The sequence below is a fragment of the Kineococcus gynurae genome (assembly GCF_042433995.1).
Classification (GTDB): Bacteria; Actinomycetota; Actinomycetes; order Actinomycetales; family Kineococcaceae; genus Kineococcus; species Kineococcus gynurae.
In genome coordinates this window covers 336,918-431,333 of the sequence record NZ_JBHLUI010000010.1, presented here as the reverse complement: position 1 = coordinate 431,333, position 94,416 = coordinate 336,918, and the positions used below count along the sequence as shown (strand labels likewise).

83 protein-coding genes and 1 riboswitch (1 of these 84 cut by a window edge) are annotated in these 94,416 nt (G+C 74.0%); of the genes, 25 read left to right on the top strand and 58 right to left on the bottom strand.

Translation table 11 applies throughout. The features are described from left to right. Nucleotides 1–168: 168 nt before the first annotated feature. The 9 genes from ACFFKU_RS15765 to ACFFKU_RS15725 form a co-directional block, all read right to left on the bottom strand. A complete protein-coding gene (locus ACFFKU_RS15765) occupies nt 169–402 on the bottom strand; it encodes an SCO4848 family membrane protein (protein ID WP_380139339.1) in 234 nt (77 codons plus the stop codon). A 7-nt stretch (nt 403–409) separates the two neighbouring features. Then, complete coding sequence (locus tag ACFFKU_RS15760; protein ID WP_380139337.1) at nt 410–1,564, bottom strand: YihY/virulence factor BrkB family protein; 1,155 nt, start codon at nt 1,562–1,564, stop codon at nt 410–412. An 11-nt stretch (nt 1,565–1,575) separates the two neighbouring features. Further along, nucleotides 1,576–2,160: a 2'-5' RNA ligase family protein gene (locus tag ACFFKU_RS15755; RefSeq protein ID WP_380139336.1), complete on the bottom strand. Its 585-nt coding sequence runs from the start codon at nt 2,158–2,160 to the stop codon at nt 1,576–1,578. Continuing rightward, on the bottom strand, nt 2,157–3,203 hold the full coding sequence (trpS, locus tag ACFFKU_RS15750) for a tryptophan--tRNA ligase (protein WP_380139334.1): 1,047 nt from the start codon (nt 3,201–3,203) through the stop codon (nt 2,157–2,159). The genes ACFFKU_RS15755 and trpS overlap by 4 nt, the downstream gene beginning before the upstream one ends. 61 nt (nt 3,204–3,264) lie before the next feature. Beyond that, entirely contained in the window at nt 3,265–6,225 is a 2,961-nt protein-coding gene (locus ACFFKU_RS15745) for a glycoside hydrolase family 2 TIM barrel-domain containing protein (RefSeq protein ID WP_380139333.1), read from the bottom strand. Continuing rightward, nucleotides 6,222–8,369: an alpha-galactosidase gene (locus tag ACFFKU_RS15740; RefSeq protein WP_380139331.1), complete on the bottom strand. Its 2,148-nt coding sequence runs from the start codon at nt 8,367–8,369 to the stop codon at nt 6,222–6,224. Before ACFFKU_RS15740 ends, ACFFKU_RS15745 begins: the two co-directional genes overlap by 4 nt. Beyond that, on the bottom strand, nt 8,366–9,274 hold the full coding sequence (locus ACFFKU_RS15735) for a carbohydrate ABC transporter permease (RefSeq protein WP_380139329.1): 909 nt from the start codon (nt 9,272–9,274) through the stop codon (nt 8,366–8,368). The genes ACFFKU_RS15740 and ACFFKU_RS15735 overlap by 4 nt, the downstream gene beginning before the upstream one ends. Then, nucleotides 9,271–10,239 (bottom strand): carbohydrate ABC transporter permease, encoded by a 969-nt coding sequence (locus tag ACFFKU_RS15730; RefSeq protein ID WP_380139327.1) that lies wholly within the window; start codon nt 10,237–10,239, stop codon nt 9,271–9,273. The genes ACFFKU_RS15735 and ACFFKU_RS15730 overlap by 4 nt, the downstream gene beginning before the upstream one ends. 36 nt (nt 10,240–10,275) lie before the next feature. Next, nucleotides 10,276–11,613, bottom strand: coding sequence for an ABC transporter substrate-binding protein (locus ACFFKU_RS15725; RefSeq protein WP_380139326.1), 1,338 nt, complete (start codon nt 11,611–11,613; stop codon nt 10,276–10,278). A gap of 210 nt (nt 11,614–11,823) precedes the next feature. Between ACFFKU_RS15725 and ACFFKU_RS15720 the strand changes: the two genes are divergently transcribed. From ACFFKU_RS15720 to ACFFKU_RS15705, 4 genes are all read left to right on the top strand, one after another. Beyond that, nucleotides 11,824–12,609 carry a DeoR/GlpR family DNA-binding transcription regulator gene (locus ACFFKU_RS15720; RefSeq protein ID WP_380139324.1) on the top strand — a complete coding sequence of 262 codons (786 nt, stop codon included), beginning with the start codon at nt 11,824–11,826 and terminating at the stop codon, nt 12,607–12,609. Between the two features lie 47 nt (nt 12,610–12,656). Further along, complete coding sequence (gene galT, locus ACFFKU_RS15715; protein WP_380139391.1) at nt 12,657–13,760, top strand: galactose-1-phosphate uridylyltransferase; 1,104 nt, start codon at nt 12,657–12,659, stop codon at nt 13,758–13,760. Then, on the top strand, nt 13,757–14,980 hold the full coding sequence (locus tag ACFFKU_RS15710; RefSeq protein WP_380139323.1) for a galactokinase: 1,224 nt from the start codon (nt 13,757–13,759) through the stop codon (nt 14,978–14,980). Before galT ends, ACFFKU_RS15710 begins: the two co-directional genes overlap by 4 nt. 80 nt (nt 14,981–15,060) lie before the next feature. Next, nucleotides 15,061–15,273, top strand: coding sequence for a hypothetical protein (locus ACFFKU_RS15705; RefSeq protein ID WP_380139321.1), 213 nt, complete (start codon nt 15,061–15,063; stop codon nt 15,271–15,273). Nucleotides 15,274–15,294: 21 nt separating this feature from the next. Here ACFFKU_RS15705 and ACFFKU_RS15700 read toward each other — a convergent pair whose 3' ends face one another. Genes ACFFKU_RS15700 through ACFFKU_RS15685 form a run of 4 tightly spaced genes read right to left on the bottom strand, consistent with a single transcriptional unit; the run spans nt 15,295 to nt 18,809 of the window. Beyond that, nucleotides 15,295–16,029, bottom strand: a complete 735-nt coding sequence (locus ACFFKU_RS15700; protein WP_380139319.1) for an ABC-2 transporter permease — start codon at nt 16,027–16,029, stop codon at nt 15,295–15,297. After that, nucleotides 16,026–16,970 (bottom strand): ABC transporter ATP-binding protein, encoded by a 945-nt coding sequence (locus ACFFKU_RS15695; RefSeq protein WP_380139318.1) that lies wholly within the window; start codon nt 16,968–16,970, stop codon nt 16,026–16,028. Before ACFFKU_RS15695 ends, ACFFKU_RS15700 begins: the two co-directional genes overlap by 4 nt. Then, a complete protein-coding gene (locus ACFFKU_RS15690; RefSeq protein WP_380139316.1) occupies nt 16,967–17,881 on the bottom strand; it encodes an ABC transporter permease in 915 nt (304 codons plus the stop codon). Before ACFFKU_RS15690 ends, ACFFKU_RS15695 begins: the two co-directional genes overlap by 4 nt. Beyond that, complete coding sequence (locus ACFFKU_RS15685; protein ID WP_380139314.1) at nt 17,874–18,809, bottom strand: ABC transporter ATP-binding protein; 936 nt, start codon at nt 18,807–18,809, stop codon at nt 17,874–17,876. The genes ACFFKU_RS15690 and ACFFKU_RS15685 overlap by 8 nt, the downstream gene beginning before the upstream one ends. Nucleotides 18,810–18,891: 82 nt before the next feature. Here ACFFKU_RS15685 and ACFFKU_RS15680 point away from each other — a divergent pair, with 82 nt between their 5' ends. After that, nucleotides 18,892–20,253, top strand: coding sequence for a dihydrolipoyl dehydrogenase family protein (locus ACFFKU_RS15680; RefSeq protein WP_380139313.1), 1,362 nt, complete (start codon nt 18,892–18,894; stop codon nt 20,251–20,253). Here the strand turns inward: ACFFKU_RS15680 and ACFFKU_RS15675 are convergent. The 4 genes from ACFFKU_RS15675 to ACFFKU_RS15660 all read right to left on the bottom strand — a co-directional run bounded on the left by ACFFKU_RS15675 (nt 20,241) and on the right by ACFFKU_RS15660 (nt 24,670). Beyond that, complete coding sequence (locus ACFFKU_RS15675; RefSeq protein ID WP_380139311.1) at nt 20,241–21,065, bottom strand: exodeoxyribonuclease III; 825 nt, start codon at nt 21,063–21,065, stop codon at nt 20,241–20,243. The genes ACFFKU_RS15680 and ACFFKU_RS15675 overlap by 13 nt on opposite strands. Nucleotides 21,066–21,151: 86 nt before the next feature. After that, nucleotides 21,152–22,063: a bifunctional methylenetetrahydrofolate dehydrogenase/methenyltetrahydrofolate cyclohydrolase gene (locus ACFFKU_RS15670; protein ID WP_380139309.1), complete on the bottom strand. Its 912-nt coding sequence runs from the start codon at nt 22,061–22,063 to the stop codon at nt 21,152–21,154. After that, complete coding sequence (gene glyA / locus ACFFKU_RS15665) at nt 22,060–23,346, bottom strand: serine hydroxymethyltransferase (protein ID WP_380139390.1); 1,287 nt, start codon at nt 23,344–23,346, stop codon at nt 22,060–22,062. The genes ACFFKU_RS15670 and glyA overlap by 4 nt, the downstream gene beginning before the upstream one ends. Before the next feature lie 271 nt (nt 23,347–23,617). After that, a complete protein-coding gene (locus ACFFKU_RS15660; protein ID WP_380139307.1) occupies nt 23,618–24,670 on the bottom strand; it encodes an isochorismate synthase in 1,053 nt (350 codons plus the stop codon). A gap of 117 nt (nt 24,671–24,787) precedes the next feature. On the opposite strand from ACFFKU_RS15660, the gene purU reads away from it, so the two are divergent. Then, nucleotides 24,788–25,645, top strand: coding sequence for a formyltetrahydrofolate deformylase (gene purU, locus ACFFKU_RS15655; protein WP_380139305.1), 858 nt, complete (start codon nt 24,788–24,790; stop codon nt 25,643–25,645). A gap of 182 nt (nt 25,646–25,827) precedes the next feature. Here purU and ACFFKU_RS15650 read toward each other — a convergent pair whose 3' ends face one another. From ACFFKU_RS15650 to ACFFKU_RS15630, 5 genes are all read right to left on the bottom strand, one after another. Continuing rightward, nucleotides 25,828–26,094: an HNH endonuclease signature motif containing protein gene (locus tag ACFFKU_RS15650; protein ID WP_380139303.1), complete on the bottom strand. Its 267-nt coding sequence runs from the start codon at nt 26,092–26,094 to the stop codon at nt 25,828–25,830. 985 nt (nt 26,095–27,079) lie between these two features. After that, complete coding sequence (trmB, locus tag ACFFKU_RS15645; RefSeq protein WP_380139301.1) at nt 27,080–27,787, bottom strand: tRNA (guanosine(46)-N7)-methyltransferase TrmB; 708 nt, start codon at nt 27,785–27,787, stop codon at nt 27,080–27,082. 119 nt (nt 27,788–27,906) lie between these two features. Continuing rightward, the gene (locus tag ACFFKU_RS15640) at nt 27,907–29,034 is read right to left on the bottom strand and encodes a magnesium and cobalt transport protein CorA (protein WP_380139299.1); all 1,128 of its coding nucleotides are present in this window, start codon (nt 29,032–29,034) and stop codon (nt 27,907–27,909) included. Further along, nucleotides 29,031–29,756 (bottom strand): tyrosine-protein phosphatase, encoded by a 726-nt coding sequence (locus ACFFKU_RS15635; RefSeq protein WP_380139297.1) that lies wholly within the window; start codon nt 29,754–29,756, stop codon nt 29,031–29,033. Before ACFFKU_RS15635 ends, ACFFKU_RS15640 begins: the two co-directional genes overlap by 4 nt. A 119-nt stretch (nt 29,757–29,875) precedes the next feature. After that, nucleotides 29,876–31,090 (bottom strand): NADP-dependent isocitrate dehydrogenase, encoded by a 1,215-nt coding sequence (locus ACFFKU_RS15630; RefSeq protein WP_380139295.1) that lies wholly within the window; start codon nt 31,088–31,090, stop codon nt 29,876–29,878. Between the two features lie 96 nt (nt 31,091–31,186). Here ACFFKU_RS15630 and ACFFKU_RS15625 point away from each other — a divergent pair, with 96 nt between their 5' ends. From ACFFKU_RS15625 to ACFFKU_RS15600, 6 genes are all read left to right on the top strand, one after another. Then, entirely contained in the window at nt 31,187–32,821 is a 1,635-nt protein-coding gene (locus tag ACFFKU_RS15625) for an acyl-CoA carboxylase subunit beta (protein WP_380139293.1), read from the top strand. Next, nucleotides 32,818–33,093: an acyl-CoA carboxylase subunit epsilon gene (locus tag ACFFKU_RS15620; protein WP_380139292.1), complete on the top strand. Its 276-nt coding sequence runs from the start codon at nt 32,818–32,820 to the stop codon at nt 33,091–33,093. Before ACFFKU_RS15625 ends, ACFFKU_RS15620 begins: the two co-directional genes overlap by 4 nt. Before the next feature lie 3 nt (nt 33,094–33,096). Next, nucleotides 33,097–33,699, top strand: coding sequence for a hypothetical protein (locus ACFFKU_RS15615; protein WP_380139290.1), 603 nt, complete (start codon nt 33,097–33,099; stop codon nt 33,697–33,699). A 67-nt stretch (nt 33,700–33,766) separates the two neighbouring features. Continuing rightward, the gene (locus tag ACFFKU_RS15610) at nt 33,767–35,134 is read left to right on the top strand and encodes a glycosyltransferase (RefSeq protein ID WP_380139288.1); all 1,368 of its coding nucleotides are present in this window, start codon (nt 33,767–33,769) and stop codon (nt 35,132–35,134) included. A 91-nt stretch (nt 35,135–35,225) separates the two neighbouring features. Further along, nucleotides 35,226–36,362: a metallophosphoesterase family protein gene (locus ACFFKU_RS15605; RefSeq protein WP_380139388.1), complete on the top strand. Its 1,137-nt coding sequence runs from the start codon at nt 35,226–35,228 to the stop codon at nt 36,360–36,362. Further along, on the top strand, nt 36,359–39,094 hold the full coding sequence (locus ACFFKU_RS15600) for an AAA family ATPase (RefSeq protein WP_380139286.1): 2,736 nt from the start codon (nt 36,359–36,361) through the stop codon (nt 39,092–39,094). Before ACFFKU_RS15605 ends, ACFFKU_RS15600 begins: the two co-directional genes overlap by 4 nt. Here ACFFKU_RS15600 and idi read toward each other — a convergent pair. The 3 genes from idi to ACFFKU_RS15585 are packed head-to-tail and all read right to left on the bottom strand — an operon-like array spanning nt 39,051 to nt 42,629. After that, complete coding sequence (gene idi, locus ACFFKU_RS15595; RefSeq protein WP_380139284.1) at nt 39,051–39,608, bottom strand: isopentenyl-diphosphate Delta-isomerase; 558 nt, start codon at nt 39,606–39,608, stop codon at nt 39,051–39,053. The genes ACFFKU_RS15600 and idi overlap by 44 nt on opposite strands. Before the next feature lie 47 nt (nt 39,609–39,655). After that, a complete protein-coding gene (locus tag ACFFKU_RS15590) occupies nt 39,656–40,711 on the bottom strand; it encodes a 2,3-butanediol dehydrogenase (protein ID WP_380139282.1) in 1,056 nt (351 codons plus the stop codon). 43 nt (nt 40,712–40,754) lie between these two features. Further along, nucleotides 40,755–42,629, bottom strand: coding sequence for a flavin-containing monooxygenase (locus ACFFKU_RS15585; protein WP_380139280.1), 1,875 nt, complete (start codon nt 42,627–42,629; stop codon nt 40,755–40,757). A 146-nt stretch (nt 42,630–42,775) separates the two neighbouring features. On the opposite strand from ACFFKU_RS15585, the gene ACFFKU_RS15580 reads away from it, so the two are divergent. Then, nucleotides 42,776–43,969, top strand: coding sequence for a helix-turn-helix domain-containing protein (locus tag ACFFKU_RS15580; RefSeq protein ID WP_380139278.1), 1,194 nt, complete (start codon nt 42,776–42,778; stop codon nt 43,967–43,969). A gap of 34 nt (nt 43,970–44,003) precedes the next feature. Here the strand turns inward: ACFFKU_RS15580 and sfnG are convergent, their stop codons facing one another. From sfnG to purN, 4 genes are all read right to left on the bottom strand, one after another. After that, nucleotides 44,004–45,182, bottom strand: a complete 1,179-nt coding sequence (gene sfnG / locus ACFFKU_RS15575; RefSeq protein ID WP_380139276.1) for a dimethylsulfone monooxygenase SfnG — start codon at nt 45,180–45,182, stop codon at nt 44,004–44,006. Nucleotides 45,183–45,188: 6 nt separating this feature from the next. Then, nucleotides 45,189–45,275, bottom strand: a riboswitch (SAM riboswitch). A 51-nt stretch (nt 45,276–45,326) separates the two neighbouring features. Continuing rightward, complete coding sequence (locus ACFFKU_RS15570; RefSeq protein WP_380139275.1) at nt 45,327–45,629, bottom strand: DUF3017 domain-containing protein; 303 nt, start codon at nt 45,627–45,629, stop codon at nt 45,327–45,329. Between the two features lie 37 nt (nt 45,630–45,666). After that, a complete protein-coding gene (purH, locus tag ACFFKU_RS15565; RefSeq protein WP_380139273.1) occupies nt 45,667–47,244 on the bottom strand; it encodes a bifunctional phosphoribosylaminoimidazolecarboxamide formyltransferase/IMP cyclohydrolase in 1,578 nt (525 codons plus the stop codon). Then, nucleotides 47,241–47,834, bottom strand: coding sequence for a phosphoribosylglycinamide formyltransferase (purN, locus tag ACFFKU_RS15560; RefSeq protein ID WP_380139386.1), 594 nt, complete (start codon nt 47,832–47,834; stop codon nt 47,241–47,243). Before purN ends, purH begins: the two co-directional genes overlap by 4 nt. Nucleotides 47,835–47,943: 109 nt before the next feature. Between purN and ACFFKU_RS15555 the strand changes: the two genes are divergently transcribed. Continuing rightward, nucleotides 47,944–48,726: a VOC family protein gene (locus tag ACFFKU_RS15555; protein ID WP_380139272.1), complete on the top strand. Its 783-nt coding sequence runs from the start codon at nt 47,944–47,946 to the stop codon at nt 48,724–48,726. Nucleotides 48,727–48,748: 22 nt separating this feature from the next. Here ACFFKU_RS15555 and ACFFKU_RS15550 read toward each other — a convergent pair whose 3' ends face one another. The 3 genes from ACFFKU_RS15550 to sucC form a co-directional block, all read right to left on the bottom strand. Beyond that, complete coding sequence (locus ACFFKU_RS15550) at nt 48,749–50,131, bottom strand: cell division protein PerM (RefSeq protein ID WP_380139270.1); 1,383 nt, start codon at nt 50,129–50,131, stop codon at nt 48,749–48,751. Between the two features lie 127 nt (nt 50,132–50,258). Continuing rightward, nucleotides 50,259–51,158 carry a succinate--CoA ligase subunit alpha gene (gene sucD, locus ACFFKU_RS15545; protein WP_380139268.1) on the bottom strand — a complete coding sequence of 300 codons (900 nt, stop codon included), beginning with the start codon at nt 51,156–51,158 and terminating at the stop codon, nt 50,259–50,261. Nucleotides 51,159–51,160: 2 nt separating this feature from the next. After that, complete coding sequence (gene sucC, locus ACFFKU_RS15540; RefSeq protein WP_380139267.1) at nt 51,161–52,336, bottom strand: ADP-forming succinate--CoA ligase subunit beta; 1,176 nt, start codon at nt 52,334–52,336, stop codon at nt 51,161–51,163. 328 nt (nt 52,337–52,664) lie between these two features. On the opposite strand from sucC, the gene ACFFKU_RS15535 reads away from it, so the two are divergent. Continuing rightward, nucleotides 52,665–52,862, top strand: coding sequence for a hypothetical protein (locus ACFFKU_RS15535; protein WP_380139266.1), 198 nt, complete (start codon nt 52,665–52,667; stop codon nt 52,860–52,862). Nucleotides 52,863–52,994: 132 nt separating this feature from the next. Next, a complete protein-coding gene (locus ACFFKU_RS15530) occupies nt 52,995–54,539 on the top strand; it encodes an alpha-L-fucosidase (RefSeq protein ID WP_380139264.1) in 1,545 nt (514 codons plus the stop codon). Between the two features lie 65 nt (nt 54,540–54,604). On the opposite strand, the gene ACFFKU_RS15525 is transcribed toward ACFFKU_RS15530, so the two are convergent. The 5 genes from ACFFKU_RS15525 to ACFFKU_RS15510 all read right to left on the bottom strand — a co-directional run bounded on the left by ACFFKU_RS15525 (nt 54,605) and on the right by ACFFKU_RS15510 (nt 60,794). Beyond that, complete coding sequence (locus ACFFKU_RS15525; RefSeq protein ID WP_380139262.1) at nt 54,605–55,966, bottom strand: NAD-dependent succinate-semialdehyde dehydrogenase; 1,362 nt, start codon at nt 55,964–55,966, stop codon at nt 54,605–54,607. Nucleotides 55,967–56,103: 137 nt separating this feature from the next. Continuing rightward, nucleotides 56,104–57,720: a thiamine pyrophosphate-binding protein gene (locus ACFFKU_RS15520; protein ID WP_380139261.1), complete on the bottom strand. Its 1,617-nt coding sequence runs from the start codon at nt 57,718–57,720 to the stop codon at nt 56,104–56,106. Nucleotides 57,721–57,921: 201 nt separating this feature from the next. Next, the gene (locus tag ACFFKU_RS18510; RefSeq protein WP_432499788.1) at nt 57,922–58,023 is read right to left on the bottom strand and encodes an MFS transporter small subunit; all 102 of its coding nucleotides are present in this window, start codon (nt 58,021–58,023) and stop codon (nt 57,922–57,924) included. Further along, entirely contained in the window at nt 58,020–59,414 is a 1,395-nt protein-coding gene (locus tag ACFFKU_RS15515) for an OFA family MFS transporter (RefSeq protein ID WP_380139259.1), read from the bottom strand. The genes ACFFKU_RS18510 and ACFFKU_RS15515 overlap by 4 nt, the downstream gene beginning before the upstream one ends. A gap of 111 nt (nt 59,415–59,525) precedes the next feature. Further along, on the bottom strand, nt 59,526–60,794 hold the full coding sequence (locus tag ACFFKU_RS15510) for a M14 family zinc carboxypeptidase (protein WP_380139257.1): 1,269 nt from the start codon (nt 60,792–60,794) through the stop codon (nt 59,526–59,528). Nucleotides 60,795–60,966: 172 nt separating this feature from the next. Between ACFFKU_RS15510 and ACFFKU_RS15505 the strand changes: the two genes are divergently transcribed. Together ACFFKU_RS15505 and nrdH are read left to right on the top strand one after the other, a co-directional pair. After that, nucleotides 60,967–61,692 (top strand): GNAT family N-acetyltransferase, encoded by a 726-nt coding sequence (locus ACFFKU_RS15505; protein WP_380139255.1) that lies wholly within the window; start codon nt 60,967–60,969, stop codon nt 61,690–61,692. Nucleotides 61,693–61,907: 215 nt separating this feature from the next. Further along, nucleotides 61,908–62,150 carry a glutaredoxin-like protein NrdH gene (gene nrdH / locus ACFFKU_RS15500; RefSeq protein WP_380139253.1) on the top strand — a complete coding sequence of 81 codons (243 nt, stop codon included), beginning with the start codon at nt 61,908–61,910 and terminating at the stop codon, nt 62,148–62,150. Nucleotides 62,151–62,239: 89 nt separating this feature from the next. Here nrdH and ACFFKU_RS15495 read toward each other — a convergent pair whose 3' ends face one another. The 3 genes from ACFFKU_RS15495 to pcrA are packed head-to-tail and all read right to left on the bottom strand — an operon-like array spanning nt 62,240 to nt 65,785. Beyond that, nucleotides 62,240–62,743, bottom strand: a complete 504-nt coding sequence (locus ACFFKU_RS15495; protein ID WP_380139252.1) for a heme-degrading domain-containing protein — start codon at nt 62,741–62,743, stop codon at nt 62,240–62,242. After that, nucleotides 62,743–63,330: a sugar O-acetyltransferase gene (locus ACFFKU_RS15490; RefSeq protein WP_380139384.1), complete on the bottom strand. Its 588-nt coding sequence runs from the start codon at nt 63,328–63,330 to the stop codon at nt 62,743–62,745. Before ACFFKU_RS15490 ends, ACFFKU_RS15495 begins: the two co-directional genes overlap by 1 nt. A 58-nt stretch (nt 63,331–63,388) precedes the next feature. Then, nucleotides 63,389–65,785 (bottom strand): DNA helicase PcrA, encoded by a 2,397-nt coding sequence (gene pcrA / locus ACFFKU_RS15485; RefSeq protein WP_380139251.1) that lies wholly within the window; start codon nt 65,783–65,785, stop codon nt 63,389–63,391. A 178-nt stretch (nt 65,786–65,963) separates the two neighbouring features. Here pcrA and ACFFKU_RS15480 point away from each other — a divergent pair, with 178 nt between their 5' ends. Next, nucleotides 65,964–66,536 carry a TetR/AcrR family transcriptional regulator gene (locus ACFFKU_RS15480; protein ID WP_380139250.1) on the top strand — a complete coding sequence of 191 codons (573 nt, stop codon included), beginning with the start codon at nt 65,964–65,966 and terminating at the stop codon, nt 66,534–66,536. A 10-nt stretch (nt 66,537–66,546) separates the two neighbouring features. Continuing rightward, nucleotides 66,547–68,754: an MMPL family transporter gene (locus ACFFKU_RS15475; protein ID WP_380139248.1), complete on the top strand. Its 2,208-nt coding sequence runs from the start codon at nt 66,547–66,549 to the stop codon at nt 68,752–68,754. Nucleotides 68,755–68,842: 88 nt separating this feature from the next. On the opposite strand, the gene ACFFKU_RS15470 is transcribed toward ACFFKU_RS15475, so the two are convergent. From ACFFKU_RS15470 to ACFFKU_RS15455, 4 genes are all read right to left on the bottom strand, one after another. Further along, entirely contained in the window at nt 68,843–70,822 is a 1,980-nt protein-coding gene (locus tag ACFFKU_RS15470; RefSeq protein WP_380139246.1) for a bifunctional metallophosphatase/5'-nucleotidase, read from the bottom strand. Between the two features lie 116 nt (nt 70,823–70,938). Further along, on the bottom strand, nt 70,939–71,751 hold the full coding sequence (locus ACFFKU_RS15465; RefSeq protein WP_380139244.1) for an NUDIX hydrolase: 813 nt from the start codon (nt 71,749–71,751) through the stop codon (nt 70,939–70,941). Further along, a complete protein-coding gene (locus ACFFKU_RS15460; protein ID WP_380139243.1) occupies nt 71,748–72,122 on the bottom strand; it encodes a DUF3817 domain-containing protein in 375 nt (124 codons plus the stop codon). The genes ACFFKU_RS15465 and ACFFKU_RS15460 overlap by 4 nt, the downstream gene beginning before the upstream one ends. Then, complete coding sequence (locus tag ACFFKU_RS15455; RefSeq protein ID WP_380139242.1) at nt 72,119–73,003, bottom strand: SURF1 family protein; 885 nt, start codon at nt 73,001–73,003, stop codon at nt 72,119–72,121. The genes ACFFKU_RS15460 and ACFFKU_RS15455 overlap by 4 nt, the downstream gene beginning before the upstream one ends. 256 nt (nt 73,004–73,259) lie before the next feature. Here ACFFKU_RS15455 and ACFFKU_RS15450 point away from each other — a divergent pair, with 256 nt between their 5' ends. Next, nucleotides 73,260–74,633: an aminotransferase-like domain-containing protein gene (locus ACFFKU_RS15450; protein ID WP_380139241.1), complete on the top strand. Its 1,374-nt coding sequence runs from the start codon at nt 73,260–73,262 to the stop codon at nt 74,631–74,633. Between the two features lie 22 nt (nt 74,634–74,655). On the opposite strand, the gene guaA is transcribed toward ACFFKU_RS15450, so the two are convergent. The 10 genes from guaA to ACFFKU_RS15400 all read right to left on the bottom strand — a co-directional run bounded on the left by guaA (nt 74,656) and on the right by ACFFKU_RS15400 (nt 86,758). Next, nucleotides 74,656–76,287, bottom strand: a complete 1,632-nt coding sequence (gene guaA, locus ACFFKU_RS15445) for a glutamine-hydrolyzing GMP synthase (protein WP_380139239.1) — start codon at nt 76,285–76,287, stop codon at nt 74,656–74,658. Between the two features lie 10 nt (nt 76,288–76,297). Further along, the gene (locus ACFFKU_RS15440) at nt 76,298–77,275 is read right to left on the bottom strand and encodes an oxidoreductase (RefSeq protein WP_380139238.1); all 978 of its coding nucleotides are present in this window, start codon (nt 77,273–77,275) and stop codon (nt 76,298–76,300) included. A 7-nt stretch (nt 77,276–77,282) separates the two neighbouring features. Next, nucleotides 77,283–78,407 carry a GuaB3 family IMP dehydrogenase-related protein gene (locus tag ACFFKU_RS15435; RefSeq protein ID WP_380139236.1) on the bottom strand — a complete coding sequence of 375 codons (1,125 nt, stop codon included), beginning with the start codon at nt 78,405–78,407 and terminating at the stop codon, nt 77,283–77,285. 9 nt (nt 78,408–78,416) lie between these two features. Then, nucleotides 78,417–79,739, bottom strand: a complete 1,323-nt coding sequence (locus ACFFKU_RS15430) for a hypothetical protein (protein ID WP_380139235.1) — start codon at nt 79,737–79,739, stop codon at nt 78,417–78,419. After that, entirely contained in the window at nt 79,736–80,734 is a 999-nt protein-coding gene (locus ACFFKU_RS15425; protein WP_380139234.1) for a glycosyltransferase, read from the bottom strand. Before ACFFKU_RS15425 ends, ACFFKU_RS15430 begins: the two co-directional genes overlap by 4 nt. A gap of 60 nt (nt 80,735–80,794) precedes the next feature. Further along, nucleotides 80,795–82,336: an IMP dehydrogenase gene (guaB, locus tag ACFFKU_RS15420; protein ID WP_380139233.1), complete on the bottom strand. Its 1,542-nt coding sequence runs from the start codon at nt 82,334–82,336 to the stop codon at nt 80,795–80,797. 75 nt (nt 82,337–82,411) lie between these two features. Next, nucleotides 82,412–83,911, bottom strand: a complete 1,500-nt coding sequence (locus ACFFKU_RS15415; protein ID WP_380139232.1) for a hypothetical protein — start codon at nt 83,909–83,911, stop codon at nt 82,412–82,414. Continuing rightward, nucleotides 83,908–84,492, bottom strand: a complete 585-nt coding sequence (gene shbA, locus ACFFKU_RS15410) for an RNA polymerase sigma factor ShbA (RefSeq protein ID WP_380139382.1) — start codon at nt 84,490–84,492, stop codon at nt 83,908–83,910. Before shbA ends, ACFFKU_RS15415 begins: the two co-directional genes overlap by 4 nt. A 315-nt stretch (nt 84,493–84,807) precedes the next feature. After that, nucleotides 84,808–85,419: a response regulator transcription factor gene (locus ACFFKU_RS15405; RefSeq protein ID WP_380139231.1), complete on the bottom strand. Its 612-nt coding sequence runs from the start codon at nt 85,417–85,419 to the stop codon at nt 84,808–84,810. Between the two features lie 148 nt (nt 85,420–85,567). Further along, the gene (locus ACFFKU_RS15400; RefSeq protein ID WP_380139229.1) at nt 85,568–86,758 is read right to left on the bottom strand and encodes a MerR family transcriptional regulator; all 1,191 of its coding nucleotides are present in this window, start codon (nt 86,756–86,758) and stop codon (nt 85,568–85,570) included. 315 nt (nt 86,759–87,073) lie between these two features. Here ACFFKU_RS15400 and ACFFKU_RS15395 point away from each other — a divergent pair, with 315 nt between their 5' ends. Next, nucleotides 87,074–87,376, top strand: coding sequence for a WhiB family transcriptional regulator (locus ACFFKU_RS15395; protein WP_380139227.1), 303 nt, complete (start codon nt 87,074–87,076; stop codon nt 87,374–87,376). 191 nt (nt 87,377–87,567) lie between these two features. Here ACFFKU_RS15395 and groL read toward each other — a convergent pair whose 3' ends face one another. Together groL and groES are read right to left on the bottom strand one after the other, a co-directional pair. Beyond that, entirely contained in the window at nt 87,568–89,187 is a 1,620-nt protein-coding gene (groL, locus tag ACFFKU_RS15390; protein ID WP_380139225.1) for a chaperonin GroEL, read from the bottom strand. 102 nt (nt 89,188–89,289) lie between these two features. Next, nucleotides 89,290–89,586: a co-chaperone GroES gene (groES, locus tag ACFFKU_RS15385; RefSeq protein ID WP_380139224.1), complete on the bottom strand. Its 297-nt coding sequence runs from the start codon at nt 89,584–89,586 to the stop codon at nt 89,290–89,292. A 212-nt stretch (nt 89,587–89,798) separates the two neighbouring features. Here groES and ACFFKU_RS15380 point away from each other — a divergent pair, with 212 nt between their 5' ends. Continuing rightward, nucleotides 89,799–91,004: a class I SAM-dependent methyltransferase gene (locus tag ACFFKU_RS15380; RefSeq protein ID WP_380139223.1), complete on the top strand. Its 1,206-nt coding sequence runs from the start codon at nt 89,799–89,801 to the stop codon at nt 91,002–91,004. Here ACFFKU_RS15380 and rimI read toward each other — a convergent pair. Together rimI and tsaB are read right to left on the bottom strand one after the other, a co-directional pair. Beyond that, nucleotides 90,988–91,479, bottom strand: coding sequence for a ribosomal protein S18-alanine N-acetyltransferase (gene rimI, locus ACFFKU_RS15375; protein ID WP_380139222.1), 492 nt, complete (start codon nt 91,477–91,479; stop codon nt 90,988–90,990). The two genes, ACFFKU_RS15380 and rimI, sit on opposite strands and share 17 nt — an antisense overlap. After that, entirely contained in the window at nt 91,476–92,144 is a 669-nt protein-coding gene (gene tsaB, locus ACFFKU_RS15370; RefSeq protein WP_380139221.1) for a tRNA (adenosine(37)-N6)-threonylcarbamoyltransferase complex dimerization subunit type 1 TsaB, read from the bottom strand. Before tsaB ends, rimI begins: the two co-directional genes overlap by 4 nt. 110 nt (nt 92,145–92,254) lie before the next feature. Between tsaB and ACFFKU_RS15365 the strand changes: the two genes are divergently transcribed. After that, on the top strand, nt 92,255–93,202 hold the full coding sequence (locus tag ACFFKU_RS15365) for a hypothetical protein (protein ID WP_380139219.1): 948 nt from the start codon (nt 92,255–92,257) through the stop codon (nt 93,200–93,202). Between the two features lie 62 nt (nt 93,203–93,264). Further along, nucleotides 93,265–94,416 carry the 5' portion of a hypothetical protein gene (locus tag ACFFKU_RS15360; protein ID WP_380139218.1) on the top strand. Its footprint extends 432 nt past the window's final position, so only the first 1,152 of its 1,584 coding nucleotides appear in the window; it begins with the start codon at nt 93,265–93,267; its stop codon lies beyond the right edge, outside the window.

The window sequence follows — 94,416 nt, the reverse complement described above, 5'->3', positions numbered from 1 at the left end:
GTACTCGATCGTCTGGACCTCGACCTTGCCCGGCCCCAGGTAGGCCACGGCCCGGTTCCCGTGGGAGCCGCTCCCGGACGTGGAGGTTGCGGGGGCTTCGGTGGTGGAGCTCATGGGCTGCCCTTCCCTCTCGGCGTCGACCTCGGTGTCGGCACGCGGAGCGTCAGTTCATCGTGCCCGGCGGCGCGACGCAACCAGGCCCCGGACCCCGAGGACGGCGATCGCCGTCCCGAGGACCAGCGACACCACCACGAGGACGAGGTGCACCAGGAAGAACGCGGTGGGGCCGTCCGCCCAGGACCTCTCGTCGGCCCAGATGTTGCGCAGGAAGTTCGGCCAGATGAACCAGGACCAGACGCCGAAGAGGGTCAGGAAGATGCTGCTCCGGCGGCTGAGGACCATGCCGACATCATCTCCGACGCCATGTCGTCGTCAGGTGCCGGGCCCCCCGGCGCAGCGCGAGCACGGCCCCCGTCCCCACGGCACCGACCACGACGCCCGCGGCGACGCTGACCCGGTCGGTGGCCCGCGCCGGTCGAGCGGGGTGGTCCGGACGGCCGGGCGGGACCGTCGGCACCGCGGTCGTGGGCCCGGCCTCGCGCTGGGCCGCCGGGACCACCCCGCCGGGCGGCAGGGCGGGCCCGTGCGGGGGCAGCAGGCCGTCGTCCTCGGCGGCGGTGGCCGCCCAGGCCGCGGCCAGCAGCACGACCCGGGCGATGAGGTACATGAGGACCAGCAGCACCACCACCCCGGCCGCGGCCGCCCCCAGCGCGTTGCCCTGCGCGCTGCGCGAGGCGATCTGGGTCCCGAACTGCTTGAGGATCCCGATGCCGAGCCCGCCGAGGATCGCCCCGTTGCGCAGGTTCCGCAGCGGGACGTCGGCGCCCGGCATCACCCGGAACACGACGAGGAAGGTGAGGGAGTCGATGACCAGCGCGACGGCGAAACCGGCGACCGCGACGAGGAACGCCCCGACCGCGGTGTCCTCCACCCCGACCAGGCCCAGCAGCCATCCCCCGGCGCCACCCGTCACCGTGACGGAGAGCACCGAGAGGACGACCCCGCCCCCGATGACGACGAGGACGACCAGGTCGCGGGCCTTGGCCGCGACGAACCCGGCCCCGCCCGCGTCCTCGCCGAAGATGGCCCGGATCCCCTGGCGCAGCGCGTCGATCCAGTTCAGGCCGGTGTAGAGGCCGGTGACCAGACCGACGATGAGACCGATGGTGAGGGCCCGACCGCCGAGGTAGTCGCCGACGTAGATCCCGGGTTCGGGATCGGTCGCCGGGGACGTGCCGTCGCGGACCAGGCCGGGCAGGTAGTCGTTCATCCCGGCGATCAGGCTGGAGCGCACGGCGTCGTTGTCCGCCAGCACGAACCCGAAGACGGTCAACCCCACGACGAGGGCGGGGAACACCGAGAAGAAGGCGAAGTAGGCGATCCCGCCGGCGAGGGCGTTGCCGCGGTTGGTGCTGTACCGGGTCCAGGCCCGCAGCACGTGCGAGCGCTTCACCGCGGCGACGACCTCGCCCGCGCGTTCCCCGGTCGATTCCCCCGTGCTCATGGCTCCCCGATTCAGCCGGTGCGGAACGCGAACCGCTCGTGCAGGCGCCACACCCCGTCGGCGCCGTGCTCGTGCAGGCTGAAACCTCCCACGGTGAAGCGTCCCTCCCAGTCGCGCAACGCCGTCTCGGCCCGGTCCAGCGCCGACGCGGCGACGTCGTGGGCGACCGTCACGTGCGGGTGGTAGGGGAAGTCGAGGTCCCGGCTCACCGGACCCGAGCGGACCGCGGCCTGCAACATCTCGCACTCGGAGATGCCGTGGGCCAGTTGCACGAAGACGACCGGGGAGACGGGTCGGAACGTGGCGGTGCCCCGGAGCAGCACCTCGAAGGGCTCACGGGCCGCGGCGACGGTCCGCAGGTGGGCCACCAAGGGGTCGAAGCCGTCCCGGGCCAGCCGCGTGGGCGGCAGCAGGGTGATGTGCGGCGGGACCGACCGGGCGAGGGGGTCGCCGAACTCCGCCCGCCACGCGGTCAGCTCGATGGCGTAGGGCTGGGGGATCTCGATGATGACGCCGACGAGCGGATCGTCGGCCTCCCCGGTGTCCCCGGAGTCCCCGGTGTCCCCGTCGTCGTCGACCGGGCCCGCGGACGTCACCTCGGTCTCACCAGGCCGATCTTGTCGTAGACCTTGGCCAGGGTCTCGCCCGCGATCGCGTTGGCCCGACGGGCCCCCTCGGCCAGGATCTCGTCGAGGGAGTCCGGGTCGGCCAGCAGCTCCCGGGTCCGCTCCCGGACCGGACCGAGCACCCCGGTGACCACCTCGGCGACCTCCTTCTTGAGGTCGCCGTAGCCGCGCCCCGCGAACGCGGACTCGAGGTCGGCGATCGCGGTGCCCGACAGGGCGGAGTGGATGGCCAGCAGGTTGGACACGCCGGGCTTCTCCGCACGGTCGAACCGCACGACGCCGTCGGTGTCGGTGACGGCCGAGCGGATCTTCTTGGCCGTCACCGACGACTCGTCCATGACGTCGACGATGCCCTTGGGCGAGGACGACGTCTTGCTCATCTTGGCCGTCGGGTCCTGCAGGTCGAAGACCTTGGCGGTCTCCTTCGGGATGTAGGCCTCGGGCACGACGAAGGTCGGGCCGAACCGGGCGTTGAAGCGCTGGGCCAGGTTGCGGGTCAGCTCCAGGTGCTGGCGCTGGTCCTCGCCGACCGGGACCTCGGCGGCGTCGTAGAGCAGGATGTCGGCGGCCATCAGGACGGGGTAGGTGAACAACCCGACGGTGGTCCCCTCGGCCCCCTGCTTGGCCGACTTGTCCTTGAACTGCGTCATCCGCCCGGCCTCGCCGTAGCCGGTGATGCAGCTCAGGACCCAGGCCAGCTCGACGTGGGCCGGGACGTGGCTCTGCAGGAACAGGGCCGAGCGGGACGGGTCCACCCCGGCGGCCAGGTACTGCGCGGCCGTCGCCCGGCTGCGCTCGCGCAGCGCGGCCGGGTCCGGGGACACCGTCAGCGCGTGGAGGTCGACGACGCAGTAGAGCGCGTCGTGCGTCTCCTGCAACGACACCCACTGGGTGAGCGCGCCCAGGTAGTTGCCGAGGTGCAGCGACCCCGAGGTCGGTTGCATCCCGGACAGCAACCGGGGTCGGGCCGGGGCCGACGTCGCTGCGGTGGGCGTGGACGTGGGGACACTCACACCCGTCATCCTGCCAGCCGGGCGCGACCGCCCCGTCCCGGGCCGCGCCCCGACCCGCGCCTCACCCCTGCGGCAGGGCGCGGAACCGGACGCTGACCGTGGCCGGTGCGGCCTCCAGGCGGTGCTGGGGCAGGGCCCCCGGACCGCAGGACCCCGTCCCGATGCCGTGCTGGGCCACGTCCAGGTGCAGGTGGACGGTGCCGGAGTCGGTGAGCTCGACGTCGTGGGCGGCCGCGTCGAGCTCCTCGGTGCTCCACCGCCGCACGGTGACGGCGATGGTCGGCTCCCCCTCGATCCGCAGCCCGGCCCCCGACCCGGTGAGTTCCGCCCAGCGGACGTCGGCCCGCCGGCCGTTCTCCTGCGGACGGACGTAGGGCGTCTGCAGCTCCTCGATCGTGCGCTCGAAGCGGCCGACGACGGTCGCGGCCCCGGTGTCGGCGTAGGCCTCGCCCGGGCCCCGGCCGAACCAGCGCAGCGACCGCAGCGAACGCGGGAGCTCCAGGCGGACCCCGAGGCGGGGCAGCGGGGCCGGCAGCGCCGGGCCGTCCGGCACGACGTCGAGGTCGAGGCGCAGCTCCTCCACGCCGTCCGCACCGCGGGATGCGCTCCACCGGGCCGAGGTGATGAACCCGGTGTCGGTGCCTGCGGCGGCCGTCCGGCCGCTGACCACGACCGCGTCGTCGAGCAGGGCGACCGCCGCGGTGCGGTGCCGCAACCGGTGCAGACCGTTCTCCCGCCAGAGTTTCGCGACCGGGTCGCCGTGCATGCCCTCGTCGTTGTCGGTGGGGGCCCGCCACAGGTCGGCCCGGACGGCCCCGACCGGCAGGTCCCCGATCGCCCGCAGCTCACCGGTGCGCGCGTCGAAACGGGCCGGGCCCAGCAGGACGTCGGCCCCCCGGCGCACGGGGGCGATCGGGGTGGCCTGCGTCTCGCGCGGGACCGCGGGGGTGAGCAGCAGCTGCCCCGTCGACAACCGGTGACCGGCCGGGGCCCAGGCGGCGTCCTCGGCCAGTTCCGCCGTGACCGTCAGCCATCGCTCGGCCGGTGACGGTGCGAGCGCGGCGACCTCGTCGGGGACGTCGAGGAGCACCGAGGCCCGCGCGGGCAGATCGGGGGTGGGCAGCAACCCGGCGGCGACGGAGAGGCCGTCGTCGGTGACCGACCAGCGGAACCGGACGTGGTCGAGACCGATCTGGTCGTAGTGGTTGGTCAGCCGCAGCCGGTCGCCGGCCGGGGTCTCCTCGACCGTGAACCGGACCTGCGCGACGACCGCCGCGTAGTCCAGCAGTCCCGGGGAGGGGGTGCGGTCGGGCAGGACCAGACCGTCGGCGACGAAGGCCCCGTCGTGCAGGACCTCGCCGAAGTCACCGCCGTAGGCGAACCGCTGCCGCCCCAGCTCGTCGCGCTGGCGCAGACCGTGGTCGATCCACTCCCAGACGAACCCGCCCATCATGCGATCGGAACTCTCGAAGAGGTCCTGGTACTCGACCAGACCCCCGGGCCCGTTGCCCATGGCGTGCGCGTACTCGCACTGCACGAACGGCATCGCCCGCCGCGCGGCGTCGAGCTCAGCGTCGGCCAGGGGCTCCTCGGTCCGGGTGGCGATCTGCGCGGTCTCGGCGTGGTCGGCGTACATCCGCGAGTACACGTCGACGTAGGGGCAGTTCCAGTCGTGCTCGTAGTGGATCTTGCGCGAGTCGTCCCGACCGCGGATCCACTCCGTCATCGCGGCGAGGTTCTGCCCGGTGTCGGACTCGTTGCCGAGCGACCACAGCACGATCGAGGGGTGGTTCTTGTCCCGCTCGACGGTGCGGCGCATGCGGTCGAGGTAGGCCGCGCGCCAGCGCGGGTCGTCGGAGGGGTTGTTGCGCCAGCCGACCTCGAAGAAGCCGTGGGTCTCCAGGTCGCACTCGTCGACGACCCAGAGCCCGTACTCGTCGCACAGGTCGAGGAACCGCGGGTGCGGCGGGTAGTGGCTGGTGCGGACGGCGTTCACGTTGTGCCGCTTCATGAGCAGCACGTCGGTCAGCATGTCGGCCTCGGTGACGGAGCGGCCCCGGTCGGGGTTCACCTCGTGCCGATTGACCCCGCGCAGCTTGACCGGACGCCCGTTGACCCGGAACACGCCGTCGGTGATGTCGACCGTGCGGAACCCGATGCGCAGCCGCACCTCCTCGGCGTCGGTCGCGACGACCGCGTCGTAGAGCCGCGGGGTCTCCGCCGACCACGGTTCGGCCGCGACCTCGACCCGCTCCCCCGCGGCGACGTCCACCCCGAGCTCGGGGACGCGCACGCGGGCCGGGGCGGTGGACTCCACGTCCACCTGCAGCGAGCCGGTGCCCCCGACCCAGCCGGCGTGGACGAAGACGTCCTCGACCCCGCCGACCGGGCGGGCGAGCAGCCGGACGGACCGGAAGATCCCCGACATCCACCACATGTCCTGGTCCTCGAGGTAGCTCGCCGAGGACCACTGGTGCACCCGGACGGCCACGACGTGCTCGCCGGAGGCGTTGTCGCGCAGCGCGTCGGTGACGTCGAACTCGACCGGCAACCGGGAGCCGACGGAACGACCGACCTCGGTGCCGTCGACCCACACCCGGAACGCGGAGTCCACGCCCTCGAAGCGCAGCACAGCCCGGGCGTCCGCGGTCAGGAAGCCCTCGGGCAGCACGAAGCGGCGCCGGTGGTCCCCGGTCGGGTTCTCCTCGGGCACGAAGGGCGGGTCCACCGGGAAGGGATACACCACGTTCGTGTAGGCCGGGGACCCGTGACCCTGCAGCTGCCAGTGCCCGGGGACCGCGATCTCGGCCCAGGAGCCGTCGTCGAGGTCGGGGTCGGCCAGCGCCTCCGGGGCGTCGGCCCGCCCGTGCAGCTGGAATCGCCACGGCCCGTCGAGGTCGAGCTCGGGGGCGTCGGTGGACGCCCGGGACACCCACGCCCGGGCGGGGAGGGCCTGGCGGACGGGGAAGAACTCCTCGAACCACCGATCGACGGGCCGGGCGGTGGACGGGGTCTCGGTCATGCGGAGGACACCTCGAGGAGCAGGGCGGAGTCGGGGGCGAGGTTCGGCATCGGCAGGCCGACACCGGAGAGCACGGAACCGGGCAGGACCACGCCCTCGTCGCCGTCGGCGATCCACGGCGGCGGGGCGATCTGCAGGGCCTGGGCGGCGCCGAGGTCGGCGCGGACCCGCACGCGGTAGCGGCGGGCCGGGTCGAGACCGGGCAGCCGGACCCGGCCGGGGTGGGTCTCGGGCGCGGTCAGCAGCCGGACGAAGGCGAAGAACCCCTTGTCCTGCTCGGCCGAGACGACCCCGTGGAGCAGGGCCCCGGCGTCGGGCAGGTCGGCGCGGACGACGTCACCGGAGTGCAGCAGGTCGCGCTGCTCGCGGTAGAGCGCGGTCCAGCGGGTGAGCACCGCCAGCTCCTCGGGGGAGCAGGTGGTGATGTCCCACTCGATCCCCGCGTGCCCGAACAACGCGGTCGCGCACCGGAAGGCGAGCGAGGCGGTGCGGTGGGTCGTGTGCGCGACCGGCGGACCGACGTGGGTGCCGACCAGCTCCGGCGGGACCAGCGCCGTCGTCCAGCGCTGGATCGCCTGCCGTTCGTGGGCGTCGTTGCAGTCCGAGGCCCACACCCGGTCGGTGTGCTCCAGGATCCCCAGGTCGACGCGGGAACCCCCGCTGGCGCAGCTCTCGATCTCCAGACCGGGGTTGCGTTCCCGCAGGGCGTCGAGCAGCGCGTAGATGCCGACGGTCTGGGCGTGGACCCCGGCGTGCGGCAGTCCGGCGCGGGGGTTCTCGGCGACGTGCAGGTCGCGGTTGTGGTCCCACTTCAGGTAGTCGACCGCGTTCTCCTTGACGATCGCGTCGAGGCGGTCGAGCAGGTGGGCGAACGCGTCGGGGTTGGCCAGGTTGATGACCTGCTGGTGCCGCCAGAGCGGCGCCCCCGGGGTCAGGACCCAGTCGGGGTGCGCACGGACCAGGTCGGAGTCCGGGTTGACCATCTCCGGTTCGACCCACAGGCCGAACTGCATGCCGGCCGCGTGCACGTGGTCGGACAGCGGGCGCAGACCACCGGGCCACACGGCGTCGGAGACGTACCAGTCGCCGAGGCCCTTCGTGTCGTCGCGCCGGCCGCCGAACCACCCGTCGTCGAGGACGAAACGCTCGACCCCGATCGAGGCGGCCACGTCGGCCAACCGGGAGAGGGTGGCGAGGTCGTGGTCGAAGTACACGGCCTCCCAGGTGTTCAGGACCAGGGGGCGCGCGGGCGCGACGTGGTGCGGGCGGGCCCGCAGCGTGCGGTGCACCCGGTGGGTGATCCCGTCGAGGCCGGCCTCGCTGTGCACGAACCACACGTCGGGGGCGGTGTAGGTCTCCCCCGGGGCCAGCACCAGCTCGCCGGGCAGCAGGTGCTCCCCGCCGCCGAGGATCCCCGCCGCCGCACCCGCCCGTTCGGGCAGCTTCTCGGCGAGCGTCGAGGAGTTGCCGCTCCAGGCGACGTGCGTCGCCCAGACCTCGCCGCTGCGGAAACCGAACCCGGGGGTCCCGGCTGCGAGCAGCAGGGTCATGTCCGGGCCGCTGCGCCCACGACGGGAGGTGCGCAGGTGGGTGCCGTGCTGGAACGCGCTGCGCTGCGGGGACCGCTCGCGGCACCAGCGACCGGTGAGGTCGAGGATCTCCTCGGCCGCGGCGGGCACCGGCAGCGTCGGGACGACCGCGGTGACCTCGTAGGGGCTCGACCCGGTGTTGCGCAGCTCGGTCGCGACGACGACGACGCCCCGGGCGTCGAGGGTGAGGCGCAGGCGGAGCGCCAGCTCGGCGGTGGCGTCGTGGGCCTCGACCGTGACCCCGCCCTCGGTGGCGACGACCCCGGCCCCGGTGAGCTCCCAGTCCGGGAACGGGTGCGCCCCGGTCCGGTGGCCCTCGACGCCCGGCGTCCCCGACCACCCGTCCCGCTCGCCGGCCAGCAGGGGCAGGGCGGGCGGGACGTCGAAGGCGCTGTGCGTGGTGGCGGGGACCGACGCTGCGACCAGGGTGGCGAGCTCGGTCTCGCCGAGCTCGCCCAGGTCGCTCCCCCAGTGCAGCACCCGCGGCAGGGCCGGGCCGCTGACGTCGAGGACGAGGGAGGTTCCGGCGGAACGGAGGTGCAGGTGGGGGCTCATCCCTTGGTGGCTCCTAGCGTCAGCCCCGACACGAACTGCTTCTGCAGGGCGAAGAAGACGATGAGGACCGGCAGCGCGACCAGGATCGACCCGGCCGAGAGCAGGTTGTAGTCGGTGAAGAACTGACCCTTGAGGTTGTTCAGCGAGCTGGTGATCGGGAACTTGTCCCCGGACTGCAGCAGGACCGTGGCCCAGAAGAACTCGTTGTAGATCCAGGTGATCTCCAGCACCGCCAGGGCGGCCAGCGCGGGCCGGCACAGCGGCAGGGTGATCTGCCACCACTGCCGGAAGACGGACAGGCCGTCGACCTGGGCCGCCTCGTACAGCTCGAACGGCAGCGTCTTCATGTAGTTGGAGAGCACGAAGGAGCAGAAGCCGGTCTGGAAGGCGGTGTTGACGATGATGAGCGACCAGTAGTTGTCCAGCAGGCTGCCGGAGTAGCTGATCGAGTAGGGCAGCTCGATCGCCTTGAAGAAGTTGAACAACGGGATGAGCAGGGCCTGCGGCGGCAGCAGGTTCGCGGCGGTGAAGACGCCGAGCAGCACCAGGTTGAACTTGAAGCTGAACCGGGCGGTGACGAACGCGACCATGCTGGCCAGCAACAGCGCGAAGATCACCGAAGGGACGGTGATGATGGCCGAGTTGAGGAAGTGCCGGCCGAAGTCGCCCTGCTGCCAGGCGCTGACGTAGTTGTCGAGGGTGAACCCGCCGAAGGACAGGTACCCGTTGGCCTGGGTGTAGCTGTAGTCGCGGAACGAGTTGAACAGCGCCCAGACCAGCGGGAAGAGCCAGAGGATCGAGGAGCCGATCAGGAACACGTAGAGGACGATCCGGCCCGCGCTCACGGGCTGACGGCGGGCGTCGACGTTCGTCGTCCCGGGTCGGGTCGGGGTGACGGTGCTCATCGTTGGTTGTCCTCCCGCATGACGACCCACAGGTAGATGGAGATGAAGACCAGCGAGATGAGCAGCATGATCGTCGCCAGCGCGGAGCCGAAACCGATGCGGCTGGCCTCCCCGACGATGTTCTGCGTCACCAGCGCCGAGAGCAGTTCCAGACCGTTGGTCCCGCGGTTGATGATCCAGACGAGGTCGAAGGCGCGCAGCGACTCGATGACGGTGATGACCAGGACGATGATGTTGATGGGGCGCATCACCGGGAAGACGACCCGGAAGAACGTCTGCACCTGGTTGGCGCCGTCCATCTGGGCGGCCTCCTTCAGCGAGGCGTCCACCCCCTTGAGGCCGGCCAAGTACAGGAGCATGACGTAGCCGACGTGCCGCCAGCTGGAGGCGACCAGGGCGGCCCAGATGTTCCAGTCCTGGTCACCGAAGAAGTCGATCTGGGTGCCCAGGACCCCGTTGATGAACCCCTGGTCCCGGGAGTACTGCAGCTGCCAGATGAAGCCGATGAGGGCGAGGCTCAGGACGACGGGGAGGTAGATCGCGGTCTGGTAGAACCGCGAGCCCTTCAGCTCCTTGTCGATGAGCACCGCGAAGAACATGCCCAGCGGGGTGGCCAGCAGGAAGGTGACCGCCAGCCAGAGGACGTTGTTCTCCAGCGCCGGCTTGAACGGCGGGTAGATCGTGAAGACGTCGGTGTAGTTCTGCAGCCCGATGATCTTGATGTCGGACAGCGAGCCGACGCCGTTCCAGTTGGTGAAGGACAGCAGCACCGAGGCGATCGCGGGCAACCAGATGAGGCCGACGACGACCAGGGTGGGGATGGCGACGAACAGGGCGACCGTGACACGGTCCCGCCCCGAGAGTCGGCGGACCTTGCGGTTGCGGGGCGTACCCGCGTGCGCGCCGTGCGCGGGCGACGGCTGCGCTCGCGAAGCAGGCACCAGGGGCGGCTGGGTCAGCGACACGTCGGATTCCTCCTTTCGGGGCGGGACCGGTGGGGGTCAGGAGTTGAAGATGCTCTTCTTCTGCTGCTCGATGGAGTTGCAGAGGCCGTCGATGTCGTTCGGGTTGCCGATGAACGTCTGGATGGCCGGGATCATGACGGTGGAGGCGAAGTCCGGACGGGTGTCGCGGTCCATGAACTGCGAGATGGACTTGGCCTCGCTGACGTACTGCGCGCACTTCTTCTGCAGGGTGCTGTACCCGTCGGTGGAGGACTGGGTGTTCGCGGCGATCTGGCCCGGGTCGATCTTGGTGTCGACGTCACCGGCGGCGGCGGAACCGAAGTACTCGAGCAGGGTCTTGGCGCCCTCCTCGTTGCGGGGCCGCTTCGACATCATGAAGCCGTCGATGGGGGCCTCGACCGCGTCGGCGCCGATGGCCGGGTCGGCCTCGGGGAAGTTGAAGAAGTCGAGGTCCTCGATGTCGGCCTCGTCGATCTGCTGGGAGATGAAGGCACCCATGACCATCATCCCGGCGGTCTTGTTGTTGACGCCCGCGGCGCCCTCCTGCCAGGTGCGCCCGAGGGAGTCGGCCTGGTGGTAGGGCAGCCACGCCTTCCACGCGTCGAAGACGTTCTTGACCTTCTGGTCGGTCCAGGACTCCTCGCCCGCCATGAGGGAGGTGTGGAAGTCGTAGCCGTTGAGGCGCATGTTGAGCTGGTCGAAGGTGCCCATGGCCGGCCAGCCCTCCTTGTCCGCGAAGGCCAGCGGGACCAGGCCGTCGGCCTGCATCTTCTGCAGCAGCGCGGTCATCTCGTCGAAGGTGGTCGGGGGCTGGTAGCCCTTCTCCTCGAACACCGACTTGCGGTAGAAGACCGCCCAGGGGCCGTAGGCGACCGGGACGAAGTACTGCTTGCCGTCGGCCGCGGTGGAGGCCTTCTTGAAGGCGTCGGTGTAGCCGGAACCGATCTTCTCCCAGACGTCGGAGATGTCGCCCGCCAGCCCCTGGTCGGCGAAGAACTGCATGCGGTAGCCGGCGAACCACGAGAAGACGTCGTCCGGGCTGCCCTGCAGGTAGTTGTTGATGTTGTTCTGGAACGTGGTGTGGTCGACCTTGTTGACGTCGACGGTGAGGTTGTTCTTGGTCTTGACGTCGGCGACCCAGGCGTCCATGACCTTGGCCGGCGTCTCGTCGGAGTAGTTCGACCCGAGGGTGACCGGCTGGGACGAGTCGCCCGAGCCACCACCGGAGTCGCCGCCGCCGCAGGCGGCCAGCAGGGGCAGGCCACCGGCGATGACGGAGCCGGCCAGCAGGGAGCGGCGGCTGAAGCCGGAACGGCCGGCGGAAGCGGGGACCATCTGGGCCAGGTACTCGGCCTCGGTGGCAGGACGGTGCATCTCGACTCCTTCGTCAACGTGCGGGTCGAACAACATCGACCAGGCGGTGACCACCATGGAGCGATCAGCGCGGCGATGTCAAGACAAAACATCAGACTCGAACATCACGGAACGGTGACGGTGTTCGGTTCTGTTGACTTGCTGGGTCTGCGGCCCCATGCTCGACGCGTCGGACACCGCTCCGGCCCTGTCCACGAGGGAGTGATGACCGTGCTGGCCCGACGCCGTCAAGAAGTCATCCTCGACCGCGTGCGGGCCGAGGGGAGCGTCCGCGTCTCCGACCTGGTCGAGCACCTGGGTGTCTCGGACATGACCGTGCGCCGCGACATCGCCGAGCTGTCGCGGCAGGGCCTGGTCGACCGGGTGCACGGCGGGGCCACCAGCTCCCAACGCCGCAGCAGCGAGGAGCCGGGCTTCGCGGCCAAGTCCTCGATGCAGCGCACGGAGAAGCAGGCCATCGGTCGGCTCGCTGCTTCGCTCGTGCAACCCGGTGCGGCGGTGGCGATCTCGGCCGGGACCACCACCGTCGAGGTGGCCCGGGCGCTGGTCGACGTCGCCGACCTGACCGTGGTCACCAACTCCCCCCCGGTCGCCGAGATCCTCTACGACCCGAGCCGGCGCGACCGCACCGTCGTGCTCTCGGGCGGGATCCGCACCCCCTCCGACGCCCTGGTCGGGCCCGTCGCCGTCCGGAGCCTGGAGTCGCTGCACGTCGACCACCTCTTCCTCGGCGTCCACGGCATCTCCCTGCGCGCCGGCCTGACCACCCCCAACCTGGTCGAGGGCGACACCGACCGGGCCCTCATCACCGCCGCCGAGAGCGTCGTGGTGGTCGCCGACTCCACCAAGTGGGGCGTCGTCGGCCTGGCCACCATCGCCACCCTGGACGAGATCGACGTCCTGGTGACCGACTCCGGCCTCGACCCCGTCGCCCGGCAGGTCCTCGCCGAGTACGCCGGCGAGGTCCTCTACGCCCCCTCCGAGGAGACCCTGTGACCGAGCCCGATCCCGCCGCCCACCGCTTCCGCCGCACCAGCACGCGGATGGCCGACGGCCGGGAACTGCTCTACTTCGACGACACCGAACCCTGGCTGTCGGGCGAACGCCCCCGCGACGCCGTCGACCACCGGCCGCTCCCCCACGCCGACGACGTGGTCCGGGGTGGTTCGCAGCTGCGGTTCGACCCGTTGACCGGTGACTGGATCGCGATGGCCTCCCACCGCAACGACCGCACCCTCATGCCCCCGCCCGACGAGGACCCGCTGGCCCCCACGCGGCCCGGGAAGTTCCCCACCGAGATCCCCGACGACTCCTACGACGTCGTCGTGTTCGAGAACCGGTTCCCGTCCTTCTCCCCGCGGGTGGGCGGGGAGCACTCCCTCGTCGACGGCGAGGAGTTGTTCCCGGTCCGGCCGGCGACCGGCCGCTGCGAGGTCATCTGCTTCTCCTCCGAACCGAGCGGTTCCTTCGGCGGCCTCGACCCGCGCCGGGCCCGGACCGTGGTGGAGGCCTGGGTCGACCGGACCCGGGAACTCCTGGCCCTCGACGGGGTGGAGCAGGTGTTCTGCTTCGAGAACCGCGGGACCGAGATCGGCGTCACCCTGCCCCACCCGCACGGTCAGATCTACGCCTACCCCTACGTCACCCCGAAGAGCGCGCAGATGCTGCGCCGCGCCGTCGAGCACCGTGAGGCCACGGGCCGCAACCTGTTCCGCGACGTCGTCGCGGCCGAACGTCGGGCGGGGACCCGGGTGGTCACCACGTCGGAGCACTGGGTGGCCTACGTCCCCGCCGCGGCCCGCTGGCCCGTGGAGCTGCACCTGGCGCCGCTGCGCGACGACGTCCGCGACCTGACCGGGTTGAGCGAGGTCGAGAAGGCCGACCTCGTCCCGATGTACCTCGACCTGCTCGGGCGCCTGGACCGCTACTACCCCGACCCCCACCCCCTGCCCTACATCAGCGGGTGGCACCAGGCCCCGGCCGGGACCGCCGGGGAGGAGTTCCGGCTGCACCTGCAACTGTTCTCGGTGCTGCGCGGCCCCGGGAAGCTGAAGTACCTCGCCGGCTCGGAGTCGGGCATGGCGGCCTGGATCAACGACACGACCCCCGAGCGGGTCGCCGAGCGACTGCGGGAGGTCGCCCCGTGAGCACCACCCCCGAGAACACCGTCGAACTGCTCGCCGCCCCCGACCGCGACGTGGTCGCGGCCGAGCTGACCGCCGAGTTCGAGAACGCCTACGGCGAGGCCCCGCAGGGGGTCTGGTCGGCCCCGGGCCGGGTCAACCTGATCGGCGAGCACGTCGACTACACCGGGGGCCTCTGCCTGCCCTTCGCGCTACCGCACCGGACCTCGGTCGCGCTGACCCTGCGTCAGGACGACCGGATCCGGTTGCGCTCCCGGCAGTCCGACGACGTCTTCGACGGTCGGTTGGCCGACGTCGGTCCGAACCGTCCGGCGGGCTGGGTCGCCTACGCCGCCGGCGTCGCCTGGGCGCTGGGCGTCGGGCGCGGGTTCGACGCCGTCGTCGACGGCCACGTCCCGCTCGGGTCGGGGCTGTCCTCCTCGGCCGCGCTGAGCTGCTCGGTCGGCGTCGCCCTGGCCGACCTCACCGGCCTGCCCCTGGACGACGCCGGTCGGGCCATGCTCGCCGGGGCCTGCGTGCAGGCGGAGAACGTCGTCGCGGGGGCGAACACGGGCGGCCTCGACCAGTCCGCCTCGCTGCGCTGCCGCGAGGGCGCCGGCATCCTGCTGGACTGCCGCGACGGGTCGGCCCACCAGATCCCCCTCGACCTGGCCGGGGCGGGGCTGGAGATCCTCGTGATCGACACCCGGGCCGAGCACTCGCACAGCGGGGGCGAATACGGCGAGCGCCGCGCCGCCGTCGAGGAGTGCGCGCGCCTGCTCGGGGTGCCCACGCTGCGCGAGGTCGACCCGGCCGATCTCGACCGGGCCCTGGACCGGGTCGGCACAGAACCCGGCGGGGCCGTCCTGCAGCAGCGGCTGCGCCACGTCGTCACCGAGATCGACCGGGTGTCCCGGGCCGCCGACCTGTTGCGCGGCAACGACCTGCGAACGGTCGCCGACCAGCTCGGGGCCCTGCTCGACGGGTCGCACGAGTCGCTGCGCCACGACTACCAGGTCACCTGCACCGAACTCGACCTGGCCGTCGACACCGCCCGCGCGGCCGGCGCGCTGGGCGCCCGGATGACCGGCGGTGGTTTCGGTGGTTCGGCCATCGCGCTGCTGTCGGCCGGGACCTCGGCGGCCGTCGCGGCCCGGGTCGGCACCGCGTTCGCCGACGCCGGCCTGCGGGCCCCGCAGTTCCTGGCCGCGGTCCCGGCGGCGGGGGCCGGCCGCGACCGCTGATCCCGGGCGTTCCCCCAGCGTTCACGACCGGGCCCCGTCGGGGTCGCCGCGACGGCGGGGTGCGCGCCTAGCGTGCGCGCATGACCGGGCTCGAGACCTACGCCGTCGGGGTGGGCGCGTTCCTGCTCGTGGAGGTCACGTTCCTGCTGCTCTGGCGGGGCCTCCGGTGGCGTCGGCGCCGGCTGGCCGACGCGCGCTGGCTGCGCGCCCACGGCATCGACCCGACGCCGCTCGCGCAGGCTCCGACGCCGTGGTGGCGCCTGCTCCTGGGCGATCCGGCGCTCACGCCCTGATCCCCGGCCCGGCGGCCCCGCTCAGCCGACGTCGAGGCGGCGCCAGCGCAGGACCGAGAGGACCAGCGCGACGGCGGTGATCCCCAGCAGGACGACGGCGGCCGGGCCGACCCCGAGCGTCGCCACCGTCCCGACGGGAACGTCCTGGGGGACGGCCAGCGAGGCCACCCGCCGCCCGTAGGAACCGATCGAGAGTCCGCGCAGGGCGGGGGCGAGACCGGCCAGGAACGTCTCCCAGAGCACGACGTAGGCCAACCCGGCGAGCAGCGCCCGCCGGGTGAGCAGGGAGAGCAGGACGAAGACCGCGGTGTAGGCGGCCGCGGTGAGCAGCACCGCGAGCGCCACCCCGGCGACGACCCGCGTCGCCTCGAGGTTCACCGACACCCCGAGCACCGCGCAGGCCACCGCCGCGGGGACGCAGAGCAGCACGGTGGCCGACCACGCGGCCGCCCACCGGGTGACCACCACCTGCCAGCGCGGTCGGACGAGGCTGCGCAGCAACGGCAGGGTGCGCGAGTCGCGCTCGTCGCCGAAGACCCCGATGCCGAGCACCAGGGCGACGATCGGGACCACCAGCCCGGTCAGCAGGTTCCCGGTGAACGGCGCCACCGTCCCGTAGCGCGAGGCGACGCTGGTCAGGGCCATCACGGCGACGACGGCCACCGCGACCAGCAGCGGCAGGGCCGCGAAGGCCGCGGTGCGTCCGCGCAGCAGGACCCCGCGCAGGGCGAACCCGTACAGACCGGTCGAGCTCATCGTCCGACTCCTCGTGCCGCGCGCACCAGGTGCGCGAAGGTGCTCTCCAGGTCCTCGCCCACCGGTTCGACCCGGCGCAGCGTCGTTCCGTTCTGCGCGGCCAGGGCGGGGATGGCCTCGGCCAGCGAGACCGCGCGGGGGGCCTCGACCACCACCGCGCCGTCGTGCCGCTGCACGGCGTCGACCAGCCCGGCGGACAGCAGCGCACCGGCGAGCTCGGCGACCCGCACCCCCTCCAACCGCACCGTCCGGGGCCGGTCGACCAGCAGGTCGCGGATCGCCGCGGGCTCCCCCTCGGCGACGAGACGCCCGTTGACCACGACAAGGACCCGCTCGGCCATGCGCTCGACCTCGGCCAGGACGTGCGAACTGACGAGCACGGTCCGGCCCTCCGCCCCGAGCGCTACGAGCAGTTCCACGTCGGTCCTGCGCTGCGCCGGGTCGAGGCCGTTGAGCGGCTCGTCGAGCAGCAGGACCTGCGGGTCGTGGACGAGGGCCTGGGCGAGCTTGACCCGCTGCCGCATCCCCTTGGAGAACCCGGCCACCTTGCGGTCGGCGGCCTCGGTCAGCCCGACCCGGCGCAACGCCTCATCCGTCGCCCCGCGGGGGTCGCGCACCCCCCGCTGCCGGGCCAGGAACTCCACCTGGGTGCGCGCGCTGGCGTGCCCCCAGGTCCCCTCGCCGTCGGCGACGACGCCCAGCCCGCGGTGCACGCGACGGTCGGCGTGCGGGTCGAGCCCGAGCACCCGGACCCGACCCTGGCTCGGGCGCAGGGCCCCGGCCAGCAGGGCCAGGGCGGTGGACTTCCCCGCCCCGTTGTGGCCCAGCAGACCGGTGACGCCGGGCCCGAGGTCGACGCTCACGTCGGAGAGGGCGACGGTGTCCCCGAACCAGCGGCTCACACCGTCGAGCACGACCGTGGCCGCGTCCTTCCCGCTCATGCGTCGCTCCCCCGGCCGTAGCGCGCCGCCAGGACGGCCCCGCCGCCGAGCACGACGAGCGCCCACACCAGCCAGGCCAGGTTTCCCGGGCCGGTGGTGCCGGAGACGATGGCGGTGGCCAGCCGGATCGGGCCGGACGACGGGTCGAGGGCCAGCGGCCACTCCTCGCCGAGGACCCCGTAGAGGATCCCGGTGAGGGCCGGTCCGACGAGGACCACGGCCAGGTACCCGCCGACCGCGAACACCCGTTTCGCGGTGAGGGAGCCGATCGCCAGCCCCAGCGCGGTGTGGAACACCACGACGACCGCCGCGGCGGCGACGATCCGGGGCAGGTCGCCGACGGTGTCGGCGAACCACGTCCCGGGGGCGTCGGCCGTGGCCACCGACCCGAAGAAGAGCACGAGCATGGGTCCGAGCACGATGATCGCGAGCAGCACCAGGGCCGCGAGCACGGTCGCGACGACGTACTCGACCCAGGACACCGCCGTCGAGAAGTACAGCGACAGGACCCGGTCGCGGCGGTCGCGGGTCAGCATCGAGGGCAGCGACGTCGCGACGAAGGCGAGCAGCACCACGGCGTTCGTCGTGAGCAGCTGCGGGTACCCGATGAGTTCGGTCGGTTGCAACGGGACCTGGGGCACCAGCAGGGGCACCGCGACCACGGCCACCGCGGGCAGGTAGGCGACGGCCAGCAGCAGGAAGGGCCACACCTTGGCCCCGGCGCTGCGCCGCAACCCGAGCGGGCGCCGGATCCCGGCCGCGACCAGCGCGGCCACGGCGCTGCGCCGGGGTCGGAGCGCCCCCGTGTAGCGCGAGTAGCGGATGTCGTGCAGGACGGCCGATCCCGGACCTCCCGGACGGTCCGCCGGTCCCCCGCCCGCCGGTCCGCCGCCCGCCGTCGCCTCAGCCACCGTGCACCCCCATCGCGTCGACCACCACGTCCTCCAGACCCCGGGCCGCGCTGCGGATCCGGGTGATCCCGACCCCGCGGGCGACGGCCAGGTCGCGCACCGCGTCGAGCACCGCGTCCGGCGACGCGGACAGCGCCAGGTCCCCGGTGGGTCCGGGGGCGAGCCGGACCCCGTGGGCCTCGGCCACCGGGTGCAGGGCCGCGGCGAAACCGGCCACGTCCCCCGTCACCGAGATCTCGACCGGTCCCGCCGCGCCCTGCTCGGAGCGGACCGGACGTTGCGCCGCGAGCCGACCGGCGCGCAGCACGACCACCTCGTCGCACGTCCGCTCGATGTCGTCGAGCACGTGCGAACTCGCGACGACCCGGATCCCGAGGTCGCGCGACAACCGCCGCACGATCGCGAGCATCTCCTCCCGACCCGCGGGGTCCAGCCCGGACGTCGGTTCGTCGAGCAGGACCAGCTCGGGACCGTGCACGAGGGCCTGGGCGAGTTTCGTCCGCTGCTGCATGCCCAGGGAGTAGGTCCCGAGCGGGCGGCGGCGCTCCTCCTCCAGGCCGACCGCGAAGAGCACCTCGCTGGTGCGCCGCACGGCGTCGCGCCGGCCGAGACCACGCAGCCGGGCCAGGTGCACGCACACGTCCTGGGCCGACATGTCGACGGGGAGGCAGGGGTGCTCGGGCATGAACCCGACCCGGCGCCGGACCTCGGACCGTTCGGCGGTGACGTCGTGCCCGAGGACCCGGACCGAACCCGCGTCGGGCCGGATCAGCCCGAGGGCCGAGCGCAGCAGCGTGGACTTGCCGGCGCCGTTGGCCCCGAGCAGCCCCGTCGCGGGAGCCGTCACGTCGAGCGTCAGGTCGTCGAGGGCGAGGACCTCGCCGAAGCGGAGTCGGACGGCCTGGCACTGCAGGGCGGGGGTCGGCACCCGCCCAGCCAAGCAGCCCCGACCCGCGGCAGGGTCGCCCGTTCGACTCGCCCGGGGTCGGCGGTTCGTCGATGATCGGCCGGTGAGCGCTCCCGACGTGGTCCTCGGTTCCGGCTCCGGCGGGAAGATGGTCGCCCAGCAGCTGGCCGAGGCCGGTCGCTCCGTGGTCCTCGTCGAGGACGGCCTGGTCGGCGGCTACTGCCCCTACCTGGCCTGCGTCCCGGCCAAGTCCATCCTGCTCTCGGCCCACCACGGGCTGTCCTGGGTCGCCGCGCGGGCCGTGCGCGACGACGCCGCCGCCCACCGCGACGACGCCGCCGCCGCGCAGGCGCTGCGGGACCTGGGGATCCGCATCCTCCGGGGGCGCGGTCGGGTCGTCGCCGAGCCGGGGACGGACGCCCCGGGGCGGATCGAGGTCACGTTCCCCGACGGCGGGACCGAGACGGTCGAGGCCGGCCTGCTCGTGCTCGGGCCCGGCAGCCACGCGGTCGCTCCCCCCGTCCCGGGTCTGGACGAGGCCCCCACCTGGACCTCGGAGGAGGCCCTGGCCGCCGACGAGCTGCCCGGCCGGGTGCTCGTGCTCGGCGGGGGTGCGGTCGCGGTGGAATCGGCGCAGGCGCTGCAGCGGTTGGGGTCGCGGGTGACCCTCGTGCAGCGGGGCGAGCACCTGCTCTCGGGCGAACCGGCCTGGGTCGGCGAGACCCTGGCCGGGGCGCTGCGGGCCGACGGGGTCGAGGTGCACGTGGGCACCACCAGCGAGCGGGTGACCCGCGCCGCGGACGGCTGGGAACTGCACCTGGCCGACGGCACCCGCCTCGGCACCGACCGCTTCCTCCTCGCCACCGGTCGCGTGCCCTCCACCGACGGTCTCGGCCTCGACGACCGCTGGTTGCGCGAGAAGGGCGCCGTCCGGGTCGACGCGCGGTGCCGGGTCGTGGCCGAGGACGGCGAGGTCGCCCCCGAGATGTTCGCGGTCGGCGACGTGACCGGCATCGCGACCTACACCCACGCCGCGAACCACCAGGCCCGCACCGTGGTCGGCGAGATCCTCGGCCGGGGGCGCGACGCCGACTACTCCGGGGTCCCCCGCGCCGTCTACACCTCACCGCCGGTGTTCTGCGTCGGCGACACCTCCGGCGAGGGGACCCGCTCCGCCCGCTTCGACCTGGCCGACGTGGAACGCGCGGCCCTGCTGGAGACCTCGCAGGGGCGCACGATCGTCGGTGGGGTGGAACTGTTCGTGGACGACGCCGGGGTCCTGGTCGGCGCCGCCGCGATCGGGGAGGAGGCCGACGCCTGGGGCGCGGAACTCTCCCTCGCCGTCCGGGCCCGGCTGGACCTGGACCTGCTCACCCACCACGTGCGCGCGTTCCCGACGTGGTCGGAGGCGATCCTGCCGCCGCTGGAGGAACTCCGCGGCCGGACCGCCGATCAGGCCCGGTAGCGCACCACGACCGGGGCGTGGTCGGACCAGCGTTCGGCGTAGCTGGGGGCCCGGTCGGTCCGGACGTCCGTGACCCGTTGCGCCAGAACGGGAGTCACGAGCTGGTAGTCGATCCGCCAGCCGGAGTCGTTGTCGAAGGCCTTGCCGCGCCAGGACCACCAGGCGTAGGGGCCTGGGACGTCCCCGGCCGCGGCACGTTGCACGTCGACCCAGCCGAGCCGCTCGAACCAGTGGTCGAAGTGCGCGCGCTCGTCCTCGTGGAACCCGGCCTTGCCGCGGTTGCCCTTCCAGTTCTTGATGTCGTTCTCGGTGTGGCCGACGTTGAGGTCGCCCGCGACGATCGCCTCCCGACCGGTGTCGCGGGCCTGCGCACCGAGTTCGGCCAGCCGCGCGTCCATGGCGTCGAGGAAGCGGTACTTGTCGTCCTGCTGCGGGGTCCCGATCTCCCCGGAGTGCACGTAGGCGCTGACGACGGTGAGCGGTCCGACGGCGGTGTCGACGTCGACCTCGACCCACCGTCCGGCGGTGGCGAAATGCTCGTCGCCCGGGAAACCCACCCGGACCGCGGCGAAGCCGACCGTGGAGGCGATCGCGACCCCGGCCCGGCCCTTGGCCTCGGCCTCCGTGTGCGCGACGTGGGCGAAACCCGGGACCGCCTTGCGGAGTTCGTCGTCGGGGGCGCGGACCTCCTGCATGAGCAGCAGGTCCGGCTCGCGCTCGGCCAACCACGGGTGCATCCCGCGGCGCACGGCGGCGCGGACCCCGTTCACGTTGACCGTGGCGACGAGCAGGGTCTTCTGGGCGGCGGGCACGAGCCCGGAGGCTACGTCACGACCGTTCCCGGGAACGCGAGAGGGGTGGGCGCGCACGCCCACCCCTCCCGCGAATCCCGTGCCGCTCAGCCGATGCCGACGGCCCGTTCGGCGCTCTCCACGACGTTGGTCAGCAGCAGCGCGCGCGTCATCGGCCCGACCCCGCCGGGGTTGGGGGCCATGAACCCGGCGACGTCGGCCACGTCGAGGGCCACGTCACCGGTCAACCGTGCCTTGCCCGTCTCCGGGTCCTCGACGCGGGAGACGCCGACGTCGAGCACGGCCGCCCCGGGCTTGACGTCCTCGGCGCGCACGATGCCGGGGACCCCGGCGGCGGCGACGATGACGTCGGCGCGCCGCAGGTGGGCGGCCAGGTCCCGGGTGCCGGTGTGGCACAGGGTGACGGTCGCGTTCGGGAACCGCCGCGTCATCAGCAGCCCGATCGGGCGGCCGACCGTGACCCCGCGACCGACCACGACCACGTCGGCCCCGTCGAGGGGGACGTCGTGGCGCAGCAGCAGGTCGATGACTCCGCGCGGCGTGCACGGCAGCGGCGAGGTGATCGGCTCCTTGACCCGCAGCACCAGCCGGCCGAGGTTCGTCGGGTGCAACCCGTCGGCGTCCTTGGCCGGGTCGATGGCCTCGAGCACCGCGTTGGTGTCGACCCCGGCGGGCAGCGGCAGCTGCACGATGAACCCGGTGCAGGCGTCGTCGGCGTTCAGCCGTTCGATCTCGGCGAGGATCTCGGCCTGCGTCGCCGTCGCCGGGAGCTCCACCCGGATCGAGGCGATGCCGACCTCCGCGCAGTCCCGGTGCTTGCCCCCCACGTAGGAGGCCGAGCCTGGGTCGTCGCCGACCAGGACCGTGCCCAGCCCGGGCACGACCCCCCGCTCGCGCAGGGCGGAGACCCGCTCCTTCAGGTCGGCCTTCACCGCGGCGGCCGCCGCGCGGCCGTCGAGGACGACCGCGCGGCTCGTGCCGGTGGTGGCTGCGCTCACGCGGTGGCCCCGGCCGAGGGGTAGAGCGGGAAGCGCTCGGTGAGCTTGGCGACGCGGGCCCGCAGGGCGTCGGCGTCGAAGCTCGGCTTGAGGGCCAGGGCGATGATGTCGGCGACCTCGGTGAACTCGGCCGCACCGAACCCGCGGGTGGCCAGCGCCGGCGTCCCGATCCGCAGGCCCGAGGTGACCATCGGGGGACGCGGGTCGAAGGGCACCGCGTTGCGGTTCACGGTGATGCCGACCTCGTGCAGACGGTCCTCGGCCTGCTTGCCGTCGAGCTGCGACTCGCGCAGGTCGACCAGGACCAGGTGCACGTCGGTGCCGCCGGTGAGCACGGAGACCCCGGCCTCCTTGGCGTCCGCGGCGGTCAGGCGCTCGGCGATGATCTTCGCGCCCTCCAGCGTGCGGGTCTGGCGCTCGCGGAACTCCTCGGACCCGGCGATCTTGAACGCCACGGCCTTGGCGGCGACGGCGTGCATCAGTGGCCCGCCCTGCTGACCCGGGAAGACGGCCGAGTCGATCTTCTTGGCGTGCTCGTCGGTGGTCAGGATGACCCCGGAGCGCGGACCGGCCAGCGTCTTGTGGACGGTGGAGGTGACGACGTCGGCGTGCGGGACCGGGTTGGGGTGCAGCCCGGCGGCGACGAGACCCGCGAAGTGGGCCATGTCGACCATGAGGTGCGCCCCGACCTCGTCGGCGATGGAACGGAACGCCTCGAAGTCGAGCTGGCGCGGGTAGGCCGACCAGCCGGCGATGATCAGCTTCGGACGGCTGGACAGGGCGGTCGCCCGCACGACGTCCATGTCGACCCGGAAGGTCTGCGGGTCCACGCCGTAGGCGGAGACCTCGTACATGCGGCCGGAGAAGTTGATCTTCATGCCGTGGGTGAGGTGGCCGCCGTGGGCCAGCTCGAGGCCGAGGATGCCGTCGCCCTGACGGATGAGGGCGTGCATGGCGGCGGCGTTGGCGGTCGCCCCGGAGTGCGGCTGGACGTTGGCGTGCTGGGCGCCGAAGAGGGCCTTGACGCGGGTGCGGGCGAGCTCCTCGGCGACGTCGACGTGCTCGCAGCCGCCGTAGTAGCGCTTGCCCGGGTACCCCTCGGCGTACTTGTTGGTCAGGACCGATCCCTGCGCCTGCATGACCGCGCGCGGCGCGAAGTTCTCGCTCGCGATCATCTCGAGCGTGTCGCGCTGACGGCCGAGCTCGGCGTCGAGCACGGCGGCGATCTCGGGGTCGACCTCGGACAGCGGGCGGTCGGAGACCCCGGACGCGTCCACGGACACGTCGGGCGCAGAGTGGGAAAGGACGTCGGTCACGTTCGCTCCTCGGACAGCGTTGGGCAGCGGAAACAAGCGCGAGGCCCAGGCGGACGACCCCGTGTGGTCGGCCCCCGTTCGCACGGGCACCGATGGCCGCTCCCTGGTGGTGACCACCCTCGCCAGTCGCGGCGACTTCAGGCTAGAGCATCGCCGGGCCGGTGGTAACCCCTCGCGACGATCAATTGTCGACCTTTATCCGACGACTGATATGTCAGATCCGGAGCAACGGGCGGGGTCAGCGGGACGACAGGGCGTCGAGCATGGTTCTCATCTTGACGCCGGTCTCGGCCAGTTCGGCGGCCGGGTCGGAACCCGCCACGATCCCGGCCCCGGCGAAGATCCGCAGGCGCCGGCCGGACACCTCGCCGCAGCGGACCGCCACGACCCACTCGCCGTCGCCGTCGCCGTCCTGCCAGCCGACGGCCCCGGCGTAGCACCCCCGGTCCAGACCCTCGATCTCGCGGATCACCGACAGCGCCTCCGACCGGGGCGTCCCGCCGACGGCCGGGGTCGGGTGCAGCGCGGCGACGAGGTGCGTCGAGGTGACCTCGCGGTCGATCAGCAACCCGGTGACGGGGGTGGCCAGGTGCCACAGGGCCGGGGTGGCGTGCAGTTCGGGCTCGGGCGCGTTGATCTGGCGGCAGAAGGGCCGCAGCGCCTCCAGGATCGCCTCGACGACGACGGCGTGCTCCCGCCGGTCCTTGTCCGAGCCCAGCAGCTGCTCACCCCGCCGGGCGTCCTCGGCCGGGTCGGCCGAGCGTGGGATCGACCCGGCCAGCGGGCGCAGCGAGACGCTCGGGCCCCGCCGGCGGAGCAGGAGCTCGGGGCTGGCCCCGACGAGCCACCGGGCCGCCGGGTCGACCGGGTCGTCGACCGGGACCGCCACGGTCGTCGCCATCGGGTTGCGCGCCGAGAGCTCGCCCGCGAGCTGCGGCACCGACCACGGGCTGAGCGCAGTGAGCTCGAGGGAACGCGCCAGCACGACCTTGGCGAGGGCGCCGGTCTCGATGCGCCGCAGCGCCTCGGCCACCGCGGCGCGGTAGCGGGCCGGCTCCGGCACCGGACGGCTCCCGGCCAGCAGCGGTGCGGTGCGGGCGCGGGCGACCGGGATCGCCCCGACGTTGCGGAACTCCGCGGTCCCGACCCGCAGCGCCCCGGGCTCGGCGACGTCGAAGGGGACGGCCCCGCAGACGACCGTGTCGTCCCCCGCGTCGGCCAGCAGCGCGGGGGTCGCCCGCAGCTGCGCCAGACCGCTGCCCCCGGGCACCAGGGGTCGGGGCCCGGACACCACGAGGGAGGATTTCCGGCTCGAGAAGAGCGACGGGGCCGGCGGACGGGCGGGCACGGGACCGGATTCAGTGCGCGACGGCTCCTCGACCACGTCGACACCATAGATTGGTCGATCGTGAGCACGCGCCCGCGGGTCCTGACCCTCTCCTGCCCCGACCGTCCCGGCATCGTCCACGCCGTCACCGGCGCGCTCGTCGCCCTGGACGCCAACATCACCGATTCCCAGCAGTTCGGGGACCCCGACACCAACCTCTTCTCCATGCGGGTGGCCTTCGACGCGACCGCCACCGAGGAGGCCCTGCGGGCCAACCTGTCCGTGGTCGCCCAGCGGTTCGGGCTGGAGTGGTCGCTGAGCGCGGCCGACGTGCCCATGAAGATCCTGGTGATGTGCTCCAAGCAGGCGCACTGCCTCAACGACCTGCTCTTCCGGCACCGCTCGCAGAACCTGCCCGTCGAGATCGTCGGCGTCGTCTCCAACCACCCGGACCTCGCCGACCTGGTCGGGTTCTACGGCCTCGACTTCCACCACGTCCCGGTGGCGCAGGGAGACCCGGCGTCGAAGGCTGCGGCCGAGGACCGCGTCCGCGAGCTGGTCGACGCGACCGGCGCGGAGCTCGTGGTGCTGGCCCGGTACATGCAGGTGCTCTCCGACCAGCTCTGCCGCGACCTCAGCGGCCGCGCCATCAACATCCACCACTCGTTCCTGCCGAGCTTCAAGGGCGCGCGCCCCTACCACCAGGCCCACGCCCGGGGTGTCAAGATCATCGGCGCGACCGCGCACTACGTGACCGCCGACCTCGACGAGGGCCCGATCATCGAGCAGGAGATCGAGCGCGTCGACCACCGCCTCCCCCCGGCCGAGCTGGTCCGGATCGGCCAGGACGTCGAGGCCCGCACCCTGGCCCGGGCCGTCCGCTGGCACGCCGAGCACCGGGTGCTGCTGGACGGCAACCGCACCGTCGTCTTCCGCTGATCGCGCGGCCCTGAGTCGTTCCGCGCGGCTCAGGGCTTCGCGTTTCCTGACGCCCACGCGCGGAGAACACTCGGCCGCTCGCGCGTTCGCGACCTGCCGGTCGGGCAGCTCCCGCGTCGGGGCACCACTTCGTGCGCCCTCGCACCGAGCCGAGGGCAGGGTCCAGCACCCGGGCTCGGCGGTCATGCCGCCTCCGGTCGTCGTCGGCGCCGGTTGTGGAAGCGGTGGTGATAGCGGGGTCTCTGCCGGGGGTCGATGCGGGTGGGTGGGGTGAGGTAGGCGATCTGGTGCTCATCGAGGCCGATCTGCCAGCCGCGGGCGTGGATGTCGTGGTGGTGGCGGGAGCAGAGCAGGACGAGGTTGCCCAGGTCGGTGGCTCCGCCCTCGGCCCAGGGGATGAGGTGGTGGGCTTCGGTGTGGGCGGGGGGCCGGTCGCAGCCGGGGAACACGCAGCCCCCGTCACGCAGGCGCAGGGCCCGGCGTTGTCCGGTGAGCCTTGGGTGGTGGTGGCGCCCATCGCGGTCTGGGCCATGCGGATGAGGGCCTGACCCCGCCGCTGCGCCGGACTCAGGCGCCCGTCGGGGTCCTCAGGGTTGTCGGCGAGGGTGAAGGCGTTGAGGGCGGTGGTCAGGATCGCCGCGCCTTCGGTGTCGAGTTCACCGTTGAGGACGGCGACCCCGCCGGTGGTCTGGGCGAGGGTGAGGGTCCGGGTGTTCGGGTCCTCGGCGCGGCGGGTGTCGGTGGGGGTGAGGGTGAGGCGCAGCCGAGTGGCGACGCGGGCCAGGGCGTGGGGGTCGAGGTGGTGGGCCTGGTCGGTGAGGACGTCCTCGGCCCGAGCCAGAGTGCCGTCGTCGCAGCCGTAGGTAAGGAGGTCTCGCAGGCAGCGGTGGACGATGCCGGCGTGGCCGGCGTGGACGCGACCGGCGGCCCAGGCGGTCGCGAGGGCGGAGAGCTCTCCGGCGGCGAGGGCCTCGGCCACGGTGACGCTGGCTTTGGCCTCGCCCGGGGTCATGCCGGTGGTGGTGAGCCAGGTGCGGGTGTCGCGGTGCCCGAGACGCCGCGCGGCGCCGGTGTCCTCGATGTGGGCGACGAGGAGGGTGTCGTGGTGTTCCAGGCGGGCGATGAGCGCGCGCAGGGTGTGGTGGTGGGCGAGTGTCGCGGTGTCGTCCAGCTGCCACGGTTGGGTGGTGTCGAGGGTGTCGGCCAGGGCCCGCAGCGCGTCGCCCAGCGTGGGCTGGGGAGCGTCGGGGGCGGTGCCCGTACCCGTGTCCATACCCAAGATCGTAGCCGTCGGGCAGCCTTGCGGGAATCACCGGAGCGTAGTTCTTCCGTTGCGCAGCAACGGTTCTCGCGACTGAAGGAACCTCCCCGCGGGATGGTCTCACCCGCCTCGGACATGAAACCGGCGCCGTCCACAGGCCCCTCGGGACCGACTCAGGCGGAGGGATCCACCCGCCGGGCCAGCAGGTCGGTCACGACGTGCCCGCGGGCCAGTCCCCGGTTCTCGTAGGGCGTCAGCGGCCGCCAGTCCGGGCGGGGGTGCGGGCCGTCCCCCTCGAGCGCCAACCGCGGCTCGGCGGCCATCACCTCGGCCATCTGCCGCGCGTAGGGCTCCCAGTCGGTGGCGCAGTGCAGCGTCCCGCCGGGAGCCAACCGGTCGGCGACGAGGCCGACGAAGGCGGCGTCGACCAGCCGACGCTTGTGGTGGCGCGGTTTCGGCCACGGGTCGGGGAAGAACACCCGGACCCCCGCCAACGAGCCCGGCGCGATGCGGTGCTGCAGGAGTTCCCGCCCGTCGCCGTGCAGCACCCGGACGCTGTCGATCCCGGCCCGGTCCACCCCCAGCAGCAGGGCCGCGACCCCGGGCGTGTGGACGTCGGCGGCCAGGACACCGGTGGCCGGATCGGCCTCCGCCATCTCCAGGGTGCTCGTGCCCATCCCGAACCCGATCTCCAGCACCACCGGGATCGTGCGGCCGAAGAGGGTGCGCAGGTCGAGCACCCCCTCGCCGTCGGGCACCGTGAAGCGGTCGAGCAGGTTCTCCATCGCTCCGCGCCGGGCGGGCCCCATCCGACCGGCGGTGCGCAGCTTGTACGAGCGCAGCGGTTCCGGACGGGTGGTCTCGACGGGATCCTGGGTCACCCCACCATTCTCCGGCACGGAACGCCGCGCTCGACCCGATCGGTGGAAGCGGACGGCACGACCGGACGGAGAGTCCGGCCCACCGACCCCCTCACCACCGGGTGATCGCCTCGAGGTCCCTACAACCAGCCCCGCCGCTTGAACGCGGCGTACAACCCGATGCTCAGGCCGATCATCAGCCCCATCGCCAACCAGAAACCCCAGACGTGGTCGGTGCCCGGCATGTTCGCGAAGTTCATGCCGTAGATACCGCCGATGAGGCTGGGGGCGAAGAGGATGGCGGCCCAGGACGAGATCTTCTTGACCTCCTCGCTCTGGGCGTAGCTCGCCTCGGTGAGCGAGCGCATCTCCTCGTTCTGGCGCTGCCCGACGAGCGTCGCGTTGACGGTGAGGATCTCGCGCAGCTGGATGCGGTAGTTGTCGATGCGCTCGGCGACGCTGGTGACGTGGTCGGCGACGTCGCGCAGGCGTCGCTGCAGCTCCAGGTCGACGCGGTACTTGTCGAAACCGGCGGTCAGCCGACCGAGCATCCCCGCCAGCGGGACGACGGCACGCTGGAAGTCCTGGACCTCGCGGGACAGCTCGTAGATGCGGCGGGACACCGCCGGATCGCCGTCGAAGACCTGGTCCTCGATCTCGTCGATGTCGTTCTCCAGGCCGCGCAGGACCGGGGCGTAGCCGTCGACGACCTCGTCCAGCACGGCGTAGAGGACCGCCTCGGTCCCCAGGGCCAGGAGTTCCGGGTCGTCCTCCATGCGTCGACGCACCACGGACAGGTCGGGGGACTCGGCGTGGCGGACGGTGATGACGAAGTCGGAGCCGATGAACAGGTGCAGCTCGCCGAACTCGACCTCCTCGCGCTCGTCGACGTAGCGGGCGGCGCGCAGGACGACGAAGAGGGTGTCGCCGTAGCGTTCCAGCTTGGGCCGCTGGTGGGCGTGCACGGCGTCCTCGACGGCGAGCTCGTGCAGGTCGAACTCGCGGGCCAGTTCGTCGAGCTCCTCCTCCGCGGGGCGGTACAGCCCGATCCAGGCCACCCGCCCCTCGCGTTCGCGCAGCTGCCGGAACGTCTCCGGCAGCGACCCGGGCGTCGAGACGCGACGACCCCGCTCGTACACGCCCGCGTCGACGAGACTGCTCCCCCGCCCCGGCGGCACGGGCGGGATCTGACCGTCCTGGGCGAGGTTGCGCTCGGCCGGGCGCATCCCGGCCCGACCCAGCGACGGCAGCAGGCGCCGACGGTTCACGCCGCACCCTCCGGCGCGAGGCGACGGGTGAGTCGCCCGGCGAGGTCCGGACTCCCCCCGTGGGCGCGGGCCCAGCCCTCGACCCCGCCCGGGGCGGCGTCCCAGACGTCGAGCACGGCCTGCAGCGCCTCGGCGGGGGCGGTGAAGAACTCGGCCGGGACCGTCGACACGTCCACGTCGGCGAGGCCCGGCATCGAGGCCAGCAGCCGACGCATGACGGCGGGCATGGCCTGGGTGGTGAGGGCGAAGTCGGCGAGCACGCTGGCCGGGGCAACCCCGGCGAGCCGCAGGGCCAGGGCCACGACGATCCCGGTGCGGTCCTTGCCGGCGGCGCAGTGCACGAGGACCGGGCCCGGGGCGTCCGCGACCAGTTCCACCGCGCGGACGAGTCCGGTGCCCGGTTCAAGCATCGAGAGGTAGACCTCGGCCAGGCTCCGACGCCGGTCGGCCAGGGCCTCGGGGTCGCCCGCGGCGTCGAGCAGGTGCACCTGCTGGACCGTCGTCCCCTCCCCCAGCAACGGGTGGGGGGTGTCCCCCACCTCGGCGGCCGAGCGCAGGTCGACGACCGTGCGCGGCGGCCAGGCCGGGAAGTTCTCCGGCGGCCCGTCGCCGGCCAACGGCTGCGAGGACCGCCATAGCACCCCGGGCACGACCTGGGGGGCGGCGTCGCTCACGTCGCGCAGGTTGGCGAGGCGGTCGAGCGGTTCGTCGGGAACGCTCATCGGACCTCCGGTGCGAAAGGACGATGCCCGGACGTCGCGACCGGGGTGGCGGCGACGTCCGGGCACCGGGGTGCTGCGGACCATCCTGCTCCGGGGACGGGCCCCGGAACGGACGGGACTCAGGCCAGGCGCGCGGCGAGGTTCTCGTCGAGGGTGGCCAGGAACTCCTCGGTGGTCTGGAAACCCTGGTCCCCGCCGACGAGCAGCGCGAGGTCCTTGGTCATCTTGCCGCTCTCGACGGTCTTGATGACGACGTCCTCGAGGGTCTCGGCGAAACCGCTGACCTCGGGGGTGGAGTCCAGCTTGCCGCGGTGCTGCAGGCCGCGGGTCCACGCGTAGATCGAGGCGATCGGGTTGGTGGACGTGGGCTTGCCCTGCTGGTGCTGGCGGTAGTGCCGGGTCACGGTGCCGTGCGCGGCCTCCGCCTCGACGACGGAGCCGTCCGGGGTGGCCAGCACCGAGGTCATCAGGCCGAGCGAGCCGAAGCCCTGCGCGACGGTGTCGGACTGGACGTCGCCGTCGTAGTTCTTGCAGGCCCAGACGTACCCGCCCTCCCACTTCAGGGCGGAGGCGACCATGTCGTCGATGAGACGGTGCTCGTAGGTGATGCCCGCCGCGGCGAACTTCTCCTTGAACTCGGTCTCGTAGACCTCCTCGAAGATGTCCTTGAACCGGCCGTCGTAGGCCTTGAGGATCGTGTTCTTCGTGGACAGGTAGACCGGGTAGTTCCGGGCCAGGCCGTAGTTCAGCGAGGCGCGGGCGAAGTCGTAGATGGAGCTGTCGAGGTTGTACATCGACAGCGACACCCCGGCGCCGGGCGCCTGGAAGACCTCGTGCTCGATGGGCTGCGAACCGTCCTTCGGGGTGAAGGTCACCGTCAGGGTGCCCTCGCCGGGGAACTTGAAGTCGGTCGCGCGGTACTGGTCGCCGTAGGCGTGGCGGCCGACGATGATCGGCTTGGTCCAGCCGGGCACGAGCCGGGGCACGTTGGAGATGATGATCGGCTCGCGGAAGATGACGCCGCCGAGGATGTTGCGGATCGTCCCGTTCGGGGAGCGCCACATCTTCTTGAGGCCGAACTCCTCGACGCGGGCCTCGTCGGGGGTGATGGTGGCGCACTTCACGCCGACGCCGGCCTTCTGGATGGCGTGCGCGGCGTCGATGGTCACCTGGTCGTCGGTCGCGTCACGGTGCTCGACCCCGAGGTCGTAGTACTCGAGGTCGACGTCGAGGTACGGGTGGATCAGGCGGTCCTTGATGAACTGCCAGATGATCCGGGTCATCTCGTCCCCGTCGAGCTCGACGACCGGGCCCTGCACCTTGATCTTCGCCACGCGCGTCTCCTTCATCTGCGTCTGCTGCGGTACGTCGCCCGTCAAGGTACCGGGCGTGGCCCGGGGCATGGTCGCGCGGCCCTAAGCTCTCCCACCGTGAGTGGTCCCCAGGCGTCCGCAGACCCGTCCGTCGCCGAGCCCGTGGGGCCGGACCCGCGTTCGACGGCGGGCAAGCTCGTCGCCCTGCGCGCCCGCGCCGAGGCCGCGGGCCCGGGGGCCGACGCCCGCGCCGCCGCCAAGCAGCACCCGCGGGGCAAGAAGACGGCCCGGGAGCGCATCGACGCGCTGCTGGACCCGGACTCCTTCACCGAGCTGGACACCTACGCCCGCTCCACCGCCACCGCCTTCGGGATGGCGACCAAGCACGTCGACGGCGACGGGGTCGTCACCGGTTTCGGGACGGTCGACGGCCGTCCGGTGGCCGTCTACGCCCAGGACTTCACCGCCTTCGGGGGCTCCCTCGGCGAGGTGCACGGCGCCAAGATCGCCAAGCTGCAGGACTTCGCGGCGACCACCGGCTGTCCGGTCGTCGGGATCAACGACGGCGGCGGGGCCCGGATCCAGGAGGGGGTCGCCTCGCTGGTCCAGTACGCCCGCATCTTCCGGCGCAACGTGGCCGCCTCCGGCGTCGTCCCCCAGGTCTCGCTCATCCTCGGTCCGTGCGCCGGCGGTGCGGTGTACTCGCCCGCGCTCACCGACGTCGTCGTCATGACCGACGAGTCCTCGCACATGTTCGTGACCGGCCCGGACGTCATCCGGACGGTCACCGGGGAGGACGTCGGCTTCGAGGAGCTCGGCGGGGGCCGCACCCACACCACGCGCTCCGGCGTGGCCCACCACCTGGCCCCCGACGAGGACGAGGCCATCCACTACGTGCGGGACCTGCTCTCGTTCCTCCCCTCCAACAACCTGTCCGAGGCCCCGCTGCTGCCCGCCGAGCACGTCCGCGGCCCGGAGCCGGACGAGGACGACCTGGCGCTGGACACGATCGTCCCCGACGCGGCCAACCAGCCCTACGACATGGCCACCGTCGTCACGACCGTGCTCGACGACGCGGAGTTCCTGCAGGTCCACGAGTCCTTCGCCCCCAACGTGCTCTGCGGGTTCGGCCGGGTCGAGGGTCGACCCGTGGGCGTCGTCGCCAACCAGCCGGCGCACCTGGCCGGGACGCTCGACATCGACGCCTCCGAGAAGGCGGCCCGGTTCGTCCGGATGTGCGACGCGTTCGGGCTGCCGGTGCTGACGTTCGTGGACGTCCCGGGCTTCCTGCCGGGGACCGACCAGGAGTGGAACGGCATCATCCGCCGCGGGGCCAAGCTGCTCTTCGCCTACGCGGAGGCCACCGTCCCGCTCATCACCCTGATCACCCGCAAGGCCTACGGCGGCGCCTACATCGTCATGGGTTCCAAGGAGATGGGCGCCGACCTCTGCCTGGCCTGGCCGAGCGCGCAGATCGCGGTCATGGGGGCCCAGGGGGCGGTCAACATCCTGCACCGCGGCACGCTGAAGACGGCGGCCGACGAGGGACGCGACCTGGAGCAGGTCCGGGCCGACCTGGTCACCGAGTACGAGGACGAGCTGGCCAACCCCTGGGTCGCGGCCGAGCGCGGCTTCGTCGACTCCGTCATCGCCCCCTCGGAGACCCGCACGGTGATCACCAAGGCGTTGCGGGCGCTGGCCACCAAGCGCGCCTCGCTGCCGCCCAAGAAGCACGGGAACATCCCGCTGTGAGCCCGGCTCCCGACCCCGTCGCGGGGGACGCGGACGCCGTCGACGCCGCGTCCGCCGCGGAACTGCTCGCCGCGCTGCGGATCGAGCGCGGGACGCCCGCGCCGGAGGAGCTCGCGGCCCTGACCGTGGTGCTGCACCGGTTGCGCAGCGCGGTGCCCGCGGTGCCGCCGCCGCCGGAGCCGGCCTCCCTCTGGTCCGACCCGGCGCGTCGGCTGCGGGTCGGTCCGGCCCAGGGGCCCGACGGCTGGCGGTCCAGCAGCCTGCCTCGCTGACGGATGGACGGCTGGGGGTACCTCGCCCTGACCGCCGGGCTCGTGGTCGAGGGGCCGGTCGCCACCTTCGTGGGGGGCACCCTCGTCGGGTCCGGTCACGCGAACCTCGTCGCGGTGTGGGTGCTCGCCCTCGTGGTCGACCTCGTCCTCGACACCGCGCTCGTGGTCATCGGCCGCTACGCCCGGGTCTACGGCGAGTCGGGAACCCCCGCCCGCCTGGCCCAACTCCTCGGTTTCACCCCCGAACGACGAGATCGCCTGTCCCGCAACGTGTCCGAACGTCCGGGACGGGTCGTCGCCTGGGCCAAGCTCGTCGACGTCGGCGCCGTCCCGGCCTTCCTGGCGATCGGGTGGGCCGGTGTGGGTCTGCCCCGGCTGCTGCGCTGGTCGGTCCCGTTGACGGCGCTGCGGGTCAGCATCCTGCTCGCCCTCGGCCTGGCCCTGGGTTCCAGCCTGTCGTCCCGGGTGGAGGACCTGCTCCGCCAACCGTGGCTGATGGCCCTCGTGGGGCTCGGCATCGGCCTGCTGGCCCTCGGCGTCAAGGCCCTCGTCCAGCGGGTCCTGCGCCGTCGGCGGAACGGGTCGGTAACCGGCCGGGAACTCTGACCCAACTTCTCGGCCGGGTCGCCGCGACCCGGTCGTCACCGGCTCGCCCTCTGCTTCGGTGATGCGCATGACCGCGCTCCACGACGACGTGCGTCCGTCCCCCCGGCGCCCGGAACCCGTGACCCCGCCACCGTGCCCGCCGCGAACCCTCCGCGTCCTGATCGGGGCGGACACCTACTCCCCCGACGTGAACGGCGCCTCGCGCTTCACCCAGCGCCTGGCCGACGAGCTCGCGGCCCGGCACGACGTGCACGTCGTCGTCCCCGCCCGGACGTTGCGGAACTCGACGCAGCAGGTGGGAGGGGTCGTGGAGCACCGGATCCGCGCGGTCCCGGTCCTGGCCGGCGGGACCGGGTTGCGCGTGTGCCCGCCGGCGGGGCTCACCGCCCGCTGCCGCGACGTCCTGCGCGCGGTGGCCCCCGACGTCGTGCACGTGCAGAGCCACTTCCTGCTCGGCCGGGCCCTCGTCCGGGCGGCCGACCAGCTCGGCGTCCCCGTCGTGGCCACCAACCACTTCATGCCCGAGAACCTCACCCACCACGTCCCGCTGGGACGCCGGGTGCAGGCCCGGCTGCACGACTGGGCCTGGTCCGACGCCGCGGCCGTCCTGCGCCGGGCCGCCGTCGTCACGGCGCCCACCCCCTTCGCCGCCGAGCTGACCGGCCGGGCCGGTGTGCCCGGTCCGGTCCTGCCCGTCTCGTGCGGGCTGGACCTCGACCGCTTCGCCCCCGACCCCACCGGGCGGCGCGGGGCGGCGTTCCGGCGTCGGTTCGGCATCGGGCCGGGGCCGGTCCTCGGCTTCGTGGGCCGGCTGGCGCCCGAGAAGAACGTCGCCGACGTCGTGCGCGCCCTGGCCGAGCTGCACCGTCGCCGCCCCGCCCTGGACGCGCACCTGCTGCTGGTCGGGGACGGGGCGCTGCGCCCGGAACTGGGCCGGCTGGCCGCCGACCTGGGCGTGGCCGGTGCGATCACGTTCACCGGCTTCGTCGCCGAGGACGACCTGCCCGACGCCTACCGGGCCTGCGACGTCTTCGTGAACGCCGGGACCGCGGAGCTGCAGAGCCTGGTGGTGCTCGAGGCCATGGCCTGCGGCCGTCCCGTCCTCGGGGTGCGCGCCGGGGCCCTGCCGCACCTGGTCCGCGACGGCGAGAACGGCTACCTGTTCCCCCCGGGTGATCCCGCGGCGCTGGCGGCCCGGGCCGCCACGGTGCTCGACGACGCCCCCCTCCGGGCCCGGATGGGTCGGCGCAGCGTCGAGCTCGCCGCCGAGCACGACGTCGCCGAGACCGTGGCGCGCTTCGAGGAGCTCTACCGGCGCCACCGCCGGGCCGACCGGGCTCCGGGCGCGGCCCGCGTCCTGCGGCTGCCCCGGCAGGACCGCCCCGCGGCGGCGCGGCTCGTGGGGCAGGGGGTCGTCGGTCGGTCCATCCCCTAGCGCGTCGCGGACCGGTCGTGTCGGAGGCCTCGCCTACGGTCGTCCCATGGCATCGACCACCCGGGTCCCGGGTCCTCCCCAGCCGGCCGAGGTGCGCTTCGTGCACGCCGCCGACCTGCAGCTCGGGATGACGCGGCACTTCCTGGACGCCGACGCCCAACCCCGGTTCACCGCCGCCCGCACGGAGGCCCTGGCCCGCGCCCTCGCCGTCGCCCGGGAGGCCGGGGCGGAGTTCGTGGTGGTCTGCGGTGACGTGCTCGAGTCCAACGCGGTCGGCCCCCGGGTCCTGGGTCGCGCCCTGCAGGTGATGGCCGAGGGCGGCGTCCCCGTGTTCCTCCTGCCCGGCAACCACGACCCCCTCGACGCGGCCTCCCCGCTGACCTCCGCGGCCGTCCGCGACGCCGCGAACGTGCACGTGCTCGACCGGGCCGGCGTCCACGAGGTGCGGCCGGGGGTCGAGATCGTGGCCGCGCCCTGGACGTCGAAGCACCCGGAGGGCGATCTGGTCGCCGGAGCGCTCGCCGCGGCGGGTGACCCGGCTCCGGGAACGGTCCGCATCGTGGTCGGCCACGGGGCGGTCGACGAGCTCTCCCCCGACCGCGAGGACCCGGCCCGGATCGCGCTGGCCCCGCTGGAGGCCGCGATCGCGGCGGGGACGCTGCACTACGTGGCCCTCGGGGACCGGCACTCGACCACGCAGGTCGGCACGTCCGGCGCGGTCTGGTACTCCGGCACCCCGGAGGTCACCGACCGGCGCGAGACCGCCCCCGGCAACGTCCTTGTCGTGGAGGTGAGCGACGGGGTGCCCCCCAAGGTCGAGGAGGTCCGGGTCGGCACCTGGTCCTTCCCGCTCCTGGCCGCCGACCTGGAGGACCGGGCCGACGTGGAGTCCCTGCTGGCGCGGCTGGCGCGGTTGCCGCGGCCGGACCGGACGGTCGTGACGCTGCAGCTGACCGGTTCGCTGTCGTTGGGCGACAACGCCTTCCTGGAGGACGAGCTCGACCGGGCGGGTCATCTGCTCGCCGGGCTGCGCGTCTGGGACCGGCACTCCGACCTCGTCGTACGTCCGGAGCCCGGGGAGGTGGCCGACCTCGGGATCGGGGGATTCGCCGATCCGGCGATCGCCGAGCTCGGCGCGCTGGCCGGTGGCGAGGGTCCCCGGGCCCGGGCCGCCCGCGACGCCCTGTCGCTGCTGTTCCGCCTCGCCGGTGGAGGGCGGCCCGCGTGAGGCTGCACCGCGTCCGGGTCGAGAACTTCCGGGGCACCCGGGAGCGCGAGGTGACGTTCCCCGACCACGGCGTCATCGTCCTGGAGGGCCCGAACGAGACGGGGAAGAGTTCCCTCGTCGAGGCGATCGACCTCGTGCTCACCGAGAAGCACACCGCCCGCAAGGCGGGCGTGACCGCGGTGCGCCCGGTGCACCGGGACAGCGCCCCCATGGTCGAGATCGACCTGTCCAGCGGCCCCTACCGCTTCGTCCTGAGCAAGCGCTGGTTGAACCGACCGACGGCCGAGCTGCGGGTCCTCACCCCCCGCGACGAGCAGCTCACCGGCGACGCGGCCCACGAGCGGGTGCGGCAGATCCTCGACGAGACCCTCGACACCGGGCTGTGGAACGCCCTTCGGGTCCTGCAGGGCAGCGCCCCCGACACCTCCCTGGCCGGGTCGAGCGCGTTGGCGGCCGCCCTGGACACCGCCGCCGGGTCGGCGGAGACGACCGAGTCGCCCGACGGGGCGACGACGCTGCTGGACGCCGCCGCGCAACGGGCGGCGGAGTTCTGGACCCCGAAGGGGAACAAGCCCACCGGTCGGCTCCGGGCCGCCGAGCAGGACGCCGTCGCCGCCCGCGCCCGGGCCGCCCGGACCGCGGCCGCGCTGGCCGCGCTGGCCGAGGACGTCGACCGCTCCGCCAGGCTCGGGGTCGAGGTCGAGCAGCTCGCCGCCACCGTGGCGGAGGCGGCGCGGGAGGCGGACGAGCTCGCCGCCCGCGTGAGCGCCCTGGACGGGGTGCGGGCGGAAGCCGGGCGCACCGCGGAGCGCGCCCAGCTGCTCGAGGGGGCCGCGACGAACGCGGCCGAGGCCCTGCTCGCGCGGCGGGCCGCGGTCGCCGCCCTCGCCGCCCGCGAGGAGCGGCTGGCGACCCTGACGGCGGAGGCGCTGGCCCGGCAACCGCTGGTCGACCGGGCGGTGCAGGACGAGGCCGAGGCCGAGGCCGGGGCCGAGACCGCCCGGGCGGTGGCCGAACGCGCCCACCTCGAGGTCACCGCCGCCCGCGCCGAGCTCCAGCGTCGACAGGCCCGGGCCGAGCTGGACGAGGCGCTCGCCGCTCACCAGGACCTCCTCGACGCGGTGACCGCGGCCGAGGCGGCCCGACCGGCGTTGGCGGCCGCGACCGTGACCGGCCCGGTGCTGCGTCGGCTGCAGGAGCTGGACGCCGCGGCGGTGGTGGCCGAGGCCCGCTGCCTCGCGGCGGCCGCAACGGTGGAGGTGCACGCCGTGGCCGTGGGCGTGGACGTGCTCGACAAGTGCGGGGCCACCGTCGTCGCGGCCGGGAGCACCGCGCAGCGGGCGGCGGTCGGCGAGCTGACGGTCGACGTCGCCGGCTTCGCGACCGTCCGGGTGCTGGCCGGGGCCGACGCCCGCGAGCTCGACGAGGCGGCCGGCCGGGCCCGCGCCGAGCGCGCCGCGGCCTTCGCCGCGGCCGGGGTGGCCGACCTCGCGCAGGCCCGGGCCGCGCACGAACGGCACCAGGAGGCGACGGCCGCTCTGCGGGCCGCGCTGACCCACCTGGACGGGTTGACGCGGCGGACGACCTTGGCCGAGGCCGGGGCCCGCGTCGAACGGGCCCGCAGCACGCTCGACGCCCTGCCGGCGGCCGGCCCCGACGAGGTGGCGTCCCCCGCCGGCGACGGCGACGGGCCCGAGGCCCGGCTCGCCGCGGCGCGGGCCACCGAGGCGGACGCCCTGGCCCAGGACATCGTCGCCCGCACGGCGCAGCGGGCGGCCGAGGAGGCCGTGGCCGAGCGGCGGCGCGACCTCGACCGGCTCCGCACGGAGCTGGCCGGGGTGCGGGCCGGGGTCGAGGCGGAGGGGCGGGAGGTCGAGCGGGCCCGGGCCTGTCTCGCGGACGCTCGCGCGGGCGCGGCCGACGACGACCTCGCTCGGACGGCGGAGGCCACGGCCGGCGACCTCGCCGCCGCGCGCATCGTGGCCGAACGGGCCGCCGGCGCACTGGCCGCCCTCGACCCCGCCGGTCTCACCGCCCGGGCCGAGGCGGTCCGGACGCGGCACGAGCGGGCCGCCCACCAGCTGCGGGGGCTCTCGGACGAGCGGCAGGCGCTGCGCGCCCACCTGGCCTACGTCGGCGACAAGGAGCTGCAGGCCGACGACGACGAGGCCCGGACGGCGCTGTCGCGGGCCGAGCACGAGCTGGCCTCGCTCACCCGCCGGGCCGAGGCCGCCCGCCTGCTGCACGACACGCTGCACCGTCACCGTCAGGCGGCCCGGCAGCGCTACGTGACGCCCTTCGGCCGGCGGCTGGTCGCCCTGGGCACCCAGGTCTTCGGGGAGGGGTTCGACGTCGACCTCGACGAGGACCTGCGCATCCTGACCCGCACGCTGCACGGCCGGGTCGTGCCCTGGGCCGACCTGTCCACCGGGGCCCGGGAGCAGCTCGCGGTCCTGACCCGGTTGGCGTGCGCCGCGATCGTGGACCCCTCCGACGGCGTCCCCGTCGTGCTCGACGACGCCCTGGGCCACAGCGACCCGGAACGGGTGCGCCGCCTGGGCCGGGTGCTGGCCCAGGTCGGCCCGACGGCCCAGGTCCTGGTGCTCAGCCCGGGACCGGCGCTCGGGGAGGCGGTACCCGGGGCCGCCGTGATGCGGCTGACCGCCGACCCCGAGGACGGCCCCGGCGTCAGAAGCGCAGCTGCGGCAGCTGCTCCAGCAGCCACGGGCTGAACGGGCCGGGGTCGGCGGCGACCGCCGCCCGCAGCTCGGCCATCGGGACCCAGCGGTGGGCCCCCACCTCCGCCGGCGAGGGATCGACCGGGCCGGTGAGGCGCGCGGTGAACACGGGGCAGATCTCGTTCTCGACCGTCCCGTCGGCCATCACCGCGCGGTAGCGGAAGTCCGGGAGCGCCGGGCGGACGTCGGCGACCCCGGCGCCGAGCTCGTCGTGCGCCCGCCGGAGGACGGCCTCGGCCGGGGACTCCCCCGGGCCGGGGTGCCCGCAGAAGGAGTTAGTCCAGATCCCCGGCCAGGTCTTCTTCCCGTCCGCCCGGCGGGTGAGCAGGGTGCGCCCCTCCTCGTCGAGCACCCAGCAGGAGAAGGCCAGGTGCAGCGGGGTGTCGGTGTGGTGGACCTCGGACTTCAGGGCCGTCCCGCACGGGGTCCCGTCCTCGGCCAGCAGGACGACGAGTTCCCGGGTCAGGGTCGGCTCGGCCAGGGCGGTCGGGAGCGCGGGGGCGGACATGGCGTGACCCTACGTCGGGAACCGGCCTGCCTCACGCCCGACGCACCTCACGGGTGGACGAGGATCTTGACCGCGGTGTCCTTGCGGTGGACGAGGGTGTCGAACCCCTCCTCCACGACCTCCTCCAGGGCGATGCGCGCGGTGATGAACGGGGCCGGGTCGACCCGCCCGGAGGCCACGAGCTCGATCGTCGCCGCGTGGTCGCGCCGGTAGGCGATCGTGCCGCGCAGGTCGATCTCCTTCAGGACGATCGTGGCGACGTCGACCACGGGCCGGTGCCCCCAGATCGAGACGTTGACCACGACCCCGGCCGGTCGCACCACCTCCAGGCAGAGGTCGAGCACGGCGTCGACGCCGGCGCACTCGAACGCCACGTCGGCGCCCCGGCCCCCGGTCAGCTCCGCCACCCGGGCGGGGACGTCGTCGACCGTCGGGTCGAGCACCAGATCCGCGACCCCGGTCTCGCGGGCCTTCTCCTTGCGGGCGCTGCTGACCTCCGACAGGACCGTGCGGACACCGATCCCCTTGAGCACGGCGGCGAGCAGCAACCCGATGGGACCCGCCCCGCCGACGAAGGCCGTCTGACCGGCCTGCACCCCGCTGCGTTCGACCGCGTGGTGCCCGACGGCCAGGGGTTCCACCAGGGCGGCCTGGTCCAGCGGGACGTCCCCGACCGGATGGACCCACCGGGCGTCGACGACGACCTTCTCGCCCAGACCGCCACCACCGCCGGCCAGCCCGATGAACCCCATCCGGGTGCAGAGGTTGTAGTTCCCGCTGCGGCAGGGGTCGCAGTCGTCGCAGACGAAGTACGGCTCGACCACCACCCCGTCGCCGACGGCCAGACCCTCGACCCCCTCCCCCAGCTCCTCGACCGTCCCGGAGAACTCGTGGCCGAGGGTCACGGGAGGGGTCTCGCCGGACAACGGGTGCGGATGCCCGTCGGCGGGGACGAAGATCGGCCCCTCCAGGAACTCGTGCAGGTCGGTACCGCAGATGCCGCACCAGGCCACCGCGATCTTCACCGTTCCGGGCCGGACGGTGGGTTCGTCGATCTCGTCGACCCGGACGTCACCGGGGCCGTGGAAACGCAACGCCTTCATGCTGCTGCTCCTTCATCGAGCGGGGTGCCGACGGTCACCTCGGTCAGGACGTGTGGTGGACCTCGGCCAACCGGTGGACGGGGGTCTCGATCCCGGCGTACCGGGCCGTCAGCTGCAGGGCCAGGTAGAGGGAGTAGTGCCGCGACTGGTGCAGGTTGCCGCCGTGGAACCAGAGGTTCTCCTGCCGGGTGGGTTTCCACATGTTGCGCTCCTCCCCCTCCCACGGGCCCGGGTCCTTGGTCGTGCCCGACCCCAACCCCCACACCTTGCCGACCCGGTCGGCGACCTCGGGCGAGATGAGGTCCGCGGCCCACCCGTTCATCGACCCGAACCCGGTGGCGTAGACGACGACGTCGGCGGGCAGGACGCTCCCGTCGCTCAGCACGACCGCGTCCTCGGTCAGGTGGTCCACGTCGACCCCGCTGCGCAGCTTGATGGACCCGTCGGCGACGAGTTCGGAGGCGCCCACGTCGATGTAGTACCCCGAACCCCGGCGCAGGTACTTCAGGAACAGTCCGGAACCGTCGTCACCGAAGTCGAGCAGGAAACCGGCCTCCTCCAGCCGCCGGTAGAAGTCCGCGTCGCGACGGCGGATCTCCTCGTAGACCGGGATGTGGAACTCGGGCATGACCCGGTAGGGGATCGACGCGAAGGTCAGGTCGGCCTGGGTGGTGCTCACCCCGGCGGCCACGGCCTCCTCCGAGTAGAGACCACCGAGCGCGAGCTCCATCAACGAGTCCGAGCGGACGATGTGGGTCGACGATCGTTGGACCATCGTCACGTCGACCCCGTTCTCCCACAACGCCGCGCTGATGTCGTGGGCGGAGTTGTTGGCCCCGATGACCACCACGCGACGGCCGACGAGTCCGTCGGGTCCGGGGTGGGCCGAGGAGTGGTGCTGCTCGCCCCGGAAGACGTCCTGCCCCGGGATGGTGGGGACGGAGGGTTTGCCGGACATCCCGGTGGCCAGGACGAGATGGGTCGGGTGCAGCTCGCGGAGTTCCCCGCCCCGGCGGACCCGGACGGTCCAGACCTTCGTCTCCTCGTCGAAGCTCGCCGACTCGCACGCGGTGTCGCACCAGACGTCGAGCTCCATCACCTTCGCGTAGAACTCCAGCCAGTCGGCGATCTTGTCCTTGGGGGCGAAGACCGGCCAGTTCTTCGGGAAGTCGAGGTAGGGCAGGTGGTCGTACCACACCGGGTCGTGCAGGCAGAGCGACTTGTACCGGTTCGCCCAGCTCTGCCCCGGGCGGACGCCCTTCTCCACCAGCAGCGCCGGCACCCCGAGCGCCTTCAACCGGGCGCCCAGTGCGAGCCCGCCCTGCCCGGCCCCGATCACCAGGACGAACGGTTCCGCGTCCACCCCCCACGACTCCACCGACGCCACCCGCCGTTCCGACCACGTGGTCCGGTCCCGTCGGGCGCCGTGCTCGGCGCCCCGGGGGCGACGGGGACCGAGGTTCTCCTCGTGCCCGGTCAGTTCGAACAGGGTGGTCAGCACGGTCCAGGCGCGGTCCTCCCCGGTCTCCGGGTCCCGGCGCAGCCGGAGCTGGCCGCGCCCCCGGCCGACGGCGGTCTCGAAACGCAACCAGGCGTCGGCACCGTCGCCGTCGCCGGCCGCGGCCACCCCCCACCCGGGTTCGTCGTCCACCCGCAGGTCCGTCGCCCCCACCCGGGCCGCCACGGATCCGACGAGGTCGGCGATCGCGTCGCGACCCTCCAGGGTCGTGATGTTCCAGGTGAAGGCCACCAGGTCGCGCCAGGAGGAGTCGGCGGTGAACAGGGCGGCGGCCGCGGCCCCGTCGCCGCGGTCGAGCGCCGCCTGGAAGGCGGACAGCCACCGGTCCACCCGCTCGCGCGGGTCGGCGGCAGGATCGGGGGCGCGGTCGGCGGCGGGACGGTCGAGGGTCTCGGTCACGGGGACCTCCTGGGGACGGGACGGTCGCGGCTCTGCGACGCCCCCCACCCAACCCGCCCGCTGACGCGGCCGGGAGGGTTGCACCGGCGTTGCACCGGGGTTGTCAGCCGGCCCGGGCGCGGGCGAGGGTGGCACCGGAGGTGAGCATGACGTCGCTGTCACGTGCCGAGTGCGCGGTCGGTCCCGGGGACGACCCGCGGGAGGCCGCCCGCCGGCTCCGGCGGGCGCGGGAGGCCGCCCTGGGCAGCGGCTCGGGCCCGGAGCGGGCGGTCGTGCGCCCGGTGATCGGCGCCTCGTGGCGGCGGTTGCAGGCGGGCGGTCTCGACCCGACGGGTCGTGGCCCCGGCCGGGTCCTCGACGGGGCCGACCTGCGCGGGCGACGCGAGGAGACCCCCATGGGCGAGGTGCTCCCCCTGCTGCGCCGGCACCTGCTCCCCGCGGCCGAGGCCGCCGGGCAGGTGCTCGTCGTCGCCGACGCCGCCGGGACCGTCCTGTGGCGCGAGGGGAACGTCGCCGCCCGTCGGCGGGCCGACACGCTGGGGTTCGACGAGGGTTCGGCCTGGGACGAGGCGAGCGTGGGCACCAACGCTATCGGGACCAGTCTGGTGGTGGGGGCACCGGTGCACGTCTTCGCCGCCGAGCACTACGTCGAGACCCACCAGCCGTGGACGTGCGCCGCCGCCCCCGTCCGCGGCCCGGACGGCACGGTGGCCGGGGTGGTGGACCTGAGCGGACCCGCTCCGGGCGTGCACGCCAGCACGATCGCGCTCGTGCAGGCCGTGGCGGCCCTGGCCGAGCGGGAGCTGGTGGATGCGCACGGGAGACGGCACGCCCGGCTCGCGGCGCAGGCGGCCGCCCTCATCGGTGACCGGCCGGGCGCGGTGCTGGCGACCGACGGTTGCCGCCTGGCCGCGGTGGGGATGCTGCTGCCCGAACGCGTCGACCTCGGTCGGCAGGCCCGCCCGGGCGGGATCGTCGCCCTCGCCGAGGCGGGCACCCTCACCGTCGAGGCCGTCCCCGGGGGCTGGCTGCTCCGTCCCGGAGACCGTCAGGGCGCGTCGACGCTCCACCTGGCCCCGGACGGCCGGGTGGACTGGACGGGCGGGGGGAGCTCCTGGAGCCAGCGGGTCTCCCCGCGCCACCGCGACCTGCTGCTCGACCTGGCCGCCCACCCGGGTGGGTCGAGCGCCGCGGACCTGGCCCGTCGGGTGTACGACGACCCGGCGCGCACGGTCACCGTGCGCGCCGAGCTGTCGCGGCTGCGGCGGGTGCTCGGCCCGGTGCTGGAGCACCGGCCCTACCGGCTGGCGGCCGGGGTCCGCGTCGTCGTCGGCGCGTGACCGACGACGACGCCCGGCCCGCCCGGGCCGCGGATCAGACGAGGGCGGGGACCCCGCCGGCCTGACCGGCCTGCTCCACGGCGGCGTCGAGCTCCGCGCCGAGCTGCAGGTCCTCGCCGTCGACGAGGCGCTGCTCGAGCTCGCGCACGCGCGGGATGACGAGCTCGCCGAACGCCTCGACCTCCTCCTTGACGTGCAGGAAACCGAGCAGGACGAGGTCGATCCCGACGAGGCGGTAGGCCAGCACGCGGCGGGCGACCTCGTCCGGGGTCCCGACCAGGCCGGTCCGGAAGCCGTCGTTGTACTGGACCAGGTCGCGGAACTCGCTGTCGGCCCACATGCCCTTGCGGTCGGGGCTGGCGTTGCCGGCCTCCTGCACCGAGGCACGGAAACCCTCGACCTTCTGGGCGTCGGCGTGCGCGATGATGTCCTCGAGGACCTGCTCCGCCTCGGCGCGGGAGTCGCGGACGACCGCGAAACCGTTGATGCCGAAACGGATCTGCCGGTCGTTCAGCGCGGCCTGGGCCGACACGTCGCGGACCTGGGCCGCCGCGTCGGCGATCGACTTCCCGTTGAGGAAGTAGAAGTCGCTGACCCGCCCGGCCATCGCCTGGGCCGCGGTCGAGTTGCCGCCCTGGAAGATCTCCGGCTGGCGCTTCGGCTGCGGGCGCATGGTGATGTCGCGGACGTTGAAGAACTGTCCGTCCTGCGTGTACCCGTCCTGCGACCACACCCCGCGCAGGATGCGGATGAACTCCTCCGACTGCACGTAGCGGTCGTCGTGCTCGGGCCACGTCACCCCGAGGTTGACCGCCTCGTCCTTGAACCAGCCCGAGACGACGTTCAGGCAGAGCCGGTCGTTCGTGAGTTCCTGGGCGGTGGCGGCGAACTTGGCCAGCACGCCGGGGTGCCAGAAGAAGGGGTGGACCGCCGCGATGACCTTGAGCTTCTCGGTCGCCAGCAGCAGGGCGAGGGAGAAGGAGGTCGACTCGTGCTGGGCGTCGGCGCCGTAGGAGGCCGCGTAGCGGACCTGCGAGAGCGCGTACTCGAAACCGACGCGCTCGGCCGCGCGGGCGACCTCGACGTTGTAGGCCGGGTCGTGGCTGGTGCGCTGCGGCAGCGTCGAGATCACCAGCCCGCCGGAGACGTTGGGCACCCAGTAGGCGAACTTCACCGGCGCCAGGGCGCGCTGAGCGGGGGTCGTGCTGGTCATTCGTCTCTCCCATCGCACCTGGCGGTAGCACCGGGGGTCGGCCGGTTGCTGCGACGTCGACGAGCCAGGTCTCTCGATCGCTCTGGATGGCAGGTCGCAGCGTAACCCGAGCGGGGCCGCGACAGGTACCGCTCGCGCGCGGTCTCAGACCGGGGGCAGCGGGAGGACCGAGGCGAGCGCCGCGCAGAGCACGGCGAGCACCAGCAGCGTCGTGACGTCCACCCCGCGCGAGCGGACGGCCAGGGCCCCCGCGACCCGGACCGGGAGCACCAGGCGCAGCACGGCGGCGACGGCGAGGTCGGCCGCGAGGAGGAGACCGCCCGCCGTGGGCCCGGCCACCCAGGTCGTCAGCAGCGCCAGGGCCACGCCGCCCAGCAGGGCCAGCAGGACCGCCGTCGCCGGGTGGGCCGGGGGGCGGGTGAGGCCGGGGGGCGGCGGCGCGGACACCCGCGTCACGCTACCGCCGCCCCGACCGGAGGCCGGTTCAGTGCGCGAAGTGGCGCGACCCGGTGACGTACATGGTGACCCCGGCGGCTTGGGCCGCGGCGAAGACCTCCTCGTCGCGGATCGACCCGCCGGGCTGGACGATCGCCCGGACGCCCGCGTCGAGCAGGATCTGCGCCCCGTCGGCGAAGGGGAAGAACGCGTCGGAGGCGGCCACGGAACCCGTGGCCCGCTCGGCCCCGGCCCGTTCCACGGCCAGCCGGCAGGAGTCGACGCGGTTGACCTGGCCCATCCCGACACCGACGGAGGCCCCGTCCTTGGCCAGCAGGATGGCGTTGGACCGCACCGATCGGACGGCGCGCCAGGCGAACTCGAGGTCGGCGAGCGTCGCGGCGTCCGCCGCGTCCCCGGCCACCAGGGTCCAGTTCGCGGGCGCGTCACCCTCCGCGTCGATGGTGTCGAGGGTCTGGACGAGCACGCCCCCGGAGACCGGGCGCCACTCCTGCGCGGAGCGGGCGTACCCCTCGGGCAGCTGCAGCAGACGGATGTTCTTCTTGCCCTGCAACGTCTCCAGCGCCTCGGGGGTGAACCCGGGGGCGACGACGACCTCGGTGAACACCTCGGCGACCTGGGCGGCCGTGGCCGCGTCGACCTCACGGTTGGCGGCGATCACCCCACCGAAGGCCGAGACGGGGTCGCAGGCGTGCGCGCGGGCGTGCGCGGTGGCGACGTCGTCGGCCGTGGCGATGCCGCACGGGTTGGCGTGCTTGATGATCGCGACGGCGGGCCCGGCGAAGTCGTAGGCCGCCCGCAGGGCCGCGTCGGCGTCGACGAAGTTGTTGTAGGACATGGCCTTGCCGTGCACCTGGGTGGCCTGCGCGATCCCCGGCCGACCCGCGGTGCCGGCGTAGACGGCGCCGCGCTGGTGCGGGTTCTCGCCGTAGCGCAGCACGTCCTGGCGTTCCAGGGCGAGACCGGTGAACGCCGGCCACCCGCCTTCGCTCTCGTCGGCGGTCTGCTCGGCGAACCAGGAGCCGACCGCGGTGTCGTAGGCCGCGGTGTGCGCGAACGCCTGCGCCGCGAGGCGGCGACGGCCGGCCAGGTCGAACCCGCCGCCGCGCACGGCCTCGAGCACGTCGGTGTAGCGGGCCGGGTCGACGACCACGGCGACGCTCGGGTGGTTCTTGGCCGCGGCCCGGACCATCGAGGGCCCGCCGATGTCGATCTGCTCGACGACCTCGTCGAACCCGGCGCCCGAGGCGACGGTCGCCGCGAACGGGTACAGGTTCACGACGACCAGGTCGAAGGGCTCGACCCCGAGGTCGGCGAGCTGGGCGACGTGGGAGTCGAGACGGCGGTCGGCGAGGATCCCCGCGTGGACCCGCGGGTGCAGCGTCTTGACCCGACCGTCGAGGCACTCGGGGAACCCGGTCAGCTCCTCGACGGGCGTGACCGGGACTCCGGCGGCGGCGATGCGCGAGGCGGTGGAACCCGTCGAGACCAGCGCGACCCCGGCCGCGTGCAGCCCGGTGGCGAGGTCCTCCAGCCCGGTCTTGTCGTAGACGCTGAGCAGCGCGCGACGGATCGGCTGGCGGGTTCCGGACTGGCTGTCGCTCATCGGTTCTCGGGGGTCCCTTCGGGGTGGAGGTTCCGGGCCAGACGGCCCACGACGTCGACGAGCAGGGCGCGCTCGACGACCTTGATGCGTTCGTGCAGGCTCGCCTCGTCGTCGCCGTCCAGGATTCGCACCGCGGCCTGGTCGAGGATCGGGCCGGTGTCCACGCCGGCGTCGACGAGATGGACGGTGCACCCGGTGACCCGGACCCCGTGGGCCAGGGCGTCGCGCACGCCGTGCGCGCCGGGGAAGGACGGCAGCAGCGCCGGATGGGTGTTGACCAGCCGACCGCCGAACACGTCGAGCAGCGGGGCGCCGACGATCCGCATGAACCCGGCGAGCACCACCAGGTCGGGACGGTGGGCCGCGACCGCGGCGGTCAACGCCTCGTCCCAGGCGGCCCGGTCGGCGTGGTCGGCGGGCAGGACGGTGAAGGTCTCGACCCCGGCGGCGGCGGCCCGGTCGAGGGCCCCGGCCCCGGCGACGTCGGCCCCCAGGGCGACCACGCGGAAGGGCTGCTCCCCCGACGCGGCGGCGTCGAGGAGGGCCTGCGCGGTCGAGCCGGAACCGGAGGCGAGGACCACCACGCGCACGTCGTCCCGGGCGGCGGAGGACCCGGCCGGTGCGGGGTCGGGAGCGGAGGCCAGCACGTGAGGACACGGTAGTGGACGGCACCGGGCGCCGAGGACGACGATCGGGCGCATGAGCCGACGCACCGCCCCCTGGCGCCCCGGGGTCCCCTGCTGGTTCGAGGTCGCGGCCAGCGACCCCGCGCGATCGCGGGCGTTCTACGCCGACGTCCTCGGCTGGTCCTTCACCGAGGACGGGGCGGACCCGACGGGTCGCGTGGACGGTCGGGCCGCGGGCGCCGTGGTGACGGAGGGGCCGCCCGGTCGGATCCTGCTGCACGTGGCCGTCGACGACGTCGGGGCGACCGTGACGGCGGCCGGGGCGGCGGGCGGCAGCGTCCTGGAACCGGCGACGGACGTGGAGGGGCAGGGCCGTCGGGCCGTGCTGGCCGATCCCGGCGGGATGCCCTTCGCGGTCTGGCAGGCCGGTGGACGGATCGGCGCCGAGGTCACCGGCGAGCCGGGGAGCCTCGTCTGGGAGGACCTGCGCAGCCCCGACCCGGACGCTGCCCGCGCCTTCTTCGCCGAGCTGTTCGGCTGGCGCTACGAGGTGCTGCCCTTCCCGGGGGCCGAGGGGTACACGACGTTCCACCTCTCCGCCGAGCGGTCCGGATCCGACGCCCCGAGCCACCCGCTCGGCGGGATCGGGCCGCTGTGGGGGTTCGCGCCCGGCTGGCGGGTCTGCCTGGCGGTGGCCGACCCCGACGCGGCCACGACCGCCGCGACGCAGGCCGGTGGGGCGGTGAGCGACGACCCGAAGGACACCCCGTTCGGGCGGATCGGCGAGGTCCGCGACCCCGACGGCGCGGTGCTCGCGGTCATGTCGACGACGGGTCCCGAGCCGGTCTGGGACTGACCGTCGCGCTCGGGACGGTCGCTCAGCCCCGGTCCCGTCGCAGCCGGGCCCGCAGCCTCCCGACGGCCGACGCCGGGCGTGACGCGTCGGGCTCGGGCGGGGACGGGACCCCCGGGTCTTCCGCGTCTCCCCGCGTCGAAGACCGGCGGCCCAGCAACGGCCCGGGCCGCGGGGTGACGGTGCCCGTGTCCAGGTCGATGCGCTGCGGGCGCAGCCGCCGGACCCCGCGGGCGAGCAGCACGGCCAGTCCACCGCCGGCGGCCAGCTCCCCGGCCAGCACCAGTCCGAGCAGCAGCGGGTCGGGGCCCAGGTCGGCCATCCGACCGGCACCCGCGGGACCCGCGGCGAAGAAGGCGAGCAGGGCGGTCGCGGTCCCCGCCAGCAGCGCGGTCAGCGCCACCGAGATCCCGGCGGCGGGCAGGCTCTGCCCGCGCGGGGCGAGCCGACGCACCCCGGCCCCGACCAGCACGGGGACCAGGACGGCCAGCCACCACCAGAGCGGGGAGGGGCCCGTGGCCGGCAGCGCCCCCGCCAGCGGGATGGCCGGCAGCGTGGCCAGCGACGTCCCGCCGGGAGCCACCGACGTGCCCACCCCGACGGCCACCCCCGGGCCGGCCAGCCAGGCCACCGCCCAGACGAGGAAGGTGGGGACGTAGAACGCCTGCCCCAGGGTCAGCAGGGCACCGCCGAGCACCCCCGGTCCGAGGGACTCGTGCAGCAGCAGGACGCGGTCGGCACCGGCCCACAGGGCCCCGGCCAGCAGCACGCCGCCCGCGCCGAGCAGTGCGGTGACGGCGGCGACCGCGGCGGGGACGGCTGCGCGCAGGGCACGCCGCGCCCCCGCCAGCCGTCCGGGGACCGCGGGCAGCGGGGTCCGGAACCCGGCCATCGCCCAGGCCGCCCCGGCGGCACCGACCAGCATCCCGCCGAGGAACGACTGCCCCGGGTCGGCGGTCGTGACCGAGGACCGGGTGGCGAGGGCCAGCAGCAGGGCCAGCCCGCCGTGCGCGGCGGTGAACGTCCCCAGCGCCGACCAGAACGGGACGTCGCGCTCGGACTCGCGCTGGTCGGCGATCCAGATCCGCACCGCCCGCCGAGCGGACAGCACGGCCAGCAGGGTCAGCCCGAGCGGCGCGATGCCCACCGCGCCGTTCACGACCGAGACGGTCGCCCCCTGGCCCAGCAGCCACAGGTCGCTGCCGACCCGGACGACCGCGGCCAGGGAGTTCGTCGACCGCACCGCGGCGATCCAGCCGACGATCGTCAGCACCACCACGGGCACGAGCAGGGTGAGCACCGCCCGGACCGCCGCGCCGAGGAGCGGGAGCAGGTCGGCGGCGGTGACGGACGGGGTCCGCGACCGCGTCGAGGAGGCGGTCGGGGTGCGGGGCGCGGTCTCGGACATCACCGACGATGGTCCCCCGCCGGGACCGGTCGGCGTGGTTGCGACGCGCCCCGACGACGGACGACCCCGCCCGGCGGGTGCCGGACGGGGTCGTCGTGGTCGGGGCGGGCGTTCCCCCCGAGCGGGCTCAGAGAGCCTGGAAGATCTCCCGGGCGAGTTTCGCGGTCTCGCTCGGCGTCTTGCCGACCTTGACCCCGGCGGCCTCGAGGGCGTCCTGCTTGGCCTGGGCGGTGCCGGCGGAACCGGACACGATCGCCCCGGCGTGGCCCATGGTCTTGCCCTCGGGGGCGGTGAAACCCGCGACGTAACCGACGACCGGCTTGGTCACGTGCTCCTTGATGTAGGCCGCGGCCCGTTCCTCGGCGTCGCCGCCGATCTCACCGATCATCACGATGACGTCGGTGTCCGGGTCGTCCTGGAACGCCTGCAGCGCATCGATGTGGGTGGTCCCGATGACCGGGTCCCCGCCGATGCCGACGGCCGAGGAGAACCCGATGTCGCGCAGCTCGTACATGAGCTGGTAGGTCAGCGTCCCGGACTTCGAGACCAGCCCGATGCGCCCGGGCGGGGTGATGTCGGCCGGGATGATGCCCGCGTTGGACCTGCCGGGGCTGATCAGGCCGGGGCAGTTCGGGCCGATGAGGCGCGAGGTGCCCTTGGACTGCGCGTAGGCGTAGAACTCGGCGGAGTCGCGGACCGGGACGCCCTCGGTGATGACGACGACCAGCGGGGTCTCGGCGTCGACGGCCTCGACGACGGCGCCCTTGGTGAACTTCGCCGGGACGAAGATCACGGTGGTGTTCGCGCCGGTGGCCTCGCGGGCCTCGCCGACCGAGCCGAACACCGGGATGGCGACGGTCTCGCCGTCGGCACCGGTGAACTCGACGCTCTGCCCGCCCTTGCCGGGGGTGACCCCGCCGACGATCTTGGTGCCGGAGGTCAGCATCCGCTGGGTGTGCTTGCGGCCCTCCGAGCCGGTCATCCCCTGCACGATGACCAAGCTGTCTTCATTCAGGAAGATCGCCACGATCAGGCCTTTCCGGTGCTCGCGAGCTCGGCGGCCTTGTCGGCCGCGCCGTCCATGGTGTCGACGAGGGTGACCAGCGGGTGCGCGGCCTCGGCGAGGATGCGCCGTCCCTCCTCGACGTTGTTGCCGTCCAGCCGGACGACGAGGGGCTTGGTGGCCTCGTCGCCGAGGATGCCCAGCGCCGAGACGATGCCCTTGGCGACCTCGTCGCAGGCCGTGATCCCGCCGAAGACGTTGACGAAGACGCTCTTGACCTGGGCGTCGTTGAGGATGACGTCGAGGCCGTTGGCCATGACCTGCGCCGAGGCGCCGCCGCCGATGTCGAGGAAGTTGGCCGGCTTCACGTCGCCGTACTTCTCGCCCGCGTAGGCGACGACGTCGAGGGTGCTCATGACGAGCCCGGCGCCGTTGCCGATGATGCCGACGGAACCGTCGAGCTTCACGTAGTTGAGGTTGAGCGACTTCGCCTTGGCCTCGAGCGGGTCGGTGCTCGCGGCGTCGACCAGCTCGGCGTGCTCGGCGTGCCGGAACTCGGCGTTCTCGTCGAGGGTGACCTTGCCGTCGAGGGCGACCACTGAGCCGTCCTCGGTGCGCACCAGCGGGTTCACCTCGACCAGGGTGGCGTCCTCCTTGACGAAGACGTCCCACAGCTTGGTGATGACCGAGGCGATCTCGGCGCGCAGCTCGGGCGCGAACCCGGCCTTCTCGACGATCTCGTCGGCCTTGGCCTGGTCGATGCCGGTGAGGGCGTCGACGGGCACCCGGGCCAGCGCCTCGGGACGCTCGACCGCGAGCTGCTCGATCTCCATGCCGCCCTCGACGCTGGCCATGGCCAGGTAGGTCCGGTTGGAGCGGTCGAGGAGGACCGAGAAGTAGTACTCCTCGGCGATCTTCGCGCCCTGGGCGATCATCACCTGGTGCACGGTGTGGCCCTTGATGTCCATGCCGAGGATCTCGGAGGCCTTCTCGAAGACCTCGTCGGGGTTGTGGGCGAGCTTCACGCCCCCCGCCTTGCCGCGGCCGCCGGTCTTCACCTGGGCCTTGACGACGACGGTGCCGCCGCCCATGGCCTCCGCCGCCGCCTTCGCCTCCTCCGGGGTGGTCGCCACCCGGCCGTCGAGAACGGGTACGCCGTGCGCCGCGAACATGTCGCGCGCCTGGTACTCGAAGAGGTCCACGAGCCTTCCTTCGTCTGCCTTGGTCGTCGCGTGGGCTGGGCGGCGAGCGCGTCGAGCGGTGTCGCCCGCGACTCGTCCCCGGCACCCTGGCCGCCCAGCAGGGTATCCGGGCGCTCGACGGGCCCGGCGGTGCGGTCGGTCCGGGCGGCCCGCCCGTCCGGCGGGCCGGTGACCCTCCGGGGTGACGGGGCCGTTCGGGGGAGGTCATCCGGGTGCCGCAGCCCGAACGGGTGGAGCCGGTCACCACGGTCTTCAGTCCGGGCCTGTGGTCCCGATCACCCCTGCAGTGCGGGAGAACCTGCTCCCCGCCCCCGAGAGGACCCACCCGATGTACGGCAACCGCCCCACGATCCTGTCCGTCCTGGCCGCCGACGCGTACCTGGAGCGCCGTGCCCCGCAGGCCGCCGCGCCCGCGCCCGCCCCGGTCGCCGAGGTCGTCACCGAGATCGTCCCGGCCGCCCCCGCGCAGCCGGTCGCCGAGCAGCTGCGCCGCCGCCTGTTCCGTCGCAACCGCGTCGCCGCCTGAGCCCCTTGACACCGTTCGGGACCCCCACGTTGGCTCGGGGTGGCGCCGCTCCGCCCCGGAGCGCGCCCCCCGGACCGGGAGGACCCCGCGCGTGCTGCACCACCCGTCGGACCACGACCTGACCCACCACCGGTGAGCGGGCGCCCCTGGCTCCCGCCCCGACGTCCCCTGCCCGGTCCGGAGGAGACCGCCGCCGCGCTGCGGGAGGTCCGCCGGGTCGTCGCGGAGGGCCCCTTCGACGACACCTGGGAGTCCCTGTCGGGCTACCGGGTCCCGTCCTGGTTCCGGAACGCGAAACTGGGGATCTTCGTCCACTGGGGAGCCTTCGCCGTCGCCGCCCACGGTGACGAGTGGTACCCCCGGGAGATGTACCGCCGCGGCACGGAGATCGCCCGGTTCCACCGCGAGACCTTCGGGGAACCGAGCGCGTCCGCCGACGGGTTCGGCTGGAAGGACTTCCTCCCCCGCTTCACCGCCGAGAACCTCGACGTGACCGACCTCGCCGCCCTCGTGCGCCGCAGCGGCGCGCAGTACGTCGTCCCCGTGGCCGAGCACCACGACGGTTTCGCGCTGTACGACGAACCGCGCACCCGGTGGACGTCGCTGGCCGTCGGTCCCCGACGCGACCTCCTGGACGAGCTCCTCACCGCCGCCGACGAGCAGCACCTCGTCCGCGGCGCCTCCTCGCACCGGGCCGAGCACTGGTTCTACTTCCACCCGGGGACGGGTTTCGACTCCGACGTCCGCGACCCGGAGTTCGCCGACCTGTACGGCCCCGCCCAGCCACAGGCCACCGGCCCCTCGGAGGCGTTCTGCGAGGACTGGCTGCTGCGCACGGTGCGCATCGTCGACCGGTACCGCCCGCAGGTCCTGTGGTTCGACTGGTGGATCGAGCACCCCGCCTTCGCCCCCTGGCTCCGCCTGCTGGCCGCCTACTACTACAACCGGGCCGCGCAGTGGGGTCGAAGCGTCGTGCTGCAGCACAAGTGGTCGGCGTTCCCGCCCGGCACGGCCCTGGAGGACGTCGAACGCGGGACGGTGGCGGGGATCCCGGAACGCCCCTGGCAGAACGACACCTCCGTGTCGCGCACCTCGTGGGGCTGGGTCGAGGGGCACGTGCACAAGACCGTCCCCCACCTCGTCGCCGAACTGCTGGACGTCACCGCCAAGAACGGCTGCCTGCTGCTGAACATCGGCCCGCGGGCCGACGGCAGCGTGGACCCGCGCGAACGTGCGCTGCTGGAGGGTCTCGGGGACTGGTTGGCCGTGAACGGCGAGGCGGTCTACGGCACCCGACCCTGGACGGTGGCGACGGAGGGACCGAACCCCTTCACCGCCGGGTCGTTCACCGACGGGACCCCCGTGGAACCCGGCCCCGAGGACCTGTTCTTCACGACCCGGACCGACGAAGGGGCGGACCTGCTCTACGTCAGCGGGGTCCGGCGCGCCGACGACGGGATCGTCCGGGTGCGGGCCCTCGGCTCCGCGACGGCCCCCGGGGAGCCCCCCGCGACCGTCGAACTCCTGGGCCGGCCGGGGACGTTGGAGGTCGAGCGCACGGACGAGGCCCTCGAGGTCCGGCTGCCCGAGGCGGACCCGGACGCCCTCGGGTTCGCGCTGCGGATGACCTTCCCGCGCGGCGACCGTCCGCACCGCGCGCTGCTCATCCCGGGCTGAGGCCCGCCAGGGACGACGGAACCCCCTCCCCGAGGTGCGGGGAGGGGGTTCCTTGGACCCGGGCCTCAGGCCTTGCGGATCATCTTCACGTTGCAGAACTCCTGCAGGCCGAGCGGGCCGAGCTCGCGGCCGTACCCGGAACGCTTGGTCCCGCCGAAGGGCAGTTCGGCTCCCTCGGCTCCGACGGCGTTGACGAAGACCATGCCGACGTCGAGCGCGTCGGCGACCCGGTCGGCCTGCTTCGGGTCGGTGGTGAACACGTAGGAGCCGAGCCCGAACGGCGTGTCGTTGGCGAGCTGCACCGCAGCGGCCTCGTCGGCCACCTTGTGCACGACGGCGACGGGACCGAAGAACTCCTCGGTGTAGGCCTTCGTCCCCGGCTTCACGTCGGTGAGCACGACCGGCGCGAACGAGGTGCCGTCCTGCTCACCGCGCAGAGCCACGCTCGCACCGTCGGCGATGGCGTTCTCGACCTGGGTGCGCAGGGTCTCGGCCGCGCTCGCGGAGGACAGCGGCCCGAGCGTCGTGCCCTCGGCATTCGGGTCGCCGACCGTCACCTCGGAGAGCTTGGCCACGAACTTCCGCAGGAACTCGTCGTGGATGCCCTCGGCGACGATGAACCGCTTGGCGGCGTTGCAGGCCTGCCCGTTGTTGTCCAACCGGGCCGCGACGGCGGAGTCGACCACCGAGTCCAGGTCGTCGGCGCTCAGGACGATGAACGGGTCGGAACCGCCGAGTTCCAGCACGACCTTCTTGAGGTTCCGCCCGGCCACCTCGGCGACGGCCGCGCCGGCCCGCTCCGAGCCGGTGAGCGACACCCCGCGCACGCGCGGGTCGGCGATGATCTCGGCCGACTGGTCGTTGTCGACGAAGACGTTGACGTAGGCACCGTCCGGCGCGCCGGCCTCGGCGATGAACTCCTCGAGCAGCAGCGCCGAGGACGGGCACTGCGGCGCGTGCTTGAGGACGATGGTGTTGCCCAGCACCAGGTTCGGAGCGGCGAACCGGGCGACCTGGTAGGCCGGGAAGTTCCACGGCATGATCCCGAACAGGACGCCGACGGGGTTGGAGCGCAGGACCGCCGTGCCCTCGCCACCGGCGACCGGCAGCTCCTTCTCGGCCAGCAGCTGCGGGGCGATGTCGGCGTAGTACTCGTAGATGTCGGCGCAGAAGTCGACCTCGCCGATGGCCTGCTCGCGCGGCTTGCCCATCTCGGCGACGATCGCGTCGGCCAGCTCGGCGGCGCGGTCGCGGTGGACCTGGGCGATGCGGCGCAGCAGCGCGCACCGGTCCTCGAGGCTGCGGGAGTCACCCTCGAACGCGGCCTGGGCCCGGGCCAGGGCGGCCTCGATCCCGTCGGCGTCCAGCAGCGGGTAGGGCTCTCCGCGCTCCCCGGTGGTGGGGTTGACGACGGCGAAGGTGGTCACGGTTCTCTCCTCGCGTTCGCGGGACTAGGACACGGCGTCGGGCCTGGCGGGAGTCTGGCCCATGCCCGAACCGGCGGTAAGGGGCACCCCCTCCAGTCCCGCGCCGACGGACTGGGCGGGCTGCACACCCCGACCGCTCAGCCCCCGAGATGCGTGGGGGCGAACAGGTCGAGGTGCTGGGGCAGGACCACGACGTTGGGCCCCTCCTGCCGCCAGGCCCGGGCCAGGGCGCCGGCGAGACCGGCGACGTCGGTGAGCTCGGCGGGCACCCCGAACGCGGCGGCCAGCGCCGGGAAGTCCGGTCGCGCCAGCTCGGTGTGGGTGGCCTCCCCGAACGCCGCCCTCATGTAGTCGCGCAGCACGCCGTAGCCCCCGTCGTCGACGATCAACCAGGTGACCGGGAGGTCGTGCTGGCGGGCGACGGCGAGCTCGGCGATCGAGTACATCGCCCCGCCGTCACCGGAGACGGCCAGCACGCGTCCCCGGCCGGCCGCCGCCCCGCCGAGGGCCGCGCCGTAGGCCCACCCGATCCCGCCCGCCCCCTGCGCGGAGTGGAACGCACCCGAGCGCGGGTCCCAGGCCGACCAGGCCCAGTAGCCGGCGACGGTCATGTCCCAGAACGTCGCGGCGTCGTCCGGGACCCCGTCGCGGATCCCCTGCAGCACCGCCCGTTCCGTCGCGAGGTCCTGCGCGTCGAGCCGGGCCGCGACGGTCGCCAGCGTGGTCGCGACGCGCGCCTCGGCGTCCCCGTCCGGGGCTCGCGCGGTGAGCCGCTCGCGCAACCCGGCCAGGGCCTCGCCCGCATCGGCCGCGATGCCCAGCGCCGGGTGGTTGGACTCCAGCACCCGGGCCTCGGCGTCGACCTGCACGATCCGCCCCCGGGGTCGGAGGGTGAAGTAGTTGCTGGTCACCTCCCCCATCGAGGTCCCGACGACGAGCAGGACGTCGGCGTCGGCGAGGAGCTCGGTGACCGCGACGTCCTCGATCCAGGACTGCAGGGAGAGCTCGTGCGCGAAGGGGAAGGCCCCCTTGCCCCCCGGGCTGGTGACGACGGGCGCGCGCACGGCCTCGGCCACGGCGAGCAGTTCGGCCTCCGCCCCGGCCCGGCGGACCCCTCCCCCGGCCAGGATCGCCGGCCGTCGGGCGCCGGCGAGCAGGTCGGCGGCGGCGTCCAGCAGCTCGGCCCGGGCCGGCGACGGCGACGGGTCGGCCCGGACGTCGCGCACGGTCGGGACGGCGGTGGGTTCGAGGAGGACGTCCTGCGGGATCTCGACCCAGACCGGACCCTGCGGGGCGGTCGTCGCCTCCGCCCAGGCCGCGGTCAGCGCGGAGGGGACGGCCGAGGGCTGGAGGACCGTGCGCCGGGACTTCGTCACGTCGGCGGCCGCGCGCGACTGCTCGTCGAGCTGGTGCAGGTGCCCGCGCCGACGCCCACCGAGGCCCGCCCGGGGGATCTGGCTCACGACGACCACGACGGGGACCGCGGTGGCGGCCGCCTCGGCCAGCCCGGCCAGCGCGGTGAGGGCGCCGGGACCGGTGGACAGGAACAGCACGCTGGGCGAGCCGGTGACCCGCGACCACCCGTCCGCCGCGAACGCCGCGTTGTTCTCGACCCGGGAGCTCACGAACTCCAGGTCGCTGCGGCGCAACGCGTCGAACAGGCCCAGGGCGTGCTGCCCGGGGATCCCGAACACCGTCCGCGCCCCCAGCGCGGTCAGCGTCTCGACGACCAGGTCCCCACCGTTGCGCTGCATGCGCGGGAGTCTTCCACCCCTCCACGGGCCCACCCGCCCGCACCTCCCCGCACGACCCCCCACCTCCCCCCAACCCCACCGTGATCAAGGAATGTCTTCACCCCTGCCCCAGTCGTCACACACCGGGGTGCGACGAGCGGGGCGGATGACGACTCATTCCTTGATCACGGAGGGATTTGTTGGGGGGTGGGGGTGGGTCCGTCAGGAGGTGAAGAGGCGGGAGACCCGGATCAGCGTCTCGACGACGCCGTAGAGCAGGGGGACGCCGACGAGCGCCCATCCCGCGGCGATACGAGCCTTCATGCCCGGCTCCCCTCCTCGGTGCGCTCGGTGCGCGGTTCGTGGAACTTCTCGGAGACGGGTCGGACGAGCAGGTTGGCGACGAAACCGACGGCGAGCAGGCCGACCATGGTCAGCAGCGCGGGGCGGTAGTTCGCGGCCACCAGGGCGCCGGGGGTGCCCTCGGCGTCGAGGAACCCGTTGACGATCAGCGGGCCGGCGATGCCCGCGGCCGACCAGGCGGTCAACAACCGGCCGTGGATGGCCCCGACCTGGTAGGTGCCGAACAGGTCGCGCAGGTAGGCCGGGATGGTGGCGAAGCCGCCGCCGTAGAAGGACAGGATGACCACGGCGAACAGGACGAACAGGGCCGTGCTGGTCTGACCGAACAGGGCCAGCAGCAGGTAGGTCACCAACCCCACCCCGAGGTAGACCATGTAGATGGGTTTGCGGCCGATGACGTCGGAGGTCGAGGACCACACGAACCGCCCGGCCATGTTGGCCATCGAGAGCAGCCCCACGAAACCGCCGGCGGCGGCGACCGCGACGGTCGAGGTCCCGTCCCCCCCGCGGAAGAAGTCCTGGATCATCGGGGCGGCCTGCTCGAGGATGCCGATGCCGGCCGTGACGTTGCAGAACAGGATCACCCAGAGCAGGTAGAACTGCGGGGTTCGGATCGCGTTTCGGGCCGAGACGCTCGCGGTCGTCACCAACGCCTTGCTGCGGATGGTCGAGGGGTCGAACCCGTCGGGCTTCCATCCGTCGGCGGGGACGCGGATGGTCAGGGCGCCGTAGGACATGAACAGCGCGTAGACGACCGCGAAGGTCACGAACAGCATCGCCACGGCCGAACCCGACGGGGTCGAGCCGGTCACCGAGGCGTCGTAGGCGGGGTCGTAGAGGGCGAGCAGCCGGGTCGAGAGCGGGCTCGCCACGAGGGCACCGCCACCGAAACCCATGATCGCCATCCCGGTGGCGAGCCCCGGTCGGTCCGGGAACCACTTGATGAGCGTGGAGACCGGGGAGATGTAGCCGATCCCGAGCCCGATGCCGCCGATGAACCCGTACCCCAGGTAGAGCAGCCACAACTGGTTCGTCGCGATGCCGAGCGCCCCCACGAGGAAGCCGGTGACCCAGAAGAGCGCCGAGGCGGCCATCGCCTTGCGGGGTCCGTTGCGGTCGACCCACGTGCCGCAGATGGCGGCGGACAGGCCGAGCATGACGATCGCGATCGAGAACACGATCCCGATCTGGGTGAGGCTGGCGTCGAAGTGCGCGACGAGCGCGTTCTTGTAGACGCTGGTCGCGTACACCTGGCCGATGCAGAGGTGCACGGCCAGGGCCGCCGGCGGGACCAGCCACCGGTTGAACCCGGGTGGGGCGACGATGCGGTCGCGGTCGAGGAAGGACGGCACGAGCGAGACCTCCGAGATCGGGCCGGCCCGTCACCGGCGACGCTGCCAACACCGTAGGCGGGTTCCGGGCGGCCGCACCCGGAACCCGCCCGCGGCGCTTCCTGCTGCCGGTCAGTCGATGTCGGCGTCCTGGTCGGCGTCCTGGTCGGTACCGCCACCGGGTTCGGCCTGCACGCTGTCGGCGAGGTTCTCGTAGCTGCGGGGATCGATCCGGTCGACGGCCCCCGTGGACACGTCGAGCAGCATCCGCTCGATCCCGGCGACGGTCGCCCGGGTGAACCGTTCGCGCCCGGCCTGGCCGAGGGTCTGGGTCTGGCCGCGGATCTCGAACAGGACCGTCCGGGTGCCGTTCAGGGCGAACGCGGACCGGGCCTGCCCGGGGAGGTCGCGCTCGGGGGCGTGGCCGTAGCGGACCGGGACGTACCCCGCGGCCTCGATCCCGTTCCAGGCCGAGATCGCGAGCTGCCGCGAGCTGTCCTGCGAGTTCTCGTACCCGGCGTACTTGCCGCCCTCCTCGAACTCCCACTCCGGCAGCGGCGGGTAGTCGACCGCGACGTCGATCAGCTCCCCGGTGTCGTCGCGGGCGACGCACGCCCCCTGGTGGTGGATGTCCAGGAACGCGTCGACCCCGCCGTACTGCTCGGCCAGGCCCACGTAGAGGTCGCGCAGGGCCTGGGACTCCGGGTTGATGAAGAAGCCGAACTCCGCGCCGGTGCCCGGGAGGTCGGCCGGGTCGGGCACGTAGTCGAGGTCGGCGTGGAAGTCACGGTTCAGGTCGAACCCGGGGCGGTTCACGTAGTCGTCGCCCTGCTGCACCCGCTGGATGTAGTTCCAGGCGGGCGGGGCCGGGGCCAGCTGGGGGAACTCGGCGACGACGTCGGCCCAGGTGCGGTCGTTGCCGCGCCGGTCGAGCTCGGCGCCGTCGGCGTTGAGCTTGGGCACGGCGACCACGGTGATGCGGTCCAGCATCGCGGCGACCCGCGGGTCGGCGGAGGTCGCGAGATTCTCCAGGACGCGCAGGATCGCGTCCGGCCCGACCTTCTCGTTGCCGTGGATCTCGGCGTTGAGCAGGACGACGGCCTCCCCCGTCCCCACGCTGGCCGACCAGATCTCCCGGTCCTGGTTGGTCCGCCCGATCTCGGAGACGGTGAGCCGCCCCTCGCTGACCGCGGCGATCCGCTGCAGCTCGTTGCCGAGCTCGCGGTGGTCGGTGAACTCGGTGATGGGCAGGGCCCGGATGTCGGTGGTGCAGGGCGGCGGGGCCAACGGGTCGACGTCGGCCCCCGCGGCCGGTGCGGCCACGACGATGCCGAAGGCGGCCACCGGGGCCAGGGCGAGGGCGAGGATGCGTCGCGGCGGGGCGACGGAGCGTGTCCACATCTCCTCGTTCTATGTGGGTTTGCTGTGAATAGTCAATGGATTGTCCATGACCGTTCCGATCTGGCCGCGACCTCGCCGCCGCCGAATTCCTTGATCACGGGGAGGGTTCCTTGATCACGGAAGGAGGTGGGAGGGAGTGGGGAGGGGGTGCGGCGGCTGCCACGATGACGGGGTGAGCACCCTGGACTCCCCCGTCTGGTCGGCCCTGACCGGGGCGCACCGCGGCGGCCACCGCGACCTGGCCCGCGGCGCCGACGTCGGGAGCGGACGGGCCCGCAGCTACCCCGCCGACGTCTGCCCCTTCTCCGCGGTCGCGGACGTGCGCGACCCGGCCGCGTGGGCCGATCTCGCCCACCTCCTCGCCGGGGACCGCCTCGCCGTCGTCCCGACGTTCGACCCCGCCCACGGGGACCCGGTCCCCACCGGCTGGGAGGTCGCGTGGTCCATCCCGGGCGTCCAGCTGGTGGCCGGACCGACGACACCCCCGCCGCCCGCGGAGGACGCGGACCTGCCCGTCCTCGCCCTGGGCGAGGACGACGTGGACGACATGCTCGCCCTGGTCGAGCTCACCCGGCCCGGCCCCTTCGAGCGGCGCACCCGCCTGCTGGGCCCCTACCTCGGTGTCCGGGACCCGGACGGCACCCTCGTCGCCCTGGCCGGCGAGCGCCTGCACCCCGGCGGGGCCGCCGAGCTGAGCGCGGTGTGCACCCATCCCCGGGCCCGCGGCCGGGGCCTGGCCACGCGCCTCGTGCTGACCCTGGTGCGCGACGTCCGTGAACGGGGTGACGTGCCGTTCCTGCACGCGGCCGCCACCAACGCCGAGGCCGTCCGGCTCTACCAGCGTCTGGGTTTCTCGCCGCGCCGTTCCGTCGCCTTCACCGGCCTGCGCCCGCCGTGACACGCCGGGCACGTCGCGACCTGACCCCGCCCCCGGCCGGTCCGTCGGGCGCCGGTGCAGGTCAGCGGCGCGCAGGGCCGGTCGGGAAGGCCCGGAATGACATCCGTGGAAGACAACATGTGGGGCAGCTCGCCGCCCGCACCCACTAGGGGTAGTGTCGTCCTCGTCAGGACGTCGGTCGCGGGGACCGGCGGCACCACGCGGGAGGGACCCTTATGAGCATCACGGTTTTCAGCACCCCGTCCTGCGTGCAGTGCAGCGCGACGTACCGCGCCCTGGACCGCAAGGGCCTCGCCTACGACGTCGTCGACGTGACGACGGACGAGGCCGCGCTCGCCACCGTCAAGAGCCTCGGCTACGTGCAGGCACCGGTCGTGCTGGTCGGTGAGGAGCACTGGTCCGGGTTCCGTCCCGACCGCATCAACGCGCTCGCCGCGCAGCTGGCCGTCACGGCCTGACGTTCCCCGCCGGTCCGGACCGGCGCAACGGCCCCCGGGCCCCCGTGGTGCACGGCACCGAGGGGGCCCGGTGTCATGTCCGGACCGGGTCAGCGGGCGTCGGATTCCGCGCGCAGGAAGTCCTCGAGGACGGAGACGACGAACTCGTGGTCCTCGGCCTCGGGCAGGCCCGAGACCGCGACGGACCCGACGCACCCCACCCCGCGCACGAGCAACGGGAAGGCACCCCCGTGGGCCGCGAACACCCGGGTGTCGAGCCGGGCGTGGGTGTCGAACTCCTCCCCCGCGACCCGGAACGCCGTCCCCACCGCCCAGGAGGAGCGGCCGTACCGGTCGACGACGGCCATCTTGCGGTCCAGCCAGCCGTCGTTGTCGGCCGAGGAGCCGGGCAGGGCGCACCGGAACACCGTGCGCCCGTTGCGCCGGATCGCGACGGCGAACGGCTTGGCCCCGGCCACCGCCCGCTCGCGCAGCAGGCACCCCAGCCGCCAGACCACGTCGTCGTCCAGGCGGTCGAAACGCAGGCGCTGCTCCTGCTCGTCCAGGAGGGCCAGCAGCTCGGCCGCGGCCGGCCCCGTGCTCGCCGCACCCATCACAGGCTCCGCGGGGGGACGTAGGTGAAGTCGCGGTCGTCCTCGGTGATCGGCCGCAGGACGCGCGCCGGGACCCCGACGACCACGACCCCGGGCGGGACGTCGCGGGTGACGACGCTGCCCGCACCGACGACCGAACCGGCACCGATGGTCACCCCGGGCATGATCGTCACGTTGGCCCCGATCCAGGCGTCGGCCTCGATCCGCACCGGCGCGGAGAACTGTCCCCCGGTACGACGCAGGTCCGGGTGCACCGGGTGCCCCGTCGCCGAGATCGTCACGTTGGGCGCGATCATCACGTGGTCGCCGATGTGCACCTCGCCGTCGTCGACCAGGGTCAGCCCGACGTTGGCGTAGACCCCGGTGCCCAGGTGGGTGTTCCGGCCGTAGGCCACGTACACGGGGGGCTCGACCCAGCAGTCGGCGCCCACCGTCCCGAACAGCTCGCGCAGCAACCGGTCGCGGCCCTCCGCGTCACGGTGCGGGCTGGCGTTGAACGCCGACGCCCGTTCCTTGCCGAGGACCCGCTCCTCGGCGAGGGCCTCCAGGCCCGGGCCGTAGTCGACGTAGACCTCTTGCGCCGCCATCCGGCGGCGCACCTCCCGTTCGCGTTCGTCCACGGTCGCAGCCTCTCACCCGGCTCGGTCAGAGCTTGGTCACCGGGGCGTAGCGGAGCAGCAGCCGCTTGGTGCCCTCGTTGCGGAAGTCGATGTGGGCGACGGTCTTGTCGCCCTCGCCCTCGACCCGCACCACGGTGCCCAGCCCGAAGGAGTCGTGGGTGACCCGCTCCCCGGGGGCCAGGCTGATGATGGGGCGCGACCCGGCGCTCGGACCGCTCGCCCGGTTCAGGCGGGCGACGGCCGGCGGGCGGATGTCGCGGGGAACGGCTGCGGCAGAACGTTTCCAGTCGACCAGGGTCATCGGCACCTCGTCGAGGAACCGGCTGGGAGGGCTCTGCTGGGGCGCCCCCCAGGCCGACCGGGTCACCGCCCGGGAGAGGTAGAGCCGCCGCCGGGCCCGGGTCAGCCCGACGTAGGCCAGCCGCCGTTCCTCGGCGAGCTGGTCCGGGTCGGACAGCGAGCGCAGGTGCGGGAAGGTCCCGTCCTCCATGCCGGTGAGGAACACGACCGGGAACTCCAGCCCCTTCGCGGTGTGCAGGGTCATCAGCGTGACCACCCCGCCGCTCTCCTCGGCGTCGGGGATCTGGTCGGCGTCGGCGACCAGCGACACCTTCTCCAGGAAGTCGGTCAGCGTGCCCTCGGGGCTGTCCTCGGAGAACTCCTCGGCCACGCTGACCAGCTCGGAGAGGTTCTCCACCCGGGTCTCGTCCTGGGGGTCGTGGCTCGCGCGCAGCTCGGCCAGGTACCCCGTCTGCTCCAGGACCGCCTCGAGCACGACCGAGGGGGGTTCGCCCGACTCGGCCAGGGTCCGCAGGTCGGAGATCATCGTGGAGAAGGTCTTCAACGCGGTCAGCGAGCGGGTCGCCAGACCGGGCGCCTCGTCGATCCGTTCCAGCGCCTGGGCGAAGGACACGCGCTCCCGTTCGGCGAGCACGACGACCGCGGCCTCGGCCCGGTCCCCGATGCCGCGCTTGGGCACGTTGAGGATGCGCCGGAGGTTGACCGTGTCGTCGGGGTTGGCCAGCACCCGCAGGTAGGCCACCGCGTCCTTGATCTCCTTGCGCTCGTAGAAGCGGGTCCCGCCGACGACCTTGTAGGGCAGGCCGGAGCGGACGAACACCTCCTCCAGCGCCCGGGACTGCGCGTTGGTCCGGTAGAACACCGCGACGTCGGACGGTTTCACCCCGGCCTCGTCCCCGAGGCGGTCGATCTCGGTCGAGACGAAGGTGGCCTCGTCGTGCTCGTCGTCGGCGACGTAGCCGACGATGCGCTCACCCTCCCCCTCGGCCGTCCACAGGTTCTTCGGGCGACGGTCGGAGTTCCTGGCGATGACCTCGTTGGCGGCCGAGAGGATCGTCTGGGTGGAGCGGTAGTTCTGCTCCAGGAGCACCGTCCGGGTGTCGGGGTAGTCCTCCTCGAACTCCACGATGTTGCGGATCGTGGCGCCGCGGAAGGCGTAGATGGACTGGTCGGCGTCACCGACGACGGTGAGTTCCGCGCGCGGGACCGGGCCCTGGCCCGTCCCCACCAGTTCCCGGATGAGGACGTACTGGGCGTGGTTGGTGTCCTGGTACTCGTCCACGAGGACGTGACGGAACCGGCGGCGCCAGTGCTCGGCCACCGCGGGGAACGCCTGCAGCAGGTGGACCGTGGACATGATGATGTCGTCGAAGTCCAGGGCGTTGGCCTGGTGCAGCCGCTGCTGGTACATCGTGTACGCCTGCGCGAGAGCGCGTTCGGTGGGGTTGCCGTCCTCGCCGGAGGCCCGTCGGGCGTAGTCGTCGGGGTCGACCAGCTCGTTCTTGAGGTTGGAGACCATCGCCGAGAACGCGCGCGGCGGGAACTTCTTGGGGTCGAGGTCGAGCTCGCGGGTGACCATGGCCATGAGCCGTTGGGAGTCGGCCGCGTCGTAGATGGAGAACGAGGACCGCATCCCGAGCTCGGCCGACTGCGCCCGCAGGATCCGCACGCAGGCCGAGTGGAAGGTGGAGACCCACATCGCCCCGGCCCCGTAGCCGACCGCCCGCCGCCCCGCGCTCGCCCCGAGCACGTCGCCCGCGAGCGCCGCGACCCGCTCGCGCATCTCGGCCGCGGCCTTGTTGGTGAAGGTGATCGCCAGGATCTGACCGGGCACCGCGCCCCGCTCGGCCAGCAGGTAGGCGATCCGGTGGGTCAGCACCCGGGTCTTCCCGGAGCCGGCGCCGGCCACGATGAGCAGCGGCGACCCGCTGTGGACGACCGCCTCGCGCTGCTGCGGGTTCAACCCCTCCAGCAGGGTGGCCGGGTCGAGGCGGACGGACCCCGCCGCGGGCCCGGACCCGTCCCCGGACGAGGGGCCCGCGGAGCCGCGCGCGCCCGGAGCGGCGGGCGCCCCGGCGGTGGTCGGGGAGCCCAGCGGGAGGTCGTCGAAGAGAGTGCCCATCGTCGGACCAGGGTAGGCGTCCCCTCCGACACCGGCCGACCACCGAGGACTCCGCCCCGGCCACCCCGACCTCATGCCGACCGACCACCGCGGTCGGCGTTGGACCGAACCGGTGGTTGTCCGACCGCGCCGGTAGGCAACCGACCAGATCGGTCGGTCCCTCGGTTACGCTCGACCCGTGAGCCTCCTCCGCCCCACCCGGGAGCAGATCCAGAGCGAGATCGTCGACACCGCCGCCCGGCTGTTCGCCCGGCACGGGTTCGAGCAGACCTCGCTGCAACGGGTCGCCGACGCCGTCGGGTACTCCAAGGCCGGTCTGCTGCACCATTTCCCGACCAAGGAGTCGTTGCAGGAGGCGGCGATCGACTCCTGCCTGCACCTGGTGGACGACCTGCGGGAACGCGCCGAGGGACTCCCCGTCGGCGTCGGACGCGACCGCGCCCTGCTCGAAGGGGTCGTCGACCTGGCCCAGGCCCGGACCGGGCTGGTGTCGCTGCTCATCACCTCCGGGGTCGCCGCGGAGGCCCCCTCGGAGCGGGTCCAGGCCGTCTTCGACGGTCTGGTCCGGTCGTTCGACCCCACGCTGGAGCACGAGCCCGACCCCGGACGCCTGGTGCGGCTGACCGTCGCCCTCGGCGGCATCGCCCTCACCGTCGTCGCCTGCCGCGAGGACCCGGCGATCACCCCCGAGGTCCTCGCCCCCCAGCTGCTGGCCGCCGCCGTCGGCGCGCTCGGCCACCCCACCGTCTGAAAGGACCGCCATGGCCACCCTGCTCCACCGGCTGGGCCTCGCCGCCTTCCGCCGCCGCGTCACCGTCGTCGTCGTCTGGCTCCTCGTGCTGCTCGCCGCCGGTCTCGGCGCGGCCACGCTGTCGGGCAAGACGGTCAGCACCTTCGAGATCCCGGGCCAGGAGTCGACGACCGCCCTCGGCATCATCGACGAGTCGTTCGGGGGTTCCGGGGGCGCCGGGGCCCAGGTCGTCCTGCAGGCCCCCGCGGGCCGCACGGTCCAGGACCCGCAGGTCGCCGGCGAGATCTCCCGGGTCGTGGCGCAGCTGCGCGAGCTGCCCGGCGTCGTCTCGGCGAGCGACCCGCTGGACCCGCAGGCGCCGACCGTGAGCCGCGACCTGCGCACCGTCTACAGCTCGGTGACCTACGGCGTCGCCGCCCCGGCGATCACCGACGCCGAACGGGACGCCTTGACGGCCGCGCTCGCCGACGCCCGGGCGGCGGGACTCACCGCCGAGGCCACGGGCGAGGCGACCCAGGCCGTCGGTCAGATCGGCGGGGTGGCCGAAGGGCTGGGCGTGGTCGCGGCCCTCGTCGTGCTGGCGATCACCTACGGCTCGCTCGTCGCCGCCGGGATGAACCTGCTCACCGCCGTGGTCGGGGTCGGCATCGGGGCGCTGGGCATCGTGACCCTGACGGGGTTCACCGACCTGCAGTCGACCACCCCGGTCCTCGCGGTCATGCTCGGCCTGGCCGTCGGCATCGACTACGCCCTGTTCATCGTGACCCGCTTCCGGCAGGAGCTGCAGGGCGCTGCCGACCCGCGCGATCGCGCCGAGGTCGGGGCCGCGGTGGCGATGGCCACCGGCACGGCGGGTTCGGCCGTCCTCACCGCCGGGATCACCGTGGTCATCGCCCTCGCGGGGCTCTCCGTCGCGGGCGTCCCCTTCCTCACCGAGATGGGCCTCGCGGCGGCCGCGACCGTCGTCGTCGCGGTCCTCATCGCCCTCACCCTGGTCCCGGCCGTCCTCGGGTTCGTCGGGCACCGGGCCCTGCCCCGCGCGGCGCGTCGCGCCGCCCGGCAGCGCGGTGGCCGGCACGTGGCGACAGACCCCATCCGCGGCGGCGGGTTCTTCGCGGGGTGGGCGCGGCTGGTGACCACCCGCCGCTGGCCGGCGCTGGTGGCCGGGATCGCCCTGCTCGGCGTGCTCAGCGTCCCCGTGGCCTCGTTGCAGACCAGCCTCGCGACCAACCCCCCGGAGGGCTCCACCCAGGAGAAGGCGTCCGCCCTGCTCAGCGAGGGCTTCGGCGCCGGGGTCACCGGACCGTTGCTCGTACTGGTCTCGGGGCCGGGTGCCGTCGAGCGGGCCGGGACCGTGCTCGGCGAGGTCCAGGCACTGCCCGGGGTGGCCGCGGCGGTCGGGCCGCAACCCTCCGCCGACGGCACCGCCGCCCTGGTGACGGTCGTCCCCACCAGCGGTCCGACCGACGAGGCCACGACGACGCTGGTCCGCGACCTGCGTCAGCGCTTCGCCGACGACGCGGCCGCGGGGCTCGCCGGGCAGACCCGCAGCTACGTCAGCGGGGTCACCGCCATCAACGTCGACGTCTCGCAGAAGCTCGACGAGGCCCTGCCGGTCTACCTGGCCCTGGTCGTCGGGCTGGCGCTGCTCCTGCTGATCCTGGTCTTCCGCTCGATCCTGGTGCCGATCGTCGGGGTGCTCGGGTTCCTGCTGACCATCGGCGCCTCGCTCGGGACCACGACCGCGGTGTTCCAGTGGGGGTGGCTGAAGGACCTGGTGCTGTCCGACACGACCGGACCGCTGCTGAGCCTGGCGCCGATCATCATCGTCGGGATCCTGTTCGGCCTGGCCATGGACTACCAGGTGTTCCTGGTCGCCCGGATGCACGAGGCCCACGCCCACGGGGTCGCCCCGGTCGACGCCGTGGTGCAGGGCTTCCGGCAGGCCGCCCCGGTGGTCGTGGCCGCCGCCGCGATCATGTTCTCGGTGTTCGCCGGGTTCGTCCCCGAGGGCGACGCGACGATCAAGCCGATCGGGTTCGCGCTGGCCGTGGGCATCCTCGCCGACGCCGTCGTGGTCCGGATGATCGTGGTCCCGGCCGCGCTGGCCCTGCTCGGCCGGGCCGCCTGGTGGTTGCCCGCGTGGTTGCACCGGATGCCGGTGCTCGACGTCGAGGGTGCGGCGCTGGAGGGCAAGCGCGGGGTCGTCGCCGCCTGATCCCACCCCCGCCCCGCTCCCGGCCCCGGTGACACGAGGGGAGATTCCTTGATCACGGGGAGGAAGGGGGGCGGGGCGGCGACGGGGATCAGTGCCGGCGCAGGACCCCGCGGCGACGGGCGGCGAGCAGCAGCAGGCCGCCGGCGAGGACGAGCGCCGCGCCCACCGTGAGCCAGGGCGCGGGTTCGGCGCCGGTGCGGGCGAGGTCGCCGGCGGCGACCGCGGCGGCCGAGGAGCTCGACGACGGGCTGGTCGAGGGGGCCGGGGCGGCCGGGGCCGTGGACGTCGGCGGGTCGCTCGGGACGGGGGCGGGCTGCCCCCCGGCCACGACCTGCGAGCGCGGGGTGAGGTCCGGGGTGAGCGGCTGGTTCTCCGGCAGCCCGAGGTAGGCCGTGAAGACCTCGAGGTCGGTCGAGCCCAGCTCGGTGCGGTCGGTGCCCTCGGCCAGGGTGGTGAAGTTGTCGCCGCCCGCGGCGAGGAAGGAGTTCACCGTCACCCGGTAGGTCGCGGCCGGGTCGAGCTCGACCCCGTCGAGGGTCACCGAACCGATGCGCCGGCCGGCCGGAGCGGCGGGGTCGTAGTTGACCTGCATCCCCCGGGAGACGCCCAGCGCCAGGTAGGGACGCGAAGAACCGGCGGGCTGCCACTGCTCCTCGAGGACCTGCCGGACCTGCGCGCCGGTGAGCGACAGGGTCACGATGCTGTTCGCGAACGGCTGCACCGCAGCGGCTTCGGCGTAGGTGACGACCCCGTCGCCCTCGCCGCCGGAGGCCGCGAAGAGCAGGTCGTCGCGGACCCCGCCCGGGTTCATCAGCGCGAGCTGGGCGCCGGAGGCCTCGGTCTGCTGCAACTGGGCGTCGGCGACCAGGTTGGCCAGCGGGGACTGGGTCCCGCGGTCGTCCTCGGCGTCGTCGCCGGTCCCGACGAAGGCCCGGGTGATGTCGGCGGTGATGCTGCCGACCGGTCGGGCGCCGACCTCGGCGGCCGAGGCCACCGCGGCGTCGACGATGCCCGCGACCTCCGGGTCGCTCGCGAAGCCCTGCACCGGCAGGACCCGGTGGCCCTGGGCGACGACCTCGCCGGTCGCGTCGTCCACGTCGAACTGGATCTGGCCGGCGGCCACCCCGTAGCTCTGCGAGGAGATGACCGGGCGGGCGACCGCCTTGCCCGCGACCGGGAACTCGCAGTCGTAGAGCTGGTGGGTGTGCCCGGAGATGATGGCGTCGACCTGCGGGGAGGTGTCGCGCACGATCCGGCCGAAGGCGCCCTCGGTCCCCACCGTGGCGCAGTCGGTGGCGGCGGAGCCCTCGTGGGCCAGCAGCACGATGACGTCGGCCTCACCGTTGGCCGCGTTCCCGTCGGAGAGCTGGGCGGCGACGGAGTTCGCTGCCGCGACCGGGTCGGTGAAGCGCAGCCGGCTGATGCCGTCCGGGGCGACCAGGCTCGGGGTCTGCTCGGTGACGACGCCGATGAAGCCGACGTCGACACCGTCGATGGTCGTGGTCGAGAAGCCCGGCATCGCGGGGGTGTTGGTGTCGGCCAGCCAGACGTTGGCGCCGAGGTAAGGGAAGTCGGCCAGCGGCGGCTGCCCGTCCGCCCCCGGGGTGCCCTCGACCCCGACGCGGTCGACGAGGTCGGCGTAGCCGCGGTCGAACTCGTGGTTGCCGACGGCCGAGACGGCCACGTCCATCGCGTTCAGCGCCGCGATGGTGGGGGCGTCCTGCTGGACGAAGCTGGTGAAGGTCGAGGCGCCGATGTTGTCGCCGACCGAGACCACCACGGTGTTGTCGTTGTCGGCCCGCATGACGTCGAAGAGGCCGGCCAGCTGGGCCGCCCCGCCGATCGGTGCCCCGTCGTCGGTCTCGTCGGGGGCCTCGAGGCGGCCGTGGAAGTCGTTGAAGGACCCGATCTGGATCTGGGTGCGCCCCGCCTCCGGAGCGGGCAGCAGGACCGGGAGGGTCCCCTCCACGGTGTCGGGCGGGAGGGTGGCGGCACCCGCTCCGGTCGCTCCGAGCATCGAGACGGTCACCCCGATGGTGGCGGCGGCGGGCAGCAGGCGTCGGCGCATGAGTTCTCGTTCTCCACTAGGGGGCCCGGAGGCGGGACTCCGCCGGAGTGTGCCAGGAACTGTGCGGTTGCGAAACGGTCACCGTGCGAACGCTGTGGGATAACGCGCTGACCCGTTCAGGTTCGTAGACGCTGTGCGATCGCGAGACCACGGTGAGCGACACCGACCAGTCCGATCGACGCGGCCTGGGCCAGCGGCACCCAGCGGGCCTCGTCGGTGCTGCCCCCCACGTCGAGCACCTCGGGCACCCGGACGGCCTCGGCGGTGGCCGTGACCAGGATGCGGACCGCGTGGAAGTCCTCCAGGACCCCGCGCGGCGAACGCCCGGTGAAGTGCTCGGAGCCCACCTCGGCCAGGCGCACGTCGCCGACCCGCATCCCGGTCTCCTCGTGGACCTCGCGCACCGCGGCGCGCACGGGGTGCTCGCCGTGGTCGACGCCGCCGCCGGGCAGCGTCCAGCGGCCGGGGCTCGGCGTGCGGGTGGAGAGCCGGGTGAGCAGCAACCGGTCGTCCTCGGAGACGACGACGGCGTAGGCGGCCAGCCGCTGCCGGACGACCGCCTCCCCCGGGACCCCGGCCGGGCGCAGCCGGTCGCGCTCGGCGGGCTCGACCGCGGCGGCCGCGTCCGCCACCAGCAGCAGGTCCGTGGGGTCCACCGGGTCCGCGTGCGCCTCGCCGACCGCGAGGACGAGGTGGACGGTGTGCACCTCGAGGCCCGCGTCGTGCCGGGTCGCGTCACGGACGTCGAGCAGGGCGCCGACGTCGACCGCACCGGGCACCCCCAGCGCCCGACCGGCCGCGACCCCGGGGGTCTCCCCGTGCCGCAGCACCGCCCACGGCAGCGGGGACGCGGGGTCCCGCCCCTCGGCCCGGACGTGCACGACGACCCGTTGCAGGAGCTCCCCGCCCGGACGTGCCCCGACGTTCACCCGCGCTGCAGCAGCCGGACGACGGCAGCGGTGTTGCGGCGCTCGGCGTAGAAGGAGAGGAAGGGGACGGTCCCGGCGAGCGCGGTGAGGATCATCCGCGACCAGCTCCAGCGGACCCGGGTGCCGAGGTCGAAGGTGGAGACCAGCAGCAGGATGTAGAAGGTGCCGTGGATCGGACCGAGCCACTCGCTGATGCCCTCGGCCCCGGGCAGGGCCAGGCCGACGTGACGGAGCAGGCTGTACGTCAGCAGGATCAGGCCGAACCCGGTGATCCAGGCCAGCACGCGGTAGCGCAGCAGCGCCGCCCGCACCTTGGGGATCGAGGCACTGCCCTGGGCCCGCGCACCGGCGCGGGCGGTCTCGTCACTCACCGCTTGGTCAACTCTTCCTGCACGTCGTCCGTCCCCGGGTCTCCGCCCGGCGGCGGCCCCTCGGACCGCTCGGGGGCATCCTCCCGCGCCTCCGCCCGCGCCCGCACCAGGGCCCGGTCGTCGCGGACCGCGCGCCAGCCGACGACGCCCGCGAACAGGGCGAACACCCACCACTGCGCGGCGTAGGCGAGGTTGCGCAGGTCGAGGCGGCGGGTCGCGCTGCCCGGGTCGGCGGGCGGCACCGTGCGCAGCCCGTCGGCCTCCGGGGCGAGACCGTCGACACCCGTGGCCGTGACGTAGGTGTTGGCCACGGGGTAGTCGACCTGGTTCACCAGCTGCGCCGCCGAGACGATCCAGACCTGCCCGGGCGGCAGCGCGTCCTGGGAGGGAGCCCGGTCGGCCCCCTCGGGGGGCTGCACGACCCCCGCGACCTCGACCGGTCCGACCGGCAGCGGCGGTGCGGGGTCGCCGGCCGGGACCCAACCGCGCACGACCGGGATCCCGGAACCGTCGGCCAGCCGGACCATCCCCAGGGCCCAGGCCCCGTCGCGGCCGTCGTCGCGGCGGCCGACGACCAGCAGGTCCAGCGCCGGGTCGAAGGTGCCGCTCAGGGTGACGCGACGCCCGACCTCGTCGGAGGACAGGATCGCCTCGGGGGTCCCCGCCGCGGCGCCGGCGTCCACGACGTCGCCGATCGCGACGACGGGCTTACCGGCCGGCGGCTCCGACACCACGACGTTGCCGCGTTCCCACTGCCAGCCGCCGAGCACGAGGCACACCGCGATCGCCAGCGCCGTCGCGATCGTGATGCCGAGCGTCCGTGACGTCAGCCGCGGCGGCGGCGCGGGTCGCACCGGGGCGTCGGGGGTCGGCGGGGGCACCGGCCCAGGTTACGTCCCGCTCCGACCGCTTCCGCGATCGGGGCGACGAGCGGTAGCGGTCGGGGCGACGGGCCACGGTGGGCCCGGTGCTCCAGCCGGCCCCGGAGGTCCAGCCCCCGGACCGTCGTGAATCCGCACCGACCAGCGGGGCGAGCACCGCCAGGGCGACGAGGAGCCCCAGGACGACCAGCGCGGTCACGAGGTCACCGCCCGACCGCTTTCGCGATCACTCTGGATAGCGCTACTATGTCTTCTCATGTCCGAGAGTAGCAGTGTGGCCCGGGTGGCGGCCACCCTCCGCGAGCTGGTGAAGGACCGGCCGGCCGGGGCGCGGTTGCCCAGCAGCCGCTCGCTGGTCCGCGAGCTGGGGGTGGGCCCGGTGACGGTGCAACGGGCGATCGACCAGCTCGTGGCCGACGGGACCGTGATCACCCGGCCGGGGGCGGGCACGTTCGTCGCCCGGGCCCGGGTCGGCGGGCCGGCCGACACCGGGTGGCAGCGGGTCGCCCTGGGGGCCTCCCCGGTGCAGGCCTCGGGTGCGCTGGAGGCCCTCTCGGCCCCACCCGTCGACTGCCTGGACCTCTCCCGCGGGTACCTGGACGTCGGGCTGCAACCGACCTCGCGCCTGGCGGCGGCCGCGGCCCGGGCGGCGCGGCGCCCGCAGGCCTGGACGGTGCCACCGCCCAGCGGGCTGCCCGAGCTGCGGACGTGGTTCGCCCAGCAGGTCGGGGCCGAGGCGGAGGACGTCCTGATCACCCCCGGCGGGCAGGGGGCGCTCTCCACCGTGCTGCGGTCCCTGGTCCCCGCCGGCTCCCCCGTCCTGGTCGCCGAACCGGGTTACCCCGGGGTGATCTCGTTGCTGCGCAGCGCCGGGCTGGTCCCCGTGGCGGTCCCCACCGACGCGGGCGGGTTGCGACCCGACCTGCTGGAACGGGCCTTCGCCACGACCGGGTCCCGGGTCCTCTACGTGCAACCCACCTTCGCCAACCCCGACGGGCACGTCCTGGCGGCCGACCGCCGCGGCCCCGTCCTGGCGGCGGCCGCCGCGGCCGGGGCCTTCGTGGTCGAGGACGACTACGCCCGCTTCCTCGGCCACACGAGCACGCCGCCGCCCGCGCTGCTGCGCGACGACACCGACGGCCGGGTCATCACGATCAACTCGCTGACCAAGGCCGCCGCCCCGTCGCTGCGGGTGGGCTGCGTCGTCGCGCGGGGGCCGGTCATGCAGCGCATCCGCGCGCTGCGCATCGTCGACGACCTGTTCGTCCCCCGCCCGTTGCAGGAGACGGCCGTGGAGCTCGTCACCGGTGCGGGGTGGAACGCGCACCTGCGCTTCCTGAGCGCGACCCTGGGCGAACGGATGACGGCGCTGACCACCGCGCTCGCGATCGAGCTGCCCCAGTGCGGGTTCACCCGGCCGCAGGGCGGGTTCTCGCTGTGGCTGGAACTGCCCCGCGGGGTCGACGACGCGGACCTCGCCCGGCGAGCCGAGGGCGCGGGGGTCGCGGTCGGGGCCGGGCGGCACTTCGTGGTCGCCGAGCAGGACACCGCCCACCTCCGGCTGTGCGTCGCCGGCGTCGACCTCCCCCGGATCGCCGACGCGGTGCAACGGCTCGCCTCGGCGTTCTGAGCGCCTCAGCGCGGGGAGGGGCTCACTCCCACTCGATGGTCCCCGGCGGCTTGCTCGTGACGTCGAGGACGACCCGGTTGACCTCGGGGACCTCGTTGGTGATGCGGGTGGAGATCTTCTGCAGGACGTCGTAGGGCAGGCGCGTCCAGTCGGCGGTCATCGCGTCCTCGGAGGAGACCGGGCGCAGGACGATCGGGTGGCCGTAGGTCCGCCCATCGCCCTGGACGCCGACCGAGCGCACGTCGGCCAGCAGGACCACCGGGCACTGCCAGATGTCGCGGTCCAGGCCCGCCGCGGTGAGCTCGGCGCGGGCGATCGCGTCGGCGGCGCGCAGGATCTCCAGGCGCTCGGGGGTGACCGCGCCGACGATGCGGATGGCCAGCCCCGGACCAGGGAACGGCTGGCGGTAGACCATGGCCTCGGGCAGGCCCAGCTGCAGCCCGACCGCGCGGACCTCGTCCTTGAACAGCGCCCGCAGCGGCTCGACCAGCTCGAAGGCCAGGTCGTCGGGCAGACCGCCCACGTTGTGGTGGCTCTTGATGGTGGCCGCGCCGGTGCCCCCGCCGGACTCGACGACGTCGGGGTACAACGTCCCCTGGACGAGGAACTTCACCTCGTGACCGGCCCCCGGGTCCTCGGCGGCGACCTGCGCGACGACGTCGCGCGCGGCCTGCTCGAAGACGCGGATGAACTCCCGGCCGATGATCTTGCGCTTCTGCTCGGGGTCGGACACCCCGTCGAGGGCGTCCGCGAACCGCTGCACGGCGTCGACGACGACGAGCTTGACCCCGGTCGCGGCGACGAAGTCCTGCTCTACCTGCTCGGCCTCACCGGCCCGCAGCAGCCCGTGGTCGACGAACACGCAGGTCAGCTGGTCGCCCACGGCCCGCTGCACGAGCGCCCCGGCCACCGCGGAGTCCACGCCGCCGGACAGCGCGCAGATGACCCGACCGTCGCCGATCTGGGCCTTGATGCGGGCGATCTGCTCCTCGATGACGTTGCCGGTCGTCCAGTCCGGCGTGATCCGGGCCCCGTCGCGCAGGAAGTTGACGAGCACGTCCTGACCGTGGGTGGAGTGCTTGACCTCCGGGTGCCACTGCACGCCGTAGAGGCTGCGGGCGGTGTCCTCGAACGCCGCGACCGGCGCACCCGGGGAGGAGGCCACGACGGAGAACCCGTCCGGGGCGATGGCGACGGAGTCCCCGTGCGACATCCAGACGTTCTGCTCGGCCGGCTGGTCGCGCAGCAGGACCGACTCCCCCGACAGGGTGGCCGGGGTGCCGCCGTACTCGCGCACCCCCGTGCGGGCGACCTCGCCCCCGAGGGCGGCGGCCATGGCCTGGAACCCGTAGCAGATGCCGAGGACCGGGATCCCGGCCTCGAACAGCGCCGGGTCGACCTGCGGGGCGCCCTCGGCGTACACGCTGGCGGGACCCCCGGACAGGATCACCGCGGCCGGGTTCTTGGCCAGCAGGTCCGCGACCGGGGCCGTGGAGGGCACGATCTCGGAGTAGACGTCGGCCTCGCGCACCCGGCGGGCGATGAGCTGGGCGTACTGGGCGCCGTAGTCGACGACCAGGACGGGCCGGTGCTGCCGCTCGGCGGCCTCCTCGGCGGGGAGCTCGGTGGGGTTCTCGGGCGCGTTCGGCGTCACGCCCCTCAGGTTATCGGCTGCCGAGAGCCGCGAAGTCGACGCCGGTCCACTCCACCGACCGCGCCCAGAGCCAGGCCGCGGCCGACGGGTCGTAGCCGTGCGGGGCGGCGGGGACGTGCACCGGGAAGCCGCGCCACTGCATGAAGCCGTCGGGTCCGAAGAACTCCCCGCCGAGCAGATCCGGCTCGGTCGCGGCGCGTTCCAACGGCCAGGCGGCGACGTCGGAGGGATGACCCAACGCCTTGTTGACCACCCCGCCGAGTTTCTCCCCGAGCTTCGACCCGCCCAGCGGGGTCGACTTCCACAGGTTGGTGTCGGAGACCCCGGGGTGCGCGGCCACCGACGTGATCGGCGCCCCCGCCGCCCCGGCCCGCCGGTTCAGCTCCAGCGCGAAGAGCAGGTTCGACAGCTTCGACTGCCCGTAGGCGTGCCACTTCGAGTACGACGTCTCGGACTGGTAGTTCTCCCGGTCCAGCGGGTTGAACCGGTGGGCCACGGAACTCACCGAGACCACCCGGGCCCCGTCGCCGGCCAGCAGCGCCGGGAGCAGCCGACCGGTGAAGGCGAAGTGCCCCAGGTGGTTGGTGCCCACCTGCAGCTCGAAACCGTCGGCGGTGCGCGACAACGGCGGCACCATCACCCCGGCGTTGTTGACCAGGACGTCGATGCTGGACCGGTTGTCCAGGACGATGTCGGCGGCCCGGCGCACGCTGGCCAGGTCGGCGGTGTCGAGCTGGACGACCTCGGCCCGGGCCCGGCGCCCGGAGTCGGCGACCTCGGCGTCGAGGCGGGCCAGCGCCGCCCGGGCCCGCTCCGCGTTGCGGCAGGCCAGCAGGACGTCGGCCCCGCGCCGGGCGAACTCCGTCGCGACGTGGAACCCCAGGCCCGAGTTGGCCCCGGTCACCAGCACCGTGCGCCCGCTCTGGTCGCCCATCGCGTCGGGCGTCCACGCCCCCGCACCCACCGCCGTGCCCGCCCCGGTCGTCATGGTCGCCTCAGTTCGATCGCTGGTAGGGGGACACGACGACCTCGACGCGCTGGAACTCCTTGAGGTCGGAGTAGCCGGTCGTGGCCATGGAGCGACGCAGCGCGCCGATGAGGTTGGTCGTGCCCTCGGCGGCGCGGCCCGGCCCGTTGAGGATCTCGCCCAGCGAGGCGACGGTGCCGACGTGCACGCGCTCGCCGCGCGGCAGCTCGGCGTGGTGCGCCTCCGGGCCCCAGTGCCAGCCGCGCCCGGGGGCCTCCTGCGCGCGGGCGAGGGCCGCCCCGAGCATGACCGCGTCGGCCCCGCAGGCCACGGCCTTGACGATGTCGCCCGAGGTGCCCACCCCGCCGTCGGCGATGACGTGGACGTAGCGCCCGCCGGACTCGTCCATGTAGTCGCGGCGGGCCGCGGCGATGTCGGCGACCGCGGAGGCCATCGGCGCGTGGATGCCGAGCGTGGCCCGGGTCGTGGAGGCCGCCCCGCCGCCGAAACCGACGAGGACGCCGGCCGCACCGGTCCGCATGAGGTGCAGGGCCGCGGTGTAGGTCGCGGCCCCGCCGACGACCACGGGGACGTCGAGCTCGTAGATGAAGCGCTTGAGGTTCAGGGGTTCGCTGGAGCTGGAGACGTGCTCGGCCGAGACCGTCGTCCCACGGATGACGAACAGGTCGACCCCGGCGTCGACGACGACCTTCCAGAACTCCCGCGTGCGCTGCGGGGACAACGCCCCGGCCACGGTGACCCCGGCCTCGCGGATCTCGGCGAGCCGCGCGGTGATCAGCTCGGCCTTGACCGGCTCGGCGTAGATCTCCTGCATCCGACGGGTCGCGACGGCCGGGTCGAGGGTCGCGATCTCGGCCAGCAGTGGCTGCGGGTCCTCGTAGCGGGTCCAGAGGCCCTCCAGGTCGAGCACGCCGAGGCCGCCGAGGCGCCCCAGCGCGACGACGGTCGCCGGGGAGGCCACGGAGTCCATCGGCGCCGAGAGCACCGGGATCTCGAAGTGGTAGGCGTCGATCTGCCAGCTCGTCGAGACCACCTCCGGGTCCCGGGTACGCCGGCTCGGGACGACGGCGATGTCGTCGAAGCTGTAGGCGCGCCTTCCGCGCTTGCCACGGCCGATCTCGATCTCCTGCACCGCGACAGGCTATCGGGCCGCGGGCGCCCCGCCCCGCGCGTCCTCCACCCGGTCGGTCCGACGGCTCCCGGCCACCACCGCGGCCAGCAGCAGCACGCCGACGGCCCCCGGCACGCTGCGGTAGGTGAAGAACGCGTGCACCTGGGAGTGGTTGCTCAGCAGGCAGTACCAGGCCGGCACGACCAGCGCGGGCAGGCCGAGGACCACGAACGTGACGAGTGAACGGGGACCGTGCCGGCGCAGCCCGAGCGCGAGGGCGACGAGCACGACGACCGCACCGGCCAGGAGGACCGGAACCGCGGTGGGCATCGTCTGCAGCCAGTACCCGACGTTGGCCCGCAGCCCCGCCCCGAAGGCCTTCGACACCTCCCCGCCGCCGACGCGGTACCCCGCCACCTCGCCGACCTTGCCGAACACCTCCGGGCCCTGGACCGCGGCGGCGATCACCCAGCGCGAGACCCAGGTGAAGGCGAAGGCGAAGGGCCACACCGCGCCCGTCGCGAGGACCGTGCGCAGGGTCCTCCCGGGCGAACCCCACCGGCTCTGGACGACCGCGCCGGCGGCGGCCACCGACAAGGCCCAGGCCATCGGCGGGACGGTGAGCAGGTCGACGTAGCAGAACAGCGCGGCCCCCGCGGCGACGCCGAGCACCGCACCGCGCACCCCCCGGGTGGCCCCGACGACGGCGAGTGCCACCCCGGCCGCGACCGCCGCGAGCGCCAAGGCGTGGCTGAACGCCGTCGCGGGCATGGCCATGACGTTGGAGGACAGGACGAGCGGGGCGAGCAGGGCGGTCGCCGCCGTCGCGCCGCTGCGCCGGGCCAGGGCGAGGAAGGCCGCGAGCCCGGCCAGCGCGAACAGACCCCCGACGACGAGCCGGACCCCGGCGACGTCGGTGACCGCGAGCAGCGGACGGGTGAGCACCGAGTACCCGCTCCAGTAGCGGTAGTAGCCGGCCGGTTGGACCAGCCGCTCCCCCGCCGCGAGCCGGGCGATCTCGGCCGCGCCGCCGTCGCAGGCCGAGAGCCGCGGCCCACCGGTCGCCCGGTAGAAGACCGAGCGCGGGTCGTCCGGGGAGCTGACCCCGTAGCCCAGCAGCACGCACTCGGTGAAGCGGTCGGCGATCCCGCCGAACCCGTCGGAGGTGTAGGAGGGGCCGTAGTCGCCGCTGTCCACGGCCGCGGCGAGGTGGTCGATGATCGGACGGTTGGGGACGGCCTGGGCGGCGACGAGGAGGCCGAGGAAGACCGCCTGCAGGGCCAGCAGCCCGGCGAGGAGACCGAGCAGGAAGCGGACCGCGGCCCGCGGCCCGGAGGTCGGGCGCGACCTCATCGGGTCCGCACCGCCCCCTGCTGCCGGGCGGAACCGCCGCGTTCGTCCAGGGCGTGCGAGCCCGGGTGCTGCAGGTAGGCGAGGCGGGCGGCCTCGTCGGCGGCCCGGTGCACGGCGTCGAGCACGACCCCGATCGCCGCGACCAGCACCGCCATCAGCATGGCGGCCGAGGCGGCGATGGCCGTCGGGAAGCGCGGGACCAGGCCGGTGTCGAAGAACTCCAGGACGACGGGGACGCCGAGGGCCAGCGACAGCACGGCGAGCAGGCCGCCGACGGCCGCGTGCACGGCCAGGGGCCGCTCGAACCGGGCCAGGCGGGCGATCAGGCGCAGGATGGCCCAGCCGTCGCGGTAGGTGCGCAGCTTGGACTCCGACCCGTCGGCCCGGTCGCGGAACCCGATGGCGACCTCCTGCTGCGGCACCCGCAGGTTCACGGCGTGCACGGTCAGCTCGGTCTCGACCTCGAACCCGCGCGAGATCGCCGGGAACGACTTCACGAAGCGGCGCGACATGACCCGGTACCCCGACAGCATGTCGGTCACGCGCTCGCCGAAGACGGCCGAGACGACGCCGTTGAGGAAGCGGTTGCCCGCCTCGTGGCCCTTGCGGTACGCGGTGCTCGAACTCGCCCGGCGCACGCCGACGACGTGGTCGAGGCCCTCGGCGACCAGCAGCCGGACGAGTTCCCCCGCCCCGGAGGCGTCGTAGGTGTCGTCGCCGTCGAGCAGGACGTAGACGTCGGCGTCCACGTCGGCGAAGGCGCGGCGGATGACGTTGCCCTTCCCGGGACGCGGCTCGCGCCGCACGACCGCCCCGTGCGCGCGGGCGACCTCGGCCGTGGCGTCGGTGCTGCCGTTGTCGTAGACGTAGACGACGGCGCCGGGCAGGGCCGCGCGCACGTCGTCGACCACCGTCCCGACCGCGGTCTCCTCGTTCAGGCAGGGCAGGACCACGGCGATCCGCACCCGGTTCCCCTCGTCCTCGGGTGCAGGCATGGTGGCGAGGTTAACCGTGGACGGGGTCCGTCCCGGGGCGACCCGCCCCGGGCGGGACCGTCAGCGACGACCGCTGTAGTTGGGTGCCTCGACCGTCATCTGGATGTCGTGGGGGTGCGACTCCTTGAGACCCGCCGCCGTGATCCGGACGAACTTCCCGGTGCGCTGCAGGTCGGGGATGGTCCGGGCGCCGGCGTAGAACATCGACTGGCGCAGCCCGCCGACGAGCTGGTGGGCGACCGCGGCGAGCGGCCCGCGGTAGGGCACCTGACCCTCGACGCCCTCGGGGACGAACCGGTCGTCGGAGGCCACGTCGTTCTGGAAGTAGCGGTCCTTGGAGAACGAGCGGCCGCCCTGCCGGGTCTGCTGGGCCCCCAGGGAACCCATGCCGCGGTAGGACTTGTACTGCTTGCCGTTGATGAAGACCAGGTCGCCCGGGCTCTCGTCGCAGCCGGCCAGCAGCGAGCCGAGCATGACGGTGTCGGCCCCGGCCACCAGGGCCTTGGCGATGTCCCCGGAGTACTGCAGACCGCCGTCGCCGATGACCGGCACGCCGGCCGGGCGGGCGGCCTTGGCCGCCTCGTGGATCGCGGTGACCTGGGGGACGCCGACCCCGGCCACGACCCGGGTGGTGCAGATCGAGCCCGGGCCGACCCCGACCTTGATCCCGTCCACCCCGGCGTCGACGAGGGCCTGCGCAGCGGCCCGGGTCGCCACGTTGCCCCCGACGACGTCGACGTGGGCGGCCGCCGGGTCCTTCTTCAGCCGGGCGATCATGTCCAGCACGGCCTTGGAGTGCCCGTGGGCCATGTCGACGACGAGCACGTCGACCCCGGCCTCGACGAGCCCCATCCCGCGCTTCCAGGCGTCCTCGAAGATGCCGATCGCGGCGGCGACGCGCAGCCGACCGTCCTCGTCCTTGGTGGCCAGGGGGTACTGCTCGCGCTTCGTGTAGTCCTTGACCGTGATCAGGCCGGTGAGCCGACCGGCGTCGTCGACGATCGGCAGCTTCTCCACCTTGTGCCGGCGCAGCAGCTGCATGGCCTCCTCCGAGGTCACGCCCTGGCGCGCGGTGACCAGCGGGGTCGGCGTCATGACGTCGCGCACGAGGCGGGTGAAGTCGTCCTCGAAGCGGAGGTCGCGGTTGGTGACGATGCCGACGAGCACGCCCTGGGCGTCCACGACCGGGACGCCGGAGATGCGGTAGCGCCCGCACAGCTCGTCGACGTCGGCCAGCGTCGCGTCCGGGGTCGTGGTGACCGGCTGGGTCACCATGCCGGACTCCGAGCGCTTGACCAGGTCGACCTGGGCGGCCTGCTCCTCGGCGGACAGGTTGCGGTGCAGCACCCCGAGGCCACCCTGGCGGGCCATCGCGATGGCCATCCGGGCCTCGGTGACGGTGTCCATCGCCGAGCTGAGCAGCGGCATGCGGAGGGTGACGCGCTTGGAGACGCGCGAGGACGGGTCGACGTCGGAGGGGATGACGTCGGACTCGCCGGGTAGCAGCAGCACGTCGTCGTAGGTCAGCCCGACGAACCCGAACGGGTCGTGGGACCCCGTCGTCGCGGCGGCGGGAACGGCTCCGGGGGTCAACTCGCTCACCCTGACGATGCTAGGCCCTGTCCGGCGGGTCGTTGCCACCACGACCCCGTCGGGAGGACGGGCCCGGCGCCGGGCTCAGACGAGCCCGACGCTGCCGGGCAGCGGGGTGACGACCGGGTCCGGCAGCGGGACCTCGACCCCGAGGTCGCCGTCCACCGGGGTGGGCACGACGGGGTCGACCGGGGCGGTCACCTCGACCGGCAGCGGGGTCGGGTCCACGTCGGGCAGCGGCACGACCACGTCGCCGGGCTCGACGACCGGCACGGGCTCGGGCGTGGGCAGCGGCGGCAGGGCGACCCCCGTCGGCGGCACCTCCGGCGCGGGCGGCGGGACCTCTTCCTGCGCCGGGGTCTCGACCGGGGTCTCCCCCGGCGTCGGCAGCTCCGGCGGCAGGGACTCCACCGGGGTCTCCGGACGGGTCGGCTCCGGCGTCGCGGTCGGCGGGTCCGTCGGGTCCGGCGTCGTGGTCGGCGGCTCCGTCGGGTCCGGCGTCGTCGTGGGCGGGTCGGTCGGGTCCGTCGTCGGCGGCGTGGTCGTCGGCGGCGGCTCGGTCGTCGGCGTGCCGACCCCACCGGTCGGCGCGGGCGAGACCGGGGTGCCGTCCGGGGTGGTCGCGACCGGGGCGGTCGGCTCCGGGGCCGGCTCACCGGTCGGGGTGGCCACGGGGCTGCTCGGCCGCGGGGTGAACGGCGCGCTCGGGCTCGCGGTGGGCGACAGGGGCGCGTAGGGCCCCGGCGTCGCCGACTGCGTGATCCCGGCGATGATCACGTCGGTCAGGGTCTGCGGGGTCTGTGCCGGGGCCGGGGCCGCGGTCGGCAGCACCTCCAGGCCGGCGGCGGTCTCCTCGGAGATCTCCCCGCTGACGGCCAGGTCCGTGGCGGCCGCGTTCACGGTCTCCAGCAGCAGGCCGAGCGCGGTCGGGTCCTCACCGAGCAACCCGCCCTGGATGAGACCCGGGTCCCGGCTGGCCGCGTCGAGCTGCTCGGCGACCGCGGCCACCTGCGCCTGCGCCCCCGCGACGTTGCCCACGCTGGCCGAGACCTTGGCGCGCTGGACGACCTTGATGACCCGCTCCTCGGGAGAGCCCGCGAAGAACTCCAGGATGGGGGCCGGGACGCTCGGGCGGGCGGCGTCGGCGCTCGCGCTGACCCGCTGGGTCAGCGTTCCGAGGGCGTCGGTGCTGGTCGAGGCGGCCGCGGCGGTGCCGGCGAAGAGCCCGACGATCGCGCAGGCCGCCGCGGTCCCGCGCCCGAAGGTCTGCAACGCGCTGCGGCGCGCGACCAGCACGCGGGGGGCGGGCACCTCCACGGGTGCGGCCTCGTCGGCCTCGGCGGCGGGCAGCTCGACGACGACGGGGCGGGCCCCGGCCGTGAAGGGGTCGGAGAACAGCGCGAAGCCGTGCAGCAGGCGGCCGACCGGGTCCTGCAGGTCGGCGTCGGTGGACTCGTGGCTGCCGAGGCGGTCCAGCAGGGCGTCGGTCTCGAGGAGGTCGGGCACCGAGGGGCCACCCTCGGCGACCGAGCGGAGGTGCCCGCGGCGCCGGGGACCCGTGGTCGGACCCGTCACGTCGCTCACGACGACACCCGCAAGGAGGCGTCGTCCATGGCGATCTTGCGCAGACGCTGCATCGCCCGGTGCTGGGCGACGCGCACGGCTCCGGCGGTCATGTCGAGCGACTTCCCCGTCTCCTCGGCGGACAGGCCTGCGCCGACCCGCAACGTGATGATCTCCCGCAGCTTCGCGGGGAGATGGTCCAGCAGGCGCCCCACCGTCTCGGCGTCGAAGGCGTCCAGGGCGAGCTGCTCCGGACCCGGTTCGTCGCTGACGGTGTCGGGGACCTCGTCGGTGGGCACCGGGGTGCGGTAGGCGGCCCGCTGCGCATCGGCGACCTTGTTGGCCGCGATGCGGTACACGAACGCCTCGAACGGGCGACCCGTGTCCTTGTAGCGGGGCAGAGCCGTCAGCACGGCGATGCACACCTCCTGTGCCGCATCCTCTGCGGCCTGATCGGCTCCGGGCAGACGCCCGAGCCGAGCCCGGCAGTAACGGTGGACCCGGCGTCGCACCGCTTCCAGAAGGTCGGCGACGGCGCCCTGATCCCCCATCAGGGCGCGCGTCGCCAATTCCTGGAGCCCCCCGGCATCCACTGGGGTCATCGCCCGACGCCCTGCGGGCGTTACACCGGAGTTCGCCCCTTCTGTGACTGCTGGTGAGGAGACATCTACCGAGTGTTCGCCCTCGAGGTCGTCCGGAGCGTCGTCGAGCACCGCGACCCCCCCGTCGTGCGGGACGGGGGCGAGTCCGGCCGGGCCGTCGACGGGGTCGTCGAGGTCGCGGAGGTCCCCCGCCACCCGCCCATCGGCGAGCACGGGGGGACCGCCGGCGTCGCCTCCCCCGGGGTTCACGTCTCTACCGTACGAGACGGGGACCCACCGCTGTCCCGGCAATCGGGCGACGCCGGGTCGGCGCGCTCAGCGCACCAGGCCCCAGCGGAAGCCGACGGCCACCGCCTGGGCGCGGTCGGCCGCCTCCAGCTTGCGGAACAACCGACGCGCGTGGGTCTTGACGGTGTCCTCGGACAGGAACAGCTCCCGCCCGATCTCGGCGTTGCTGCGCCCGCGGCTCATGCCCGCCAGCACCTGTCCCTCGCGCTCGGTGAGGGCCGGGGCGCGACCGGTCATCACGACGCGGTCCTGCCCCTGGGTGCGACGGCGCGAGACCTCCTGCAGCGACTGCAGGACCGCGGTCGCGAGCTCCTCGCGGGAGACGTCCTTGACCAGGTACCCCCGGGCGCCGGCGGCGACCGCGCGGGCCACCCCGTCGCCGTCCTCGGCCATGGTGGCCATCAGGACGTTCGCCTCGGGGTGCCGGGCCAGCAGCCGACGCGCGGCCTCCACCCCGCCGATCCCGGGCATCCGGACGTCCATGATGACGAGCGAGGGCCGTTCGACCGGCCACCGCGTGAGAGCTTCTTCCCCCGAGGACGCTCCGACGACCCGGGTGACACCCGGGACCGCCGCGACGAGTCGTCGCATGGCCTCCCGAGCGAGCGGCAGGTCGTCGCAGACCAGAACCGTAGCCACTGTTACCTCTTCCCTGTGGTGTGGCCCGAGCCGTCCGTGGCTCGGGTTGTCGCGCCCCAGCGGGGCGCCACAGCAGAAGATGTCGGCAGGACCACCCGGCGACCTGAGCCTCGGAGGGCCACCGGGTTCGGCCGGTGCCGGCGGCGCTTCAGGCGCGGACGGCCGAGGCGCAGCGGGCAACGGCCTCGGCGAGGTTCTTGGCCCGGACGGCCCCCGCGCGCACCGCGGTGGTGGTGGCCGCGGCGACCGTCGCGGCGGCCCAGCCGGAGCCGCTCAGGACCACGAGCGGGGCGGGTCGGACGGCCAGCAGCGAGAGCAGGCCGTCGTGCGGGGGCACGTCGTCGGCGCCCTCGGCGTGCAGCAGGACCGCGGGGGGCGTGCTGCGCCGCACCGCGGCCGCGAGCATCCGCCCCGGGGCCCCCACGCCGGCGCAGCGGGAACCGAGGCCCAGTTCGGCGAGCGCGAGGGCGGCCAACGGCACCACGGGCGAGGCCGGACCCGAGACGAGGACGGCGCGGGGCCCGGCCGGAACCGACTGACCGGCGACCGCGGCGTTCACCTCGGCGGCCGCCGTGGGCCCGCCCGTCAGGACGCGCTCGGCGAGCTCCTCGTCCCACGCACGGGCCGCGCCGAGCCGGGCGACGGTCTCGCGGATCCCCCGGACGACCTCGGGGTCCGGACCGGTGGTCGCGACGGGGCCGCTCCGGGCGCCGGACGCCCGGGGGGCGGTCGCGTGGGGGGCGGCCGCCCGGGCGGCGGGGGGCGGCGTGGACGCGGCCGGCCTCGGGGGAACGGGATCGGTGGCCGTCCCGTCCACGGTCGGGAGGCGGTCGCCCAGGTCGGCGACACCGGCGGTCCCGGCGAGACCCAGGAGTCCGAGCTCGGTGTCCGGGCCGACCACCGCGGCCGCGTCGGTCATCGCCGCCTGCACGACGGCGGGGGGGATGGTGGCGACCTCGGCCAGGGCGAAACCCCCGGCGGCGACGGACGTGGTGGCCGCGATCCCGGCCGCCTCCCCCGGGGGCAGGCCCTCGAGGGTCAGCCGCCGCATGACCACGAGGCGGGCGATGTCGGTCGCGGAGTAGCGGCGGTGCTCCCCGGCGGTGTGCTCGGAGGGGCCCAGGCCGTAGCGGCGGTCCCAGGTGCGCAGGGTCGCGGGCGCGACTCCCAGGCGCTTGGCGACGGCGGCGACGGTCAACGTCAACCGGGCCCCGGACGCCCCGGCACCGCGCGCGGACGGAGCGGGACCGTCGGCGGCGCTCCCGGCGGGGGACGACCCGGCAGGGACCGGCTCGACGTCGGAGGAGACGCCCGAGGGGACCGACGAGGACGGGGACACCCTCAGATCGTGACAAGTCCGCGGCCGGAGTGCCACACGACGGGCCGGACCGGGCCGCGGTCGCGGAGCCTCGACCCCGTCGGGCGGCTGCGCGCCGGTTGTTCAGGGGTTGTTCATGCAGGTCAGCGACGTGCCCGTGCGAACTCGCCGCCGCTGTGCTGCGACCGGGGGGCCGACCGGGCGAACCACCTCTGAAGAAGTTCTGCCCAGGGGCTTGAACAACTCCTGAAGCGGTTGTAGCGTCAACCTCACCGAACTTCCCGGGGCTGTGAACAACAGGCACCCGGACCGAGCACCACACGACTGGAGCCCACCATGGCCGAGATCTCCCGCCTCCCCGGACCCGTCGCCGACATCTGGGAATGGCAGCTTGACGGCTCCTGCCGCGACGCCGACCCCACCCTCTTCTTCCACCCCGAGGGCGAGCGTGGCCCGGCCCGCCGCAACCGCGACGCCGCCGCGCAGGCCGTGTGCGCGAGCTGCCCCGTCATGCAGATGTGCCGGGAGCACGCCCTCAAGGTCCGCGAGCCCTACGGGGTGTGGGGTGGGCTCACCGAGGACGACCGTGAGGCGATCTACGCGGGTGAACGTCGCCGTTCGTTGCGCGTCGCCAGCTGAGCTGCTGGTCCGACGACGGCGGGCTCGACCCGCCCAGGAAGCAGGGCCCGGACGCCGTGGTGCGGCGTCCGGGCCCTTTCCGTGTCCGCTGCCACCGGTGGTCGTGGCCCGGTGGCGGTGACCACCCGTGGACCGGGACGACGAACGGCCCGCCCCCACCGGGGACGGGCCGTTCGTCGATCAGGTGGGGCTCAGTGGCCGTGCCCGTGGCCGTGGCCACCGGCGGCCGCCGGCTCCTCCTCCTTCTTGTCCACCACGAGGGTGTCGGTGGTCAGGACCATCGACGCGATCGAGGCGGCGTTGCGCAGCGCCGAGCGGGTGACCTTGACCGGGTCGATGACCCCGGCCGCGAGCAGGTCGACGTACTCGTCGGTCGCCGCGTTCAGGCCGTGGCCCGGGTCGAGGTTCTTGACCCGCTCGACGACGACATAGCCCTCGAGCCCGGCGTTCTCGGCGATCCAGCGCAGCGGCTCGGAGGCACCGCGGCGGACCAGCCGCACCCCGGTCGCCTCGTCGCCGGTCAGGCCCAGGTCGTCGTCCAGGACGGAGACGGCGTGCACCAGGGCGCTGCCGCCGCCGGCGACGATGCCCTCCTCGATCGCGGCGCGCGTCGCGGAGACGGCGTCCTCGATCCGGTGCTTCTTCTCCTTGAGCTCGACCTCGGTGTGCGCGCCGACCTTGATGACGACGACGCCACCGGCGAGCTTCGCGAGACGCTCCTGGAGCTTCTCGCGGTCCCAGTCGGAGTCGGTCCGCTCGATCTCGGCCTTGATCTGCGCGACGCGGCCCGAGACCTCGTCGGAGTCCCCGGCGCCCTCGATGATCGTGGTGTCGTCCTTGGTGACGACGATGCGCCGGGCGGTGCCCAGCACGTCGAGGTCGATCTGGTCGAGCTTGAGGCCGACCTCCTCGGCGATGACCTGACCACCGGTGAGGGTGGCGATGTCACCGAGGATCGCCTTGCGACGGTCGCCGAAGCCGGGGGCCTTGACGGCCACCGCGTTGAACGTGCCGCGGATCTTGTTCACCACGAGGGTGGACAGCGCCTCGCCGTCGACGTCCTCGGCGATGATCAGCAGCGGCTTGCTCTGCTGCAGGACCTTCTCCAGCAGCGGGAGCAGGTCGGAGACCTTGGAGATCTTGCCCTGGTGCACGAGGACGTAGGCGTCCTCCAGCACGGACTCCTGACGCTCGGCGTCGGTGACGAAGTAGGGCGAGATGTAGCCCTTGTCGAACTGCATGCCCTCGGTGAAGTCGAGCTCCAGGGCGGTCGTCGAGGACTCCTCGACGGTGATGACGCCGTCCTTGCCCACCTTGTCGAACGCGTCGGCCAGCAGGTCGCCGACGCTCGCGTCCTGGGCGGAGATGGTGGCGACGTGGGCGATGTCGCCCTTGCCGTCGACGTCGCGGGCGAGCTCGAGGAGCTTGGCGTTGACCGCGTCGACGGCCTTGTCGATGCCGCGCTTCAGCCCCGACGGGGCGGCGCCGGCCGCGACGTTGCGCAGGCCTTCCTTGACGAACGCCTGGGCCAGCACGGTGGCCGTGGTGGTCCCGTCACCGGCGACGTCGTTCGTCTTGGTGGCGACCTCCTTGGCCAGCTGGGCGCCGAGGTTCTCGTACGGGTCGTCGAGCTCGACCTCGCGGGCGATGGTGACGCCGTCGTTCGTGATCGTCGGCGCCCCCCACTTCTTGTCGATGACCACGTTGCGGCCCTTGGGCCCGAGGGTGACCTTGACGGCGTTGGCGAGGGCGTCCACGCCGCGCTCGAGCGACTTGCGAGCGGTGTCGTCGAACGACAGCTGCTTCGCCATGAGTGCTGTTCCCTTCTGCTGCAGATCTTCTGCTGGTTGACCAACGGCGGACGCCCCGGTGCCCGGGAGTTCCGGGCCCGGGGCGTCAGACGCTCAGGACGCTTACTTGGCGACCTTGGCGAGCACGTCGCGCGCGGAGAGGATGAGGAACTCGTCCCCCCCGTACTTGACCTCGGTGCCGCCGTACTTCGAGTAGATGACCTTGTCGCCGACGGTCACGTCGACCGGGACGCGGTTGCCGTTGTCGTCCACGCGGCCCGGGCCCACGGCCAGGACCTCGCCCTCCTGGGGCTTCTCCTTGGCGGTGTCCGGGATGACGAGACCGGAAGCGGTCGTCTGCTCCGCGTCGAGCGGCTTGACGACGATGCGGTCCTCGAGCGGAGTGATGGAGACCGACACGTGCGGCCCTCCCCTTCTGCTTCAGTGAACTTCTGCGAACCTGGGACGAGGTGGTCGGTGCAAGGCTGCGGACGTCCGTCGTCGCGGGTGCCGGCCGGCGCCGCCTTGCGGTTGGCACTCCGACCTGCCGAGTGCCACCGACGCTGAGCGCGACGCTAGCACTCTGCGGAGGCGAGTGCCAGACCGGCACCCGACCTGGGAGCATCCTCCGGGTGAACGTCGACGACCTGGCCGCCCTCACCAGTCCGACCGGGGCGGCGCTGCTGGCCCGGCTGCAGGCCGAGGACGCGGCCACGGCCGACCCGCTGGTCCTCGCGCAACGGTTGCGGGCCGAGGGTCACGAGCCGGCGCTGGCCGCCGCGGCGATGACCCAGCTGCGGCTGCGGGCGCGGGCGGCGGCCAAGTTCGGAGAGCGCGCCGAGCGGCTGCTGCTCACCCCGGCCGGCGCGGAGCAGGCGACGCGGGCCGCGGTCGCCGCGCGGCACGCCGAGCGGTTCCTCGGGGCCGGTGTCGACCGCGTGGCCGACCTGGGGTGCGGGGTCGGGGCCGACGCCCTCGCCCTGCGCGACGCCGGGCTCGACGTCCTGGCCGTCGACGCCGACCCGCTCACCGCCGCGGTGGCGGCCCACAACCTCGGCGTCGACGCCCCCGCGGGCGCCCGGGTCGAGGTGCGGACCGCTGACGTGACCGGCGGGGTCGTCGACGAGCTCGGTCCCCGCGACGGCGCCTGGTTCGACCCGGCCCGTCGCACCGGGGGTGGTCGGCGGCTCTTCGACCCCGAGGCGACCAGCCCGCCGCTGTCGTTCGTGCTGGCCACCGCGGAGCGGGTGCCCGCCACGGGGGCCAAGCTCGCCCCCGGGCTGCCGCACGCCGTGGTCCCGGCCGGGGCCGAGGCGGAGTGGACCTCGGTCGAGGGCGACGTGGTCGAGTGCGCGCTGTGGTGCGGACCGCTGGCGCACGCCGGGGTCGCCCGCTCCGCCACCGTCCTGCGGCACGGCCGGGCCCACCGCGTCACCTCCCGCGACGCGGTCGAGGTCGGGGTGGGGGCGGTCGGCGCGTTCCTGCACGAACCCGACGGCGCGGTCATCCGGGCCGGTCTGGTCGGCACGGTCGCCGCGCCGTTGGGGGCCCGGCTGCTCGACGAGACCATCGCCTACGTCAGCACCGACGACCCGACCCGCAGTCCGTTCACGCACGCCTACGCCGTCCACGACGTCCTGCCGTTCGGGCTGAAGTCGCTGCGCGCCTACCTGCGGGCCCGCGACGTGGGACCGCTGACGGTCAAGAAGCGCGGCACCGCCGTCGAACCGGAGACCCTGCGCAAGCAGTTGGGGCTCAAGGGGTCCGTCGCCGCCACCGTCGTGCTGACCCGGGTGCAGGGTCGGCAGAGCGTGCTGGTGGTCAGTCCGCTGGGCTGACGTCGGCACCGCGCCCCAGGGTGGCCCGCATGATGACGGCGTCGACGTCGCCCGGCTGGTAGTAGCGCGCCCGCCGGGCGATCGGCGCGAACCCCTCCGAGGCGTAGAGCGCCTGCGCCCCGGCGTTGTCGGCGCGCACCTCCAGCAGCATCCGCCGCGCCCCGCGCGCGACGGCCAGGTCGGTCAGCGCCCGCAGCAGACGCCGACCGATCCCTCTGCCCTGCAGGCGCTCCGCCACGGCGATGGTCTGCAGGTCGGACTCCGAGCCGCTGAGCAGCACGCCCCCGTACCCCGCGACGGCCCCGTCGTCGACGACGAGGAAGCCCCGGTCGGGACGGGCCAGCTCGGCCCAGAACATCTCCGTCGTCCACGCCGTCGCCCCGAACAGCTCGCGTTCGAGGCGGGCCACGGGTTCGACGTCCCACCAGCGCATCGGCCGCAGGACGGGGTCGCCGGGCGAGGTGTCCCCCGTCATCCCGTCACGCGCTTGCGGGCCCCGGGTTCGACGGCGTCGGGGCGGCGCAGGTAGAGCGGTTCGGCCGGCAGCAGCGGCAGCGTGCCCGTGCCGGCGAGCGCGGCGGCGGCGAGGTCGGCGAGCGCCGTGGCGTCGACGTCGAACGGCTCGCGGGCGGGGCCGAGGTGGTCGGGGTGGAGTGCGGAGCCTCGGCCGACGACGACGAGCCCGTCCCGCTCGACGGCCGCGGGCGCCACGACGTCGGGTCCGGCGAGGCGGACCGCCCCCCCGGCCCCGACCCGGTAGCGCGCGGTGTGGACCTCGCGACGGCGCGCGTCGGTGGCGACGAGGAACTCCCCCTCGACGCCCGCGGCCACGGCGGCGTGGGCCAGGGCGTCGAGGGAACAGACCCCGTGCAGCTCCGCTCCCCAGGCCAGCGCGAGCGTGGCGGCGGTGACGATGCCCACCCGCAGCCCGGTGTAGGGCCCGGGCCCGACCCCGACGACGACGTGGGTGACGTCGCGCCGCTCGCGACCGGCCTCCGCCAGCACCGCCTCGACGGTCGGGACGAGCACCTCGTTGTGGTGACGGGCGTCCCCGGCCCGGCGCGCGGCCAGGGTCCCGGAGTCGTCCCGGACGGCGACCGCGACCCCGTCGGTGGCGGTGTCGATGGCGAGAAGGAGCACGCCCGGGATGCTACGGGCCGGTTCTGCACCTCCTCCGGGCCCTGGTCACGCTCCACCGTCGTGCTTGACTGTGAGTAGTCGAATGTCACCGTCGTCGCGGGGGGTCGGTCGTGGAGATCGCCTGGGTCCAGGCCGTGCGGCTGGCGCGGACCAACCGAGGCCTGCACGAAGAGCTGGAGGATCGGCACGCCTCCCTCGTCGGCCGGGCCGAACGGGAGGGGCGGGCGCAGGAGACGTACCGACGCCGGGTCTACGACCAGGTCCTGGTGCCCTTCCGCGACGTCTTCGGCCGCATCAAGAACGTCGACCTGGCCGAGCTCGTCATGGTGGACCTGCCCGTCGTGGGGTCCGCGCCGCGGGTCGAGGTCACCCAGGTGCGACTCGATGCCCTGCAGACGATCGGTGCGCTCGCCGGCGGCCTGGGCGTCGGCGCCGGAGCCGGCGCCGGGGCCTTCGCCACCGTCGGCGCCGTGGCCGTGGCCTCCACCGGGACGGCGATCTCGGGGTTGTCCGGGGCCGCGGCGACGAGTGCGACCCTGGCCGCGCTGGGCGGAGGTTCGCTGGCGGCCGGTGGTGGCGGTGTGGCCGCGGGGACGATGGTCCTGGGGAGCCTGGTGGCGGCGCCCGCCGTGCTGGCGGCCGTCGGGGTGCTTGCCTGGCAGGGGCGACGGCAGCGGCGTCGTCAGCGAGAGGGCGCCGAAGAGCTGGCCGCCGCAGAGGTCGAGCTGACCCGGGTCGAGGAGCGGACGGCGGCGGTGATCAGACGCAGCCGTCAGGTCGCCGCCCTGCTGGACGACCTTCAGGCGGAGTCCGAGATCCAGCTCGAACGCCTGCGGTCCCTCGTCGACGCGAGTGACGACTACGCCACGTACGACTCGTCGCAACGGGCGAGGGTGGCAGGCACGGTGTCCCTCATGACCACGGTCATCTCGGTGATGGCCACCCCCCTCGTCGACGAGGGCGGCGAGGTGACCGCCGTGTCCGGGGACGTCGTGGACGACGCCCGTCGGCGCCTGCCGAACGGGGCCGCCAGGGCCACCGCGGGCGGCGCGGCATGACCCAGGACGCGACGGGCGGACGATCCGGGACCTCGCCCGACGGCTCATCCCCGGCTGACGAGGTGGCGCACGGTGAGGACGGTGAGGACCGGGGCACCTCCGACCCGGTCGTCAGGCGCCTGGCCCGGGCCGGGGCCGGGACGGCGGCGTGGACGCTGGTGAACGCGGCGACGCGGCGGTCGGCCGCTCAGACCGTCGAGGCGCTGCGGGTCGAGGCGATCGCCGGGCGGCTGGCCCAGCGCTACCGCCGGCTCGGGCTGGCCCAACGGGCAGGACACCTTTTCGAGGTGATGCACGAGCTCTCCTTCAACCTCGACGCGATCGCCAAGGGATCCGCGGTCCGTGCCGCGACGACCGAGTGGGCTCCTGGCGGCTCGCAGAGCGCCGCCGCCGACCTGCACCTCGTCGAGGGCGGACGCCTGCTGGCCTCGGCCCAGGCCAAGCTGATGAGCGACAGCACGGTCGGTGCCCGCAGCGTCGTCGACGGCCGCTACCAGGGCATGCAGCGCCTGGTCCCGGGCGACCAGCTGGAGGCCGTCCACCGGATCCTCGACAAGCGGCTGACCCTCAACCCGGACGGGCTCGGCTTCGAGGAGTACACGGACGCCGAGGCCCACGTGACCGCCACGCTGCACGTCGAGGACGTCACCGTGCGGCCGGGACTCCGAGGGCGGACCGGAGCCCGCACCGGAGCAGGGTCGGTCCGCAGCACCCCGGTGTCGAGCCCCGAGGCCCACGAGGCGGCCATCGATCCGGCACGCTGGGCCGACCGTCAGGTGCGCCGCTCAGCCGCACGCCAGGTCGGGACGGCCGCGGCCACCGCAGCGGTCACCGGGGCCGCGCTCGCCGGGGTCGTCGAGGCGGCTCGGCAGGCGGCCCGGGTTCGGGCCGGTCAGACCACCGCCGCGTCCGCCGCCGCCACGGCGGCCGGCGCGGCTGCCCTGCAGGCGGTTCGCTCGGCCTCGGTGGCCGGGCTCGGGGAAGCCGTCTCCGTCGCGATCGCCGCCGGGCGACTGCCGGCCACCCTCGGACGAGGCTCGACCCCCGCGGTCATCGCGGGCGCGGTCGCCGAGATCGCGGCGAACGCGGTCGCTTTCGGCCGAGGGGAGATCGGTACCGGGACGCTCGCTGAACGCTGCTGCGAGACCGCGTTGCGCGTCACGCTGGTGGGGGCGTTGGCCGCCCTGGTCCCGACGACGCTCGGTGGCCCGGTC

Bases quoted from the DNA above. Each gene is read 5' to 3' on its own strand.
- ACFFKU_RS15745 (WP_380139333.1), bottom strand. From the start codon at position 6,225: ATGACCGAGACCCCGTCCACCGCCCGGCCCGTCGATCGGTGGTTCGAG.
- purH (WP_380139273.1), bottom strand. From the start codon at position 47,244: ATGAGCGACAGCCAGTCCGGAACCCGCCAGCCGATCCGTCGCGCGCTG.
- ACFFKU_RS15510 (WP_380139257.1), bottom strand. From the start codon at position 60,794: ATGTGGACACGCTCCGTCGCCCCGCCGCGACGCATCCTCGCCCTCGCC.
- ACFFKU_RS15765 (WP_380139339.1), bottom strand. From the start codon at position 402: ATGGTCCTCAGCCGCCGGAGCAGCATCTTCCTGACCCTCTTCGGCGTC.
- nrdH (WP_380139253.1), top strand. From the start codon at position 61,908: ATGAGCATCACGGTTTTCAGCACCCCGTCCTGCGTGCAGTGCAGCGCG.
- idi (WP_380139284.1), bottom strand. From the start codon at position 39,608: ATGTCCGCCCCCGCGCTCCCGACCGCCCTGGCCGAGCCGACCCTGACC.
- shbA (WP_380139382.1), bottom strand. From the start codon at position 84,492: ATGACCCCAGTGGATGCCGGGGGGCTCCAGGAATTGGCGACGCGCGCC.
- ACFFKU_RS15470 (WP_380139246.1), bottom strand. From the start codon at position 70,822: ATGCGCCGACGCCTGCTGCCCGCCGCCGCCACCATCGGGGTGACCGTC.
- ACFFKU_RS15760 (WP_380139337.1), bottom strand. From the start codon at position 1,564: ATGAGCACGGGGGAATCGACCGGGGAACGCGCGGGCGAGGTCGTCGCC.
- rimI (WP_380139222.1), bottom strand. From the start codon at position 91,479: ATGACGGGGGACACCTCGCCCGGCGACCCCGTCCTGCGGCCGATGCGC.
- ACFFKU_RS15495 (WP_380139252.1), bottom strand. From the start codon at position 62,743: ATGGGTGCGGCGAGCACGGGGCCGGCCGCGGCCGAGCTGCTGGCCCTC.
- ACFFKU_RS15735 (WP_380139329.1), bottom strand. From the start codon at position 9,274: ATGAGCACCGTCACCCCGACCCGACCCGGGACGACGAACGTCGACGCC.
- pcrA (WP_380139251.1), bottom strand. From the start codon at position 65,785: ATGGGCACTCTCTTCGACGACCTCCCGCTGGGCTCCCCGACCACCGCC.
- sfnG (WP_380139276.1), bottom strand. From the start codon at position 45,182: ATGACCAGCACGACCCCCGCTCAGCGCGCCCTGGCGCCGGTGAAGTTC.
- ACFFKU_RS18510 (WP_432499788.1), bottom strand. From the start codon at position 58,023: ATGAAGGCTCGTATCGCCGCGGGATGGGCGCTCGTCGGCGTCCCCCTG.
- ACFFKU_RS15700 (WP_380139319.1), bottom strand. From the start codon at position 16,029: ATGAGCTCGACCGGTCTGTACGGGTTCGCCCTGCGCGGGGTCCTGCTG.
- ACFFKU_RS15635 (WP_380139297.1), bottom strand. From the start codon at position 29,756: ATGAGCGTTCCCGACGAACCGCTCGACCGCCTCGCCAACCTGCGCGAC.
- groL (WP_380139225.1), bottom strand. From the start codon at position 89,187: ATGGCGAAGCAGCTGTCGTTCGACGACACCGCTCGCAAGTCGCTCGAG.
- ACFFKU_RS15580 (WP_380139278.1), top strand. From the start codon at position 42,776: ATGACGTCGCTGTCACGTGCCGAGTGCGCGGTCGGTCCCGGGGACGAC.
- ACFFKU_RS15610 (WP_380139288.1), top strand. From the start codon at position 33,767: ATGACCGCGCTCCACGACGACGTGCGTCCGTCCCCCCGGCGCCCGGAA.
- ACFFKU_RS15555 (WP_380139272.1), top strand. From the start codon at position 47,944: ATGAGCCGACGCACCGCCCCCTGGCGCCCCGGGGTCCCCTGCTGGTTC.
- ACFFKU_RS15430 (WP_380139235.1), bottom strand. From the start codon at position 79,739: ATGAGGTCGCGCCCGACCTCCGGGCCGCGGGCCGCGGTCCGCTTCCTG.
- ACFFKU_RS15475 (WP_380139248.1), top strand. From the start codon at position 66,547: ATGGCCACCCTGCTCCACCGGCTGGGCCTCGCCGCCTTCCGCCGCCGC.
- ACFFKU_RS15520 (WP_380139261.1), bottom strand. From the start codon at position 57,720: ATGCAGCGCAACGGTGGGGACCTGGTCGTCGAGACGCTGACCGCGCTG.
- ACFFKU_RS15535 (WP_380139266.1), top strand. From the start codon at position 52,665: ATGTACGGCAACCGCCCCACGATCCTGTCCGTCCTGGCCGCCGACGCG.
- ACFFKU_RS15440 (WP_380139238.1), bottom strand. From the start codon at position 77,275: ATGACGACCGGGGCGGGCACGGCGGTGGGTGCGGGGGCGTGGACGCCC.
- ACFFKU_RS15450 (WP_380139241.1), top strand. From the start codon at position 73,260: ATGTCCGAGAGTAGCAGTGTGGCCCGGGTGGCGGCCACCCTCCGCGAG.
- ACFFKU_RS15490 (WP_380139384.1), bottom strand. From the start codon at position 63,330: ATGGCGGCGCAAGAGGTCTACGTCGACTACGGCCCGGGCCTGGAGGCC.
- ACFFKU_RS15740 (WP_380139331.1), bottom strand. From the start codon at position 8,369: ATGAGCCCCCACCTGCACCTCCGTTCCGCCGGAACCTCCCTCGTCCTC.
- galT (WP_380139391.1), top strand. From the start codon at position 12,657: ATGGCCGACGGCCGGGAACTGCTCTACTTCGACGACACCGAACCCTGG.
- ACFFKU_RS15395 (WP_380139227.1), top strand. From the start codon at position 87,074: ATGGCCGAGATCTCCCGCCTCCCCGGACCCGTCGCCGACATCTGGGAA.
- ACFFKU_RS15695 (WP_380139318.1), bottom strand. From the start codon at position 16,970: ATGAGCGGGAAGGACGCGGCCACGGTCGTGCTCGACGGTGTGAGCCGC.
- ACFFKU_RS15615 (WP_380139290.1), top strand. From the start codon at position 33,097: ATGGACGGCTGGGGGTACCTCGCCCTGACCGCCGGGCTCGTGGTCGAG.
- ACFFKU_RS15725 (WP_380139326.1), bottom strand. From the start codon at position 11,613: ATGCACCGTCCTGCCACCGAGGCCGAGTACCTGGCCCAGATGGTCCCC.
- ACFFKU_RS15550 (WP_380139270.1), bottom strand. From the start codon at position 50,131: ATGTCCGAGACCGCGCCCCGCACCCCGACCGCCTCCTCGACGCGGTCG.
- ACFFKU_RS15425 (WP_380139234.1), bottom strand. From the start codon at position 80,734: ATGCCTGCACCCGAGGACGAGGGGAACCGGGTGCGGATCGCCGTGGTC.
- ACFFKU_RS15590 (WP_380139282.1), bottom strand. From the start codon at position 40,711: ATGAAGGCGTTGCGTTTCCACGGCCCCGGTGACGTCCGGGTCGACGAG.
- ACFFKU_RS15705 (WP_380139321.1), top strand. From the start codon at position 15,061: ATGACCGGGCTCGAGACCTACGCCGTCGGGGTGGGCGCGTTCCTGCTC.